The organism is Gelidibacter sediminis, assembly GCF_004364975.1.
GTDB lineage: Bacteria > Bacteroidota > Bacteroidia > Flavobacteriales > Flavobacteriaceae > Gelidibacter > Gelidibacter sediminis.
In genome coordinates this window covers 634,385-749,727 of sequence record NZ_SOBW01000007.1, presented here as the reverse complement: position 1 = coordinate 749,727, position 115,343 = coordinate 634,385, and the positions used below count along the sequence as shown (strand labels likewise).

Sequence of the window (115,343 nt, the reverse complement as noted above, 5' to 3'; positions counted from 1 at the left end):
TTCTCATGATAAGGTAGGCATTCGCCAAAACCAGTCATACCAATGCGCCAAGGCCCAGGTTTTAAAAGCTCGTCTTTCAGCGCTTCTCCGTAGCTCAACTCTTTAATGGCACGGCGCCAATCGGTTCGGCTGGCACTGCCCTGAAAGGAATACCCTCTTAAAAAATTAGGCTGAGGTTCCGTGTCCTTTAAATTTCTAAAACGTGGAATGTGGAAACTTGCAGGACGATTATTAGTGTAAGGCACCTCTTTGAATTTGGTAGTGGTACCTGTAGCGCCAACTCTAAAGTGGTGGTCCATTAAGTTGTGGCCCAATTCGCCACTGTCGTTTCCTAATCCGTTTGGAAAGCGTTTAGACTTGGATTGTAATAAGATGCTGGTTGTGCCTACAGTAGAGGCGCAGCAGAAGATTATTTTAGCGGAAAACTCAAGAGTTTCATGAGTTTGGGCATCTATAATTTTGACCCCTGTTGCTCTCTTGCTCGTGTCGTCATAAACAATTTCAGAAACGATGGAATGCGGTCTTAAGGTCATATTGCCTGTGCGTTCTGCGGCAGGTAAAGTGGACGAATTACTACTAAAGTAACCACCTAACGGGCAGCCACGCATGCATCTATTTCTGTACGCGCAATTTGCTCTTCCTGTATGATGGGTATCGCCCGTAAGATTGGCAAAGCGCCCCATAGTCAAATAACGGTTTTTATAATGCTTGGAAATTTGATCTCTAAAATCTTTCTCCACTTCATTTAAAGGCATTGCAGGCGATAAATGGCTGTCGGGCAAGTGTGGTAATCCTAAATTTTCACCACACACGCCAATAAACTGTTCCACCTTTGTATACCAAGGTTCAATGTCTTTATAACGAATTGGCCAATCTACGCCAATACCTTCAAGTTTATTTGCTTCAAAATCGAGGTCGCTCATTCTTAAAGCTTGTCTCCCCCAAGTAAGTGATCGTCCGCCAACATGGTACCCTCTGATCCAATCAAAGCGTTTGGTTTCGTTATAAGGGTGTTCTAAATCGTTAACAAACCAATGGGCAGTGGTTTCTTGGGTTACAAAACCGGTGCGACTTTGTTTGTGTTGTTTCGCATTAGCATCGGCGCTTGGCTTCCCGCGGAATTCGAAGTCCCAGCTATCTTTAGTAGCTGTTGGATACTCGCCGTGGTTAACCATTCGGCCTCGCTCGAGGACTAAGGTTTTGAGTCCATGTTCACATAATTCTTTTGCCGCCCAGCCCCCGGAAACTCCGGTGCCAATTACGATGGCATCATACGCCTTATTCAATGTTTTATCCTTTTTATTTGAATCCGTGCAAATTTAATCTTTACATCAGCTACTCACAAAGAAAACAATTTTATAGAAGTTAAAATGGGTATTATTTAAGCTAAAAGGGGGGAGTGATTTGTGATATGGCGATGATGAGTGGAGGGATTGCTTTTATTTTCTCCAATGTCAGTGTAAAAAATAACCGAGACGGAGTTAGTGATTGTTAGAATTGTTTTAATCGTTGTAAATTAATTCAATAGTCATAGTGTCGATTCTTTTGCCTGGTGAATTATCAATATTAATAGTTGTTGCTCTAACCGTTTCAATTTTATGTGGAACTCCAGGATAGTAATAATAGTCGTACGTATTGTTGTCTTGTATTTCAAACACAGCATTTTTTAACACCTCTTCAGTTTCTGTGTTGCCTTCATTCATTTTAAGAACAACCTGTCTTAATAACGCTTTGGTGTCTTCTGGATTTAAATTCAATTCTTGTTTTATGGTGCAAAAGCGTTCATCAAAATCGACATTTTCAAAAGTCAGCGCCGCTTTTGCTTTTATCGGATCTCCACCAAACATATTTGGCAACTCGTCATCGTAATAAAAAGGATGCGTAATATCAAACTCAACGCCCATTGGAAAATGAAAATACTGTAATTCCTTTAACACCAACTCTTCAATGCCTTGCCTTGTGCCATATATAGCTGATAAAGGTTCTAATGAGTTTTTTAATTTTTTAGCCAGGTTCTCATCATTTTTACTTAAAACATTAACAATGTCGCTTATCATGCTAGTCATGGTTTCACTGACTTCCTCCCAATTAATTATTTCTATCAAATCGCCAAGTTCAGACGTTGTATATATGATTTCTATCAAATCATACTTTGAAAATTTATCCGATAATTCTTGAGGAATATTATAGGTGTTTCCTAAATTGTTTTTGTAACTCCATTTTATGGTATACGAAGTTTCTGTGGAATCAATTACGGTGAAATTTGCAATATATTCCTGCTTTTGATCTTTAACGAGTTTGTCTTCTTTCCATTGCTGATTTGTTTTTGAGACTTTAAAATCATAACTATCACCAATTGACCAATAGGCCACGAAAGCGACTTTGGTACTATCAGTCTGTGAATAAAATTGAAATGAGTTTAATGTAATAATTGCAATTAGAAGGATTTTTTTCATTTTATATCAGTTCAGTAATGTAGCATTCACGTAAATACATATACCGTAACATGTCTATAATTATGAGACAGGAATTTTATATGTGGCGAATTGTAACAGCAAGTAACTTAATATTTATGGTTATTCCAATAGGCATTTCTGCTTATATTTGACATGATTGGCAAATTAATTTATCATTTGCAGTTATCGATACGCACTAAACAAAAGGATAGTCGGAAGATTGTTGAAAATATAAACATTCCTCAAATTATACGAGCATTTCTGTAAACTATGATTATGATAAGCTTTAAGTCTACTATGCGAAACCTGACTGTGACATTTACAGTGATAATTAAAACCACACTAGTATTATAAATATAACAGAGCGATTGAATAGAGTCCAAGTTACTATTTCTAGAATATAAATTCTGATAATAGTTTTGTATTTTATGCAATCGCTTCTGACATATTCAAACTAAAAGGGTTTCTTTTAGATAATAAGAAGTTTGTACTAACCCTTTAAATTAAGTTAGATTATATAAAATTTCGAATTAAAAATCCTCTCCATTATCATCATTATTTTGATTGTTTTGTTGACGCGCTTTCTTTTGTTGGTTAAAACGATAGGTAAATGATAAATTTATCGAGCGCGGACGTCGTTGAAATTCACTCTCACTAATAAATGTGTTGGTGGTAGTAAGTGTCTTTCTTTTTCGTGAATTGAACACATCACTTACATTAAGCCCTAAGGTGGCGTTATCATTAAAAATGTCTTTACTTAAAGCAAGGTCCACGGATAAAATGCCTTCATTTTCAGATTGTGCATCGTTGGATGGTCCGCGATAAAAAGCATTGGTTTGCCAATCAATTTGATAAGGCAAGCTAACCTTGGCGCTACCTCTGGCAAAATAACTGGTGTTTTTGGCACTATAATCTACGCCATTAAATTCGCCTTCGGTATTAAATTGGAAGAAGTTGAAGCTTCCATTAAGGCGCAACCATGGTGCAGGATTGTATAAAATACCGGCTTCAAAACCAATACGTTTATTGGTGCTCAAATTTATTGGGAGCATTCTTATGATGGGGATGCCATTTGGTGTTTCATTACCCGTATCTTCCTGTATGCGTTCAAAGGCATCAGTTTCGTGTTGATAATAAATGGAAGTAGTCAAAGTCAGTTTGCTCCAACGCTTTAAATACCCAAGATCAAAAGCACTTGAAAAAGCTGGGTCTAAATTGGTATTTCCTTGAAAAATATTCGCCTCACTGGAGCGGGATGGAAAAGGATTTATCCAACGACCTCTTGGTCTATTGATTCTTCGGTTATAACCCAAGGTAATGTTTTCACGATCGTTGAGTTCGTAAGTAAAGTTCAAGGTCGGAAACAGACCTGTGTAAGACTTGTCAAAATCAATGTGGAGTGCATCGTCTTCAATGGTTTCGACATTTTCTGCATTTACTTTACCTTTTAATTGGGTGTGTTCTAAACGCAAACCTGCCAAGAATGAAAATTTTCCAAACTTATTCCCATATTGCGTATAGACTGCGTTGACATTTTCCTTATAATTGAAAATATTGGACAAACTATCGTTACGAATAAAATTCCCGCCAGACGTGAGCTGTTCTGTCAGTTCGTAGTCGGTTGAAGTTTCTGAGAAATTTCCGCGATAACCGGCTTCAAATTGCGCATTCTCGCCAATAGGGCGTACATAATCTATTTGGGCAAGATATTCCTTTTGAGTATTATCCGAAGTAATAAACTCAGAAGGTAAAATATCTAGATTTGGAAATGTATTTAGTTCATCAATCTGCGATGTATTATCAGAGTTCCTATTTTCATATTGAAAGTCGGCTTTTAGTTCGTGACCGTTATCATCAAACTTCGTAATATAGTTTAAGGCAAATTGATAGTTTTTATCATCTTCAAATTCATATTCGGTTCGATTTCTGCTGATGGCCAATTCATTTGAGCTATTGAATTCATTGGCTAAATTAACGGTTTCATCATCATCATTACCACTTGAGAAAAATGCAGAAGCGGTAAGGGAAGTTTTGTCAGAAAGGAAATATTCAATCCCTAAATTGGTGTTGAAATTTCTACCAATACGGTCTCCATCCCGCGTTTCGATTACTAGAGGATTTATTATATTTTCGGAAAGGTATTGATTCTTAAATATAGCTTTTCCAGGAGATTCGCGATACCCCCAACCTGTGGTATTAAAAATATTGAATTTTTCTGTTCGAAGATTAATATTTCCATTAATACCACTACTGTTTGGGTAGCCAATATTGGTTTGTATGGACCCATTTAAGCCCAAAGTTTTTTCTTTTCGTAATATTATATTTAAGATACCGGCAGTACCTTCGGCGTCATATCGAGCGGATGGCGATGTGATTACTTCAACCCGGTCTATAGCATCAGCAGGAAGCGCGCGTAAGGCGTCAGTAGAACCGAAGCCAGCAATTGCGGAAGGTTTACCGTTAATTAATATACGTACATTTTCATTACCTCGTAAGGCTATGGCGCCGTCAATATCTACGGTAACAGATGGGACGTTTGCCAATGCATCGCCTACATTGGCGCCACTTGTGGTAAGGTCTTTCCCGATGTTATAAATTTTCTTGTCGAGCCTTACCTGTACTTCGGTTGTTTCTGCTCTAATTACGATTTCATCAAGAGCCTGAGAGTCTTCTGCCAACTTAACAGTGGGCAAAGTGGTGTCCTTATTTAAATTTTGATTCTCCAATGTTTTGGTTTCAAAGCCAATAAATTCAAATGTAACTTTATACATTCCAGCCGGTACTTTAATGGCATATTTACCTTCCAAATCTGTAATACCGCCCGTTACAATCTTGCCTTGCATATCTGTAAACGCCACTGTTGCATATTCTAATACGGCGCCTGTAGAGGCCTCTATAATGGTTCCGGTTATTGTAACTTTTTTTGTATCACCTGGGCTTTGCCCAAATGACACAAAAGACATACATAACAGGATAATGCTAATATATTTTTTCATAACCCTTTTTTATTGATTGACCTCTGTTTTTCTATTTCTCAAGAAATAATCGATAGAATATTTACCAGGGCCCGTAAGGAATAAGGTCACGTAACCAGCGCCATAAAGCAAGGCTCTTTCCATTATTCCAAAATCATCATTAATATGGACTATAAATGCCGCTACAAACATTGTTATAATTAGTGGTATTAAAGCCCAGCGTGTCAGTAGGCCCAGAGCCAATAATATGCTACAAATTACCTCGGCAAAAACTGCCAAAGCCAAAGAAGTGGTATCGCCTACACCAAAAGGATCTGAAAACCGGATGTCTCCACTGCCAAAAAGTCGTCCCCATTTTCCGATTCCGTGAGCAAATAACATTGTTAAACCTAAAAACAACCTCAAAAGCAAGAGGCCTGTATCATTTAAAGTGAAGTTTGTGAATTTTTCTAGTGCTTTCATCTAATTTTAATTATTTATAATTTTTAGTTTGTTGTTTAATTTGATGTTGCAAAGAAACCAATGGAACCGCGTAGGTGAAAATATTTTCCCGTGAACGACAGAACTTCTACCTTAAAAATCATATGTGCATTTAGAGGTGTAAAATTGCTGTTTATAGTATTCAGACAGTCGATGACGTCTTTTATTAAGTTAGTACCTTATAAATTATTTACTTTTATAGGATGAATTTTAAAATGTCCTCATCACATATTAATTTAAAAGAGCTAATTTTTCAGGTCCTGCTGAATATTACGGTGTTTGTGTTTTTTGGATTTGATAGACGTTTGCCAGGGATAGAATCATACCAACTCTTTTTCTTTCTCAATTATGCTCTTGCCGCACTCGTTATCAATTATGCCTTATTACCGCGCTATCTCTATAAAAACCGTTATTTAGAATTTGTTATTTACGCACTTGTGATTATCGGAATTGTAATTTTTGTGGAAGAGGCATTTTTAGAGCAAATCTTTTATCCGGACACGCGAGGAACAAAATTCTTGGGTGTGTTCTATAATTTATTGAGCACGATGCCGACCATTACCATTTTGGTGGGTTTTAAATTTGCTTGGGATGCCTTAAAAAAACAGCAAGAAGTTATCGAATTGAGAAATACGGTAAAGGAAAGTGAGTTACAATTTTTGAAGTCACAGATCAATCCACATTTTTTGTTTAATAATATGAACAATTTGTATGCTTATGCGGTAGAACAATCTCCAAAAACACCAGAGATTATTTTAGAGCTTTCTTCTGTTTTGCGCTATATGTTGTATGAATGCCAAGCTCCTTTTGTTTCAATTACAAAGGAATTGGAGCATATACAAAACTATATTAATTTAAGCGAACTTCATGTTGAAGGTCGTGGCGAGGTTACTTTTAAAAAAGGGAATATTCCTTCCAATTATCAGATTGCACCCTTAATTCTCTCCGTGTTTATAGAGAACGCTTTTAAACACAGTGTGTCTAGCCAGACCAAAAATATTATCATAGTTATTGACGTTAAGGTCTGTGATGACGGTGTCCTACATTTTATTTGTAAGAATTCGTTTTGTGAACAGAGCAATACAAAAAGTATGGATAGCGGCATAGGATTGGAGAACGTCAAAAAACGTTTGGAACTGATTTATCCAAAGTGTCACACTCTACAAATCGAGACTGAACATGACCAATACATAGTTGATCTAACCATCAATTTAAGCAAAACCCAAGGCTAATGAACTGCATCATAATAGAAGACCAAATGCCAGCCCAACGCATTCTGAAAAAATATATCGAAGATATAGGGTCACTAAATTTAGTGGGCACTTATACCGATGCACTGGAAGCGATGCAGATCTTGAATTCAGTCACGATAGATGTAATGTTCTTGGATATCCATCTTCCAAAATTATCAGGTATTGATTTTTTGAAAACCTTGACCAATCCGCCACAAGTGATTTTAACGACCGCTTTTCAAGAGTATGCTCTGGAAAGTTATGAACATAATGTGGTGGATTATCTCTTGAAACCCTTTTCTTTTCAGCGATTTGTGAAAGCAGTCTCCAAAATTAGCAAGTCAAGCGATGCGAATTTAGCTAAGGAGGCCATTGACCAGAGTAACACATCTCAGGAGGTTTATATAAAAAGCGGATATGACCTTATACGGGTTATGACTGACGACATTATCTTTTTAAAATCGGATTCCGATTATACTGAAATACACTTAAAAGATAAAAAACTATTGTCTTCTGAATCTTTGCGGCATTGGGAAGACACACTATCAGCAAAGAAATTTATGCGCATTCATAAATCTTATATATTCAATACGTGTAAGATTTTGAAAATTTCCGGAAACCAAGTGTTTATAGAGGGAGATATTAGAATTCCTGTTGGTAGGGCGTATAAAAATGACTTTATGAAACGATTTACTTAAATACAGGGTACAAGTTGTTACTTGTTATTATAAGATGGTGCATCGGATTGCGTTCGTTTTTCAATCAAGTTGTGTGTAAAACTACGGTATGTCTGTTGAAGACTTAAGGTAAGGTTCGAATCGGCGTTCTGAAGAATATATTATGGAAACAACTTATTTTTCTTCTTTTGAAAGGAATACATTTAAGTGTTAAAAGGATTTATTAAATTTACATGTATTGGATGATTTTGGTTTTGAACCTGACATTTTATAAGTTAATTTGAATCTATCAGTTTAGTTTAATGCTGAAGTAAAACCTAGATCACGTTTATCACATAAATTATTTGTACTAAAATTTTAAACAATGAAAACAGAATATATTGACATTCCATTAGTTAAAAACGAAGAGAAAAAACGCTTTGAAATTGAAATTGATGGGCACTTCGCTTTCATCGATTATAAGGAATCTGGTGATAAAATAGCCTTGATACATACTGAAACAGATCCGGAATTAGCGGGGAAAGGTGCCGCAGCTGCCGTGGTTGAGAAAACATTACATTATTTGGATGATAATAATATCTCTTTGCTTCCCTTTTGCCCATACGTGTTTGCTTATATCAAGAAACATCCAGAGTGGAAACGTATTGTTAGTCCAACATTTAATGGGTATGACAAACTTTAAATCAAATGTACAGTAATTGACTGTGCTTTTGAGAATTGATCTGCGACCTAAATAAATTCTTTTAAGCGTTACAGGTGTAACAAAAAAAGGCTCCAACATTTCAGTTGAAGCCTTCTGTACTCAAGGTGGGAATCGAACCCACACTCCAAAGGAACTGGATTTTGAATCCAGCGCGTCTACCAATTCCGCCACTTGAGCAATTATTCGGTGCTATACTTTATTTGTTATCCCTTAGCAATCGAAGCTGTTCTTTACCAACTCCAGATTTCCAATACTTCTCTCTCATTCTAGCCAACACTCGCGTTTCAGCTATTTCTGTGAAAATCAACTCAAAAGGTTGGTAGGCCTTTGTCGTTTTTTCTAGTCCTTTAAAATGTCTTTCTAATCTATCATCAAGGTTAGCGGTCATTCCTACATAAATGTAATTCTTAATCGTACTTGATATTGCATAAACGTGATACATATGTCAATGAGATTAAGAAAGCGCGCCTGCCTGTCGGCAGACAGGTCTACCAATTCCGCCACTTGAGCAATTAGGATTGCAAAATTATAAAATAATTTATAATAAACAATCATTGTTGAGGGATAAAATTTTGTGAGTATTAGAAAATTTTATAAAAAATTACTCTAAAATAGGGCTCTTAATCTTGTACTAAATGATTTTTAATTTCATGGTTTTGTCGATTTATAATCCAACTAGCTGAATTCTAAATCTTAACATGAATTATCCCGATCAGAATTTAAAGTCTTGATTCTTGGCTCCTACAGCAAAGCGATCTTGATTCTATTTTCAACCATTAATCAAAAACAACTAAAAATATCTATTATTTATCCATTTCTGTCCAAATAAATTCCTAAATTTGCAGCCTGTTAAACAGATCGAGTATTAATTCGCTATAAAACACCTCATTACAGATGCCTAACGTTGCTATTAAAGCCAAGATTTTTACGTGTTCTCAGAGTAGGGAACTAGCCGAAAAAATTGCAGCCACCTTTGGTGAGCCTCTTGGTAAGGTTATTACATCAACATACAGTGACGGCGAATTTCAGCCATCTTATGAAGAATCTATTAGGGGTACGCGATTGTTTATTATCGGATCCACACATCCTGGACCTGAAAATTTAATGGAAATGTTATTGATGATTGATGCTGCAAAGCGTGCTTCAGCAAGACACATTACCGCAGTGTTGCCTTACTTTGGTTGGGCAAGACAGGACAGAAAGGATAAACCTCGTGTTCCAATTGCAGCTAAACTAGTTGCGAAAATGTTGGAGGCTGCAGGAGCTACCCGAATTATCACCATGGATTTGCATGCTGATCAAATTCAAGGCTTTTTTGAAAAACCCGTAGATCATTTGTTCGCGTCTACAGTGTTTTTGCCGTATTTAAGAGGGTTAAACTTGAGCAACCTAACTATTGCTTCGCCAGATATGGGTGGTTCCAAAAGAGCTTATGCCTATTCTAAAGCTTTAGAAAGTGATGTGGTTATTTGTTACAAACAACGTGAAAAGGCTAATGTCATTTCACATATGGAATTGATTGGTGATGTAACAGGTAAAAACGTCGTATTGGTAGATGATATGGTGGATACCGCCGGAACATTGACCAAAGCTGCTGATTTAATGATGGAGCGCGGTGCATTGAGTGTAAGAGCTATTTGTACACATCCAATTTTATCTGGAAATGCTTATGAGCGTTTGGAAAATTCAAAATTAGAGGAGTTAATCGTAACAGATTCAATTCCTTTAAAACAAAAAAGCGACAAGATTAGAGTAATCAGTTGCGCTAACTTATTTGCTGAGGTTATGCATAATGTGCATTACAACAAGTCAATCAGCTCTAAGTTCTTAATGTAGTCTTTATTAAAAAGCTGCATACCAAAAATGTATTTTTAATTATTAACTATAAATTTTCAAAATGAAATCAATTACAATCAATGGATCTCAAAGAGAAAGCGTGGGCAAAAAGTCAACAAAAGCCTTACGTAATGCTGGTCAGGTTCCTTGCGTATTATACGGAGGAGACAAACCAGTGCATTTCTCAGCACCTGAATTGGCTTTCTCTAAACTGGTTTATACGCCTAATGCGCATACAGTTGTGATTGCCATAGAAAACGGATCATCTTTTAATGCTATTATGCAAGATATCCAGTTTCACCCTGTAACAGACAGAATCTTACATATAGATTTCTATCAGTTATTTGATGATAAAGAAATAGCAATGGATATTCCTGTGCATATTATCGGAACTTCTAAAGGAGTATTAAACGGTGGTGTTCTACGTAGAAACCAACGTAAACTAAGAGTAAAAGCTCTACCAGCTAACTTGCCAGATTTTATTGAAGCTGATATTACGCCTTTAAAAATTGGTGGTAAATTGTATATCACTTCTTTAGAGAACCCTGATTACAAATTTTTACACCCAGATAACACTGTAGTTTGTCAAGTAAGACGTTCTAGAGCAAGTGTTGCTGAGTTTGAAGATGATGAAGAAGAATTAGAAGAAGGAGCAGCAGCAGAGGGAGCGGAAGCTACTGAAGGTGCGGCAGAAGGTCAAGAATAAATCTTGCTTCACGACATATTTTAAAGCATTCTGTGTATTCAGGATGCTTTTTTTATTTTTGTCAACAATTAGAATGGTAAATTATTTTGAACCCTTCTGATTTATAAGAATATTTAAAATGCAGCGCATAGCTCGAGAATGCTGAAGTTTTTAAGACATATTTTTAAACCCTCAAAGCGATCAAATCAGGTTGAAGAAAGCACTATGAAAAAATATCTCATTGTAGGTCTTGGTAATATTGGAAGTGACTATGTAAATACAAGACATAATATTGGTTTTAAGGTCTTAGATCATTTGGCCAAACAGGAAGATTTAAATTTTGAAACCCGAAAATTGGGAGATGTTGCTGAGTATAAGTTTAAAGGGCGACAATTTATCTTGTTGAAACCTAATACTTATATGAATTTAAGCGGTAAGGCTATTGTGTATTGGATGGCTAAGGAAAACATCCCTTTAGAAAACGTATTGGTTATTACTGACGATTTGAACTTACCTTTTGGTACCATTCGCTTAAAGACAAAAGGGAGTGCAGGTGGTCATAACGGATTGAAAGATACGCAGGATAAATTACAGACTACTAATTACAACCGATTTAGATTTGGGATAAGTAATGCCTTTAGCAAAGGCAGGCAGGTGGATTATGTGTTGGGTGAATGGACGCCGGAGGAGAACGCAAAATTGGGAGAGCGCTTGGATAAATCGGTTGAACTGATCAAATCTTTCGCAATGGCAGGGGTCAATATTACGATGAATACCTTTAACGGGCAGTAAACATCTTTGTCGGTTAAATTACTCAATAAAAAAAAGCATCCAAAGGGATGCTTTTTTTGTTTTTATGTGTTTATTGCTTTATAAGACTCTGTGCTTTTTTAGGAGCGCTCACACTTACTATAGCATTCTGATTATAGTGTACTTCTTTTACAGTTTCTGCGTTAAAATAAAGCCATTTCCCAACTTTTTTGCCATTATCAAAGGTAGCGGCAACGGTTTTATTCCCCGCTCGGTCATATTCTGACCATTCACCTTGAAGCTTTCCGTCTAGCGTATAAGTACCTTTCTGGTTTACAGCACCATTGTCATGATAATAAATAACTTCAATAGTTTTCTCCTTATCATTGAGCTTTAGGTCTCGTTTTTCCTGGGAGATTGTAGTTGCAGAACATAATATAGCAGCGATGAATAAGATGGATGTTTTCATATGTTTAGGTTTTGACGATACACAAACATAAAGAATAGTTAACATAAACGCAACATTAAGGTAACGTTAAGTTAACATTGGAGATGTAATTGAATGCCAATGAGGGGATTGAAAATATTATTTGTAGGCATTAAGGTTAATATTGTCTTGACATAACACAGCGAATAATATTTGATATTTGCAATAGTCTTAAGACATTCATCAGTAGTATTTCATTATATTTTATTAGTTTTTGTCGACTATAATATCATGAATTCTAAAAACTGCCTTTGGCCAAGGCAGTTTTGTTTATTTGAAAATTTAATGTTAAGGAAACATTAAATACAGTTTAGTGTTGGTTCTTTGCAGTGACAAAAACTAATACTGATTTTATGAAATTATCTTCTGGACTCTTTGTGCTGCTTTTTGGTATAAGTACATTTCTTAATGCACAAACTACTGAAGGGCCTAGTTTAGGTAACGGTATCTTTAATATAGTTGGGAAAGACAGTACTTTTTCAATGAGAATGGGCTTACAGCTGCAATTTCAAGGTGCATCTGAATGGACAGAACGTAATAATTCTTTTACAGATACTCAATCACAATTCATAATAAGAAGGGCACGTCTTAAATTTTACGGATTCGTCTATTCTCCAAAATTAACTTATAAAATAGCATTGGGACTTTCTAATAGAGATATGTCTGGGGCTTCTGTTTACACAAATAATGCGCCACGGTATATTGTTGATGCGGTTATGAAATGGAATTTTTATGAGAATTTTGAATTGTGGTTTGGACAGACAAAACTTCCAGGCGATATGGAAACCCTGACATCATCAGGCAATCTTCAACTGGTTGACCGTTCTCTAATGAATAAATCCTTCGGAATTGATCGCGATTTAGGACTGCAAATTCATCATAAGATTAAACTTTCTGATAAGATGCTCTTAAAAGAAGCATTTGCCATTTCTCAAGGTGAAGGCCGCAATGTGACTTCTGGCAACTTCGGTGGGAATCAATATACATCGCGATTGGAATTTTACCCGCTTGGAGATTTCATTAAAGGCGGTGCGTTTTTAGGAGGTGATATTTATAGAGAACCAACGCCGAAATTAGCGTTTGGTGTTGCATATGATTTTAATGATAACGCTGTTAAATCAGGGAGTAATCAGGGACGGTATATGGTCACCGATACTGGATTTCACGAAACCGATATTTCCACATTATTTATTGATGCCTTAGTGAAATATCAAGGTTTTTCTTTAATGGCTGAATATGCTGATAGATCTGCGGATGATGCGGTTGCGAAAAATTCTGATGGTACAACCACTGGAGATGTTGTGGAAGTAGGTTCAGGGTTTAATCTGCAAATGGGCTATGTGTTTGAAAATAATTGGGAAGTGACCGGTAGATATTCCAATCTTAATCCTGAAAAACAAATCACTGGCGACGACGTAGAAAACCAATACACCTTTGGGGTTTCAAAATATATTTTGGGACATAAATTGAAGGTTCAGACGGACCTAAGTTATTTAAATGCAAAGGCTTCTGAAGATCAATTAATGTTCCGTTTACAATTTGCTGTCCATTTTTAAAAACATAACATTTACGTAACACTACCTTTAAAAACACTTAGGATATTTGCAAACTATTTTAAATTAAATTATGGAGAATATTTATTTGTACATGATCATTGCTTTGGCCATTTTAGCGGTTGCTGATTTGGTGGTCGGGGTTAGTAATGACGCGGTTAACTTTTTAAACTCAGCAATTGGTTCTAAAGCGGTTTCTTTTAGAACACTCATGATAGTTGCGAGTTTAGGTATTGCCATTGGTGCCATATTTTCTAGTGGGATGATGGAAATTGCACGGAAAGGGATCTTCAATCCGGAGCAATTTATGTTCAGCGAGATTATGATCATTTTTATGGCGGTGATGATTACTGATATTTTGTTGTTAGATTTCTTCAATTCCATGGGATTGCCAACCTCTACGACGGTGTCCATTGTATTCGAATTACTTGGAGCTTCTGTGGCAATGACACTGATAAAAATCAGTCATGACAGTGGCAATTTTGCTGATGTCATAGATTATATCAATACTGCCAAAGTAACAGAAATTATTTCCGGGATCCTGCTCTCCGTGGTTATCGCATTTTCTGTAGGAGCCATTGTGCAGTGGGTCGCCAGATTGTTGCTTTCGTATGACTTTGAGAGAAAAGCAAATTGGGTAGGTGCATTATTTGGTGGGATTGCGTTAACATCAATTACGTACTTTATTTTTCTTAAAGGTATTGGTGGAACAAACTTGGCTAAACAAAGTTATGATTTTACCAGTGGGGAAACCATCAAGGAATTCTTAGAACATCAAGCTTTTTATATTGTATCGTTAAGTTTCTTAGTATGGACGGCCTTGTCTTATGCTGTTATTGTCTTTTTGAAAACAAATATTTATAAGTTGATCATTTTGGTTGGTACTTTTGCTTTGGCGTTAGCTTTTGCAGGGAACGATTTAGTAAACTTTATCGGGCCATCTATGGGGGCTTTTCAAGCCTATTCTGATTTTACAAATCCTGCCGTGAATACGCTTGGTTTATCTGCTTCTGAATTTCCGATGGCGAGTTTGGGAGAGAAAGCATCAACCCCTACACTATTATTGCTAGGTGCTGGTATCGTTATGGTGTTAACCTTATGGTTCTCTTCTAAAGCTAAAGGGGTTGTAAAAACCTCTCTCGATTTGGCGAGTCAAGGCGAAACTAAAGAACGTTTTCAACCTAATTTCTTGTCAAGAAACTTTGTGAGAATGGCCATGGGCATCTCTCAGGTTACCTCTTATATTTTGCCAAAATCTTGGGAAGAAAAAATTGACAAACAATTTGAGGCTCCGGTTATAAAATTGGCAAAAGATAAAGTGCACGAATTACCTTCTTTTGACTTGGTAAGGGCCGCAGTTAATTTAATGGTAGCAGCAGTGCTGATTGCCATCGCCACTTCCTATAAATTGCCTTTATCAACCACATACGTTACATTTATGGTGGCCATGGGTACTTCATTGGCTGATAGAGCTTGGGGTGCAGAAAGTGCGGTCTATAGAGTTGCTGGAGTAATTAATGTTATTGGCGGCTGGTTTTTTACCGCCATTAGTGCCTTCTTTGCAGCGGCTTTGGTAGCGTATTTGTTAAATTTAAATGTTAAGGTGATGTTCCCAATCTTGCTATTGGTGGCCTTTGCTTTACTGATTAAAAGTTCTATAGCGCATAATAATAAGATTAAAGAGAGCAAAGCTGAAGACCGATTGAATAAAACCGAGAGCAGTTCTGTACAAGGCGTCATTCATGAGAGTGCCAATAATATTGCCAATGTAATCAAGCGAGGTAATAAAATTTACACCAATGCCATCAATGGTCTGGCGTTACAAGATTTGTCCATGTTGAAAAAGAACAAGAAACAGGTAAGAAAACTGTCTGAAGAAGTGGATGAATTGCGTGACAATGTGTTCTATTTCATAAAGAACTTAGATGAATCTAGTGTAGGAGCCAGTAATTTTTACATCAATATTCTAGGGTATTTGCAAGATATGACCCAGTCTTTAGAATACATTTCTAAGGTGAGTCATAAGCACATCCATAATAACCATAAGAAATTGAAATTTAGTCAGATTAAGGAACTGAAGGAAGTGGATGAACGTTTTGAACGCTTTTTCAATAATACTAGGAATGCTTTTGAATCGCACTCATTTGAAGAAATTGGTATTATATTAGGAAGAAAAAAAGAGATCATCACGCTTGTAACCGATAAAATTCAAAAGCAAGTAGAGCGTACACGTACGGAAGAATCTAGCCCTAAAAATACGACACTATATTTCAGTATTTTGTTGGAGACAAAAGATTTGTTAAATGCTACTATGAATCTGTTGGAAGAATATCATAACGCTCATGACAGTTCAGTAAAACCGATTACATTTCCTGATAAACACAAAAAATAGGAAATACTACAGTGTCTTACAGTAAACACCCTAAACGGATATTCAATCGGCTTAGGGTGTTTTTGTATTGTGGTCTTTAAATATATTGTCAGCTGCGTACTTTTTTCTCTATTAAAGGCTTCTTTAGGGGTAATTATAATATAAATGTGATGTGTTTGGAGTTGATTCAGCAGTTAGTCTTTATTAACACGCAACAAAGTAAAAAGGCTACACGATCACTGTCATGTAGCCTTTTTAATATAAGTTGTAGCAAATTAATTACTCTGCTAACTCTTGATCCAAGTCTTCGTTAACCGATTTCATCTTTGTACGTAACCACATTTTAAATTTGGTGATTAAGAAAAATAAAATTGGTACTACTATTAAGGTAAGGAATGTGGCTATCAGTAATCCGTATATAACGGTCCAAGCCAGAGGACCCCAAAACACCACGTTATCACCACCAATATAAATATTAGCATCAAACTCTTTAAATAAGGTAAAGAAGTTAATGTTAAGTCCGATGGCTAAAGGGATCAATCCTAAAATCGTCGTAATGGCCGTCAACAATACAGGTCGCAAACGCGCTTTTCCTGCTTTGACAATCGTTTCAAAGAGATCTTCGGTTTCTAAATAATCACTTTTTTCGAGATTGAGTGCATTCTTTTTACGTTCTATAAGCAATTCGGCATAATCCAATAGTACCACACCGTTATTAACAACTATTCCAGCTAAGGCAATAATGCCCACCATAGTCATCATAATTACGAATGCGCTTCCTGTAACTACAAGACCACCAAACACACCAATCAAACTTAAAAAGATTGCCAGCATGATTATAGCGGGCTTTGAAATGGAATTAAATTGAAAAATCAGGATAAAAAAGATCAAGCCGAGCCCCGTAAAGAAGGCGCCCATTAAGAACGTCATTTGCTTGTTTTGTTCTTCAATTTGTCCTGTGTAATCAATCTTGATGTTTTCAGGTAAACCTTCGTAACTTTTCATCTCATTCTGAATCTGTGTTACAATGGCACCGGCGTCAGTATAACCAGGAGACAGCGCAGAATAAACGGTTACCACACGGTTGGTGCCTTTGTGTTTAATGGCGCTAAATCCGGAGTTGTTTTCATATTTAATCAGCGTAGATAACGGGATGTTCTTAATCTGACCCTTATTGTCCCTAAAGGTGATGTTTTGATTGAATATTGCACTGGTATTATAACGGTTTTCTTCATTAAAACGCACGTTAATATCAAAATCGTCACCGCCATCTTTATAGATTCCAGCTTTGGCCCCAAATATCGAATTACGGAGCTGTTGCCCTACTTGCGATGCACTCACGCCAAGTTCGCCTGCTTTCTCACGATCTACAGTAACACGCATGGTTGGCTTGTCTTTATTTACATCAATTTTGAGCTCATCAATGCCGGCAATGTTTTTGGTATTGATAAATTCGCGCATGTTTTCAGCGGTTGCAATTAACTCATTATAATCATCGCCTTCAATTTCAATATTAATTGGTGATCCCGCAGGAGGACCGTTGGCATCCTTTTCAACAGAAATTAAAACCCCTGGATAAATACCCACTAATTTTTCTTGTACTTTTTGTCGAAGGAGCTCACTATCCGCACCTTGTCTAAATTTATACTCGCGCATAGAGGCGGTAATTTTGGCTTTATGGGGCATTTCAGCTGCAGAGCCCATGTCAGTCTGTGGGTTTCCGGCACCTTCTCCAACTTGAGAAACAGCACTTTCTACTAAAAAGTTATAATCTCCTTCTTTGTACTGTTTGTCATTGATAACATCATAGACCCGCTTTTCAATTTGTTGGGTAATGGCATTGGTTTTTTCAATAGCCGTCCCTTGTGGGTATTCTATATAAACAATAATCTGATTCGGCTTATTATCTGGGAAAAACTCAACCTTAGTACGTTGGGAAGACAGTGACGCGCCAAAAGCCACAAATGCCAAAATCAACAACGCGAAGGTACCAATGCTTAATATATACGGCATTTTTCCAGAAAGAGCGCTGCGCAGTTGACGTTCATACCAATTTTCTAATTTAACAAGGGTGTGATTCTGAAAGTTGTTAGCCCAGCCCCTTAAAAAAAGTCGGTATACCCACAGCATAATGGCCGTGAAGATCATTATGGTGCCTAACGCACGGTAGTCGCCCGCAGTAAAAAACACAATCAAACCTATCACCACCATAACACTTGTGGTGATGATGATGCGTTTTAAAGGCATATTCTTGTCTTCAATACTCATAAATTGCGAAACCAACACGGAGTTAAAGAATATGGCCACAAATAAGGACGAGCCTAAAACTACAGATAATGTGATTGGTAAAATCATCATGAATTCGCCCATAATTCCGGGCCACAAGCCTAAAGGAATAAATGCAGCAACAGTGGTGGCGGTAGAAATGATAATTGGGAAAGCAATTTCGCCAATTCCCTCCTTTGCCGCTTCTATACGACTCATGCCTTCTTCATCCATCAAACGATAGACATTTTCAACCACTACAATACCATTGTCTACCAACATCCCAAGGCCCATAATGAGTCCGAAAAGCACCATGGTATTCAAGCTTTGACCTAACATGTTCAATATCATTAAAGACATAAACATGGACATAGGAATGGCAAACCCCACGAAAATGGCGTTTTTAAATCCTAGAAAGAACATTAACACAGTGACTACAAGAATCACCCCGAAAATGATGTTATTCACCAAATCGTCCACCTGTCCGATGGTTACGGAAGATTGATCATTGGTAATACTTACTTTAAGATTTGGAGGAAAGATGTCCGCTTTGGCTTTCTCAACAACCACCTTGATTTGTTCTACTGCCGCTACCATATTTTTGCCAGCACGTTTTTTAACGTCTAGCATCACAACAGGCTCACCAAATTCGCGCGCAAATGTAGTTTTGTCTTCTTCATGAAAAGTTACCGTAGCCACATCCTTAAGATAGATGGCGTTTCCGTCTTCGGCTTTTACCACAAAATTTTCCAATTCTTTAGGCGATTCAATTTCACCTAAGATGCGAATGGTTCGGCGTTGTCCGCTTGCAATTAAGTTGCCGGCAGACATGGTAACGTTGCCGTTTTTAATGGCGCCAATAATATCATTAAAGGTCACTTCAGAGGCCATCATTTTATAGATGTCTACCGCTATTTCTACTTCTTTTTCCTGAGCTCCACGGATATCAGCTTTCTTGATTTCTTGAATGTCTTCAATTTCATCCTGAAGGTATTCTGCAAACTCTTTTAGTTTTTCAACAGTATAATCTCCAGAAATATTGATATTTAAAATGGGCATTTCTTCTGAAAGACTCAACTCAAAAACATCGGGCTTTACTTTAGCATCATTAAATGTAGGCCAGTCCTCACTAGCCGTTTCACTATCTATTTCGTCTTTAACCTTTTGTTTGGCCTGTTCTACAGTAATGTGTTCATCAAACTCTACCACCACCATAGAAAAATCTTCTTGGGACGTTGAGGTGATGTCCACCACATTGCTTACCGTTTTTAACTTGTCTTCAAGCGGATCAGTAATTAATTTTTCAATGTCTTCAGCAGTATTTCCTGGAAAAACAGAACTGACATAAATCTTAGTTTCATTAACCTCAGGGAAACTTTCCCTTGGCATACTAAAAAACGCAGTAATACCGAGGTAGAAAATCACCGCAATGAGCACATACATTGTGGTTTTATTGTTAATGGCCCATGATGATAAGCCAAATCTTTTTTCTACTTTTTTGTTCTTCTTAGCCATTCTGTGTAGCGTCTATTGTTAATACCTCTACAGTTTGCCCATCCTTGACGCTTCTAGCACCCTCTTGAATGAGTTCTGCATTGTTTTCAATACCTTCCAAAACTTCAATTTGATCTCCTTGGGTTCTTCCAGTTTTGATGACCACTCGTGTGGCTATACCCTGATTTTTATCGTTTTTATCTTTAACTACGTAGACATACTGCTCGCCTTCAGCGTTCTCAGAGATGATACTTTGTGGTATCAACAAGGCATTTTCATTAGTGTAATCATTAATTTTTAAACGCGCGGTGAGGTTAGGTTTAATTATGTTATCCTTATTAGGAATGGCAACTTCTGCTTTAAAGGTTCTATTTGCAGGGTTGATTACACTACTGGTTTGACGTACCTTAGTACTGATAGTTTTTCCTAGTACAGGGAAGTTGACTTCAACATCTTTGCCTTTTGTAATGGCATTGACATAACGCTCTGGAACTTCAGTTTCAATATACATATCGTCTAAATTAACAATCTGCATCAATTGTGTTTGGCCTGCCGCCACTACGCTTCCTTGTTCTGTAATAATGTTATCAATAGTCCCAGAAAATGGCGCTCTAATTACTGTTTTGGCTATTTGCTGTCTTATTTGACTCACTGCCTCAGCTTGTCCTTCATAGTTTGATTTAGCCTGAAGAAACTGAATCTCACTTCCAATTTTTTGATCCCATAAACGTTTTTGACGCTCATAGGTAGTTTTTGCCAAATCAGCCTGAATTTGTTGTTGGGCTAATTGCTGACTTAATCCACCATCATCAATTTTAGCCAAAGTTTGACCTTTGCTTACGCGTTGTCCTTCTTTTACATATACATTGGTAAGAATGCCATTGTATTCTGGTTTAAGAACCAAAAGGTTTTTGGTAGTTACGTTGCCTTGTAGCTCCAGCACGTGATTGAACTGTTCTGGGATTGCTTTAATAGTGGTTATTAACGGCACATTTTTAGTGGTATCCAACTCAGAAATCTTTTCATCAAGCATCTTAATTTTATCGTGTAGCACTTGCTGCTCATCAACCAACTCAGCTTTCTTTTTTCTGATGGTTTCAAGATTGTTGCTATCTAGGGCTTTTTCTACCGTGTTGTTGTTATCATCGCCACAAGAGGTGAGTAGTAGGGCTGGTATTAGTAATACAAATATATTTTTCATAGGGTAAGGTTTCTATTGGTTGTTTAGTTGTACTGTATTCAATGCCGTTTCCAATTCCGCTTTCGCGTTGATGACGTCTAACATGGCTTGTAGAAATTCTTGCTGCGCCGCGTACAATTGTGTTTGTGCCTGACGCAACTCAAAGCTGGAAGAAATACCTTCAAAAAATTTGGTTTGGTTTTTTTCTTCAATACGCTCTGCCAACCTAAGATTCTGTTTTTTATTGTCGTAATCTTCAATGGCAAATTGGTAATCGCTTTTGGCTGATGCAATTTCAAACTGAATGCTTTGTTCTTTATCAATCAAATCAATCTCTGCCTTTTCTAAATTAATTTTTGCCCGTTGTGTTGCTGCACTTCGCATTCCTGAACTAAAAATAGGCACGTTTAGACTAACCCCAAATAGGGAAGAACCAAACCATGTCTGATCTTTGTCGAAAAACGTAAAATCGTCACTAAAGGCTGAATATCCGCCATTTATAAACGCATTAAGTGTTGGCAACGCCTTACTTTTTTCTAATTTTAATAATAGTTCTTTCGAAATTTTGTCGTTTTCTGCAATTTGATAGTCGATGGTATTTTCAACATCTGCTTGAGTTTCCAACAATCCTAAAGAAATATGCTCTTGCGTAAGACGCTCCAAATTATCAGTAAGAACGGTGGGTCTGTTAATTTCAAGTCCCAATGTCATGTTCAACATTTGATGCGCCAAAGTTTTCATTCGTGAAACATTTTTTAAATTGCTTTCAACCCCAGCAAGCGTAATCTGTAACTGCTCTACACTTTCTTCCTCTTCCAATCCGTTTTCAAAGATTTTTGTGGTTTCATCAAGATTTTTCTGAAGTACTTCGAGATTACGCTGTAGTATTTGGACACTTTCTGCCGCCAAAAGCACATTTCCATAAGCATTGATAACACCCTTACGAACCTCTAAATCTGTTTTTGTTTTAGCGTTTTTTGAAATGTCCAAAAACACCTTGGCCGACTGTAATGCGACCAAATAGGACCCGTCAAATATCTTTTGGCTTAAAGTAGCCGTGGCATTCATACTTTGTTTGGTGCCAAAAACAACTTCGGTAAATTCTCCTGGGGTGCCCCCAAAAAATTCTGCAGGGATAACCTGTACTTGCTGCTTTAAGAAGTTTTGGTAATCTACTGCAGCGCTAACTTGAGGTAACCCTGTTGCTGTGGTTTCCCATTTTTGTGCTTTGGCTGCCTCAATATCCCATTGGGCATTTACCGCTTTGCGATTATTCTCTAAGGCAAAATCTATAGCTTCCTGCAAACTGAAGCTATTGGGTGCTTGTTGCGCAAATCCTACTAATGGGCTGAATAGCAGTAAAAAGATAAAAAATCTAAATGTCATTTGGTTGTAATTGGTGGTTGATGAATTTTTTTAAAACGGATAGGCCGGTGTCAGTAGTGATGGCTCTTAAATGGTATTCAAGGTAACTTTCCATGAGGTATTCAATAGTAAATTGGTCTTGTGGAAAAATATGCCCATCTCTAATACCGGACATCCCATTAAAATACATGCGTGATATAAAATCGACGTCTATTGTACTTCTAAATAACCCTGTATCAATGCCTTTTTGGATGCTTTCTTGAACCGTGGCTTGCATTTTCTCAAACTGCTTCACCTGTAGACGTTGATAAATTTGTGGATAGTATTTTTTTAATTGATGTTGTGGGGACGATTGTTCATTCTTTAAATAAATCATCGCATATTTTTTAATCTCGTACAATTCTTCAATAGGGTTAATTGAAGAATCGGAGATGCAATCGATACCCTTGCAAACATCGTCCAATACTGAAAATGTTGCCGCTTCTATGAGTTTGGTCTTGTTTTCAAAATGAACATAGATTGTTTTTTTAGAGATTCCTAACGCATTTGCAATGTCATCCATAGTCACACTTTTAAAACCTAGTGTGAGAAACAATTCCGTAGCTCTTTTAATTATATTTTCTCTCATAATGGGCTGCAAATGTACAACAGGAAACTTTAAAAACAAAAACAGTTTCCTAAGTTTAATATAAAATTAATATTGAGTTCTAGGTTTGTTTTGCTAGTGGTATTTGCCTTATTTTTGTGGGATGCAAAATATTTCTTATTACCACACGGCCTTTGTCGCCTATTTGGATGATAAAATTCAAGTAAAAGAACCGGCATCTTTATATGACCCCATACATTATATTTTAGAGTTGGGAGGCAAGCGACTTCGTCCCTTATTGACGCTAATGACGGCTGACGCTTTTAATGGTGATTACAAACATGCGTTAAATGCAGCCTTGAGTATTGAAATTTTCCATAATTTCTCACTAATCCATGATGATATAATGGATGATGCACCATTGCGAAGAGGTCAACCTACAGTACATGAAAAATGGGACATCAATACCGGTATTCTTTCAGGAGATGCCATGTTAATTATGGCCTACCAATTATTTGAATATTATGATCCTAACACCTTTCAGGAATTGGCAAAATTGTTTAGCAAAACTGCTTTAGAGGTGTGCGAAGGGCAGCAATACGATATGGACTTTGAAACTCGCGATGATGTCTCCGTGGACGAGTATCTAAGAATGATTGAGTTTAAAACTGCAGTATTAGTGGGAGCTGCCATGAAAATGGGAGCAATAGTTGCAGGTGCATCAAAAGAAGACCAAGACCATGTGTATGAGTTTGGCAGGTTATTGGGCGTGGCTTTTCAACTTCAAGATGATTATTTAGATGCCTTTGGTGATCCGGAAACGTTTGGCAAGCAAGTAGGAGGTGATATTATTGAGAACAAGAAAACCTATTTGTTTTTAAAAGCTTTAGAGTTTTCAAATGAGGATGACCAGTTACAGTTGCAACATTTATTTGGGATCAATCCCTCAGATGCTACTGATAAAATAGAGACTGCAAAGCATATATTTCAGACTAGTGGTTCAGCAGATGCCACACGTCAAGAAATTGAAAATTATACTAAAATGGCCTTCGCTGTGTTAGATGAGTTGTCCATATCTGAAGATAAAAAAGACATGTTGAAGCATTTTGGTCATGATTTAATGAATAGGAGAGTTTAATTGTTATGAAAGACTTACAGACCTTTGATGATTTGATTGCCCAGGCCAATCAGCTTAATTTGTATTCCAAATTGGTGGCACAACTCAACAAGGATTTGGGCTTGGCAAATATCAACTTAGAATTTCATGCGGATGTGCTCCCAACAAGTTTAAAATTAATGTTGCATGAGAAGGTTTTTGAATTGATTCAGAATAAATTTATGGATTACTTAAATTTACTTTATATTGTTGATGTTTCCGAAGCAAAGATTAGAGAATTGGACGGTAATGACGTTCTACTAATGTCAGAGAATGTCACTTTTTTGATTCTCAAGCGGGAATGGCAAAAAGTATATTTTAGAAATCAATATTCTTAACCATACATTTCAATTAAAATTCAAATAGGTTTAGAAATATACCCTCACAAAAGGGGCCCACGCATCAGCATAGATACTCTTGTTTTTGTCATATAAAACATCATACCTAATCCCTATAGCCACATTTTGAGCTCGGAATCCTGCTCCAAGAAATAAGGCTGGATACCAATAGTTGTCATTGGTTAACCCTAATCTGTCATCCCAGTTTCTGCTCACATTAAGTTCTTCAAATTCCGCTGACAGTTGGATGGCTCGTAATGGATTAAATAAACCAATCAGACTGCCTCCTAAAACAGTGGATTTATACAAATCTTTTTGCTTGTTGTAAGTGCCATTAAGTCCCACTCCTAATGCAAATTGGTCATTAAATTCATAAATAGCACTAGGCGCAAGTGTGCCGCTAAAAAATCCATCGCCAAAACTTAGTCCAATGCCTCCTCCAAATCGGACACTGCTCCAGAAGTCAGTAGGTTTGGAACTGGTTTGTAATTGACCCACTGCATTCATAGAAATGGTCATTATCAAAAGATGAAAAATTTGGTTTTTATGCCGCAGAAATCTCATAAATCATGTATTATGATTATCGATACACTTATATCATATAAATATACTAAAAGCAATTCTTATTTTGGTAAAAGTTGTATTTTTGACTAAAATTTGAAAACATCTGAACGTTTTACAAAAAATGATGGATAAATATTCCTTTTTAAACGCCGCTCACTCAGCCTACTTTGCTGAATTATACGATCAATATTTACAAAATCCGGATACAGTAGAACCAAGTTGGAGAGCCTTTTTTCAAGGTTTCGATTTTGGTTCAGAAAACAGCGAAGCCACCTATGCTGATGGTGACGTTTGTATCTCGCCTGAAATTCCTGAGCACATGCAAAAGGAATTTAATGTGGTACGCTTAATTGATGGATACAGAAATAGAGGTCATTTATTTACCAAAACAAACCCTGTTAGAGAACGCCGTAAGTATGAGCCTACCCTGGCCATTGAAAATTTCGGATTGCATAAAAACGACTTAAAAACGGTATTTTCTGCTGGAGAAATATTAGGGACCGGGCCTCAAACCTTGGAAAGTATTATAGAACATTTGGAGAAAATTTACTGTTCTTCAATTGGTGTAGAGTATATGTATATCCGTAATCCTAAAGAAATTGCGTGGATTCAGGAAAAACTTAATGTTAATGATAATCAACCTAAGTTTTCCACAGATCAAAAGAAGCACATTCTTACTAAACTGAATGAAGCTGTTTCATTTGAAAACTTTTTACATACCAAATATGTAGGGCAAAAGCGCTTTTCATTGGAAGGTGGTGAGTCTTTGATTCCGGCTTTGGACACACTTATTGAAAGTGCGGCAGAAGTTGGTGTTAAAGAATTTGTAATGGGAATGGCACACCGCGGCCGTTTAAGTACTTTAATTAATATTTTTGGGAAGTCAGCAAAAGATATCTTTAGCGAATTTGATGGAAAGGATTATGAACAGGAAATTTTTGATGGAGATGTAAAATACCATTTGGGTTGGACTAGCGATAGAGAATCTAAAGGGGGTAAAAAGATAAACTTAAATATAGCGCCAAACCCTTCTCATTTAGAAACTGTTGGCGCAGTGGTTGAAGGAATTGCGAGAGCAAAACAAGACGATAAATACACAGACAACCCCTCTCAGGTACTGCCGATTATTGTGCATGGAGATGCTGCAATTGCAGGGCAAGGCATAGTCTATGAAGTAATTCAAATGGTGAATTTGGATGGTTATAAAACCAATGGCACTATTCATATTGTCATCAACAACCAAATTGGTTTTACTACAAATTATTTAGATGCACGTTCTAGTACCTACTGTACTGATGTTGCCAAAGTAACCTTGTCTCCCGTATTGCATGTTAATGCGGATGATGTTGAAGCCGTTGTGCATGCCATGTTGTTCGCTTTAGATTTTAGAATGACCTTTAAGCGCGATGTGTTTATTGATTTGTTAGGCTATAGAAAATATGGGCATAATGAGGGCGATGAGCCTCGCTTTACACAGCCAAAATTATATAAAGCCATTGCGAAGCATGAAAATCCGAGAGAAATTTATGCCGCTAAATTATTAAAAGATGGTATTGTTGATAAGGATTTTGTTCAACAACTTGAAGAGTCCTATAAAGCAAGTCTAGAAGAAGAATTGGAAGATTCCCGGAAACAGGAAAAAACGGTTATTACACCCTTTATGCAAGATGAATGGACGGGTTATGAGAGTGCCGATGAGCACAAGATGATGGAAGCTGTGGATACGACTTTTCCTAAAGAAAAGCTGACCAAAATTGCTGATGTTATTTCAAATTTACCAGAAGATAAAAAATTTATCCGCAAAATTGAACGTCTGGTTAAATCTCGAAAAATGATGTTTGACGAGGACAAATTAGATTGGGCAATGGCTGAACATTTAGCTTATGGAACATTATTGGAAGAAGGTCATGATGTACGTATATCTGGACAAGATGTGGAACGCGGCACCTTTTCCCATCGTCATGCCGTTGTTAAAGTTGAAGACAGTGAAGAAGAAATTGTTTTATTGAATCATATTAGTGACCATCAAGGTAAATTCTTTATTTATAACTCCTTGCTTTCTGAATATGGCGTGGTTGGTTTTGACTACGGTTATGCTATGGCAAGTCCTAAAACGTTAACCATTTGGGAAGCGCAATTTGGAGACTTTAGTAATGGAGCACAAATTATGTTGGATCAATACATTTCAGCTGCCGAAGACAAATGGAAACTACAAAATGGATTGGTAATGTTATTGCCACATGGTTATGAAGGTCAAGGCGCTGAACATTCATCAGCGCGTATGGAACGCTACTTGCAACTTTGCGCTAGTGACAATATGTATGTTGCAGACTGTACGACACCTGCCAATATGTATCATTTGTTAAGAAGACAAGTAAAAGCAAACTTTAGAAAACCATTAATTATATTTACACCTAAGAGCTTGTTACGTCACCCTTTAGTGGTGTCAACGGTTGATGAATTTGCAAATGGAAGTTTCCAAATGGTTATTGATGATGATAAGGCTGATGTGAAGAAAGTAAAATCACTCGTATTCGTGACCGGAAAATTTTATTATGACCTACTGGAGGTCAAGGAAGAACAGAAAAGAGATGATGTGGCATTGGTGCGAATAGAGCAATTGTTCCCGTTGCCAGCAAAACAAATGCGTGATATTTTAAAGAAATATGAGCATGCTAATGACATTGTATGGGCACAGGAAGAACCGCGTAACATGGGCGCTTATAGTTTTATGATGATGCATTTTGAAGAGTCAAAATCGTTTAGAATAGCCTCCAGACGAGCTTATGGTGCGCCAGCGGCGGGTAGCTCAACACGTTCTAAGCGTCGTCATAAAGAAGTGATTGACTATGTCTTTGACAAAACAAAAAATAACCAACGATAAAATTAAAAATACTCCTGCTGATGCGGGAATTCAACAACGCAAACCAATAGGTTACAAAAAACAATAAGAACTATGATTTTAGAAATGAAAGTTCCTTCACCAGGAGAGTCCATTACAGAAGTAGAAATTGCAGCTTGGTTAGTTGCAGATGGCGATTATGTAGAAAAAGATCAGGCTATTGCTGAAGTAGATAGTGATAAAGCTACCTTAGAGCTTCCTGCTGAAGCCAGCGGAATTATTACATTAAAGGCAGAAGAAGGTGATGCTGTTGCCGTTGGAGAAGTGGTTTGTTTAATTGATACAGCCGCTGAAAAACCAGGTGGTGGTTCAGATTCTGAAAAATCTGAGTCTACAGGTGATGAAGGTTCCGGTGATAAAGACGTTGAAAAAGAATTGGCTAAAGAACAAAAGGAAACCCCAAATACGGGAGAATCTAAGAAACAGGAAAATCCATCCCAAAAAACTTATGCTTCTGGTGTTGCAAGTCCAGCCGCTAAGAAAGTTTTGGCTGAAAAAAACATATCTGCTTCAGATGTAAGTGGTTCAGGTAAAGATGGACGTATTACTAAAGATGATGCGGTGAAAGCAGTACCATCTATGGGAACGCCAACTGGAGGAAGACGTGGTGAGTCGCGCTCAAGATTATCTATGTTGCGTCGTAAGGTTGCTGAACGTTTGGTATCCGCTAAAAATGAAACCGCTATGTTAACCACATTCAATGAGGTTGATATGACAGCCATTTTTAAATTGCGCGAAGAATACAAAGAAACATTTAAAACAAAACATGGTGTTGGTTTGGGCTTTATGAGTTTCTTCACCCTTGCAGCGGTGAGAGCTCTACAGCAATATCCTGCAGTGAACTCCATGATTGATGGTCAGGAAATGATCAGTTTTGATTTTTGTGATATCAGTATTGCGGTATCCGGTCCAAAGGGCTTGATGGTTCCGGTAATTAGAAACGCTGAAAATCTAACCTTCAGAGGGGTTGAAGCAGAGGTCAAACGACTGGCTATTAGAGCTCGTGATGGTCAAATTACCGTAGATGAAATGACCGGGGGGACATTTACGATTTCTAACGGTGGTGTTTTTGGCAGTATGCTGTCTACACCAATTATTAACCCACCACAAAGTGCAATTTTAGGAATGCACAATATTGTAGAGCGACCTGTTGCAATAGATGGACATGTAGAAATTAGACCAATAATGTACTTAGCAGTTTCTTATGACCATAGAATTATTGATGGTAAGGAAAGTGTTGGTTTCTTAGTGGCCATAAAAGAAGCTCTCGAAAATCCGACAGAGTTGTTAATGGATAACGATGTTAAGAGAGCGTTAGAATTATAATCTTAATTAATAGATAATATCACAAAGGGACACTTCATAGAAGTGTCCCTTTTGATTTGGTGGTTAGGTTAGTTTTAAAAGAAGGTAACCAAAATATTAGCGGTGATGATCAATACGGCGCTTAAGATGATAGTGATGATAAATAACTTGCTCCAATGCGTGCTGTTTTTTTTCATAGGCTTAAACATATAGATAATTTGGGTATGCAATTTCTGTAATTTAGAAGTTCAATTTTTGCTATAGTAAGCCTTTACTGACAACTAGATACTGTGCAAATTTCGGATTTGCGGCAACATGAAACAATACGTAGAGTTACGTATTTTTGGCTTAGAAATGCTCTTAAATAATAAAGCCCTGAATCAATGACAATCCAGAGCTCTATAAAATAATTCCCCTAAGAATTAATAGCACTGTAAATTTCGTCATTATTTGCGTACCATACAATACGTAGAACTACGTATATTTTTGATTCTTTTGATTTTTTATAATACAAAAAGCGCACTCTTGTTTAGAGTGCGCTCTTATAATTATAAAACTAACGAATTAAAAAAAAGCGACTAAAATATTCATTGAGATTACCAGAATTGAGGTTGTGATTAATCCCAAAGCGAAAAATATATTGCTCAGGCTGAAATGATGTTTCATGATTGTTATCTTTATGAAAAAGCTCTGAATCTCTTTGAAATTCAGAGCTTCTCTGTTCCTCCAAACAGTGTGATTAATAGCACTATAAAGATCGCTATAAAGATGTTATCAAACAATACGTAAAACTACGTATTTTTTATAAGGTAAGATTCATTCTCTTTGGCATAAAGGGCCAAACTACCCGCTTTAGACTCTAAATTGAGTTTTTTAATAATATGGCTTTTGTGTTTTTCCACTGTTCTACTGGACGTAAATAGGATATTGCCTATTTCTTTAGCCGTTTTATTTTTGGCAATAAGTCTCAGCACCTCTTTTTCAGTGGGCGTCAAAGTCGTCAGTTCTTTAGGTGCTTCGTCAATTTCGAGATATTCAATCAATTCAGGGCTAAAATAGGCGCGACCTTTTAGTACGGCAGCAATACAGTTTTCAATCTCTTCAAGTGCAAATTCCTTAAGAACGTATCCGTATATTTCTAAAGTTTTAGCTTGTGCGTAAATACTTTCATCCTTTTCAAAAGTAATCAGGACTATTTTGGTGGTGAGGTTTAAATCTTGGCACTTTTGTGCTATTTCAAGCCCGGTTAAATAAGGCATTTGTATATCTAATATGGCAATATCTGGGCGTTGTGATTGAATCATCTCGAATGCTTCTTTGCCATTCGCGGCGCTTCCAGTAAGGTTATACTGTTTTTCAACTAGAAAATCTGTGAGACCTTTAAGAATGAGAGGGTGATCGTCTGCTATAATTATAGAGGCTTGCATGGGCTATTACGTATTGTTAGGGAATTTAAAGGTACTACTTTGTTATAAAAACGGGGCTATTACTACATTTTTAAATAAACATAATTCTTTTCATAATCGATAATTGCTTTTGCCTTCTTCAAGACATCAGCGCCAATAATGCCATCTACAGGTTGGGCATTATGATGTAAAAGGGCGGTATTAACATGCGTTAAATTAAATAGTACCAACGCTACTTTGTCTTTTTTCCAGGTGCCAATTTTTAGTTTGTTTTTTTTTGAAAGTTGAGTTAACATGTCCGTGGCGCCAGCTCCAGCGGCTTTTACATCAGAATCTTTTGCGGTGAGTTTAAATGTTTCAAGTCCTTCAAACCCCACACACGAGTTTGATGCGCCTGTATCTAAAATAAAAAGTCCCTTTACGCCATTTATAGTGGCTTTAATTTCGAAATGATTGGTTTTGGTCAATTTGAGCTTCACCTTGATATAACCTTTTTCTAGAAGAAAATCTTTTAAGGAGTTAGGTTTTTGATGGGATTTTGCTTTCATAATCGATTTTTCATTTATAGCACTAAAAATAGAACTTTTAATTTGGTCAACATCCCAATGAAATTATAAATATATAGGGTTGTAAAATGTTTTGCTAAATTAAATATGTTGTCAAGCGTGTAATTGTTAAGATGCACTGAGTTGAGGCGGTATAAGTTTTTTAAGATGGCTTATAACTTAAACTCCAATTGAGTTGAGTGCAATTATTTGTTAAAGAACCTATACTTTTGCATAATGATTATTACAGATACCCATACCCATTTATATAGCCCTGCGTTTGATGACGATCGAAAAGCTATGATTGAACGTGCTCTTGCAGCGAATGTGTCTCGCTTTTTTATACCCGCTATCGATTCCACTTATACAGAGGCCATGATGCAGTTGGAGGCCGATTTTCCTGAACATGTATATTTGATGACGGGTTTGCATCCCACGTCAGTTAAGGAGAATTATAAAGAGGAATTAAGCCATGTTGAAGACCTGCTGTCCAAACGGGAATTTGTAGCGATTGGAGAAATTGGTATCGACTTATATTGGGATCAATCTACCTTAGAAATCCAGAAAGAAGCATTCAAACATCAAATTAAACTCGCTAAAAAGTATCAGTTGCCTATCGTTATTCATTGTCGTGATGCTTTTGATGAGATATTTGAAGTCTTAGAATCGGAGAAGTCAGATGATTTATTTGGCATCTTCCATTGTTTTACCGGAACTTTAGAGCAGGCGAAACGGGCAATTTCCTATAATATGAAACTAGGTATTGGTGGCGTTGTGACTTTTAAAAATGGAGGCGTCGATAAATTCTTGAATGAAATTGATTTAAAACATATCGTCTTAGAAACTGATGCTCCATATTTGTCGCCAACGCCTTTTAGAGGGAAACGTAATGAAAGTGCCTACATAATAAAAGTTTTAGATAAATTATCTGAACTCTACAGTGCGTCACCTGAAAAAATTGCCGAAATTACCACTGAAAATTCTAAAGCCATTTTTAAAATTTAAAAGATGTCTAACCAACAACCCAAAATTTTATTAATTTATACAGGAGGTACTATTGGTATGATCAAACATGCAGAATCAGGTGCTCTGAAAGCATTTGATTTTAGTAATTTGATCAAAAAAATTCCTGAGTTGAAACTGTTGGATTGTCAAATAACAACCTATTCATTTGAAGAGCCCATAGATTCTTCAAACATGAATCCGCAATATTGGATCCAAATTGCTGAGGTTATCGAGAATAATTATTCTTCGTTTGATGGTTTTGTGGTATTGCATGGAAGTGACACAATGAGCTATACGGCTTCAGCATTGAGTTTTATGCTTGAAAATTTGGCCAAACCTGTAATCTTAACCGGATCTCAATTGCCAATTGGCGATTTGCGAACGGATGCTAAAGAAAATCTCATCACATCCATACAAATGGCCTCTTTACAGTACCAAGGTAAACCTGTTATAAAAGAAGTAGGCCTGTATTTTGAATATAAGCTTTACCGTGGTAATAGGACCACAAAGATAAATGCGGAACATTTTGAAGCCTTTGAGTCTTTAAATTATCCTGATTTGGCCGAGTCCGGGGTGCATTTAAAAGTATCAAAAGACCATTTGTTTAAACCAAATACTCGCAAAACGTTTAAGGTGCATAAAAAACTAGAAAACCATATAGCCTTAATTAAAATGTTTCCTGGTATTTCACAACCTGTGTTAGAGTGCATGTTTTCTTCACCCTATATCAAAGGCATTATATTAGAAACCTACGGTGCAGGAAATACTACTACTGAAGATTGGTTTATCAATCTCGTAAAAAGTAAGATTAAAAGCGGGATTCCCGTAATCAACGTTACACAATGTTCTGGAGGAAGTGTAAACATGGGTCAATATGAAACCAGTTCACAATTGAAAAAAATGGGTGTCATTTCAGGAAAAGACATCACAACTGAGGCCGCAGTTACCAAATTAATGTATCTGTTGGGAGAAAAAATTTCTTCTAAAACCTTCAAAACCATATTTGAAACCTCTTTGCGTGGAGAAATGTCTTAAAATTAACGCTTAAAATTTTCTGACCTAAAAGATTTTTTCGTTATTTGGCACAGCAATTAAGTTCTAAATTTTAGAGAGGTGGCCGAGCGGTCGAAGGCGCACGCCTGGAAAGCGTGTATACCTCAAAAGGGTATCGAGGGTTCGAATCCCTTCCTCTCTGCAATTAATTTTGAGGCAGTGGTTGTCATTTCTGATTAAAGTCAACCACTTGAACAAGAATTATATTGCACAACCACGGTAGTAGTTGGGTTTGAGATATCATTAATCTCCTAGACTCTCCCGCATTTTTATTTTTTAATTGCAATTTTTTTATATCTTTAACACTTTAACTAATAAAATTAAGATCAGAACAATGAAAAGACTATTTTCTATCCTAGCCATTGCAGGAATCATGGCTTTCGGAACTGTAAGTGCAAATAACTTCGCAACTACAGCATCAATGGCGACTACAACCGTTGCAACAGTAACTCAAGACGAGACTCCGGCTCAGGCTGAAGACGATCTAGGGTTTCATCAAGAATTAAAGAAACGTTTTATTGAAGGTGGCCCAGGTTTTATGGGTATTGTATTGCTTTGTTTAATTTTAGGACTTGCAATTGCCATTGAGAGAATTATCTTTTTAAACTTATCTACTACAAACACTAAGAAATTAGTCCAAAATGTAGAAGATGCTTTACAATCAGGTGGAATTGAAGCTGCTAAGGAAGTTTGTAGAAATACAAAAGGACCTGTTGCTTCTATTTATTACCAAGGTTTAGATAGGGCAGACGGCGATTTAGATGCTGCTGAGAAAGCTGTCATTGCTTACGGTGGTGTTCAAATGGGTCAATTAGAGAAAAACGTGTCATGGATTTCATTGTTTATCGCATTAGCGCCAATGTTAGGGTTCATGGGTACTGTAATCGGTATGATTCAAGCCTTTGATAAAATTGAAGCTGCTGGAGATATGCAACCTTCACTTGTTGCGGGTGGTATTAAAGTAGCACTTTTAACAACGGTTTTTGGTCTTATTGTAGCCATTATTCTTCAAGTATTTTACAACTATATCATTGCTAAAATTGATAGTATTGTAAATGATATGGAAGATGCATCTATCACATTGATGGATATGCTTGTGAGATACAAAAGATAAACCGACCAATTATAAAAAATTATGAATTTACACAAAATATTAAAAATAGTAGCTGCGCTTTTGGGCCTTGCAGGTATCATCTTTTTAGTGATGATTATCTCAAAAGGTGATGAAGCAATTAAAGCTGCAGCTCTTGATGGCGACAGTGCCATTATAGATCCAATGGCTTTTGTAACTTACATTATTTTTGCACTGACTATAGCTTTCGTTCTGTTTTTTGTAATTAAAAACTTGTTTACAAATACAAGTTCATTAAAAAACACATTAATAGGAGTAGGCGCTTTTGCAGCAGTCTTAATAATATCTTATCTCGTATCTAGTGGTGATGACGCAGGAAACTATCTCTATAATGGAGCCCCTGCAACTGAAGGAGAGGCACATATGGTAGGTGCAGGTTTAATAGCGTTTTACATCCTAATCATTGGAGCTGCCGCAGCAATGGCTGTTGCAGGAGTCAAAAAAATAACTAAGTAATTATGGCAAAGAGATCAGCACCCGAAGTTAATGCAGGATCCATGGCTGATATTGCATTTTTGCTTCTTATCTTTTTCTTGGTCACAACGACCATTGAAACCGATACAGGTTTAAACAGAAAATTACCTCCAATTGATGATGAAAAGGTAGAACCACCTATCATTAAACAGAAGAACATTTTTACAGTTTTAATCAACGGTAAGAACCAACTTTTAGTTGAAGATGAGTTGATGGAACTTAAAGATTTAAGAAAAGCTGCTGTTGAATTTTTAGACAACGGTGGTGGTGTAGGAGAGGACGCTTGCTCTTATTGTAAAGGTAAAAAAGATCCAAAATCTTCTGACAACCCTGACAAGGCCATTATTTCATTGAAGAATGAAAGAGAGACCAAGTATGGTGTCTACATTTCTGTTCAAAATGAATTGGTAGCAGCCTACAATCAGTTAAGAGATAGAAGAGCTATGGAGCTGTATGGGAAAACCTTAAAGGAAATGGAAGCTAATTACAGCGATGTTAATTGGATAGGGAACAAGGAAAATCTTAAAGAGAAAATCGAAAAGATTAAGATTGAATACCCTCAGAAGCTATCAGAAGTTCAATAATAATTTAGAAAAAAAGCAATATGGCCAAATTTAATAAAAAGAAATCAGGCGATTTACCGGCAATATCAACAGCGTCTTTACCAGACATTGTATTTATGCTATTGTTCTTTTTTATGGTGGCAACGACAATGCGTGATACAACGTTAAAGATTGAAAACAAATTACCTTTTGCAGATCAGGTTGAAAAACTTGATAAGAAAGACTTGATAATGTATATCTATATAGGTAAACCTCAAGAAGCTTTCCAAGGTCAGTATGGTAAAGAATCGCGTATCCAACTTAATGATAAGTTTGCTGAACTTTCTGATATCAAAGCTTTTATTGCTTCTGAAAGAGCCTCTAAAAGAGAAGAGCTAATTCCGTTCTTGACCGTTGCTCTTAAAGTTGACGAAGGCGCTAACATGGGATTGGTTGGGGATGTTAAGAAAGAACTTAGAAAAGAGAACGCCTTAAAAATCAATTATACCACTAAAAAAGGTGATGTAAAAGATAATTAAAAATACTAAAATGTATTAGTTAAATAGTCTGAAAAGCATTCTACTTTATGTAGGATGCTTTTTTTTGTGATGGTATTTAGATTAAAACTTTTTAGGTTATATGTCGCTTCACTATGGCGTTTATAAGTGTGTTTATAATGTAATGTTACATGTGTACGTTTTCATTACTATATCCGTATTATCAACTATATTTGTGGTATGAGAAGTGCTATACTATTTGTTTTAGGTTGTGGTTTTACATCCCTAATATGGGCGCAACAAGTTGCCGATACCACCTTTGTAGATCAAAAATATAGAGAAGATCAATTTTATTTTTCCTTAACCTACAATCTTTTGGGTAAGGTGCCTAATGATTTAAAACAAAGTGGTTTCTCTAGTGGCGTGCATTTTGGGGTTATTAGAGATATGCCTATAAATGCTCGGCGTAATAAAGCGGTAGGAATAGGACTGGGCCTATCTACCAATTCTTACAATCAAAATGTGCTTATTTCTAAAGGATCTGATGGCGGTATCGATTACGACATTATTGATGAGCGGATCATTACCATCAAAAGAAACAAATTTACCACATATACCTTAGAGATGCCGTTGCAATACAGATGGCGTACCTCTACTGCGGTTGACTATAAGTTTTGGCGTATTTACACCGGCATAAAATTAGGCTATGTCTTTTATAATTCTTCTAAATTTACAGGGAGTGTAAAGGATATAAAATTAAATGGTATTGAAGATTTTAATGGCCTGCAATACGGACTCACATTAAGCGCAGGGTATTCTACTTGGAATTTTCATGTTTATTACGGCCTAAATACTATTTTTAAGGACACTGCGCAGCTCAATGGCCAAGCTATGGATATGAATAGCATAAAAATTGGTTTGATGTTTTACATCCTTTAATTTTATTTACATCAACTCCTTGTCTACATGCTCCTATAACCAATAATTCAATAAAACTAACTGCGGTAGCAAACCAACAAAAAATCCGATAAGCAATTCGATGTTCGTATGTGCTTTTAAATGCAATCTGGAGGTTGCAATGGCACCAATAATTACACACATTAGTGCGATGGTACCGTTGATGTTAATTTTAAAATGAATGCTCAAGGCCACGACAAACATGAAAAAGCCGGCACTTGCAATCATGTGTATACTAGCCTTCACCTTAAAAAAAGCTAAAAACAAGCATGCCAAAGTGGAGAAAAGTATGCCTAAATAAAAATAATAAAGTTCTGTGATCTCGTGATATGGCAGTACTCTGTTTAAAATCAATACGATAATGATTGCATTCAAAAACAAAGGGATGATGCGTTCTTTGGTAGACTTTAGATGTAAAGAATCTACTCTTTTAATTGTTTTCAATAAAAAATATAAGAGGATGGGTAGTATGAGCGTTAGGATGGTAATTGAGAATACTTTTGCTTTTATGACAGGATCCGGAATAAAACGCGGTGTTTTTGAAAAATAGAATAACACCCCAAGTAGGGGCATGAGCAATGGATGAAAGATGTATGAGATACTCTTTAAAAGGTAGTGTATCATATTTTTTTACGTAATCGCGCTACAGGGATATCAAGTTGTTCTCTGTATTTTGCAACGGTACGACGTGCAATTGGATAGCCTTTTTCCAACAAGATAGCAGCCAATTTTTCATCTGTTAATGGTTTGCGTTTGTTTTCGTCTTCAATGACCGTTTCTAAAATCTTCTTAATTTCACGCGTAGATACTTCCTCACCCTGGTCGTTTGTCATAGATTCTGAGAAAAACTCCTTAATCAATTTTGTACCATATGGCGTATCTACATATTTACTGTTGGCAACACGGGACACTGTGGAGACATCCATTTCAATTTCATCTGCAATATCCTTCAAAATCATAGGTTTTAACTTGCGCTCATCGCCTGTAAGGAAGTATTCCTTTTGATAGTGCATAATGGCACTCATTGTAACAAATAATGTTTGTTGACGTTGTTTAATGGCTTCAATAAACCACTTGGCGGCATCCAACTTTTGTTTGATGAACATGACGGCGTCCTTTTGGGATTTCGATTTGTCTTTGGACTCCTTATAGCCCTTCATCATATTACTGTATTCTCTTGAAACGTGTAACTCTGGTGCATTTCTACCATTTAAGGTCAATTCCAATTCGCCATCTACTATTCTAATGGCAAAATCGGGCACAATATGTTCAACGATGCGATTATTGCCTGAATAGGATCCTCCAGGTTTTGGATTCAGATGTTCTATCTCATCAATCGCATCTTTAAGTTGCATCTCAGTAATGTCAAACTTCTGAATTAGTTTTTTGTAATGCTTCTTGGTAAATTGATCAAAGGCATTGTCAATGATCTCAATGGCCAACTCTACGTCCGGATTTTTTTCCTTGCGATGCAATTGAATACTCAAACATTCTTGAAGGTTACGAGCTCCCACTCCTGCAGGATCCAATTGATGCACTACGTGAAGCACTTTTTCTATAGACTCCTCATCTGTAAAGACATTTTGGGTAAAGGCCAAATCATCTGTTATGTCAGTTAATGAACGTCTGATATAACCGCTTTCATCTACACTGCCTACTAAAAATTCGGCAATGTCTCGTTCATCATCCGTCAATCTAAATGTATTGAGTTGATTGGTGAGGTATTGGGTAAAGGATGTACCTGCAGCAAATGGCATGTCTTTGTCCTCATCATCAGCACTATAATTATTGGCCTGGGTTCTATAGTCAGGGACATCATCATCACTTAAATACTCATCAACATTAATGTCTTCACCAATTTGATCGGAATCATCAAACTCTTCTTGGGTATTGTCAAATTCATCAAAATTGTCGTCGAGATCATCCGATTCTTTACCAGATTCCAAAGCGGGATTTTCTTCCATTTCCTGCTTTAAACGTTGTTCAAATGCTTGTGTAGGCAATTGGATCAGTTTCATCAACTGAATTTGTTGCGGCGACAACTTTTGAGATAATTTGAACTGTAAATACTGCTTTAGCATACGTTTAAAAAGGTTTTAGTCTAAAATAGAAAAAACAATCTATAAATGTAATAAATATAGATTGTTTTGTGAAATATTTACATTTTGAGACTGCTCTATTATAATTATAAAACATGTCTCATTTTGTCCTAAAATTCGGCGTTGTGCGGTGTACGAGGAAACGGAATAACGTCGCGGATATTACCCATTCCGGTTACAAACATTACCAATCGCTCAAAACCAAGTCCAAACCCTGAATGCACTGCTGTACCGTATTTGCGTAAATCTAAATACCACCATAGTTCCGCCTCATCAATATCTAAAGCCTTCATTTTCTCTTTTAATACTTCTAAGCGCTCCTCACGTTGAGAACCTCCAACCATTTCACCAATACCAGGGAAGAGAATGTCCATAGCGCGAACGGTTTTACCATCCTCATTCAAACGCATATAGAAGGCTTTAATATTTGCAGGATAATCAAATAAAATGACAGGACATTTAAAGTGTTTTTCTACTAAAAAGCGTTCGTGTTCACTTTGAAGATCAGCACCCCACTCTTCAATTATATAGTTAAATTGCTTCTTCTTATTAGGTTTAGAATTCTTTAAAATGTCTATGGCTTCTGTATAGCTTACTCTTTTGAAATTGTTATCAATAACAAACTTTAGTTTTTCAATAAGGCTCATTGCTGAGCGTTCAGCTTGTGGTTTTGTTTTTTCTTCGTCTAACAAACGTTGCTCCAAGAACTCTAAATCTTCACGATTATGTTCTAAAATATAAGTTAAGACTGATTTTAGAAAATCTTCTGCCAAGTCCATATTACCAGCCAAATCCATAAAAGCGACCTCTGGCTCAATCATCCAAAATTCCGCTAAATGGCGCGAGGTATTAGAATTTTCTGCTCTAAAGGTTGGCCCAAAGGTATATACCTTACCTAAAGACATGGCATATGATTCTGCCTCCAATTGTCCTGAAACTGTAAGATTGGTTTCTTTACCAAAAAAATCTTCTTTATAATTGACCTCACCATTTTCAGTTAACGGTGGATTCTTTGGGTCCAAACCTGTCACACGGAACATTTCACCGGCACCTTCCGCATCACTTCCAGTGATAATTGGGGTGTGCATATAGTAAAACCCATTGTCATTAAAGTATTTATGAATAGCGAAGGATAATGTAGAACGCAATCGCATTACGGCACTGAAAGTGTTAGTTCTGGTGCGTAGGTGGGCATTTTCACGTAAAAACTCAAACGAGTGTTTTTTAGGTTGGATAGGATAGGTCTCCGGATCAGAATCGCCTAAAATCGTGATTTTATCCACTTTAATTTCAACAGACTGGCCTTTGCCTTGACTTTCAATAAGTTCACCTTTAATATGGACGGCGGCACCCGTAGTGATGCGCTTTAAAAGTTTTTCGTCAGTGTTTTCAAAATCAACAACACACTGTATATTTTGAAGTGAAGAACCATCATTTAAAGCAATAAAACGATTCGCTCTAAAGGTTCTTACCCACCCTTTGATATCTATGTCTTGCGATTTAAAATCGGCCTTCAATAATTCTGCAACAGTTTTTGATGTCATCGTCATAAATTTAAGTGTGCAAAGATAAAAAAAGCCGAGCGGCTTTCAAGCCTGAAAGATTTAAAAATCTATAAACGAAAATCTAGAGGGTAGAACTTTTAAAATTTGAAAGCTTATTGCTCAACTTCCGTTTTAATTGTCATCCTCTTCAGGTATAATGTTAATGGTGGGTTCTTTTAATGTTTGTTTATTTGCTATACTTTTCTCCAATGATAAGAGTAAAGATGGCAATAAAAGCAAATTAGAAAGCATCGCGAACAAGAGAGTTGCAGATACTAAAGCCCCTAAGGCTACTGTGCCTCCAAAACTTGACAATGTAAATACTGAGAATCCAAAAAACAGTACAATAGATGTATAGAACATACTTACTCCAGTTTCACGCAAGGCAGCATATACTGATTTTTTGATTTTCCAATTATTGGCCTGCAATTCCTGACGGTACTTTGCCAAAAAGTGAATGGTATCATCTACTGAAATTCCAAAAGCAATACTAAATACTAAGATTGTAGATGGTTTTATGGGTACTCCCAAATACCCCATAAGACCAGCTGTAATTAGCAATGGCAAAAGGTTAGGAATTAGGGATACCACAATCATTCTGAATGATCTAAATAAATACGCCATAAATAAGGCAATCAATAAAATGGCAAGTGAAAGGGAAATAAATAAATTTTTTACCAAGTATTTGGTACCTTTTTGAAACACTAAGGCTTTCCCAGTCATGATGACACTGTAACGCTCTTCAGGAAAAAGCTTATTTATCTCAGTTTGTAAGCCCTCTTCAATGCGTTCCATTTTATCCGTACCAATATCCTTCATAAACGTGGTAATACGCGCATATTGGCCAGTACTATCTACAAAGCTCTTTAGAAGATTGGCCTCAGTACTTGAGTTTTTGGCGTATGATAAAATAAAGCTGTTTTCTTGACTCGTAGGGAGCTGATAATATTTAGGATTTCCGTTATAATAAGCTTGTTTGGAATACTTTACCAAGCTGACCACAGAAACAGGCCGAGAGAGTTGCGGAATGTCATTAATATGCTCTTCCAACTCATTCATGCGTTTAAGCGTGCTCAATTTCATAACTCCTTTTTTCCGCTTGGTATCAATCATGATTTCTAATGGCATTATCCCATTAAATTCGCTTTCAAAAAAGCGAATATCCTTAAAGAATTGTGTATTCTGAGGCATATCCTCTATTAGGCTTCCAGAAATTTTTATCTGAAAGATGCCTATCAAACTTAAGGTCAATAAACTGACTGCAGTAATGTATATGGTTATACGGCGTTCTTTAACCATACGTGCCATCCAATTAACAAATCCACTCGTCCACCGTCTGTTAAAATGGTCTAAATGCCGCTCTTTGGGATAAGGCAAGAACGTGTATATAATAGGTATTATGAGTATGGAGAGAATAAAAATGGAAATAATACTCAATGATGCCACAATACCAAATTCTTTTAATAAGGTACTTTCTGTGAGAATAAACGTCGCAAACCCAGAAGCGGTAGTCATATTGGTCATTAAGGTAGCATTACCTATTTTGGTAATAACGCGCTGTAGGGATTTTACTTTATTGCCATGCAGTTTTACCTCATGTTGGTATTTATTGATAAGAAATATACAGTTGGGTATTCCAATAACAATAATGAGCGGCGGAATTAAGGCTGTTAATACTGTAATTTCGTAACCTAACAGTCCAATGATGCCGAAAGTCCACATAACGCCAACAGACACTACAAGAAGCGATATGAGCGTTGCTCTAACTGATCTAAAAAATAAAAAGAAGATAAATGAGGTGACTAATAATGCGGCCCCAATAAATAAGCCAATTTCGTCAACAATGCTTTGAGAATTAAGGGTTCTGATATAAGGCATGCCTGAAACCCGGACGTCTAAATTATACTTTTCTTCAAAAGTATTGACCCTTGTTTCCAGGACATCTATAATGAAATCTTTCCTAGCTGATGTATTTATAATGTCCTTTTTAAGGTAAATAGCGGTTCTTATAGTGCGGGTTTCCTTATTGAATAGGAAGTTATCATAAAAAGGATACTGCTGAAAAAGCTCTTGTTGTAGTGAGTCTATTTCAGCTAGGGAGGTTAATGAATCAGTTATAAAGGGCTTGAGGTCAAACTTTTCCTTGTCCGTATTTTTAACAAGTTTTTGTAAATCTTTAATGGACAGCACGGTCTCAACTTCCTCATACTGCTTAAAACTTTCAGATAACCGGTTCCACGCATTTAATTTTTCAACCGTAAAGAGTGTTGGATCTTTAACACCAAGGACAACCAAATTGCCTTCTTCGCCAAAAATGTTTAAAAACTCATTATAGGTTTGGTTTACTTCATGGTCGTTGGGGAGTAGATTTGCTTCCGTAAAGGTGAAACGCATATTCTTCCATTGGGTACTGAAAAGTAGCGTAATAATTACGACAGCCGCAAGTATAATAATTTTGTTACGCAAGATGAGTCGCGCCACAATTTCCCAAAATCTTTTAGTAAACCGTTTAGTCATAGCAATTTTTACTACAACAAAGGTAGAAAAAACAAAAGATTTGGAAGGCGATTACAAACTAATATTAAAAGTGAATTTTGCCGCAACATTATCTGCAAATTCTGGTAAATGGTATCCGCCATAACGGTAGGCAAAACTTAATCCGAAACCAAAGAGAATCTTGTTTAGCTCCAAACCGGCTTCAGAGTAACCTTTGTTTAAGGTTCCAAAGCTAACACCTTGATGGCGTTCAATATCATGCATGTTTCCCAATGCAAAACGGGAAATCAGGACCATTTGTGGCTGCAAACGTTTGGCAATATTAAAAGGCTTTAAGTAATGTTTCAATTGTAAGGTTGCAAACCGATCTGAGAAAAATTCATTAAAGTACATCGTTTCAAAACTATTGATACCAGCTACGGAAAAACGTTGTAAAATGGTCTGTTTGTCAATATTATTGGGATAGGCGTGGTATAAATGTGTAAGTGGTGTTTTACCGGTTGCGATACCGCTAGTAAGTGTGGCTTCAGTAAAGTTGTTACCTAGCGCATTATGATTTAGCTTATAGATGGTTCTAAAATCAGCCTTAAAGAAATTAAAATCGCCTCCTAAAACATCTTTAAAGCTTTGTGACAGTTGTAAAGTGAAGTTTGGAAAACCTTCTTTTTCTACCTCTACATCTCCAATTGTTTCGAATGTGTTAAAGGGATTCCATTGCAAGGAAATTTGAGCACGGCTCATCCTAAATTCATTAAAAGCCGTATCATCAACAAAAAATGTATAATTGTAAGTAGGCGTGACATTACTCCTAGAAAGTTGCGTTTCTGATAGTAGATAAGGGGTTATTCTATGTTCTAAGGATACCGATTTTGTAATGTGATGATGAAAACGATTAATGTTCAGTAATCGAGGCTCAAAAAATGAAAAGAATCGTTTGTCAGTTAAAAAATTAGAACTTCCAGTTTCTTGTAGGTCATCTGTGTAGGAGAGGTTAACCCAGGTTTCTGAAGCTTTAGAAACTCGAAAGCCACCACCAATACTATATTTGAAAGTATGGTCTTTAAAACCATACACCACATAGCCATTCATCCTATATCTGTCAGAGAGATTGTTATTGGTTCTTCCGCCCAGGCCAGTCCTTACACCTTCATATTGATTGAATTTAAACAGGTATCTTAGGTCAATATCAATGTATTTAGTAGGAAAAAAACCATTCCCTATTTGCTTAAAAAATTTGCTTTTTTTAAGTGAATCCTGTTCAACAACGGAAAGTGTGTCTCCTGGTTTAGTAGGTGCCTGTGATTGTGCTGACCATATACAAATAATAAAAAACAGATAAGCACAGTATTTTTGCATAGCGAGTGTGTTATGATAATTTTGATAAGCTAAAAAAAGCGACTTGGAAGTCGCTTTCTGTTTTATACGGTCATGATCTCCTTTTCTTTTACTTCTAAGAAATCATCAATCTTTTTAACGTATTTATCAGTGAGCTGTTGTACGCTTTGTTCCGCATCTTTTTGAAGATCTTCAGACACGTCTTCCAGTTTTTTAATCTCAGTATTGGCATCTTTTCTTGCGCTACGCACTCCAATTTTCGCGTCTTCAGCTTCTGCTTTAGCTTGTTTTGCTAAATCACGTCTGCGTTCCTCTGTTAATGGCGGCACATTGATGATGATAAGGTCTCCATTGTTCATCGGATTAAACCCTAAATTGGCAACTTGAATTCCTTTCTCAATTTCTTGAAGCATTTTTTTCTCCCAAGGTTGCACTGAAATTGTCCTTCCATCAGGCGTATTCACGTTAGCCACTTGGTTTAACGGTGTTTGTGTACCATAATAATTAACCATTACACTGCCCAACATTGCGGGAGTAGCTTTACCCGCCCTAATATTCATAAATTGTTTTTCCAGATGCTTAATGGCATTGTCCATGGCCTCCTGAGCGCTATCTAATATAAATTTAATGTCTTCGTTCATCACTAAAAAATTTTAAATTTTAAACAGTTTAAAAAATGAGCCAAACGGCAACTTTAAAAGGTTACAAATTGACTTCAGTTCCAATTTTTTCGCCGAGAACCACTTTAAGAAGGTTCCCTTTTTTATTCATATCAAAAACAATAATTGGCAATTCGTTTTCTTGGCTTAACGTAAACGCAGTGGTATCCATTACTTTTAATCCTTTTCTTAAAACATCATCAAAAGTGATTTGGTCAAATTTTACAGCACTGATATCTTTTTCAGGGTCAGTATTGTAAATACCATCTACACGAGTACCTTTTAGAATGACATCAGCCTCTATTTCAATAGCTCTTAATACAGCGGCTGAATCTGTCGTAAAATAAGGATTGCCAGTGCCACCTCCAAATATGACGACACGTCCTTTTTCCAAATGGCGCATGGCTTTTCTTCTTATAAAAGGCTCTGCAACCTGATTGATATGGACAGCAGACTGTAAACGGGTTGGGATGCCGGCATCTTCTAAAGCACTTTGCAAAGCCAATCCGTTGATTACCGTTGCAAGCATACCCATATGGTCACCTTGCACGCGATCCATACCGTTGCTTGCGCCTGCAACACCTCTAAAAATGTTTCCTCCACCAATAACAATAGCTACCTCTACGCCTAATTTTGTAATGGCACTAATGTCGGCGGCATATTCTTCCAGTCGTAGTGGATCAATACCGTACTGACGATCTCCCATTAATGCTTCGCCTGATAATTTGAGGAGGATTCTTTTGTATTTCATGTGTTCATTCTTAATGTTTCTCAAAGGTCACATGCTGCTCGCTAATGACCACTGCTTTATGTTTTACAAGCTTCGGCAGGCTCGATTCATGTGTTCATTCTTAATGTTTCTCAAAGGTCACATGCTGCTCGCTAATGACCACTGCTTTATGTTTTACAAGCTTCGGCAGGCTCGTTTCATGTGTTGTTTTGAAAAGTTTAGCAAATATAAGGATTATTGTAATTTACAAAAGTAGAAGTTGCTTAATTCCACCTTAGGGTTTCCATGATATGTTTAATGTCTTTTTTTAAATAATCGGCTGCAGGTAAAATGGAATCGAAATTTGGTTTCGCATAGAAATAAAGTGATCCATTTAAAAAATGATTCACACTGTCAGTCACATAGAATTGTGATTGTGAAGCGGCATTTCCTCCCACTTCATAAAACATGCCATATACCTTATGGTCATTATTGCTATATAAATTGCTTTCAATGGCATCGGCTTTTTGTGTATGCTCTTGAGTTAAATTTTGAGAATCTCTTATCAGTGGAATAAGATTGTCTTCATTCACTTTTATATAAGTCAAATAAATAGTGCCTTTTAGGGTAGGGTAATGGATGTCTATACCATAAGTTTGATTTTTTGAATCTACTTTGATATTTTTAATACGTTCCGCAAGAGTGTTTTTCTCAAACGTAAATGGCAAATTAAGAGCAATCTCTTCATATTCTGCCGGTGGGTAATCTAACCGTAAAAAACCCTTTGGTTTTGGTACGGGGTCATCACCACAAGAATAGCAAATTGCAAGTAATAATGTGAAAATTAAAAGTTTTGTCTTTATCATTATAAGATGGTAAATTTTACCTGTTTGATGCGTTTTTTGTCTAGTGTTTCAATAGTAAACACATAATTTTTAAAATTTATCTTACTACCGCGCCGTGGGAATAGTCCAGAAATTTCTAATACAAAGCCTGCAATGGTTTCAGCTTCCCCCTTGTGGTTTTCAAAATCGGCCTCATTGTCTAAATTTACAATTTTGTAAAAATCCTTGAGGGGTGTTTTGCCGTCAAACGCGTAATTATTATCGTCTATTTTAGTGTAAATTAAATCGTCGTCATCAAATTCGTCACTAATATCACCTACAATTTCTTCGATAACATCTTCTAAAGAGACTAATCCGGAAGTGCCACCGTATTCATCAACCACAACCGCTAGATGGACCTTTTTCTCTTGAAATTCGGCCATTAAATCGTCTAATTTTTTGTTTTCAGGCACAAAAAATGGTTCACGCAACAGGGCGGTCCAATCAAATTGTTTACGATCAATATATGGCAACAAGTCTTTTACGTATAATATTCCTACCACCGTATCAATAGTCTCTTTGTACACAGGAATTCTTGAGTAACCATTCTTGACGATCTCAGGGATGATCTCAGAATACTTCTGATCAGTATGCAGTGCGAAAATATCAATACGCGGACGCATAACCTGTTTGGTATCTGTATTACCGAAAGATACTATTCCCTGAAGGATGCGATGTTCTTCCATAGTGGTTTCATGCTCTCCAGTAAGTTCTAGTGCCTGCGACAATTGGTCTACACTGAGGTTAGATTTCTGTTTCCCTAATCTATCATGAATTCCAATGGTGATAGAGCGCATGGGTAAACTGATTGGCGAAAATATAATATCTAAAAACCGGACCGGTTGTGCCATAAACATGGCAAATTTATTCCGATTTCTGTTGGCGTAAATCTTAGGGATAATTTCTCCGAAGAGCAAAATTAAAAAGGTTACCAAAACCACTTCGAGCAGAAATTTTAACCACGTGATGCTAATTTGGTGAAAAATGAATTCTCCAATATAAGCAAACAAAATAACGATAGCGATATTGATAAAATTATTGGCAACCAATATGGTGGCCAATAGTTTTTTAGGACGTTCCAATAATTTAGAAATGGTTTGAAATGCCGTTGCGTTTTGCGCCATTCCGTTGTCTAGGTCAGAACGTGTTAAAGAGAAAAATGCGACTTCAGCACCAGAAATAAGAGCAGAACACGCCAATAAAATAAATAATAAGATAACGCCAATGATCAGGGAGATGTTATCAGAAGTTTGAAGAATAAGGAATTGTATGGGTTCAGGGTCCAAAGGAAAAGAAATTAGTTAAATTTAAAATGGCAAATCATCATTCTGTTCGGGCTCCGCAGTGTTTTTATTTGGATTAGACGTTGGAGGCGTCTGGCTTGAGCTATGCTCTTGACCATCATTTTTAGTGCTTAAAAACGTAAAGTCTGTACATTGAATTTCAGTAGAATAGCGCTCAATACCTTTATCGTCATTCCATTTTCTGGTCTTGATGCGTCCTTCTATGTAGACTTTGTCGCCTTTGCTTAAATATTTTTCACAAATTTCTGCCGCCTTATTTCGTACCACTATATTATGCCATTCCGTATTGGTAATACGTTCGTTGGTTTGTTTACTCGTATAAGTCTCATTTGTAGCCAACGGGAAGCGTCCAACGCAGTTTTTATCATCAAAATAGTGCATTTTAACATCATCACCCAAATGACCAATTAACATGACTTTATTTAAAGTTCCAGACATAATAGTTTTATAATTAATGTGCAAAATTAACCAATTGCACGGATATTATTAAAAGTAATAAAAAAATGTGAGTTATTATTTATAGTCGCTATAATTTATTGAGGGTGGCTGATGATTCATTACAGTAGTTCTATGGTCCTAATACTCAAAAAAAATCATCAATAAAATTACTAATTAATATGGGTGTAGGGTGGTTCTTGATTTCAGTGATTGGCATTCCTTTTTGGGGTAGCTGATCAATTTCAATAATCCAAAATTTGGTATGCAAATGTTGATGCGAAAGTTTGTGAATAATGTCTTTATTGTTATAAAGGCTAAATTCAAACGGCGCATTGGCAAAATACCTGCTGATGAAAGGGTGATTTTTAAAGTCGGCTATTTTTAATTTTTTTTCAGTTTCCAATAAAGGGAACTGATATAGGTTTTGCCAAATGCCCTTTTTGACTCTTTTTTGAAATATCGTTTGCTTATCAGTAGACAGTAGGACTAAAAAATTAAAATACTTAGTGCTGACTTTTGTTTTTTTAAGCTTAACGGGGAGTTGATCAATTAAATTTTTCTGAAGTGCCACACAACTGTCATTTAAAGGACAGATTTGACAATTCGGATTTTTAGGTTTGCATTGCACAGCTCCAAACTCCATAATGGCCTGATTATAATCTGACGGATGATCATGATCCATTAAAGACTCAGCCAAGGCTTTAAATTCTTTAATACCGTCTGTAGCGTTTATGGGAGTGTCAATGCCAAAATAACGCGACAATACTCTGTAAACGTTCCCATCAACCACAGCTGTAGGTTCTCCGTAGCAAATAGATGCTATGGCACTGGCCGTATAATCGCCCACACCTTTTAATTTTAAGAGGTCTTTATAGGTGTTTGGAAAGATGCCATTATGATGGGTGGCAATATGTTTGGCTGTGGTGTGTAGGTTGCGTGCCCTAGAGTAGTATCCTAGACCTTGCCAAAGTTTTAATACCTCAGTTTCTTGGGCGTTAGCAAGATCAAAAACTGTAGGATATTTAGAAACAAAAGCGTTGTAATAAGGTTGCCCTTGGGCTATTTGGGTCTGTTGTAAAATTATTTCTGACAACCAGATGTTATAGGGGTTTTTAGTTCTTCGCCATGGGAGTTCGCGCTTATGTTCTGAATACCAAAGGGTTAAAGTCTTGTTAAAATCCATTTAAATTTTTTAATCGCCACAAAAATAATCCTTTACAAGCTTAAATTTTAATTAATTAGGCTTGAAATATTGAAATTAAAATCCCTATATTTGCATCCCTTATAATTAATAGATAAACCCTAAAATTAATAACAATGACAAAAGCTGATATAGTAGCGAAAATTTCTGAGAAATTAGGAATTGAAAAAGGAGATGTTCAAGCGACCGTTGAAACCTTTATGGAGGAAGTTAAAACATCTTTAGAGAGTGGAGATAATGTGTATTTAAGAGGTTTCGGTAGCTTTATCGTTAAAACAAGAGCTGAGAAAACAGGTAGAAATATTTCTAAAAACACCACAATTAAAATACCAGCACACAACATTCCAGCATTTAAGCCTGCAAAAGTATTTGTAGAAGGCGTTAAATCTAATGTTGAAGTATAGTAAAAATATAAAACGAAACATTAATTTAAAAAAGACTTGATTTATGCCAAGTGGTAAAAAAAGAAAAAGACATAAGGTAGCGACGCATAAGCGTAAAAAACGTAGACGCGCTAACCGTCATAAGAAAAAATAAATTGAAAAAGTAGTTTTTAACTACTTTTTCGGTTTTACAGTAACGTTCTTTGATATAAAATTTAAATGTTGCCGCTGGTTGTGGTGCATTTGGATTTACCGGAATTATCCCGATGGTTCATCGGGAATCCTGTGTCAAAAAATTTAGTATAATCCATCTGTTCTGATGAATTTTAGGACGGATTTAAATTAACAACATGGATAAGGAATTAATTATTCGTTCAAGTTCAGACTTTGTTGATTTTGCCTTATTAAAAGATGGAAAACTTATTGAATTACATAAAGATGAAGAGGATAATAACTTTGCGGTTGGTGATGTGTTTATCGCCAAAATCCGTAAAGCTGTTCCTGGACTAAATGCTGCATTTGTTAATGTAGGCTATGAGAAAGATGCATTTTTGCACTATCATGATTTAGGTCCAAAATTACCTTCGCTTTTAAAATTCGTAAAACGTGTAAGCACAGGGAAACACACAGATTTTCTGCTCAAAAACTTTCAGTTTGAGAAAGATATTGATAAAGACGGCAGTATTGCTGACGCCTTAAAATCCAATCAATCTCTTTTAGTACAAATTGTAAAAGAACCTATTTCAACCAAAGGGCCTCGTATTAGTAGCGAGTTGTCAATTGCCGGAAGGTACATTGTTTTAGTACCCTTTTCTGATCGGATTTCTATTTCTCAAAAAATAGAATCAAAAGAAGAGAAAGATCGTTTAAAACGATTGGTCAAAAGCATTACCCCTAAAGGGTTTGGCGTTATTGTCCGTACGGTTGCTGAGGGTAAAAAAGTTGCTGAGTTGGATACTGATTTGCAGAACCTATTGAGCCGTTGGACAGCAATGTGCAAGAAGCTCAACAAGGCCCCTCACCCAAGTAAAGTACTTGGAGAGATGAACAAAGCATCTTCAATTTTGAGGGACATCTTCAACGATTCGTTCTCAAGTATTGTTGTAGATGATGAAGAGTTATATATGCAAATCAAAGATTACGTGCATCAAATTGCACCAAAAAAGGAATCTATTGTGAAACATTATCAAAATGGCGTGCCCATTTTTGAAAAACATGGTATTGAGAGGCAAATAAAAACCTCTTTCGGACGTACAGTCTCTATGGCTAAAGGTGCGTATATTGTAATAGAACACACCGAAGCACTCCATGTTATTGATGTGAACAGTGGCAATAGATCCAACAAAGAAAAAAATCAAGAGGACACTGCTTTAGAAGTTAATATGATTTCAGCTACTGAAATTGCCAGACAATTGCGTTTACGTGATATGGGCGGTATTATAGTAGTCGATTTTATTGATATGGGTAATGCAGAGAATCGAAAAAAACTGTACAATCATCTTCGTGACGAAATGAAAGATGATAAAGCAAAACATAAGATATTACCTCCTAGCAAATTCGGTCTGATACAAATTACCAGACAACGCGTGCGCCCAGAAAGGAATATTGAAACAAAAGAAGAAAATCCGAATGTTAGTGGGGAGGAGATTGAAGCGCCAATTAAGGTGGTACAACGCATCACCCAAGACATGGAACGGATTTTCAAAAAAGACTACAAAAAGGTGACTTTAAACACACATCCTTTTATAGCAGCCTTTTTGACCAAGGGATTCCCTTCCATCAGGTCAAAATGGTTTTTAGAACATAAAAAATGGGTAAAAGTACTGCCCAGAGATGCTTACACATATCTTGAATACCATTTTTATGATAAAAATGGTGACAAAATCGATTAAATCACAAACCCCTTATTTCTTTGGAAGTAAGGGGTTTTATTTTTGGAATGTGTTTTAATGTATTTATTGGTAATAATAGCCGATAATACTTATTGCGCTTTTACAAATGTATACTCGGTAAAATAATCATCAGGGTATTTATTTTTATATTCCTTAAAATACAAAGGATAATAATTTTCAAGAACTGTTTCGCAATTGATTATGGGATGATAATCCAACGAAATTTCTGTAGTAACATACATGTCAATTGATAAATCTGGCTGACGTTCATTTTTTAAAGTCACCTTAAAACAGTTGTAGCCAGCAATGACTTTTATGTCGTTTCTATCTTCCGTTATGACATCATAATCACAATAATTGCTTCGATATAATTCTTCTTTTCTCAGGGTAAAATTATAAAGGTTAAAATTGGTAACTGAATGATCAAGTCTGTCAATCTTTAGGATGTTTAAGACTGCGTTATAGAGCGTGTCACTCTCAAAATCATTATAATTGGTATTGTATATAACATATTGTGTTGGAGTGATATTAAAGTATTTAAATCCTTTGTAATTGGATGTTACTTCCTTGGGTAGAGGAGGTGGAGGTGGAGTGCCAATTGGCATATTTCCATCCCAAGTTCCACCATGCTCTTTATTATTTTCTGCATCGGTATACTTTGAACTCACAAGGTGTCTTTTTTTGATTACAAAATCAATCGAAGTGTTTTTGAAACTTTTGTCTTGGCTGTGCATGTAGTTGGTCAAAAACAATATAATTAAACTTAATAATATGTTTGTCTTCATTGTGTAAAAATGATAAAATGAATAGTGAAAAACTCCTCGTTTCTCAATTCTGTTGTTTTTTTTAATCAGTTGTTTCAAATTTGTCGTATAACTTAGTTTCAAAACCTGTCATACCTTCTTTAATCAAATCATTTCTTAAATTTTCACTAATGATTGTGTTATAATTGATGCATCGTGTTTGATATAAATCATATTTAGGAAAATGTTTGTTCATTTTTATACTTCCGATTCTTATGTTTCCATAATCATATTTTTCTTCTTCCTCAATTATTTGTTTTTGTGAAATAATAGGAATATTTTTAATTACTTTAATGTCGAAAGGCGTTTCAAATTTAAAAACTTCAACGTATGACTTATCAGTATCAATAAAATCCCAAAAGTCGTCAACAATGTAATGTAGCCAATAATAGTCGAGGATTTTATTATTTTGATATACTTTTACTTTATAGTAATGATGCTTTGGAAGATTATAATTATCTAAAATCATTTTAAATTTTGTATCAATAATCCACCCAAAACTTGCTGGATTTTTGGGTAAAAAATTCGTGGGTTTTGCTTTATGATGTAGCTCTAATTTAAAATTAGGCACAAAATCAGGGAAATCATTAGCTTTCATAGCTAAATAACCATCAACCCTCACATTTTCCCCTGTATCTACTCTAATTCTTGTTTGCGGATAATGTCCGATGATTTTTAAATCATCGGACGTATTTATTGTGTAGTAGTTCATCTCTTCTATTATAATCCTAAAGGAGGATTAATAACTTGTTTAAAATATTCATTTAAATTTAAATTTGAACTTTTAGCAAGTTCTATTAGCTCATCTAACTTTGGGATTAAGCTTTTTTCAAGAAAATCTTTAGCACCGTTAGAATCAAAATTATTATTTGCAAAATCATCTAATCTTTTTTGAACATATTTATCATAAGCAGGATGATTTCCATGAAGACCTTCCCCAGTAAGAGAAGTATATTTCTTTAATGCTTTTCCATTAACTTTTGAATTCATATGAAAACCTGCATAAGCGGCTTCTTGTATAACTTCATTATTTAATTTATTCCAAGGTAGAATGTGATGTGCTTCTTCAAGTGTTGTTGTATTTATTATGTCTGCAAGTTTGCTTCTGCTTCCAAATTCGACTAATCCATTTACAACTTTAAAGGATAAATTTATTGTTTTATTTCCTGACTTCGCTATAATTTTCCAACCATTTCTGGCAATCTCGCTACCTTTTAGAACTTTGGCAATAGGTTTAAATGCTTTGGTTATTTTCCCGCCTGGGATAATTCCCACAATCATAAATCCAGCAGTCTGTACTTTATCTTGCTCAACCCCATCAAAATCCTTTCCATCAATTAGAATAATGGCATCCTCTATAGGTGTGGCATAACGTCCAATTATCTTTACCTTATTCCAAAAGGCCGTAAGTAAAAAATCTATATCAGCACTTGCATAAGTTGCATTTGGAGCTTTCCTGTATTCATACCAATTACTATTGTCATAGTTGTGAATATAGTTATACCCATCAGTAGGAACTTCGGAGGATCCTATGGTGCCTTGTATATTATTTTGATTAATAGCTATAGGACCGGAAGGTTGGTAAAGTACTAAACCATTTTCTAAAAGGTACATTATTTCTCCTTTGTTAGGATTAAAGGCAGCCTTGTATTTTAATGACGGTAAGTTGTAGACAGTGCCCGTTCTTGAAAAATCCCAACCATTTTTTGCTCTGTTGGCGTCAATTGTCATTTTGGCTTGAGCCTTGACCTCATTTGATTTTTGTCCTTCTTCGATAAAATTTAAAAGTTCGACCACTTCGTCAATACTGGCATCATTCAACAGATACTGCATTTGTGGTGTTGTATACGGCCCTAATTGCAAGAGTTCTCCTAGCTCTCCAATAATGTCAAGTCTTAGAATAGGGGTTGTGTAAAGGCCAGTATCATTGAAATCAATTTCTTCGGGACTGTTTGGGCCTGAGCTACCTGCTTCATTGCCACCACCACCAAAATCACCACCATCACCACCGAAGGAGCTTTCAGGAAACTGATTGCCATAATCATCACCTGCAGTATTTTCCGGAATGATTTCTCCTTCTCCTCCTCCTGATTCGCAAGGGATTTCGATAATTCTATAAACTGGTATATCCCATCCAGTACCTCTACTTATTTCTGTTTCTGTGGTTTTTATTATTTCGTAGCATCTCTCTGAAGATTTTTGGCCTACCAAGATGGTTGCTTTATCTAATGAAATTGGAAGGATTTGTATTTTTGAAACTAAGTCTACCTTTCCTCCTTTTTCTAAATTTATCTTATCAAATAGTGTTAGGTCATAAGATGCGATGTAAGTGGCGTATTTCTTTTTTTTAGCACCATATTGGACCTTTAGGATTAGGTTTTCAATTCGAGTAGAATTGTTCCTTGTAATTTGAAAGGTATAGTAATCGTCGATACCATCAGAAATGAGTGACCCTTCTTTGCCAACAATTTCGATGTCATTTAAATTATTGTCCTTAAATTTGTTAGTTTTGTGTTCCACTCTATTTAAGGTTTGTAAAATAGGTTCTAGGTTAATAGCTTCACCAAAACTGATTTTTTTAACTTCCAAAAAGTCATTTTGTGATTGGGTATGACCAAGCGAGTTTTTATCAATGTCATATTTTTGGCAATTCGTGAACAGAATAAGAGAAAGCAGAAACAGGTAATAATTTTTCATAGAAAGTATTTTTTTTGATTGTTTTGTCTTATCAAATCTAAATTATTTTCCTCTTATCCATTTACGGGGAAACCGTAAACTTGTTACGGTAAAACCTTACTGTTCTTATCTTATAGATGACGGTGGCCATTAAATTGAACCATATAATTTGTTAACACGTTATTAACAAATTATTGAATGGAGGCTTAATTGTACAGAGCTTATTCCTGATTATGTATATTACATATTCTACTAAAAATGGGTAAAAGTATTACCCAGAGATGCTTACACATATCTTGAATACCATTTTTATGATAAAAATGGTGACAAAATCGATTGAATCACAAACCCCTTAGTTCTTCGGAAGTAAGGGGTTTTTTATTGCTATCAAGTTTCGTTTTACGGGTCTGTCATGTTTTTGAGTGTCATGTGATGGTGGTTTTAAAAAAAACAGAACTATTTATTTCTGCTTATTGGTCTTAAAGTCAATTGATCAACTGTCAAAGTCGTGCTAAGCACATTTTTAATCAATTTTTTTCACTTCTTCAAAGCAACCTTTTGCAGTTTCAGACATCTTATAAAAGAACTTAAAATCTACAAAAACATGAAAAAAATGAATGTATTGATGAAATCTTTAATGGTAACGGCGACCCTTTTTATAGTGAGCTGTAACAACGATGATAGCATTGAATGTCCTGAAGCCATAACGGGTGAATTGACTACCACCGAGACGGCTTTTGCTGGCTCATGGGTGTTAACCGGATTAGATGCCGAAGATGCTATCGATATAACAGATGACAACACTGAAAATCCGAGTACGGATATCTTTGCGCAGTATACTGAGTGTCAGCGTGACTTAGTATATGACTTTGTTGATAACAGAAACTATGTGTTTAAACAAGCACAATCGGCTACGGATTGTGAGGGTAAGCAGAGTCTAACTGGTACCTGGAGCTTAACTGATAAGGTTTTGGCATTTGTATCAGGGTGTTCTACCCAAACAATTGAGATTGAAGTTGCTGAAACTGACGATGTGTTTACTTATGAAGCATTGGTAAATATCCGTGAAGTAAGTGGCCTTATAAAAAATACTAAGGTGACGTTTACATTTGAGAAAGTACAGGCATAATTCCATTTAAATACAGCATAAAAAAAGCGGATTTTTAAATCCGCTTTTTCTATTTGTAGGTTACTATGCAGAAGGATTCGGAATGACCTTATGCACGTCTTCAATAGCATTTAAAACCTCTTGATTAAGCGTCAAATGGATACTTTCTATATTTTCTTTAAGTTGCGCCAAGTTAGTGGCGCCAATGATATTACTTGTCACAAAGGGTTGCTGGGTAACAAAAGCCAGTGCCATTTGAGATAGTTTTAATTGATGTGCTTCGGCAATAGCAAGATACTGCTTGGTCGCTTCTGTACATGATGCACTGCTGTAGCGTGCAAAACGTGTAAAAAGATTCAACCTAGAATCTTTGGTGTCTTCCCCTTTAATGTATTTTCCTGATAAAACACCACATCCTAATGGAGAATAGGCCAGAAGTCCGATATTTTCTCGCATGGCTATTTCTGCCATATCACCTTCAAATAGTCGATTGAGTAAAGAGTATGCATTTTGTACGGTAAGCATTCTTGGCAAATCGTGTTTTTTCGATTCCTCTAGATATCGCATAGTGCCCCAAGCCTTTTCATTTGAGATCCCGATATGTCTTACTTTTCCTGATTTTATAATGCCGTCAAAAGTGTGCAGGATCTCGTTAAAATTATCCTGCCATTGGTCGTCCTCATGTTTGTAATCGCGAATGCCCAAAGTATTGGTATTCCGCTCCGGCCAATGCAGTTGGTAAAGGTCGATATAATCAGTTTTTAAACGCTTCAAACTGTTATTGATGGCATCTTTTAAGGCGTCTGGACTAAAGCCTGTCGTTCTAATATGCGCAGTATATTCGCCAGGACCTGCAATTTTGGAGGCCAATATGACTTGATTTCTATGGCCAGTTTTTTCAAACCAATTGCCAATAATACGTTCTGTGTCGGCATAGGTTTTTGCTTCTGAAGGAACGGGATATAGTTCTGCCGTATCAAAAAAATTAATGCCCTGGTCTATGGCATAATCCATTTGTTCAAAGCCTTCAGCTTGGGTGTTTTGACGTCCCCAAGTCATGGTGCCTAAACATAATTTACTGACTTTAATATCGGTATGTGGTAGTGTGGTATATTTCATAGCTATGCTTACTGTTTGCTGTGTTTGATGATCAAAGATAAAAAAAACCTTTCAGCTCTTGTGGAACGGAAAGGTTTGTTGTTGTTAGGGTATGATTTTAATAGAATGATTCTTTTTCGAGAGGGTTTCGACTGCGCTCAACCTGACAACCAATTTTCACAAAACTCAAATTGGGTTTTGACTGCGCTCAACCAGACATCGCATGCGCTCAACCTGACATCGCACTTCGACTGCGCTCAACCTGACTTCGCATGCGCTCAACCTGACATTTCATTATTAATCGTTTAACAATTTTGAAATCTCATCCAATTTTGGAGTCAGGATCACCTCAATACGTCTATTTTTAGCCTTACCTTCACTCGTGTCATTACTAGCAATAGGTGCATATTCTCCACGGCCTGCAGCCGTAAGGTTTTCTGGATTAATGGCTGGATTTTCCTTGAGAATCTGAACAATTGCCGTGGCGCGTTTTGTAGATAGATCCCAGTTGCTATTCATAACACCGGTACCCGTATAAGGGTCATTATCTGTATGACCTTCAATCAAAATTGCAATTTCTGGATTTTCAGCCAATACACTTCCCAATTGATTAACAGCTTGTTTACCATTGGCGCCCACAGCCCAGCTTCCTGATTGGAACAGCAATTTATTTTCCATAGATACGTATACTTTTCCATCGCGTTGCTCAACAGTTAAGCCTTTACCTTCAAAGTTGGTCAACGCTTTTGAAATAGCGTTTTTAAGCTTGTTCATGGCTGCATCTTTAGAAGCTATCACACTTTCAAGCTCTGCAATACGTTGTGAACGCGCTTCCATATCCTGTTTCAACTTTTGTAAACGGGCATTTTCGGCAGCAAGCGCTTGTTCCTTAGCTTCCAACTGTGCCAATAATTCCCTGTTCTTCTTAGAATTTTCAGCAATTGCAGAAGAGCTGTTCTGCTCTAAAGCGGTATACGATTTTTGTAAATTATCGAGATTGGTCTTTGCAGCATCATAATCTCTTTGCAATTGGTTGCGTTTGGCGGTGGTATCGTCATAATCTCTTTGAAGTTGTAATAATCTATTTTGCGAGAGCAGCAAATCTTTTTTAAGATCTCCATTTTCCTCTGAAAGTTTACGGTTTTCTTTATTAAGCGTGGCATATTTGCTTTCTAGATCGGTATAGATTTTTTTAGAGACACAAGAAGTTGTCAACATCAGTGTCAAAACAATAAGTGACAGTTTTTTAATCATGGTTATAAAAGTTTAGTGATAGGTATATGTGGTTTTATTATATCGTAAATAAAAAATCGTAAATCAAAGATCAAATCAACAATTAGCAAACAGCATTAGCAATCTTCAATTCTCAATCTCCAGCAATATCGGACAATGGTCACTGTGCACCGCATCAGATAAGATAACGCTTCGTTTAAGTCTTTCTTGCAATGGCGTGTTAACTAAGGCATAATCCAAACGCCAACCCTTATTTCGGGCTCTAGAATTCGCTCTATAGCTCCACCAGGTATAATGGTCCGGTTCTTTATTAAAGTGTCTAAAAGAGTCAATAAATCCGGTGTTTAAAAAGTTCCCAATCCACTCACGTTCTTGAGGAAGAAACCCTGAAACATTGGACAGCCCTTTTGGATTGTGGATATCAATTTCCTCATGACATATATTATAATCGCCCAAAATTATAAGGTTTGGAATGCTCAGCTTGAGTTTATCTATATACGCTTGAAACATGTCCATATAATCAAATTTATGCTGTAAGCGCGCATCATTGGTGCCTGAAGGTAAGTACAAACTCATTACGGACACACCTTTTTCGCCTGGAGTACTTGCTGGAAAATCAGCGCGAATATTGCGTCCTTCAAAATCCATTGAGGGAATGCCTGTACCATATTCAACATGATTTGGCTTAATTTTGCTCAAAATAGCAACACCACTATAGCCTTTCTTTTGGGCGCTAAACCAATAATGATATGTATAGCCAGCATCTTCAAATAATTGCACATCCACCTGCTCTTTCATGGCTTTAATTTCTTGCAAACATATAACATCGGGATTGGCGCTCTTTAACCAGTCTATAAAGCCCTTGTTTAACGCTGCACGTATACCATTAACATTGTAAGAGATAATTTTCATAAATATATCCCAGAATATGGGGATCTTTTAGTTCAACCTTATTATATGGGCTAAAGTAAATAATACTGTACTTTTATACGGTAATTTTATAGGCATTTTAACGATTGTACTGTTGTTGTCTTTAGAAGTTAATTTATTCAATGAAAATTGCTGTTGTCCTAGTCTTCTTTTTAATTAGTTGTTGTGTGTTTTCACAAGAGCCACCGGGTAATTACCGATCAAAGACCATGGCCTTTGCAAATACCATCCAAATAGATTCCATTAGTATTAATTCAAGTTTTTTCAGTTTAAAAACGAAAGAGGGACGTGTTATTGACACTAGCTATTACACCGTCGATTTTTCAAAAGCATTTGTAACGTTTAAAAAACCAATGACTTCTGACTCCGTAGTTATTAATTATCTGCGCTATCCAAATTTCATTACCCGAAAATATGTTCAGCTTGATAAAAGTATTATTGTAAATAACACTGATAATATGCAGCGTCTATACAAACTACAGCAATCCTCAATAGCCAAAAATTATGCACCATTTGATGGATTGACCACTTCTGGAAGTATTTCAAGGGGTGTAACCCTAGGCAACAATCAAAACTCTGTGTTAAATAGCGAATTGGACCTTCAAATTTCTGGAAAGTTGAGTGATAAGGTATCGTTACGGGCATCCATTCAGGACGCTAACATTCCTTTGCAAGAAAGTGGATATTCCCAACGATTGGACGAGTTTGACCAAGTATTTATTGAACTGTTTAGTGATGATTGGCGTATTAGGGCAGGTGATATTGACTTGGTGAATACCAACTCCTATTTTGCGAGTTTCAGTAAGCGTGTTCAAGGCTTGTTGGTGGATGTGAATTTAGATAATGACGCTTCCAAAACCAATCTTTTTGCTGCTGGGGCTTTGGTGCGCGGGCAGTTTACGACCAGTAAATTTACAGCACAAGAAGGCAATCAGGGGCCTTATAAGTTGAGGGGGCCAAACAATGAGTTGTACGTGTTGGTGGTTTCTGGAAGCGAAACTGTTTATGTTAACGGCACCCCAATAAGGCGCGGTGAAACCCAAGATTATATTATTGATTATAATGCGGGAGAAATTATCTTCAATTCCACCTTTCCCATAACTTCGGAAATGCGAATCACCGTAGATTACCAATTTAGTGAACGCAATTTTTCACGATTTACAGTATTTGGAGGGGGCGATTATGAAACTGAGAAATTTAAAATTGGTGCTTCAGTCTATTCTGAAATTGATTCAAAAAATCAACCTCTACAACAAAACTTGTCGCCCGAGCAAGTTCAAATATTGGCCAATGCAGGCGATGATTCTGCTTTAATGGTGGCCCCTTCAGGGATGTCTGAAGCGTATAACGAAAATCGGATATTATATCGTAAGGCCTTTGTAAACGGGACCGAAGTTTACCTATTTTCAAACAATCCGGATGACGAATTGTATAGCGTGAAATTCCGATTGGTAGGTCAAAATCAAGGTAATTATGTATTGATTAACAGCAATGCTATTTCAAGTATTTATGAGTACGTTGCGCCAATATCAGGTGTGCCCCAAGGTAATTATGCGCCTATTGTAAAATTAATAGCCCCAACTAAATTGCAAGTAGCGGTTTTAAATGGAACCTATCAACCTACAGATCATACTGAGATTTATTTTGAAGCCGCAGGAAGCAAAAATGACATGAACCTCTTTTCTGGATTAGATGATGCCAATAATGATGGCTTTGCTGGAAAATTACGTATTAAACAGTCCTTAATTAAATCGGACAGCTTATGGGATCTTTCGGCAAGTATTGATACTGACCTTATTCAGGAAAATTTCCAAACAATTCAACGGCTCTATGATACTGAGTTTACTAGAAACTGGAATTTGGATAGGCCTATTGGTAATCAAAATTTAATTACTGCAGGTCTCGAGCTTTTCAATCCTAACAATGGATTTGCATCCTATAAATTTGAACATCTTAACTATTCTGAGAACTTTAATGGCAATAGACATAGCGTATTTGCAAGTTTTAAATTAGGAAAGTGGCAGTTATTCACAAATACAAGTTTTTTAAATAGCGACAGTAACCATGTCCAATCAACTTTCTTAAGAACATTCAATAGATCGGTTTACAATTTTCATCAGCAGTGGCTGGGTACAAAGATAGCCGCCGAAGATAATGAGCAGCGTGACAGTGGTACAGACCAATTAATGGCAATGAGTCAGCGTTTTAAATCGGCAGAAGTATTTTATGGTATTGGTGATAGTTCCAATGTTTTTGTGGAATTGGGCTATAAACATCGTGTTAATGACAGTGTTAGAAAAAATGTTCTTGAAAAAGTAAGTAGCTCCAATACCTATTATCTCAAATCTAAAATTATCCAGAATACCACAACTGATTTAGGCGTTTATGTCAATTATCGCACTTTAAAGTCCGTTGATGAGACTGTAAAAGACGAACAATCCTTAAATTCTCGAATTACTTTTAACAAGCAATTATTTGATCAAATCGTACTTTGGAATACTGTGTTTGAAACCAATGCGGGCAGTCTCCCGCAACAAGATTTTACCTATGTTAAAGTGGAGCCCGGCCAAGGGGCTTATACTTGGATTGATTACAATAGTAACGCGGTGCAGGAGCTTAATGAATTCGAAATTGCTAAGTTTTTAGACCAAGGGGAATATATTCGTGTGTTATTACCAAATCGAATCTATATAAAAACACATCAAAACAGATTGAGCCAAACTCTAACAGTTAACCCGCAACAATGGGCAGGAAGTGCAAAAAAGGCTAAGAAATTCTGGTCTCACTTTTATAATCAAACTTCGTATTTGGTAGATCGAAAAATAAACAGAGAGGAGAACACTTTCGATCTCAACCCGTTTGCTGATGCTGATGACAGGCAATTGGCCTTGAACAAAAGTGTCAGAAATGTTTTGTTTTTCAATCGAGGAAAACAACATTTTACAACATCGTACACATATTTGGCGAATACAGCACGAACGCTCTTATCTATAGGGTTTCAAGAAAGTAAGCTTAAAAGTCATCAACTCAATGTTAATCATAAATTTGCTGAAAGTTGGCTGTTAATTTTAAACGGCAGCTTGGAAGAAAACCAAAGTTTTAGTGAGAATTTTGTGTCTAGGAATTATACTATTGAGGAAACTAGAGTTAAACCAAAGTTGTCCTACTTGCATAATGATAATGCGCGGTTTGACGTGTTTTATCAATTCACCTCCAAAGATAACACCATAGGAAACAAGGAGATGTTGCGTCAAAACAATTTTGGTGTTTCATTTACCTATAACAACGCGCAAAAAATAGCGCTTAATGGCGAAGTAAATTTTTACGATAATGCTTTTTCTGGAAATGAAAATACGCCTGTATCTTATCAAATGTTGGAAGGTTTGCAAGCCGGTAAAAACTTTACCTGGTCATTGTTGGCACAGAAAAAATTGACCGCATTTTTAGACTTGAATTTAAATTATTTCGGACGCAAAACAGAAACATCAAAAACGATCCATACGGGCACTGTTCAGTTAAAAGCTTATTTTTAGAACGTGACAGTTATCATGGATATCCATATATAATTTTTGTAGCTTTGTCGAAATCATGTCAAAGTTACTCGCCATATTTTACGCCACCTTGATCGGTTTTCAAAGTTTGAATATCAGCTTTGAAGATGCGTCAAAGCTGAGTGCACTTATAGAACATGCAACTTACCATCAAGAGACGTATGGCGATTCATTCGCGCAATTTATCGCTGAACATTATGGTGCATCGTTAGTACAACATGAGAATGAGCATACAGAACACGAAGATCTTCCTTTTAAGCATGACGGTCATAATAGCTGTCAAGTCCATACAAATTTCACGTTATTACACTTTGATATTTTAAAGCCTTACGAGATGTTTATTGAAATTCCTTTTAACTTCTTTTACAAGGAAAGCACGTCTTTATTTGAGAAACCGTCTGTGTTTCAACCGCCACAACTGGCATAATTGCTATGATTTTAAGTTATTATAAATAAGCCATTTCTCTATGGCTTAAAACACTTTACGCATACATTATGTTAGAAAACATTATTAAATTTAGTTTAAGGAATAAGCTGATTATTCTACTATTTATGGGGTTTGTAGTGGGTTTTGGAATTTACTCCTTGACAAAAATCTCCATTGGTGCCGTTCCGGATATTACCAATAATCAAGTGCAGGTCATCACCACCTCGCGCAATTTATCCACTCAAGACGTTGAACAATTTATCAGTTATCCGATAGAATTGGAAATGGCGAACTTACCTGGTGTTGTAGAGATTCGATCCATCTCAAAATTCGGACTTTCCGTGGTGACCATCGTTTTTGAAGATGACATGGGTACTTACTTGCCACGACAATTGATTGCCGAAAAGATAAAAACCGCATCTGAGAAAATTCCTGAAGGCTTTGGAACACCAGAAATGGGGCCGATTACTACAGGACTGGGCGAAATTTACCAATATATCTTAGATGTAAAACCGGGCTATGAAGACCGGTATAACATTACAGAATTACGCACCATTCAAGATTGGATTGTCAAACGGCAACTGTCTGGAATTCCGGGGGTCGTAGAGGTCAATACGTGGGGAGGCTTTTTAAAGCAATATGAAGTGGCCATCAACCCGCAGCAATTGACTGCCATGAACATTTCAATCTCCGAATTATACGAGGCGCTCGAAAAAAACAACAGTGTTGCGGGTGGTGGGTATATAGAAAAGACCAATCAGGCTTTTTTTATTCGAGGTGAAGGCTTGATCAGTTCCTTAGAGGATATTGAAAATATTGTGGTTAAAAATGATGGTGTCCCCACCTTGATAAAGGATGTCGCTAGCGTTGATTTTGGAAGTGCCACACGTTTTGGAGCTATTACTGGAAATGGTGAAGGGGAGAAAGTTTTGGGGCAGATCATGATGATTAAGGATGGCGACTCTAAAAAAATTATTGAAGCGGTAAAGGATCGGGTGGCGTCTATTGAAGAAACTTTGCCTGAAGGTGTCTATATCAATGCGTTTTTAGAACGTACAGAACTTATTGACAAAACCACATTTACCGTAGCGGAAAACTTAATTTTAGGCTCTCTCATCGTCATTTTTGTAGTGGTCTTATTATTGGGAAATTGGCGATCTGGCTTAGTAGTCGCGTCAGTGATTCCGTTAAGTTTGCTATTCGCCATTTCTCTTATGAATGTCTTTGGAGTCGATGCCAATTTAATGAGTCTTGGCGCTATCGATTTTGGGATTATTATTGATGGATCGGTAATTATTGTAGAATTCATTGCCTTTCAAATCACCACCCAAAGTGCCAAAATAAAGAGGCTCACCAAAATTGATCAACAGACGGAAATTGATGAGATTACGTTAAAAAGTGCCTCTAAAATGATGAATTCTGCCATTTTTGGGCAACTCATCATTCTCATCGTGTTTATCCCTATCCTGTCTTTAAGTGGGGTGGAAGGCAAAATGTTTAAGCCCATGGCTATGACCTTTAGTTTTGCATTAATAGGGGCCATGATTTTTTGTCTTACTTATGTTCCTGTAGTATCATCTATATTTCTGAAGGCCACTAAACAAAGCGAAACCAATATTTCGGCTCGCTTAATGCACTATTTAAACAAAAAATACCGACCAGTAATCCATTGGGCATTGTTAAACACACGCATTGTCATTGGAGTGTCAGTGGTGTTGTTGGTATTAAGTGGATGGATTTTTAGTAGGATGGGAGGCGAGTTTGTACCTACGCTCGATGAAGGTGATTTTGTAATCCAACCGGTTTTAAAAACGGGAACCTCGTTGAGTAAAACCATTGAAATCACTACTAAGATAGAGCAGATTTTACTCGATAATTTTCCTGAAGTAGAACAGGTGGTTACGCGTATTGGCGCTGCTGAAGTCCCTACTGACCCAATGTCTATGGAAGAAAGTGATGTGATCATCAAATTAAAACCAAAAAGTGAATGGGTTTCTGCGAGTTCTAAAAATGAATTGGCGGATAAATTTAAGGAAGCCCTTCTCGTCATTCCAGGAATGGACGTAGAGTTTACCCAACCTATAGAAATGCGTTTTAATGAGTTGATTACGGGAGTGAGGGCCGACGTAGCGATTAAGATTTTTGGTGAAGATTTAACTGTATTGGCCAATAAGGCTGAAGAAATAAAGATATTAATTCAGGACGTTGAAGGTGCTTCAGATATTATAGTAGAGAAAGTAGAAGGTTTGCCACAAATGAGCGTCAACTTTAATCGGGCTAAAATTGCACGTTACGGACTGAATATTGCCGATTTGAACCAACTGATTTCTTCTGGATTTGCTGGTGGCATTGTGGGGAGTGTGTTTGAAGGCGAAAAACGATTTGATTTGGTGGTCCGGCTAGAGGAGTCCAAACGGAAAAATTTGGAAAGTCTTCAGAACCTGTATGTAGATACGCCAAATGGCGGTAAAATTCCGTTGAGTGAATTGGCCGATATTAGTTATACGACTGGTCCTGCCAAAATATCGAGAGATGATACCAAGCGTCGCATTGTGGTTGGTGTCAATGTGAGAAACAGAGATTTACAGTCCGTTGTTGATGAGGTTCAGACGCTTATTGAAACAAATGTCAAACTCCCTGCGGGGTATAGCGTCACCTATGGAGGGCAGTTTGAGAATTTACAAAGTGCCAAGGCCAGGTTATTGGTAGCGGTTCCGGTTGCCTTGTTATTAATTTTTATTCTATTGTATTTTGCCTTCCATTCCGTTAAAGATGCCTTATTGATTTATACGGCAATTCCACTTTCGGCAGTAGGGGGAATATTATTTTTATGGCTTCGCGATTTACCGTTTAGTATTTCAGCAGGTGTCGGGTTTATTGCGCTTTTCGGAATTGCAGTGCTTAACGGGATTGTATTGATAGAACATTTTAAAGAACTCAAAAGTGAAGGCATGACCAACATTGAAGAACGTATCAAAAGAGGGACGCAAGAACGGTTAAGGCCGGTATTATTGACCGCTTCAGCGGCGGCGCTAGGGTTTTTGCCTATGGCTATTTCTACCAATGCTGGGGCAGAAGTGCAACGTCCGTTAGCTACGGTGGTGATTGGCGGCTTGATTAGTGCAACAATTCTAACTCTAGTTGTATTGCCGGTACTGTACGCTTGGGTGGAAAAGAAAAAAGATCTGAAAATGAAAAAGTCAGGATTGATAACCGTTATGGCGCTGATGTTGACTTTCAATATGAATGCTCAAGAACAACCGATGACAATTGAAGAAACCATTAACATCGCCATTGAAAATAACGCCGGCCTAAAAGCCTCTTCCTTGCAAATTGAGGAAACTGATGTTTTGGTTGGAAGTGCTTTCAGTTTCGATAAAACCGAAATATTCTATAAACATGAGAATGGTGCCGGTGCCAATGAAGCTTTAAAAGTGTTTGGGGTTTCTCAAGATTTTAAGTTTCCTACCGTCTATTTTGCAGATAGAAAGGTCAACAGGTCTAAGGTTGGCTTGCAAGAATCGGCACACGCTATTAAGCTTCAAAGTTTGAAAAAGGAAGTGTATGCGGCCTATTATAATTTGAGTTACGCTAAAAACAAATCAGAATCTTATCGGTTTTTAGACAGTTTATACCAAAATTTTGCCAAGGCTGCCAAGCGCCGATTTGAATTGGGAGAAACTAATTATTTGGAAATGATCACCGCCCAATCCAAACAAAAACAATTGGAAACCTTATATAGGCAAGCGCAGCAACAAGAAGTCATTTATAAGGCACAGTTACGTAAAATTGTTCAAGTGGAAGACATAACTGTCAATAAACATGCTTTACAGAAATTGGAACTCAACCCACAAGCGCTCAATGACAATGTTGGTTTGCTGTATTATGACGCATCCAAAACATTTTATGAGGCCAAACTGCAACAGGAAAAACAAAGTTTACTCCCTGATATAACGCTCGAATATCAACAAGGTGCCAATGACGGCTTTAATAATGACTTTGAGAGTTATCAAGTAGGATTGAAGATTCCTTTCTTGTTTTCGGGTAATTCGTCAAAAATAAAAGCGTCAAAACTTGCTCAAGAAATTGTTGAAGAGCAGCAACAGGACTATCAAACCAAATGGGAAGCTGAAAAAGAGGCATTATACGCCCAATTGCAGCAGTATCATGAAGCAGTAGTGTACTATGAAACCCAAGGCAAGCAATTGTCAGAAGAAATTATAAAAACAGCAGAACGCACCTTTAAAGAGGGCGAGATTGATTTTTTCCAATACATTCAAAGTGTGGAAACTTCAAAAGATATTGAAATGACCTATTTGGATAATCTTAATGCCTATAATCAAACCATAATTGCAATCAATCATCTAATTTTAAACTAATGAAACAGCTATATATCTTATTTGTTTTCACGCTTGTAATGGCTTGTGGAAATGATAAAAACGAAGAAAAAACAGAAGAGTCGAAAGTGGCACCCCATGCGCTGGTCATCACTAAAGCCCAATTTGAAGGTGAAAAGATGACTTTTGGCAACATTGCCGAACATGAATTTAATACGACTATTAAGGTCAACGGCATGATTGATGTGCCCACCCAAAATAAATCGAGTGTGAGCACATTTATGGGCGGTTATGTGACCAAAAATCCGCTATTGGTGGGCGATGAGGTTAAGAAAGGGCAATATCTGCTCACTTTAGAAAACACAGAAATTGTGGAAATTCAGCAGGAATATGCCGAGGTAGCTGAACAGCTCAATTTCTTGAAGTCGGAATTTACCCGCCAAAAGACGCTTTATGATGAAAATATCACCTCACAAAAGAACTTTTTAAAGGCGGAAAGCACTTATAAAAGCAGTTTGGCACATTACAACGGCTTAAAAAAGAAGTTGCAAATGATGAACATTAATCCGGCATCAGTAGAAAAAGGTACCATTAGCTCCAGTATTAATCTATACGCTCCCATTGATGGATTTGTAACTAAAGTTAACATCAGCAACGGGACTTACGTGTCTCCGTCAGACATTATTATGGAAATTATTGATACAGAGCATATTCATTTAGAATTATCAGTTTTTGAGAAGGATATTCTTAAAATTAAGAAAGGTCAGACTATCGACTTTAGAATTCCAGAAGCATCTGATAGCATTTACAAAGCAGAAGTGCATTTGGTTGGGACCACTATTGATCCTGAAAATAGACGCGTCGTGGTTCACGGTCATATTGAAAATGACCACACTGCATTTATTGTAGGCATGTTTGTGGAAGCCCAAATTATTGTTGGCTCATCTCTAGGAATGGCATTGCCTAAAACTGCGGTTATTCAGCAAGAAGATGACTATTACGTATTAATGTTAGACCGTGAAACGGATGCGGGTTACGAGTTAAAACAACTAAAAATAGACTTAGGAATGGAAACTGAAGATATGGTTGAAGTGTTAAATTCAGTATCTTTAAAAAATAAAAAAATTGTTATGGATGGCACCTACATGTTGCTCAACAACGCTGATGACGGTGGACATTCGCATTAAAATATAATTATGGCAGAACAATCCAATGGCACTCACGATCATGCTCATAATCACGATGGTATTTTCGGTAAACGAACAGAATTATATTTCTCATTACTTTGTGGCGTTTTTCTATTAATAGGGTTTTTAATAAAAACATTCGGATCTGAAACCCAATCCATATGGATGTATCTGACACCTTTTATCATCTCTTATGCATTTGGTGGTTACTACATTACCATTGAAGCCTACGAAAAAATTAAAAGAGGCGGTTTCGAAATTGATTTTTTAATGATAGCGGCTGCCATTGGAGCAGCTTATATTGGGAGTTGGGCCGAAGGTGCGTTACTTTTATTTTTGTTCAGTTTAGGGCATGCATTGGAGAGTTATGCCATGAACAAGGCAAAAAAATCGATTGAAGCTCTAGGCGATTTAAGTCCGAAGACCGCCTTAGTAAAACGCGATGATAAAATAGAAGAGGTTCCCGTAGAAGAATTAGAAATCAATGATATAATTGTAGTCAAGCCAAATTCTAAAATTTCGGCAGATGGCGTCATCATTAGTGGGAGCAGTGCTATTAATCAGGCCTCTATTACTGGAGAAAGTATGCCAATTGACAAAACCGCTATTGACTCTACGGAAAATCTTCCTCAATTCAAAGATATTGATGCTTCAAATGTTGTGTTTACTGGAACTATTAATGGCGACGGAAGTATAGAGGTGCTCGTGCTTAAACTGAGTAAAGACTCTACTGTTGCCCGTTTGATTAAAATGGTAAGCGAGGTAGAGACCCAAAAATCGCCTACGCAGCGAATGACCAAAAAATTTGAAAAATGGTATGTGCCTATCGTTATTTTGGTGGTGATTATACTATGTTTTGCTTACGTAGTGGTCGATGAGCCTTTTGGCGATAGTTTGTATCGTGCCATCACGGTATTAGTGGCAGCAAGTCCGTGCGCCTTGGCAATTTCAACACCGAGTGCTGTTTTAAGCGGAATTGCGAGAGCAGCTCAAAAAGGGGTGTTGATCAAAGGTGGGAAAGCGTTGGAAGATTTAGGATCCATCACCACCATCGCTTTTGATAAAACCGGAACACTTACAGAAGGTAAACCGAAACTCACCAATTTAGTGCCTTATAAATACACAGAAACTGGTTTGGCGCGTCTTGTTTATGAAGTGGAAAGCTTGAGTAATCATCCGTTGGCAAGAGCCATTGCTAAAGATTTACAGTTGCTTTATGTGATGGAACATGAGAATATGGCATCAAATGTTACTGCCATTCAAGGAAAAGGAATCAGTGCTACATTTAAAGAAAAACCTGTATTTATAGGGAACGAAAAATTAATGACCGATGAAGGCATGACCATCGCTCCTGATTTGCTTTTAGAGATGCAGGAGATGCTGTTAGGAGGTCATACGGCCATGTTAGTGGCGTATGATAAGGAAGTTGTGGGATTGATTAGCGTAATGGATGTTCCACGAGCAACGGCTGTCAGTACCTTGAAAAAATTGAAATCCATCGGTATAAAACGCATGGTAATGCTTACTGGAGATCATCAAAATGTGGGAAATGCAATTGCCAAACGTATTGGATTGACTGAAGCTCGGGGTAATTTATTACCAGAAGACAAGGTGGAAGCTGTTAAAAAATTAATGCAACGCGATGGCAAGATTGCAATGGTTGGTGATGGCGTTAACGATGCACCTGCAATGGCATATAGCACTGTGAGTGTTGCTATGGGCGCTGCAGGAAGTGATGTGGCGCTAGAAACTGCCGACGTAGCCCTCATGTCTGACAAAATTGAAATGTTGCCATTTGTTATTGGGTTGAGCAGGGCTTCAAAACGCATCATAACCCAAAATATTTGGATCAGCATGGGTGTTGTAGCGTTGTTGGTGCCTGCTACCATATTAGATTTGACCAATATTGGTCTTGCAGTAGCTTTCCATGAAGGGTCTACTTTGGTGGTAGTTATTAATGCATTACGTTTATTGGCGTATTCAGAAAAATAAAGGCAGAAAACTATTTTGATCTACCGTATGTTTATTTATTATTAATGCCTTTTTTAACGCAACTTTTTCAATTACTTTGCATCTTAAAATTGACAGACCCTTCTAACCAAAATTAATAATTTATGAAAAGTTGTATCCTTGCTGTGCTGATGCTATTTGCAGTTGTGGCCACACAGGCTCAAAATGATAGTATCAAGAAAACACATTCAGGCAAAAATGAGCTAAAATTAAATGCGGTATTTCTCTTATTTGGTTCTTTTGAACCGAGTTACGAACGCAATTTAACAGAGCAGTCCTCTGTAGGGATTTCAGCTTTTATCCCTTTTGATTCCAAAAATTTTGATATGGATCTTAACTATTATATCTCGCCTTATTATCGTATTTTCTTTGGTAATAAATATGCCGCTGGTTTTTTTCTGGAAGGATTTGGAATGTTAAACTCTATAGACCGCGAGTACGCTATTCATACTCCAGACGGTGGTCGTAAGTATTGGGATGAAAACGTTACTGATTTTGCTCTAGGATTTGGACTTGGTGGAAAATGGTTGACCTCTGGTGGATTTGTATTTGAAGTCAATGGCGGTATTGGGAGGAACTTCTTCAATACCAATAATTCAGAATATTATGATTACTCGCCTATCGTCGGGAAATTTGGTTTCAATTTGGGATACCGATTTTAATCTATTATAGAAATATAAAATCCAAATCCCGATAGTAAGCTATTGAGATTTGGATTTTTATATTTTATTAATTCAACATTGAGTAGAATTATATTTTCTTTAACCACGATTTCATATCTACTTCCTTTTTGATAAGATCCCGTAAGTCTTCAATTTTAACGCGTGTTTGCTCCATAGTATCTCTATGGCGGATGGTGACGGTTTGATCTTCTAAGGTATCATGATCTACAGTAATACAAAATGGCGTGCCATTGGCATCTTGACGTCTGTATCGTCTTCCAACCGCATCCTTTTCATCATAGGCCACATTGAAATCCCACTTTAAATCATCCATAATCTGACGTGCAATTTCCGGTAACCCATCTTTCTTAACCAAAGGTAAAATTGCAGCTTTAACCGGTGCTAAAACAGCAGGTAATTTTAATACGGTGCGCGTTGTATTATTGTCCAGCTCTTCTTCAACCAAAGCATTCGAAAATACTGCTAAAAACATTCGGTCTAATCCGATAGAAGTTTCCAGCACATATGGTGTATAGCTTTCATTAGTTTCATGATCAAAATACTGAAGTTTTTTGCCTGAAAACTCCTCGTGTTGTTTAAGATCGAAATCGGTTCTAGAATGGATGCCTTCCAACTCCTTAAACCCGAATGGGAATTTAAATTCGATATCTGTAGCAGCATCAGCATAATGGGCCAATTTTTCATGATCGTGGAAACGGTAATTTTCATCGCCCATTCCCAATGATAAATGCCATTTCATTCGAGTTTCTTTCCAGTGTTCAAACCATTCTTTTTGAGTGCCTGGTTTGATGAAAAATTGCATTTCCATTTGTTCAAACTCACGCATCCTAAAAATAAACTGTCTTGCAACAATCTCATTTCTAAAAGCTTTTCCTGTTTGAGCAATTCCAAACGGAATCTTCATACGGCCTGTTTTTTGAACATTTAGGAAGTTTACAAAAATTCCTTGTGCAGTTTCAGGGCGAAGGTATAAATCCATCGCACTTTCAGCTGAAGCGCCCAATTTGGTACCAAACATTAAGTTGAACTGCTTTACCTCAGTCCAATTTCTACTCCCCGTTAACGGATCAGCAATCTCTAATTCTTCAATAAGCGCTTTAACGTCAGCTAGATCTTCAGATTCTAAAGATTTTGCCATACGGGATAGGATGGTTTTTATTTTATCGTAATATCCCACAACTCTAGGGTTGGTAGATATGAATTCTTCTTTATTGAAAGCATCCCCAAAACGTTTCGCGGCTTTATCAACTTCCTTGTCAATTTTGCCTTCAATTTTAGCGCAGTAATCTTCTATAAGTACATCTGCCCGATAACGTTTTTTAGAATCCTTGTTATCTATTAAAGGATCATTAAAGGCATCAACGTGCCCAGACGCTTTCCAGGTAGTGGGATGCATAAAAATAGAAGAGTCAATGCCCACAATATTATCGTGCATTTGTACCACGGCTTTCCACCAGTAGTCACGTATGTTTTTCTTTAATTCAGCCCCATTTTGTGCGTAGTCATACACTGCACTTAGGCCATCGTATATTTCACTACTTTGAAACACATATCCGTATTCTTTAGCGTGAGATACAACTTTCTTAAATTGATCGTCCTGATTTGTCATAACTGCAAAAATAGAAAACCGTGCCAATTAAAGGAACGGAATCTGTAAATAAATTTTATTTAGAAGTTAGTTCAAAACCAATTGGGTTTCGCCTAGTTTTCGATCTTTAAGAAAAACCGATACATAATAAGTGCCTTTAGCAAAAGGTTTATCATTTTTTTCAGCCACTATGCTAGTGCAGACATCAAGAACTTTGTTGTTGTAATGAATGAGTTGCTTATTACTGTAAAGCAATAAGGATTCTCCAAATTGAATCGCGCCTTTATCAGCAATGACATTGTTTAACGGGTTCAATACTTGAATGTAAATTTCCTTGTTTCCTTGTTTTGCCAAAGCATTTTCAGCTAGTGTAAAACAGACATCAATACGATTGCTCTGAGCAGCTTTGGTAGTCTCACTAGAATGAGAGTCAGATTTATATGCTTTAGCATAAAATGAATTTGCGGTGATAATAGCACCGGATTCAATCTGCTTATTTAATGAGGCGTTAATTTTTGTTAGAGCGTTATTGGTCTTTTGTTGTTCTTCTAGTGCATGTAGAGCAATCAATTTATCCTTTTTGAGACTTTTGTTTTCAGAGGCTAATGAGTCAATGGTTTTAAAAAGAAAGTCATTTCTCATTTTGATATCAGAAAGTTCAGATTTGAACCGTGTCAATACTGAAAAATCACTTTTTAGAAGTCTTAATTTTGCTAATGCTGAAGTCGTATTTTTCTTCGCAACAAGCAATTGTTGAGAGAGAACGTCGCTGTCTTCTGAGATTTCATCATATTTGACGAGCATTTGAGACAATTCACTTTCAATCAGTTTCTTCTCTTGTTTTAGAAATTGTTGTTGTGCTTTTTCAGATTCATAAGTGGTAAAACCGACTATTGTTAACGCAACAACAGTCACAACCAATGAGCCAATAATGAGTTTGTAGTTAAAAAAACGAGGGATAACTATCATTATTAATTATTAAGGGAAAAGGAGATTGAAATATTATTTACCGAAATTATAGATTAAGTTTGTTCTAGCGACTTTTATTCGATTAAATGGTAAAAAATTTGTTAAAATTGTTTTTTCCGGAGATTTGTCTCACATGTGACAACCCATTGGAAGATAATGAACTACATATTTGTACGTTGTGTAGGCATGAGATGCCCTTGACTGATTTTGTGGATTTTCAGAAAAATGAAGTTTCTAAAATTCTTTATGGTAGGGTTCAGTTATGCTATGCCACCTCACTTCTTTGGTTTTCGAAAAAAGGAATTGTACAGCACTTGCTTCATAACTTAAAATACAAAGGTCATGAGGAGGTGGGTGCGTTTTTAGGACGTTGGTTAGGAGAAGAGCTCCGCAGGCATGAAGAGTTTAGGTCGGTAGATGTAGTGGTGCCTGTACCTCTTCATGCCAAACGGATGCGCCAACGAGGATATAATCAAGTACACAAATTTGGAAAGGAAATCGCTAGCGCTTTAAATTGCGATTTTAATAAACGTGTTTTACAAAAGACTAAAGCTACTAAAACCCAAGTTTTTAAGGACCGATTAAGACGGTGGAACAATGATGACACGGTGTTTTCTGTAACGGATTTTAAAATCTTAAAAGGCAAGCATATTTTGCTTGTAGACGATATTATTACTACGGGTGCTACTCTTGAGACCTGTGCTAATGCCTTGATGAAAATTGAAGGCATCACCATAAGTATCGCAACAATGGCAATTGCTGAGTAATTTTTTCGTTTCAATTAAATATGTCGTTAATTTGCTAAAATTTGTGTGTACAGATGTTTAAAAGCTATTATAAATTATTTCTTTTTATTGGTATTCTTGTTACGCTAGTTAATTGTGCCAATAGAGGGACACCATCTGGAGGTGAAAAAGATACGCAACCGCCGCAAATTGTAAAGTCAGTACCAGCAAATTATACCACTAATTTTAAGGGCAATGAAATCAAAATTTATTTTGATGAATATATCAAGATAAAAAATGTTCAAAAACAACTTATTATTTCACCTCCCATGGATCCGCAGCCTGATGTGATGCCCCTTGGGAGCGCCAGTAAATACATCACCATAAAAATAAATGACACCTTACAAGCCAATACGACCTACGCATTTAATTTCGGGCAGAGTATTGTAGATAATAATGAAGAGAATCCGTATTCCTATTACAAATACGTGTTTTCTACAGGAGATTACATTGATTCACTCTCTGTGAAAGGAGCTGTCATTGATGCTGAAAAACGTGAGCCAGAAAAGTTTGTAACGGTTATGTTATATGAGGTTAACGCTACGTATACAGATTCTACTGTTTATAAAAAGCAACCTAAATATGTCACCAATACTTTAGATAGTGTGAGTACTTTTAGTATTGATAATATCAAGGCAGGTAAATACCGTTTGGTGGCATTAAAAGATGGAAATGCCAATTATACCTATCAACAAAAAACGGATAAAATTGGGTTTTATGAGCAGGAAATTACGGTGCCTACAGATTCATTTTATGAACTAAAGCTGTTTAAGGAAATTCCTGAATTTAGTGTAGAGCGGCCAACTCAAGTTGCCAAACAAAAGATAGAATTTGGATTTCGGGGCGATTATAATTCGGTGCGCATTGAGATGCTCGGTACTAAACCTGAGGGTTTTGAGCATCGTCTCGTAAAACATGCGCAGAGAGATACTTTATATTATTGGTATAAGCCAAATGTTGAAATGGATACAACATATTTTGTTGTAAAGAATAACACATTTAGTGACACCTTAAAACATCGGTTCAGGGCCCTAAAAGTCGATTCGCTAAGCATTAAGCCTACCATGGCAAGTGCTGTAAATTTTGATGATGATTTTTCTATCGAAGCTAATGTACCTCTTGAACGGTTGGATGAAAGTCTAGTAACAATCATAGATAAAGACTCGCTTAGTATTCCTTTCAAAACTGAATTTGATACTTTGAAAAACAGGTTTCATTTCAAGTTTAATAAAATTGAAGCGAATACTTATAAAATTAAGCTATTACCACAAGCTATCACAGATTTTTTCGGTAATGTTAATGACACATTAAGGTATGAGTTTAAAACCAAGAAATTCTCAGAATTGTCGGATGTCCGGGTGACATTGGTTGATGCCAGATATCCTGTGATTGTACAATTAACAGATGAAAAAGGTGTCGTGAAATACGAACAATATGCAGATAAACCCCGATTGTTTGATTTTAGACATATCAATCCGGCAAATTATTACTTAAGAGTTGTTTATGATGCCAACGGAAATCAGAAATGGGATACGGGAAGTTACCTAAAGAAGATTCAACCTGAGCGTATCAGTTATTATGCTGACAAGGTAGAGGCTAGAACAGGTTGGGATACCGTGTATACGTTTACCCTATTGAAAACTGATCCCGATCTGATAGAAAACTAAGTTTGTTTCTATACATTTTAATGTCTTTTTTCTTAAGCCTTACAATTTCAATAGCTTCATTATCAAAAGGTATAGTGTCTAACCTGTTGCCTAAAACATCATAAGCAGCGGAATGACCAGTGTAATCATGGTTATTATTATCAGTGCCCACTCTATTAACACCTACACAATAACTCATATTCTCTATGGCACGTGCTTTTAACAAGGTGTCCCAAGCTGTGATGCGGGATGCTGGCCAATTGGCAACATAAATAAGTAAATCGTAATTTTCAATATTCCTTGACCATACAGGAAATCTGAGATCATAACAAATTAAAGGACAGATTTTCCATCCTTTATAATCTACAATGAGTTTTATAGTGCCAGCGGTGTAAACCTTGTCTTCACCTGCTAACGTAAATGTGTGGCGTTTGTCATAATGTTCTATTGAGCCATCGGGATGCACAAAAATCAAACGGTTGTAAAAGTTGCCGTTTTCCTTTATGACCAAACTACCCGTTAAGGCAATTTGATTTTTAATTGCCAAAGTTTTTAACCAAGAAATGGTCTCACCCTCCATGGTTTCTGCTACATGAGATGGATTCATGGTAAAACCAGAAGTGAACATTTCGGGAAGTATAACAAGATCTACAACATCATCAAGAGCGTTGATTTTATTTTCAAAATCAATTCTATTTTTCCGTGGATTTTCCCACACCAATTTTGACTGAATCAGGGCGATATTTAAATTATCAGCCACTATGAGCGTCTTAATGCTTTTGTAGCTTTGTCCAAATCTTTGGTGTAACGCTCTAATTTTTTGAGCCATTTCGCATCGTCATTTGGAGAAAGTTTGCCTCTCATTTTAAGCCGTTCGTATTTCTCTTGATTCTGCTCGAGTCTTTTAGCTGCTTTTTCGAATTTATCCTGAGCTTTTTGTTTCTTTTTAAGCTCATTTGCAGCGCGCTTTTGTGCCTTTTCAGATTTTTTGGCTGCTTTTTCTAATTTTTTTCTGGCAGCTTCGGCCCTACTAGCCTCTTTCTGTTGATTTTTCAAGGTTTTAAAAATGGCGTCTTTTTCGCTGGATTCTAAACTAGCGGTAATATCAATGCCGTCTTTAAAAATAGATTTACCTTTTACCTCATATACTTTTCCATTGCTGATAACTTCTTGCGCACTAACGAGCGTCCCTAGGCATAAGAACAGTACTATTATCCAATTTTTCATATCTCAATACTTTAAGTTTCTTTTGTGTTGTTATTACACCATTTGTCACCACGTAATCAATGTGGTATAGTGTATATGCAAAGTTAAAGTATTAAAGGCAATCTTCTGTTTATATAGTTAAAGTTTTCAATAGATTGTAAATTACAGTTAGATGTAGATTGTTTGATGTTTAGTCCTTAAATCTGATTTATAATTTCAGCGGCATGATTTAAAGTTTCGTCAGTTTTGGCTAAACAAAATCGCAACACTTTATTATCTAAATTATGAGTGTTGAACACTGATAGTGGAATGGAAGCAATTTTATGGTCTGTTGTCAGGCGTTTCGCAAAATCTACATCGTCCTCGTGTGTTATTTCTGAATAGTCCAAAACTTGAAAATAAGTGCCTTTTGCTGGGACGAATTTAAAACGGGAATCCGTTATAAGGCTCAGAAACAAATCGCGCTTGTGTTGATAAAAATTAGAAAGGCCAAGATAATGGTTAGGTTCTTGTAAGTATTCTGCCAATGCTTTCTGAACGGGATGGTTGACGCAAAACACATTAAATTGATGTGCTTTCTGAAACTCGGCCATTAACTCTTTCGGAGCACAGCAATAACCGGTTTTCCACCCCGTATTATGAAATGTTTTTCCAAAAGAAGCTACAATAAAGCTTCTCGATTTCAAATCAGGAAATAGGCATGCGCTTTGATGTTTCTCACCATCAAAAATGATATGCTCATACACTTCATCACTCAATAGGATAATGTCCGTGCCTCTTAATAAATCTTCTAATATCACCATGTCTTCTTTAGTAAAAATGGTGCCGCTCGGATTCTGTGGGGTATTGATTATGATCATTTTTGTTTTGTAGGTGATAATTTTTTTAACTTCATCCCAATTCACTTTATAATGGGGTGCTTCCAATTGTACCGAAACAACCTTGCCACCATTAAGCTCTACAGCAGGGTCGTAACAGTCATACGCCGGCCTGAACAAGATCACTTCGTCATCTTGTTTTATAAACGCCGAAATAATCGTAAAGATAGCTTGAGTTGCACCTGCAGTTACTGTAATTTCTGAATCTGGATGATACGATGTGTCATAGAGTTTCTCAAATTTATTCGCAATGGCCACGCGTAATTCCATAATTCCAGCCATTGGCGCGTATTGATTATGGCCTGAATTCATAGCACTGCTAACTAAGTCAATAAGTTTCTGATCACTCTTAAAATTTGGAAACCCTTGTGATAAATTTAATGCTTGGTGGTCTTGAGCCAGGCTGCTCATTACAGTAAATATCGTGGTGCCCACATTGGGAAGCTTGGATCGGTGTTGCATTTTAGGATGGTTTTGAAATAAGAAGATAATATAAACAAAAAAACTTACAATCATAGTCAAGGGTTCTTGGCTGCGCCGTTATCAATTTAACCTGCAATTCATATGTAAATAGTTTACTTTTCGTAGCGGCTTGCTTATATTTGAAATCTTTTTAAAACCATTGTGAAATATGAAACTTATAAAATTCTTAGTTTTTTTTATTACCCTTCAAGTTTCTGCCCAACAGGGAGGTATGTGGATACCGTCCTTACTTCAGGGCATGAATGAAACTGAAATGCAAAGTCTAGGCAGTAAATTGACTGCAAAAGATATTTATGATGTCAATAATTCAAGTTTAAAAGATGCCATTGGGCATTTTAATGGCGGTTGTACCAGTGAGGTTATTTCGCCAAAAGGCTTGATTTTAACGAACCACCACTGTGGTTTCAGTCAAATTCAATCGCATTCATCTCTAGAAAACGATTATCTGAAAAACGGCTTTTGGGCCAAAACGCTTAGTGAAGAATTGCCTAATGAAGGATTGTTTGTTGAATTTATCGTCAGAATAGAAGACGTTACAAAACAAGTTTTAGAAGGTGTTACTGCTGATATGTCAGACAGAGAACAACAAGCTAAACGAGGAAGTAACAGTACTGCCATTGAAAAAGCAGCAAAGAAAGAAGAGTGGCAAGACACAAAAATAAAAGCGTTTTACAAAGGCAATCAATATTTCCTTTTCATTACGGAGCGTTATGAAGATGTGAGGTTGGTAGGTACGCCACCATCAAGTATTGGAAAGTTTGGATCTGATACTGACAACTGGGTGTGGCCACGTCATACAGGCGATTTCTCAATGTTTAGAATCTATGCTGACAAAAATAACCGCCCCGCAAAGTATTCTAAAGATAATGTGCCGTTTAAACCTAGGCATTTCTTACCAGTATCTTTGGACGGAATTAGTGAAGATGATTTTACGATGGTTTTTGGTTTTCCAGGAACTACGGACGAATATCTACCAGCTGTAGCCGTGGCACAAATTGTAGAGAAAATCAACCCTAAAACTATTGCGATTAGAGAGGCTGCTTTAAAGGTTATTGATGCCAATATGAAAGCGGATGATCAAATCAGAATCCAATATGCCTCAAAACAAGCGCGTATTGCAAATGCGTGGAAAAAATGGATTGGTGAGAATTTAGGAATTGAAAAAAGTGGTGCTATCGGCATTAAAAAAGCACAGGAAGCTGAATTTACAAAACAGTTAAAGGCTAAAGGATTGGATGGTAAATACGGACAAGTTTTACCAGAACTTGAACGTTTATACAACGAAATTGAGGAGGTGAATGTGAAGCGTCGTAGTTTTATTGAGGTATTTTTAAGAACTAATGAGTTGACTCCTGTAATCTTTAATCTTGCGCAACTTGAAGGTGCAGCGGCTAACGGAGAAGAAGCTTTTGAGAAACAAAGAGATGCTAATATAAGTCGGTTGAAAGGTATTTATAAAGATTATAACGTTACTGTAGATAGAGGCGTTTTCGAATCTGTAATGCCTTTGTATACTGATCATGTAGACGCCACTATTTACGATAAAACAGCCTTTACTAACTTGGAGAGTGCGTTGAAAGTGTTGGAAGGTACTTCGTCAGAAGTGTTAGAGAAGTTGAATAATGATGCGGCATATCAATATTTGAAACCTTTTATCATTGAGTTTTATACGGTTATAGAACCAAAATTCCAAGAGCTTAACCCGCAGATTAATGCTCTTGAGCAACAATACATGACCGCATTAATGGAAGTGTTGCCAGAGCAACGTTATTTCCCAGATGCTAACGGAACCTTGCGCGTTACCTACGGAAAGGTTAAAGGCTATGAGCCAAGAGATGCAGTATATTATGAGCCTGTAACCTATTTGGATGGTGTTATGGAGAAATATGTGCCTGGCGATTATGAATTTGATGTGCCTGAAAAATTACAGCAATTATATGCAGATAAAGATTTCGGTCAGTATGCAGATGCTTCAGGGAAAGTGCCAGTGAATTTTATCGGAACAAACCACACCACTGGAGGAAACTCTGGTAGTCCAGCCATTGATGCCCACGGAAACTTAGTCGGTTTAAATTTTGACCGTGTTTGGGAAGGTACCATGAGCGATATTTATTACGATCCAGAAATTTGTAGAAATATTATGGTCGATTTACGCTATGTGTTGTTTATAGTTGATAAATATGCTGGTGCAAAACATTTAATTGATGAAATGACTTTGGTGCACCCAAAGACTAATAAAAAGACTGGCAAAACTAAAAAAGCTAAGAAGAGCAAATAATTCGTGTTCTTAAAGAGGAAAGACCCTTTCAATTGTTTGAAAGGGCCTTTTTGTCTAATTACGTTATTAAGTATTTTCGCCTGTGGCGATAAATACGAGAATGTCATTAACGCATCTGTCCAAGTCGTTAAAAATCTCCTTTGTCCAAAACCGAAACACGGTATAACCCATTTCAACTAGTTCTTGATTGACCTGCCTGTCGCGTTGCATGTTACGTTCAATTTTGGGGATCCAAAATTTTCTATTGCTTTTGATGCTGTCTTTTCGCTCATCCCAATTGTAGCCGTGCCAAAATTCGCCATCAATAAAAATGGCGAGTTTGTATTTCTTTATGGAGATATCAGGTTTGCCCGGTAGTGTTTTGCTGTCTATACGATAGCGAATGTTTTTAGACCATAAAGCTTTCCTCAATAAAAGTTCAGGTTTGGTGTTTTTACCACGAATTCGACTCATTATTTTTGAGCGCTTTTTGGTGGTATAAAAACCAGATTCCTCATTGAATCTTGGAACGATTATTTTAGGTTCATCATAGGCCATAATACTATACAAGTTAAGAATTATAAAGGTGAATTGAAATGGGGCTGTAGATTTTAATATGCTTCAAGAAAGTGCAGTAAGTAACGATTGTCAGTTCGAGTGTCCTGAAAGCTTTGGGGAGGTTTTTAGTTTGGGAATGGTTATGTTGGAGCTTTTAGGATGTATCGAGAACATTTAGATAGTGTATTTTAACACGCTTCTCGATACTATTTTCAATCCCTAACGGGCTTGAAAATCACTCGAAGTGACAGTAAGTAACGATTGTCAGTTCGAGTGTCCTGAACGCTTAGGGAATTGTTCTGTTTGAGAATTATTAAGTTGAAGCTTTTGGGATGTATCGAGAACATTTAGATAGTGTATTTTAACACGCTTCTCGATACTATTTTCAATCCCTGTCGGGCTTGAAAATCACTCGAAGTGACAGTAAGTAACGATTGTCAGTTCGAGTGTCCTGAAAGCTTTGGGGAGGTTTTTAGTTTGGGAATGGTTATGTTGGAGCTTTTAGGATGTATCGAGAACATTTAGATAGTGTATTTTAACACGCTTCTCGATACTATTTTCAATCCCTAACGGGCTTGAAAATCACTCGAAGTGACAGTAAGTAACGATTGTCAGTTTGAGTGTCCTGAAAGCTATGGGAAATGTTTTTGGTTGAAAATTATTAAGTTGAAGCTTTTGGGATGTATCGAGAACCTTCCTGATTTATAAATCGTCTCAAAGCATCGTGAGTTTTACTTGAATTTCTTCTTTGCGAGATTTGGTAACTTCTCAAATTCATTATCGATCAAGGCTTCTTTTTTGGCTTTTGACCATTTTTTGATCTGTTTTTCAATCATGATTGCTTGATTTGGATCTACAAACTCTTGATAAAATGCAAGAATTAATGGTCTTCGATTGTATGTATAGCTTTCTTTATATTTGCCCGATTGATGCTCCATAAACCGTTGCTCAAGATTTGATGTGAAACCTGTGTAATAGGTTTCATCAGAGCATTTGAGAATATAGAGATAGTAAAATTTCATACATAAATATACGCTTCTCGATACTATTTTCAATCCCTAACGGGCTTGAAAATCACTCGAAGTGACAGTAAGTAACGATTGTCAGTTCGAGTGTCCTGAACGCTTAGGGAATTGTTCTGTTTGAGAATTATTAAGTTGAAGCTTTTGGGATGTATCGAGAACATTTAGATAGTGTATTTTAACACGCTTCTCGATACTATTTTCAATCCCTATCGGGCTTGAATATCACTCGAAGTGACAGTAAGTAACGATTGTCAGTTCGAGTGTCCTGAAAGCTATGGGAAATGTTTTTGGTTGAAAATTATTAAGTTGAAGCTTTCAGGATGTATCGAGAACTTTTCGCTATTATATTTTAAGTTTTTATACGCTTCTCGATACTATTTTCAATCTCTAACGGGCTTGCAAATCACTCGAAGTGACAGTAAATAACGATTGTCAGTTCGAGTGTCGTGAAAGCTTTGGGAATTGTTTTGGTAGAGAATTATTAAGTTGAAGCTTTCAGGATGTATCGAGAACTTTTCGCTATTATATTTTAAGTTTTTATACGCTTCTCGATACTATTTTCAATCCCTAACGGGCTTGCAAATCACTCGAAGTGACAGTAAGTAACGATTGTCAGTTCGAGTGTCCTGAAAGTTTTTGGGAATTTTTTTAAATTGAGAATAATTATGTTGGAGCTTTCAGGATGTATCGAGAACCTTCCTGATTTATAAATCGTCTCAAAGCATCGTGAGTTTTACTTGAATTTCTTCTTTGCGAGATTTGGTAACTTCTCAAATTCATTATCGATCAAGGCTTCTTTTTTGGCTTTTGACCATTTTTTGATCTGTTTTTCAATCATGATTGCTTGATTTGGATCTACAAACTCTTGATAAAATGCAAGTAGTAAGGGTCTTCGATTGTATGTATAGCTTTCTTTATATTTGCCCGATTGATGCTCCATAAACCGTTGCTCAAGATTTGATGTGAAACCTGTGTAATAGGTTTCATCAGAGCATTTGAGAATATAGACATAGTAAAATTTCATACATAAATATACGCTTCTCGATACTATTTTCAATCCCTAACGGGCTTGAAAATCACTCGAAGTGACAAGGGGATAACGATTGTCAGTTCGAGTGTCCTGAACGCTTAGGGAATTGTTTTGGTTGAGAATTATTAAGTTGAAGCTTTCAGGATGTATCGAGAACATTTAGATATTGTATTTTTATACGCTTCTCGATACTATTTTCAATCCCTAACGGGCTTGAAAATCACTCGAAGTGACAGTAAGTAACGATTGTCAGTTCGAGTGTCCTGAAAGCTTTGGGGAGGTTTTTTGTTTGGGTATGGTTATGTTGGAGCTTTCAGGATGTATCGAGAACATTTAGATAGTGTATTTTAACACGCTTCTCGATACTATTTTCAATCCCTAACGGGTTTGAAAATCACTCGAAGTGACAGTAAATAACGATTGTCAGTTCGAGTGTCGTGAAAGCTTTGGGAATTGTTTTGGTAGAGAATTATTAAGTTGAAGCTTTCAGGATGTATCGAGAACATTTAGATAGTGTATTTTTACACGCCTCTCGATACAATTTTCAATCCCTGTCGGGCTTGAAAATCACTCGAAGTGACACTGTTTGTTTATATCATAAAAACAAAAAATCCCAAAACATTACTGTTTGGGATTTTGAACTTATATTTTAAAGAATATTAGTATCTGTAGTATTCTGGTTTGTAAGGACCTTCAACCGCAACACCAATATATTCGGCTTGGTCTTCACGTAATTCGGTCAATTCTACACCAATTTTTTCTAAATGTAATTTCGCAACTTTTTCATCTAAATGCTTAGGTAACATATATACTTTATTTTCGTAAGCATCTCTGTTGGTCCACAATTCTAATTGTGCCAAAGTTTGGTTTGTAAATGAGTTACTCATTACAAAACTTGGATGACCTGTCGCGCAGCCCAAATTTACCAATCGACCTTCAGCTAAGATGATGATATCTTTACCGTTTACAGTATATTTATCAACCTGAGGTTTGATTTCTACCTTCGTATCGCCATAATTTTTATTTAACCATGACATTTCGATTTCATTATCAAAGTGACCAATATTACAAACAACCGTTTTGTCTTTCATCATTTCAAAATGCTTCCCTTGAACGATGTCTTTGTTTCCAGTAGTTGTAATAACGATATCAGCGTTGGCGACAACAGTTTCAAGTTTTTTAACTTCAAAACCATCCATCGCAGCTTGCAATGCACAAATTGGGTCAATTTCAGTAACGGTTACAATACTTCCAGCACCTTTAAAAGACGCCGCTGTACCTTTACCAACATCACCATAACCACAAACTACAACACGTTTACCCGCCAACATTAAGTCGGTTGCACGACGGACAGCATCTACAGCACTTTCACGACAGCCATATTTATTGTCAAATTTAGATTTCGTTACAGAGTCATTTACGTTGATTGCAGGCATGGATAATGTGCCATTTTTCATACGCTCGTAAAGTCGGTGAACCCCAGTAGTTGTTTCTTCAGAAAGACCGTTAATGCCCTCCATCAACTCCGGATATTTATCAAATACCATGTTTGTTAAATCGCCACCATCATCTAAAATCATGTTTAATGGCTTTCTGTCTTCACCAAAAAATAGGGTCTGTTCAATACACCAGTTAAATTCTTCCTCAGTCATGCCTTTCCAAGCATACACAGGGATTCCTGCATCAGCAATGGCTGCCGCAGCTTGATCTTGAGTAGAAAAAATATTACATGAGCTCCATGTAACTTCTGCTCCAAGAGCAGTTAAGGTTTCAATCAATACTGCTGTTTGAATGGTCATATGCAAACATCCTGCAATACGTGCACCTTTCAAAGGTTGCGAATCGCCATATTCTTCACGAAGGCTCATCAATCCTGGCATTTCGGCTTCAGCTAGTTCAATTTCTTTTCTTCCCCAAGCCGCAAGTGACAAATCTTTGACTTTATAAGGTACGTAAGGCACTGTTTTTATGTTCATCTGTACTATTTTTTGGATTCAATAATTATAAACTTGTAATTCTCACATTTCTAAACCAGCGTGGTTGTTTAGAGAATTTCATAATTGTATATTTGTTTCTATTATTCGTTTTGCGACTGCAAAGATAATTAATAACTTCGAGAAACTTAAATGCCTTTATATAAAACCCTTACTCCAAATTCACAAACTACTGTTAAAATCTGGAAAATTACGGAGAGCTATGAGGCACTCTTTCAGCCACTCACGTTAAGAGACGAAAGTTTGAAACGTGTTTTGGGCATGAAAAGTGAGCTTCACCAACGCGGATTTTTAAGTGTGCGACATCTTTTAGCCGAATTTGGATATACAGATGCCGATTTATATTACGACGAAAACGGAAAACCCCATTTAAAAGACGGTAAATTCATCTCTATCACGCATTCATTCACATTTTCTGGAGTTATTGTAAGCGACACTGTGGTGGGTATTGATATTGAAAAGCAGCGCCAAAAAATAGGCATCATCGCTCATAAGTTTATTGGTTATGAATTTGATTATTTAGTGAGTTCTGCTGAAGATTACATCAATAAACTGACTGTTATCTGGTGTATAAAAGAATCACTTTATAAATTATTTGCAACGCCGGGAATGTTATTTAGAGAACATTTTTTGGTCATTCCTTTTATGATAAATGATGAAGAGACCATTGCGTGGATTGATTATGACGATAAAAAATACAGATATAAAACCCGTTTCTTTGAATTTGAAGGTTTTACCTGTGCTTATGTGTGTTGATTAATGTAGTAGTCGCCCGAAGATAAAAATCTAGAAATGCTCACACTCAGATGTTTTAGAGCGAAAAAATATGCCTGTAGTTGTGAACAATCAAAAAGAAGTTTTTCAAAATATAGTTGCCTCCATTAACAAAGGTGAGCGACTTTTGGCAATCCTGATAGATCCAGATAAAATGGAACTTGAAAGGGTTTCAGATTTCATGTCCAAAGTGAAAGCATCCATTGCTACCCATATTTTTGTAGGTGGTAGTACAGTTGATCCTTTTAAAACGGATGAATTAATACAAAAACTTAAAGGCTTAACAGAATTGCCAATCGTTATTTTTCCTGGAGATGTTTCGCAATTGTCGTCACACGCACATGCGTTGTTGTTTCTTTCTTTAGTGTCCGGGAGAAATCCTGAGTATTTAATTGGAAAGCAAATTGAAGCGGTGTCAGTATTAAGAACCATGAATATTGAGACAATTCCAACGGGTTATTTGCTCATAGAAAATGGTAAAGAAACTGCTGTAGAACGCGTAACCCAAACCAAACCGTTATCCCGACATGACATTCAGCATATTGTTGATACTGCTGTAGCATCGCAATTGTTGGGTATGAAATGCATTTATTTGGAAGCAGGAAGCGGCGCGATACAGCCTATTACTGCAGATATTATTCAAGCGGTAAAAGAAGAATTGACCATTCCGTTAATTATTGGCGGTGGCATTACTTCTAAACAACAACTCGACAATGCGTATGAGGCGGGAGCAGATTTGGTAGTGATCGGAACAGCATTTGAAGAAAATGCATCATTCTTTGAAGAATTAAACACATAATTTTGAACTAAATTAGAGTCTAATGAAAATATCAGTGGAATTAACCTTAACGCCTTTACATGATGACTATGAACCAAGCATCATTCATTTTATTAAAAAACTAAGAGCGTCAGGACTTACGGTTTTGGAGAATCCTTTAAGCACACAAGTATATGGTGATTATGATGAGGTAATGCAATTGTTGACTACTGAGATTAAAGAAGCGTTTACACTCATTGAGCGCGGATTGCTTTATATGAAGATCGTTAAATCTGACCGACACGACTATGAGCCTCATTTTTGATTTTCTCTTTGGGCAATATTCAGGGTACGATACCATGGATATTGTTCTAGAAATAGTAGCAGTTATATTTGGGTTCCTTTCCGTATGGTGTTCCAAGCAAAATAATATTTGGGTGTTTCCAACAGGAATGATCAGTACGAGTATTTTCGTCTATTTACTGTTAAAATGGGAGCTGTTGGGAGATATGATGATCAACGCATATTATTTTATTATGAGCGTTTATGGTTGGTATATTTGGACAAGAAAAGTAGATGCCAATCATGTGACCCCAATTTCAAAAACAACTGCTTGGGAACATAAAATGAGCAGTATTATCTTTTTGGCAACCCTTGCATTTGTGTTTGTTGTTTACAAATCCTTTGACAAATGGACCAGTTGGATGGCGTATGTAGATACATTGACTACGGCAATATTTTTTGTGGGAATGTGGCTCATGGCACGACGTAAAGTTGAGAATTGGATCTATTGGATTGTAGGTGACCTCATTTCAATCCCTCTTTATTTTTACAAAGGATTTACATTTACGAGTATACAGTATTTCGGATTTACGATTATTGCAATTTATGGATATTTAGCATGGAAGAAAAGCTTAGACAAAACCCCTCAGATTGCATAAAAGTGGTCTTGTTTGGTCCGGAATCAACCGGAAAAAGCACTTTGGCGAAGCAATTGGCAGAACAGTATAATACTGTTTTTGTGCCTGAATATTCGCGAATATATGCCGAAGCGAAATTATTGCAAAATAGAACGCTCACCAAAAATGATGTGTTGCCTATTGCTAAAGGACAAATGCAACTTGAAAATGAAGCGGCTCCTAAAGCTAATGAACTGCTTATTTGTGATACAGATTTGTTGGAAACCAAAGTCTATTCTGAATCTTATTATCATGGGTTTTGTCACCCTTTATTAGAAAAATTTGCGATTGAAAACACATACGATCTCTATTTTTTGACTTATATTGATATTCCTTGGGAAGCGGATGATTTGCGAGATAGACCCAATGACAGGGAGGTCATGTTTGAAGCATTTGAAAGTGCTTTGAAAAAATATAATAGGCCTTACGTAGTGTTGAAAGGATCTATGGAGGAACGTTTTAAAACCTCCAAAGGCCACATTGATGAACTTTTAAAATTGAAAGTGTGAAATTTACAGATAAAGATATTTTACAGATTGAAAATAAGGGCCTGACCTTGGCCAAAGTGCAGACACAAGTCGAGTTGTTTGAATCTGGATTGCCGTTTGCTGATCTCACTGCTGCTGCAACAGTGGGTCACGGTATTGTTGAATGTACTGAGGACGAAAAGAATAAGTACATCCATCGCTTCGAAGAACAAAGGAATACTGTTTCCATAGCGAAATTTGTACCTGCATCAGGGGCGGCAACGCGCATGTTCAAATCACTTTTTAGGTTTATTGAAGAATTTGTTCCTGAAAACGAAACGATAAATTCCTTTATCAATAGAACTAAAGATGCAGATTTATCGTTGTTTTTCGTAGGACTTGAAAAACTTCCTTTTTATGATAAAGTACTCGAAAATTTAAAAGAGTTTTATCCTAATTATGAATCATGGTCAAATGACAAGCAGAAATTATTATTTGCCAAAACGATGTTGGATGAAGATAAATTGAATTATGGTTTTTATCCGAAGGGATTATTGCCATTTCATAAATATAAAGATCATCTAGCGACTGCCTTTGAAGAGCACTTATTTGATGGTGCACTTTATGCTTCTACAAATAAGTCCACATTCTTGCATTTTACAATCTCAGAGCGCCACAAAGAAATGTTTGAAGAGGAGTTTGAAAAGCTTCAAAATATTGTAGAATCTAAAACCAATACCACATTTAAGCTTGCTTTTTCGTATCAGAAAGAATCTACAGATACGATAGCGGTGACTCCAAAAAATGAACCTTTTAGAGAAGATAATGGAGAATTGACATTCAGACCTTCAGGACATGGAGCGCTGTTAGAGAATCTAAATCAATTGTATACAGATGTCATTTTTATTACAAACATTGACAATGTTGTGGTTTATAAATATGAAGATAAGGTTGCTGAATATAAAAAAATGTTGGCTGGAATGTTGCTTGAGAAGCAGCATCAGGTATTTAAGTATTTGGAGGTTTTAGAGCGTGGCGAACTTTCAGAACAAGATCTTATTGAGATTGCTGAATTTTTAGCGAATCAGTTAAACGTGGTCATTAGTACTGAGTTTGAAAAATACTCCAAAAGATACCAAATCGAATATCTTTTTGATAAATTAAATCGACCATTGCGCATTTGTGGGATGGTGAAAAATGAAGGTGAGCCTGGCGGCGGGCCATATTGGGTAAAGAATGAAAGCGGGCAAATATCACTTCAAATTATAGAATCGGCTCAAATCGATAAGGATAATAAAAACCAAACAAAAATTCTTGAAAGTGCCACACATTTCAATCCTGTCGATTTAGTTTGCGGTATTAAGAATTACAAAGGTGAGGTTTTTGATTTGCAAAAATTCACTGATCCAAAATCAGCTTTTATCACTATGAAAACTAAGGCAGGCAAGGACTTAAAAGCTTTAGAGCTTCCAGGGCTTTGGAATGGGAGTATGGCCTTCTGGAATACTGTTTTTGTTGAGGTGCCGCTGATTACCTTTAATCCAGTGAAAACCGTTACCGATTTATTGAAACCAACACATCAGATAAAATAGAATCGTGAATAAAGACATTTTACAGTCAGAATTGCAATTTAAAGCTGTTAGAAGCTCTGGCGCTGGAGGTCAAAATGTAAATAAGGTAGCGTCTAAAGTGGAGCTCATTTTCAATTTGGAAAATTCTATGGGCTTGACTGATGAGGAGAAACTTCTGCTGAATAAAACCATAGCCAACCGTCTCACTAAAGAGAATACACTTGTGTTGCAATGCGACGAAAGGAGGAGCCAGCACAAGAACAAGGAGTTGGTCATACAACGTTTTTTTGAACTAATAAGACAAGGCTTAGTCATTCCTAAAAAACGTATTCCCACTAAAACACCAAAATCTGTAATTAAAAAACGTCTGAAATTAAAGCGTAAAATTTCTGATAAAAAATCCAATAGAAGGCCTCCTGAAATTGAATAGATTAATTTTGTAATGGAGAATATTTCATTCTCAATGGTATAAGTTGAATTGCCAAAACAGATTGAAAAATTCTTCATTTTTAATTTTTAATTCTCAATTCATTTCTATCTTTGCAGCGTTCTCAAAAAAGGGGTGCCTATAATCGGCTGAGATCATACCCAATGAACCTAGAACAGGTAATGCTGTTTAGGGAATGGCGATAATCGCCAATTAGTTTTACTAAGTAGCTTATAAAATTCACAAATACTTAATAGAACTAAAAGCAAATTAATATTAACAAGAATAATTACCTCTTTTTATTCGATTATAATCTAATCGTGTGAAAAATTTATTCAATTTCCGAAAAGTCCTATTCAGGCAAAAAATTCAAATCGTATGTTTGTTAGCGCTAAGTTTATCAGCGCATGCACAAGAAAAAGTTCAAGATTCGACAATTGTTGAAAATCTTGATGAAGTTCTTGTTAAAGCTGTCCGCGTAGAAGCGACCTCTCCAATTACCCATTCCAATATTTCCAAAGTAGCGTTGGCAAAACGTAATTTAGGACAAGATCTTCCTGTGTTGTTGGGCTATTTGCCTTCTGTCGTATCAACAACTGATGCCGGTGCGGGAGTAGGTTATACATATCTCAGAGTTCGCGGTATCAATGCACAATCCACTAATGTGACGATCAACGGGATTCCGTATAATGATGCCGAATCACTCGGGACGTTTTGGGTGAATCTTAATGATTTTGCCTCCTCTGTAGAAAGTTTGCAATTGCAACGTGGGGTAGGTACCTCATCAAACGGGTCAGGCGCTTTTGGTGCTAGCATCAACGTGCTCACTGATGCGGTTTCTAATGAAGCAAATGGAGAAATTTCTAATAGTTTTGGAAGTTTTAATACAAGGAAGCATACGGTCAAATTTAGTACGGGAAAATTGAATAATCACTTCGAAATTGCCGGACGTCTGTCAAATATTAAATCTGATGGGTATATTGACCGTGCATCTTCTGATTTAAAATCATATTTCTTACAAGGGGCTTATGTAGATAGCAATACGTTACTAAAAGCTATAACTTTTGGTGGAAAAGAAGTGACCTATCAATCATGGAATGGCTTGGAAGATCTAGATCTTTTAGAAAACGATCGCACCTTCAATACCGCAGGGATGTATACCGATCAAAATGGGGATACCCAGTTTTATGACAACGAAGTAGACAACTACCGTCAAGATCATTACCAATTGCATTGGAATGAACGCTATTCTAACCAATGGTCTACTAATATTGCTTTAAATTATACTAAGGGTATTGGTTATTTTGAACAGTATAAAGACGACCAAGATTTTGAAGACTATGACCTTGATCCCATAATGGTTGATGGCGAAGAGATTTCGTCTACAGATTTAATCAGGCGCCGCTGGTTGGATAATGATTTTTATGTTCTGAATGCAAATGCGAACTATAAGAATAACAAGATTAATATGACTTTTGGAGGCTCCTACAGCACTTATGATGGTGATCATTTTGGTGAAATAATTTGGGCTCAATACCCAAGTAATAGTAATATAAGAGATCGTTATTATGATGGCAATGGACAGAAAAATGACTTCAGTATATTTTCCAAAGCAACTTATAGAGTAAATGACAAAGTAAGTGTTTATGGCGATTTGCAATTGCGTTTGGTGGATTATAAAACTAAGGGATTAAATTCAGATAGAATACCATTTAATATTGATGAACACTATTCATTCTTCAACCCTAAAGCAGGAATTACTTATAAACTGAACGATGCCAATAACCTGTATTTTTCTTATGCCAGAGCAAACAGAGAACCAAACCGAGATGATTTTGAAAATAATGACGTTGTAAAACCAGAACAACTTAATGATTTTGAATTGGGCTGGAGACATACCGATAAAGCGTTCAGATTTAATGTAAATGCCTATTATATGTTGTACAATGAGCAATTGGTGTTAACTGGTAATATTGATAAGTCTGGAAACCCAATCCGTACCAATAGTGGCGATAGTTATCGTTTAGGAATAGAAATTGAGGCGGCAATACGGTTGAGTAAACAATTTTCATTACAACCTAATCTGACGTTGAGCTCTAATAAAAATACGGAAACCATTACCTCTCTTGATGGTCAGTTGGTCAACTTAGGCAAAACTAATATCTCATTTTCTCCAGAAGTAGTTGCTGCAAATGCATTTGTTTTTCAGCCTAATGACAATTTCCAGATGTCTTTGTTGAGCAAGTATGTGGGAGATCAATATATGGGGAATACAGATTCTGAAGGCTCAAAATTAAAAAGTTATTTTGTAAATGATTTCAATATCACTTATGAAATTCCAATGCGAAGTGTTTTTAAAAGCATCGTATTTTCGGGATTAGTAAACAATATCTTTAACGAGAAGTATGTTTCCAATGGGTACTATTATACCTATGATGATGATTTTTCAGTTCCTGGTGAGATTACAACAATTGAAGGTGCAGGCTATTATCCACAGGCCACTACAAATTTCATAGTTGGAGCTACGTTAAAATTTTAATTTGAAATAATCAACGTATTTCCTGATTCACTTACACGGTACTCTTTCAGTCCACAAGGTAATTGTGTACCAATGGAGCCTCCTGTAAATAAGCTATAAGTATTGGCGTCATCGCAACCACAAACTGCGTTGGCGCCATTAATTTTTAACAAGGAGCAAGAACTTTGTTCATGGTTAGGATCAGCGGCATCCCAAGCTCGAAACCCTCCGCCTACATTAATTACGATGACCCCTTTATTACCCTGGTTTGCCAAATATACTGAGTTACTGGTGTATTGCAAATTGCTGTATTCTGGCAAATTCATATTTACGGAAGCATTCACCTGAGCATTGACCAAAAACCTGCAATTGTCATTGCTATCGTTTCTGCTGCAGGTGGTTAAGAAAATCAAACTGAGAACTAAAAAAAGATATTTCATCTGATAAATTTTGTGATGCAATTTACAATTATCTCAAAATTGAAGTAAATATTTTGTATATTTGTTTGACATCTCGTGCAAACGGGATTTTTTTATGCTGTTTCCCACAACGGGGTTTCAGCATATTTTATATATAGTAAAACGAAACAATTATGAGTAAAGTATCTTATTACACTGCAGAAGGATTAAAGAAATTGAGGGATGAACTCAGTCATTTAAAAGATGTGGAACGACCAAGGGCATCACAAGCTATTGGTGAGGCAAGAGATAAGGGCGATTTAAGTGAAAATGCTGAATATGATGCCGCCAAAGAGGCCCAAGGTATGCTAGAAATGAAAATTTCCAAATTGGAGGAAACATTATCCAATGCGCGTCTAATTGACGAATCGCAATTGGATAGTTCGAAGGTTTTAGTGCTTTCAAAAGTTAAAATAAGAAACCAGACCAACGGCATGGAAATGAACTATACTTTGGTAGCTGATGGCGAAGCAGACTTAGCCTCAGGTAAAATATCAGTAAATTCGCCTATTGGCAAAGGTCTTTTGGGTAAATCAGTAGGTGAAGTTGCAGATATTCAGGTGCCTAACGGCGTCATGAAATTTGACATCTTAGAAATTACAAGATAGATTAGGATGGGTAAAGTGGTGTTCTGAAGCTGAAAACACTGAGAATCCCTAATTCATCCCTTATAAAATAAAGTACACCAACATTCCTGTTAAGAGATAATTTAACAGGAATTTTCTTTTTATATTTATAGGGTACATGAAAAAATAGAAATACGATGGCATCCATATTTACGAAAATAGTCAATGGTGAAATTCCTTGTTATAAAGTAGCTGAAACAAAGGATTTCCTCGCCTTTTTAGACGTTAACCCAAATACAAAAGGTCATACACTTTGTATTCCCAAGATTGAAGTTGATCAATTATTTGATTTGGATGAACCTACCTATACTGGATTGATGGAGTTTTCTAGGAGTGTTGCTATTGCACTAAAAAAAGCAGTACCCTGTAAGCGTGTGGGGATGGCGGTTGTTGGTTTGGAGGTGCCTCATGTACACGTGCATTTAATTCCTCTGCACAGTATGGAAGACATTCGGTTTACCACAAAAGTCAATTTAGAAAAGGAAGAATTTGAAACTATAGCACAAGCAATTGCTGACCGACTATAACTGCACCTGATTAAAGATTCCTAAGAAAAAAAGTAGTCCCAATAGTAATAGCATCACCAATATTATTAGTAATACCCATGCCAATGGCTTAAGTTTTAGGGATGTTGGTTTTGGAGCAGAAGCCCGTTGTTGGTATTCAAAAACACTGTCAATATCATCTGTCCAGCGCACAGGGAAGATAGGGGTTTCACAAACCTTACAAAACAATGAATGTGCAGTTTCTTTTGTAATGGCTTTGTAAAGAGAGTTTTCAATAAACCGCTGTTTAAAGGTTAGCTGCAGTCCCTCTCTTGAATAACATTCAGGGCAATTGTTGTTTAGTTCGACCTCTCTAAGTGTAAAAAACTGATCTTCCATAGGTCAAATTTAAGGAATTAATTTTAATGATATTTCCATAGTTGTACCTTTGTTGACTTCTGAGTGCAACACCTTTATTCTTCCATTATGGTAATCTTCAACAATCCGCTTTGCTAAAGACAGTCCTAAACCCCAACCTCTTTTTTTACTTGTAAATCCGGGTTCAAATATTTTTGAATATAAGTGTTTTGACAATCCTTTTCCTGAATCTGTAACGGTAATTTTAACATGTTTGTCGTGTTCCATAACAGCAACTTTTAAACTCCCTTTACCTTTCATAGCGTCAATGGCATTTTTTACTAAATTTTCAATAGTCCAGCTGTATAATTGTTCATTGAGGGCCACGTAAATGGGATGTTCTGGAGCGTGAATCTCAAAATTTATTAAATTGCTAGAACGCGCCTTTAAATATTCGTAAGAATTCACAGTTTCCTGAACAATATCCGCCTTTTTAAGGGTTGGGACCGAACCAATTTTACTGAAACGTTCCGTGATGGTTTGTAGTCGTGAGATATCCTTTTCTATTTCTATCAAATATGATGGATTGACATCTTCTGAGCGTAAAATCTCTGTCCATCCCACTAATGACGATAGTGGAGTGCCAATTTGATGAGCTGTTTCTTTAGCCATTCCCGTCCAAAGTTTATTTTGCTCGGCAATTTTTGAACTGCGATAGAAAAAATAAACAACCGCAGCAAATAATACAATAATGAGTAACAATGCTAATGGATAGTATTTTAGCTTATTAATTAAGGGCGAGTTACCATAATAGATGGTGTAATATATTTCATTATCAAAATAAACTTCAATAGGCTTGTTTTCGCCCTCAAACTCTTTAATTAACTTTTGAACGGAACGGGCATCACTCACCTTCTTTTTATCAATGTTTTTGAATGTTCCTAAACTACCATCCTTATTAATTGCCAACATGGGCGTGGTGTGGTTGCTTTCTATAATCTTCAGGGTAAGTTCTACATTTTCGTCAGTGTCCGACTTTAAAAGTTCAGATTGAGCAAAAGACCAATTTTGCATTTTGATGCGTTCTTCCGCTTTAAAATTTTGAAAAAAGATATAGGTGTTCCACAATATTAAAGAGATAATTATAAAGGACGAAGCTATAATAATCCACCGTAAAATATTTCGGTTCATAGTGTGAGACATCAATACATTAGTTATTTTAAATATAGGTAAAGAAATCAGCAAATAGAAAATCTTTTAAGCTATAATTTTAATGCACTAATTATGTAATGCTAATATGTTGATATTATTGTTTGATTCTTGTTCTAAATCATTTTTATAGGTTTAACAATATGGTTACATTTGCATTTGATAATCATTCTTAGATGTTAACATTTGATCCTAAAGACCTCTCTACAGGCAAACTACACGGCTATTTGTTGAGTGCGGTGGCACCAAGGCCAATTGCATTTGCGAGTACAATAGATGAGGATGGGAATCCAAATTTATCGCCATTTAGTTTCTTTAATGTATTTAGTGCCAACCCGCCTATTCTGATTTTTTCCCCTGCAAGACGGGTTAGGGACAATAGTGTAAAGCACACCTTAGAGAATGTGGAAGTCACAAGAGAAGTGGTGATCAATGTAGTAAATTACGAATTGGTACATCAAGCGTCTTTAAGTAGTACCGAATACGATAAAGGTATTAATGAATTTGATAAGGCTGGTTTAACCATGTTAAAATCAGATGTTGTCAAACCATTTAGAGTGGCAGAATCTCCAGTACAAATGGAGTGCAAAGTCAATGACATTATTAAATTAGGTACTGAAGGCGGTGCTGGTAATTTAGTGATTTGTGAAGTTGTAAAACTTCATATTTCAAAAGACGTTTTGGATGAGAATGATCTCATCATACAAGAAAAATTAGATTTGGTAGCCAGAGCTGGTGGTAGTTATTATAACCGTGCAAAACATGGTTTTTTTGAAATACCCAAACCGCTTCAAACCTTAGGTATAGGTATTGATGCAATGCCCAAGGAAATCAAAAATAGTATGATTTTTACGGGTAATGATTTGGGTATGTTGGGAAATGTTGAAGCATTGCCGACCGCTGAAGCAATTGCAGATTTTGTTAAAAGTATTGGGGAGCATCATATTAACATCACTGAGATGAGTCGTAGACAAAAACATAAGATGGCACAAAATTATTTGAGTTATGGCGATGTTGAAAGTGCATGGAAACTGTTATTGTCATAGCTTAAGTCAAAATGTTAAACTTACCAACAAAATTAATAGAGAATAGTAATTAGAATAGAAATAAAAAATAGTCAAATGGAAGTACAAGGAAAAATCAAAATGGTAGGAGAAACCCAAACTTTTGGAAGTAACGGGTTCAGAAAAAGAGAAGTGGTAGTGACTACAGAAGAACAATATCCTCAGCATATCATGGTTGAGTTCGTACAAGATAAGACAGATTTGTTAAACAACTACCAAGTAGGTCAGAATGTAAAAGTAAGCATCAACTTAAGAGGTAGAGAATGGGTGAATCCTCAAGGTGAAACTAAATATTTCAACTCTATCCAAGGATGGCGTATTGAAAGCGTACAGGACGGCGCACAAGGTGGGATGCCTCCGGTAGCACCAGCTGAAGCTTTTCAACCGGCTAACAATCTTAACGAAGAAGATCATGATGATCTACCGTTCTAGATCAAAAGAACAGCACATACTCAAATTTTAGCCTGACTAAATAGTAGTAAGTAAGCATTCAAAAAAAACCTCAATGTTTCTAGCATTGAGGTTTTTTTGTGATATTTAATCTTAATATTAATAAAATGATAATACTATCAGATAAAATAGAGTTCCCAAAGGTTGAGAAGGCCACGCCAGAAGGCTTGTTGGCTATTGGTGGAGACTTGTCTGTAAAACGGCTCTTGTTGGCTTATAGCAGTGGTATATTTCCTTGGTTTGATGATGATGAGGTTATTTTATGGTGGTCTCCTAATCCACGTTTTGTATTATATCCTAACCGGTTAAAAGTTTCTAAAAGTATGCGCCAATTTTTAAGGAACACCGATTTTAAAATTACAATTAATACAAATTTTAAAGCGGTCATCACAGCATGTGCAGAGGCTATACGCCCAGGACAGGAAGGCACCTGGATTACTGAAGACATGATTTCAGCTTACATTAAATTACATCAATTAGGATATGCATTATCTGTTGAGGTCTGGCAACACGAGCAACTAGTTGGTGGTTTGTATGGTGTTGATTTAAACAATGGTGTTTTTTGCGGTGAGAGCATGTTTGCTAAAGTTAGCAATGCAAGCAAAGCAGCCTTTATCACTTTTATTCAGAATACGCAGTATAAGTTGATAGATTGCCAAGTGTACACCAAGCATTTGGATAGCTTGGGTGCAGAGGAAATTGAACGTGAAGCATTTTTAAAATTTTTAGAATAACCTATAACGAAAATGGTCAAAAGTCTTTAGCCCAATGGTTGTTTAATCAGTTTCAGATTTCAATTTTAAAGGGTGTTTATACTTCTTCATATCTAAAGCAGTCTACTTCATGATCATTCACTATTCCGGTAGCTTGCATATGCGCGTAAATTACCGTGCTTCCTACAAACTTAAATCCGCGTTTTTTTAAATCTTTACTAATGGTATCGCTCAATGCTGTAGTTGGTGGCACTTTTTTATAGTTTTTGACTTCGTTTTTAATTGGTTTTCCGTCTACAAATTCCCAAAAATAATTAGCAAAAGAGCCAAATTCATCTTGAATTTTCATGAAGGCCTGGGCGTTGGTTATGGCTGCTTGTACTTTAAGTCTATTACGAATAATACCGGTGTTTTGCAGGAGGCTATCTATTTTGTCTTGTTTATAAGTGGCAATTTTTTTATAATCAAAATTATCAAAAGCAGCTCTGAAATTTTCTCGTTTCCTTAAAATGGTTATCCAGCTCAATCCCGCCTGAAAAGTTTCTAAAATTAAAAACTCAAAAAGTGTAGCGTCATCTTTAACAGGAACGCCCCATTCTCTATCATGATAGTTCTCATATAGAGCGTCGCCTTGGCACCATCCGCATCTCTGTTTTTCCATTTTGTAAGGTATTTTTTTTGATACTACTAATGTAACAACAGTTACTCACAAATAGGTAAATTTAACCTAAATTTGATCAAAAATATATCAATGGATACACTAACACACAACCTCGAAACTCAATTAGAATCTAGTATTACAAACAGCATAAAGAACAGTATGACATATGCGGCGTATCGCGCATTGATGGGCCAGCTGACGGAGAGTCATTCCACTACAGGTTTAGATAAAAGTGAAGCTATGGTGGCATACACGGCTTTAAATGAACAACGCATGAAACGTTGGGATAAAACATTAAAGGTGCCTGTAGATGCGCAAGAAAAAATCGCTGCATTTAAAGAACGTGTAACATGGTTAGTGCTCACTGAAAGTTGGTGTGGAGATGCTGCTCATGTTATTCCGGCAATTAATAAAGTGGCCGAATTAAATCCCAATATCGATTTGAAATTGGTATTACGCGATGATCATGATGACTTGATGCAGCAATTTTTGACCAATGGTGGTAAATCCATTCCTAAGTTGATTATGATTGATAATGCATCAGGAACTGTAAGAGGTACTTTTGGTCCAAGACCAGCAGAAGCGACACAATTAGTGGAATCTTATAAAAGAGATCATGGCGCTATCACTGAAGAATTTAAAGAAATTTTACAAGGATGGTATAACAAGGATAAAGGACAGCACACCATAATAGATTTATTACAATTGTTGGGCGTGTCTTAAGATTTTCAAGAAATGTTTTGCATTATAATAATAAGGGTTTTTATTTTCTGGCTGAAGATGGAAACCCTTCTTTAATTTTTACCTTTAAAATAATAGGTGATGGAGCCAATTTGCTTATTTTTAGAAGCATCAGGGCTAAAGCGTGCTTCATTAGCATACTGTAGCGCGCTATCTACTAAGCAAGCATTTTTGGAGGTAGAGGAATTGTTTACATAGGCATCTATAACTTCTCCAGATGCATTTACGGTAATATTGATAACAACTTTACCGCTATCTTCGCACAAATACACCGGAGGTGGCAAGTGCTTATCTTTGCGGTTTACTAAGCTATAAGACACGCTACTATTGGTGTTAACAGAAGAATTATTGGCTAAATTGTTAGTGGAATTATTCCCGTTAGACTTGGCCGACGCTCGTTTTTGAGCTGACCGCATGGCAATTACGTTATTAATTTTACTGTACGAAGAAAGTTCATTCTCACTGACTGAATGATCTTCAGTGGTGATGGTGTTTTCTACATCATTTACTTCGTCAGGAACTTCGGTAGCTTCAGTCTCTGTTTGTTTTGAATGTTCATTTAATTCATTAGAATTAACCGACTTGAAGTTCTTCATGACCTCCTTAAAATCATTAGCGGAATTATAAGCTTTGTTTGTTTCTGAAATATTGGGATCATTCATCGCCATTTCCTCTAAAAGCTTTTGTTCTTCTGGAGTAGGAGGCGGTGGCAATTCATAATAACTTTCCGCTATAACTTCTGTATTTTTTTTAATGCCAATAGCAAACATTGCCATTACAAGTGTACTGCTAATAAGTATGGTAATTATTAAGGCCTTATGTCTTTCTATTAATTCCAAAAAAATAATATGTTTAAAAATCGTTTAGATGTTGCACATTTATATACGTCAAAATAGGTAAAAAAGATCAAAAAACCATAAAGACCAATAAAACTGAAAGTTTTATTTATAGTATAATTATAAATTATTGATACTGTTGCTTCCGATTAAAAGGTCATTTAAATGCTTTTCAATTCTGCTGTAACTCCTATAATGAGATGATACATGTACAAATGAAACAGCAATTATTATTCCGAAGGTAGAGATTTGATGAAGTCTTCAACGCTTATACCATTTTCAACATCAAAATCTCCTATTTTAGTACGTCTCAAAACCGAAAGATGAGCCCCTGAATGTAGTGCTTTTCCAAAATCATTAGCCAAAGACCTGATATAGGTACCTTTGCTACAAACTACCCTAAAGTCAACTTCTACGCCGTCTATACGCGTAATTTCAAACTCTGAAATATGTACTTGGCGTGATGGTATATCTACTTCCTCACCAGCTCTTGCAAATTCATAGAGGCGTTTACCATCTTTTTTTAATGCTGAAAATACAGGAGGACACTGAGATATCTCTCCAATAAACTGTGACGTAGCATTTTGAATTAGGTTTTCAGTTATATGATCCGTAGGAAAGGTTTGGTCAACATCAGTTTCCAAATCGTAAGACGGGGTGGTGCTGCCTAGTACAAAAGTGCCTGTGTATTCTTTTATTTGAGCTTGAAAACTGTCAATCTTCTTGGTCATTTTACCCGTGCATATCACCAATAATCCTGTTGCCAAAGGATCTAATGTTCCCGCATGTCCTACTTTAATTTTTTTTATATTAAATGCGCGTCGAATTTCCCATCGCAATTTATTAACCACTTGAAAAGAGGTCCAATGTAAAGGTTTGTCAATGAGTAAAACTTGACCTGTAAGATAGTCTTCAGCTGTCACAATTAGTGGTTATAAAGTGAAAAAATAATTGCAATTACCCCAACAATAACACAGTAAATTGCAAAATAGGTGAGCTTGCTCTTCTTGACCAATTTGATCATCCAAGTGCAGGCGAAAAGTCCTGAAATAAATGCAGCAATAAATCCAACAAGCAATGGTAATGAATTGGAGCTGTCAAAAGAAATTTCACCACTTAAAGCGTCCTTGGCCATTTTGCCTAAAATTAAGGGTACGACCATTAAAAATGAAAAGCGAGCCGCCTTGCTTTTATCATTTCCTAAAATAACTGAGGTGGATATTGTGGCACCAGATCGTGAAATTCCTGGAAGCATGGCAATGGCTTGAGAAATGCCTATAACAAAAGCATCACTGAAACTCACTTTCTTGTCAGTATCTTTAGCTTTGTCAGCCAAAAATAACAGGAGCGCGGTAACTATTAACATGCATCCTACAAATAATATATTGTTGCCAAACAGAGATTCCAATTCTTCTTCAAAAAAAAGACCTACAATAACTGCCGGAATCATAGAAAGCGCAATTTTAGCGGCAAATTGCATGTCGTCATTCCATTCAAATTTAAACACACCTCTTAGGATGCTCCAAATATCCTTCCTAAAAATAACAATGGTACTTAATGCTGTTGCAAAATGTAGTACCACTGTAAAAAGTAAGCTTTCTTTTGGCTCAAAATTATCTCCCAAAATGGCTTTGCCAATTTCTAAATGTCCACTGGATGATACGGGCAAAAATTCTGTAAGTCCTTGTATAATACCTAATAGTATAGCTTCTAATAAATCCATGCAGTGATTTGGTGTGTAAGATTAAGTATCCAAATTAAGAAATGAGAATTTGGCTTTATGAAAAGGATTATAACTTTGGAGGTTCGTTCTTGTTAGGGTTCAACAAGATGGCATAAATTTGAACTCCAAAACCAATAAGAACTAGTGTTGGCGCTAATCTGATGCGTCTCCAATTAAAAATTTCAGGATTAAATACATTGGGATCATCACTGCCTCCACCGGACATCAAAATGAATCCGAGTGCAATAATGCCTAAGCCAATCAGCATAAATTTATAATTCTTCTTTCCGAAAATAAAGTTGTTATTGGCGCTTTCTTTGCGTTTTTTTTCTCCCATGATTGTTGCAATAATAATAGGATGCAAATTAACGGTTTTATTTAAAACTTTACGTTAATAGTATCTAAATACTTGAGTGCTACTAAGAACTTATAAAGTTTTATCTAGTGTCAGTAGGCGTAATTTAACATTGAACACTGAGTGCTTTAACATGCTGTTAAATTACATAGATCATATTGTGCACTTTAGCCAAAACTTCATGGCATAACAATAGTTGGTAGAAGTGTACCTAATAATATAAAGCGTCTGTCTTCAAATTCAAGAAGCGCTGCGTAGCTATAAACGTGCTAATCCATGTAATAAGAATTCCTAAAAGGAAGATGGCAGCAAACAATCCGCCTAAAAGTATAGGATTGGATAATAATTGTAATTCTACAAAGGTTTGGTCTAAATAATATAAAACAACACCCATGCCAATTAATGCGATAATGGCACCTATAATGCCTAACTGAACACTTTTGTAAATAAAAGGTCTGCGGATAAATGATTTTGTAGCCCCCACCATCTGCATGGTTTTGATAATAAATCGTTTTGAATAGACCGCGAGCCGTATAGAACTGTTGATGAGAAGCACGGCAATTAGTGTGAAGATGGCACTAATAACCAATACCCAAAAGGTTATTTTCTTAACATTGTCATTCATTAATTCTACCAAATCATTATCGTACCTTATCTCTTCAATAAATTTTTTACTCGATAGTTCGTCAATAATGGATGTTAGTGTTTCTGTTGTGACATAGTCGGCTTTTAAATGCACGTCTATAGAGTTTTGCAACGGGTTGTAACCCACAAAATCCATAAAATCTTCACCAGTTTCTGCTTTCATTGATTCCGCAGCGGCTTCCTTGGAAACGTACTCTGTACTCTTGGTATACTCTGCCATAGCTAGACTTTTCTCTAGCTGATTAACTTCAACCTCTTTTGCAGAATCGTTTAAATATATAGTCACCACTACCTGTTCTTTAAAATGATCAGCAACTTTTTTGGCGTTTAAAACCAAGAGTCCCAAACATCCCAATAAAAACAGGACCAATGCGATACTTATTACTACAGAAAAATAAGACGAGATTAACTTGCGTTTCTGATACCTATCAAAAGATGTACTCATACAATTTTAGTTGAAGTTGTAAAAATATAAAAGAAATCTGTTCTCTTAGAGTTTACAACGTTTAAAATTTTAATACTGATATAATAGTGTGTCACATAGTTAAATTGTAATGATAATAATGGTGTAATTGTCCAAAGTCAGAAGGTTGATTTTTATATAGACATTTAAAAATTGCTATTTTTGATTTTTTTGATTTCTGAAAAGACAATAATTTCTTACTCTTTCAGTTACTACATACATACTTTTAAAAACTCATGTATATGAAGAAAATAATGATTGTAACCCTATTGTCAGTATTTGGTTTCTCACATAGTGGTAGTGCACAAGACATCAATTATGGAGCAAAAGTAGGTTTGAACATTGCAAATGTAAGTGGAGACGGCTCGGGAAGGACAGATATGGTAAATTTTCATGCGGGCTTTATCACTGAATTTATCTTTAGAAGAGGACTTTTTGGATTGCAACCTGAACTTCTGTTTTCCAGACAGGGTCTTAAACGTGGAAGTTCTTATAGGAATAACTTAGATTATATTTCAGTGCCACTCATGTTCAAGTTCTTTCCTGCAAAGGTGTTTAGCTTAGATATTGGTCCGCAGGCATCATTTTTAATCAATGATACCGCTCAATTTGTTGGTGATCCTGATTCTAAAATTGATACAGGTGCAGAAAATTTCGATTTAGGACTTAATATTGGGGTGGGAATGGACTTTAAAAACAACCTTTTTGGTCATGCACGATATAATTTAGGGGTTAGTAAAGTGTATGGCGATTTAAATAACAGCGTATTGCAATTTTCTATGGGATACAAATTCTAAATTCAGCCCAATTAAATAATTATAGCGCTCTGACATTTCAGGGTGCTTTTTTGTTTTAAATAGTTTGGGCCGTTTAATAGGCTGTTTGAGCTCTAATTCTTAAATTTGCGCCTCTAAATCAGTACATTTTAAGAAGCTATAGCATATCGATATTTTAAATTGTCATGTTGGCATAAATAAATGCTTTTTTAGACGCTTTTTGCAAAACGCTTGATTGTTACCATCATGTTTTGTTGATAAGCATTTAACCACATAGCTATAAATTAATATACCTGTGTATTCAGGCATTCCTATGAATTATAATTTTAACGAGATCGAAAAAAAGTGGCAAGATCATTGGGCTAAAAATCAAACATTTAGAGCCAAAAACAATTGTGATCAGCCAAAATATTACGTATTGGATATGTTCCCTTACCCAAGTGGGGCAGGCTTGCATGTTGGACATCCGTTAGGATACATTGCGAGCGATATTTATGCGCGTTATAAACGTCATAAGGGATTTAATGTATTGCATCCACAAGGGTATGATAGTTTTGGATTGCCGGCGGAACAATATGCCATCCAAACGGGCCAGCATCCCGCGGTTACGACCGAAGAGAATATTAAAACCTATCGACGTCAATTAGATCAGATTGGGTTTTCTTTTGATTGGAGTAGAGAGGTGAGAACTTCTGACCCTGCATATTACAAATGGACACAGTGGATTTTCATACAATTATTTGAATCTTGGTACAATAACAGTTCTGATAAGGCTGAGTCCATTGATACTTTAATCACAGTTTTTGAAACGGATGGCAATGCGAAGGTCGATGCGGTGTGTGATGATGAAATTGAAGTGTTTACTGCATCTGAATGGAATGCGTTTTCAATTGAACAACAGCAAGAAATTCTCTTAAAATATCGCTTAACCTATTTGGCAGAAACTGAAGTCAACTGGTGTCCGGCTTTAGGAACGGTTTTAGCAAATGATGAGATAGTCAATGGGGTTTCAGAACGTGGCGGTCATGCCGTAATACGAAAGAAAATGACCCAATGGAGCATGCGTATTTCTGCCTATGCCGAACGTCTGCTACAAGGTTTGGACCAGATTGATTGGACCGATTCGTTAAAGGAAAGTCAGCGCAATTGGATTGGTAAATCAGTTGGTGCTAGCGTAACTTTCAATGTCATTCCTAATGATACAGGTAGCGCTAAATATAAGATTCCAGTATTTACAACTCGACCTGACACCATTTTCGGGGTTAGTTTTATGACCTTGGCACCTGAACACGATTTAGTTTCTAAAATTACAACTGACAACCAGAGAGCGGAAGTAGAGGCTTACATCAAAGCTACTGCTAAACGCAGTGAGCGCGATCGTATGGCAGATGTTAAAACCATTACAGGAGCATTTACAGGCTCCTATGCTGAGCATCCGTTTACAAAAGAGCCAATCCCAGTTTGGATTGGAGACTACGTGCTAGCAGGCTACGGCACAGGCGCAGTAATGTCAGTGCCTTGTGGAGACCAACGTGACTACGACTTTGCAAATCATTTTAATATTCCAATTCCTAATATTTTTGAAGGTATTGATATTTCTGAAGAGGCCTATGGCGCGAAAGACAATGTCATTATTGCGAACTCTGACTTTTTGAATGGCCTATCTTATAAAGAAGCGACGAAAAAAGCCATTGTAGCACTTGAAAAGTTAAATCAAGGTGAAGGAAAAACCAATTACCGTTTACGAGATGCAGTATTTTCCCGTCAACGCTATTGGGGGGAGCCATTCCCGGTGTATTACGTTAACGGAATGCCGCAAATGATAGATACAAAACATTTGCCTATACGTTTACCTGAAGTAGAAAAATACTTGCCGACTGAAACTGGCGAGCCACCTTTGGGGCGTGCTGATGTTTGGGCGTGGTGTACAGAAAGCAATACTGTTGTTGACAATGAGAAAGTAAACAATACGACGGTTTTTCCATTAGAGTTGAACACCATGCCAGGATGGGCAGGAAGTTCGTGGTACTTTTTTAGATATATGGACCCAACCAATGATGACGTTTTTGCAAGGGAAAAGGCCTTAACCTATTGGGAAAATGTCGATTTATATATTGGGGGGAGTGAACACGCAACGGGTCATCTATTGTATTCTCGTTTTTGGGTTAAATTTTTAAAAGATCGAGGTTTTGTTAGTATTGAAGAACCTTTTAAAAAGCTGATCAACCAAGGGATGATTTTGGGAACTAGTGCTTTTGTAGGTAGAATTGTAGCAACAGGTGATTTTGACGGTTCTGAGGACGTTCAAACAATTCATACTGACTTTTTCGTTTCGAAACCTTATGCTGATTTAATAATATCTGATGCTGAGAAGGCCAAACAACTAATGGAAATTATTGCTAACCATTATAGTGTCGAAAATAAAGACCAAAAATTTGCTAGACCATTTACAATTGGAGTTTCTCCCACACACGTGAAAGTACAATATGTTAATGCATCTGACGAATTGGACATACAAGGTTTAAAAAGTGATAGTGAATTTGGTGACGATTATAAGGATGCAATATTTGTTAGTGACACTGGAGCAATCATAACTTTAGATACTGATTCAGATGATACTTTTAAAGTATCCCGCGAGGTCGAAAAAATGTCCAAATCCAAATACAACGTGGTTAACCCGGATGCCATTTGTGAGCAATATGGTGCTGATAGTCTGCGATTATACGAAATGTTTCTCGGACCATTAGAACAAGCTAAACCATGGAATACCGCTGGCATTACGGGTGTACATGGATTTCTTAAAAAATTATGGAAATTGTATATGGGCGACTCCGGTTTAAATATTACCGATGCTGAACCTAGCAAAGACAATCTGAAAACCCTTCATAAAACCATTAAAAAGGTAGAAGAAGATATCGAAAACTTCTCCTTTAACACATCTGTCTCAACCTTTATGATTGCGGTAAACGAATTGACAGCACAAAAATGTACAAGTAAGGCTGTTTTAGAGCCCTTTTTGGTGCTACTGTCACCTTATGCACCACATATTACCGAAGAATTGTGGAGTTTATTAGGACATGAAGCATCCATTTCAACTGCGGCATTTCCACAATTTGACGCTAATCATTTGGTAGAGAGTAGTAAAAATTACCCTATTTCATTCAACGGGAAAATGAAATTTACCTTAGAATTACCATTGGACATGAGTAAAGACGACATCGAGAAAACGGTCATGGCACATGAAAAGACCATCGCTCAATTAGAAGGTAGAACTCCTAAAAAGGTCATTATCGTTCCAGGAAAAATAGTGAATATAGTAGGTTGATATCATACTTATATCAATTGGTTTAGGGGGAGTAACTACTATTATAATGTAGAAAGTAGACGTGGTGGTTTAAGAAAACGATATAATATCGTAAGATTCCTTTTTTTAGAAACACCCGATTTAAAAAGTAGCTGACAAAATTTCCGTATGCTAAATTGGCGTACTTTTTGTTATCTTTAATTTAAATTTTAAAACAAAATAATATGGGAGGAATAGGCATGGGCTATTGGATTTTAATTGGTGGAATTGCACTGATTAGCTGGTTGGTTAGCAATCAATTAAAAAGAAAGTTCAAAAAATATTCGCAAATCCAATTGAGAAATGGTATGAGCGGTAAAGAAATTGCAGAAAAGATGCTTGCTGATAATGGCATTAGTGATGTGGAGGTAATTTCTGTGAAAGGACAATTAACAGACCATTACAACCCTGCAAATAAAACGGTAAATTTAAGTGAATCTGTGTATATGCAACGCAATGCTGCAGCTGCGGCCGTAGCGGCTCACGAGTGTGGACATGCAGTACAACATGCGCAGGCTTACAGTGCTTTAAAACTGCGTTCAGCATTGGTGCCTGTGGTAAGTGTTACTTCAGGAATGTCGCAATGGTTGGTTATTGGAGGTTTGGTCTTAGGGGCGGCGGCTGGCGCTGGTTTTGGCTATTATATTGCCGTAGCAGGTTTGGTTTTTATGGGCTTTGCTACCCTGTTTAGTTTTATAACCTTACCAGTTGAATATGATGCAAGTAATAGGGCCTTAGCTTGGTTAAAAGGTAAAAATATGTTGACCCCAGAAGAGTATGCTGGTAGTGAAGATGCGCTTAAATGGGCTGCAAGAACTTATTTGGTTGCTGCCATTGGTGCTTTAGCATCGTTGTTATATTGGGCAATGCAGGTTTTTGGAAATAGAAATTAAATCTAAGTAGTAGTTTAATAAAAAGTGGACCTTACGCAAACAATTGTTGTTCGGCTCATTTTTTTTCCTATTTTTATTTGCTAACAACAACACTCCTATAGTTATGGAACAACAACCTACTGAAAGTCCTTTTAATAGTTTTGATACGAAGCTATTAATACACACATCTGACGCTGAACGCGTCGATTTTTATAAAAAAACCTATGGACATGTGGCCGGCGGCGTTTTAGTTTTTATCATTTTTGAATATTTATTACTGCAAAGTGAGACAATTGTCAATTTTGCTTTATCCATGACTGAAGGTTATAAATGGCTCCTTATGTTGGGAGGTTTTATGTTTATAACCAGTTATGCAGAACGGATGACAATGAAATCTACTGATAAGAATATACAGTATTTAGCTTTCGGACTCTACATTCTTGCACAGGCCTTTATTTTTGTACCGCTAATTTACATTGCCGCCTATTACATGGATTCGGGTCCGGAGATTTTAAATCAGGCTGCTATTGTAACCTTAGCCTTATTTACAGGGTTGTCTGCCGTGGTTTTCGTGTCAAAAAAGGATTTCTCATTTCTTAAAACAGGTTTAACCGTAGGCTTTTTTATAGCCATTGGGTTAATTGTGGCTGGCATGTTATTTGGGTTCAATCTCGGATTATGGTTTTCTGTAGGGATGTGCCTGTTGGCAGGTGGTTCTATTTTATACCAAACTTCTAATTTGGTAAATAAATATTCTTCTGAAGATTACATTCCTGCAGCTTTAGGATTATTTGCATCATTAATGTTGCTGTTTTGGTATGTGCTTCAAATTTTCATGTCGAGAGATTAAATCTTAATAGAGATTAAAAAACTCCTGATTTCTCAGGAGTTTTTTTGTTATGGATGTTGCTATATCTGAATTTGTCGGTCAATCTGCTGATTTAAGGAAATAAAGGTTTCGGTTCTGGATACTCCAGCAATTGACTGAATTTCTTTATTAAGCAAGTGCATCAAATGTTCGTTGTCCTTACAAAGTATTTTAATCAAAATACTCCAGTTTCCCGTGGTGTAATGACATTCTAACACTTCTGGAATTTTTTGTAATTGTTTTACGGCTTCAGGATTGCTCATTGCTTTGTCTAAATAAATGCCAACAAATGCCATTGTAGTATAGCCCAATACCTTCGGGTTGATAACAAATTTTGACCCTGATATCAAACCTGATTTTTCCAATTTTCTTAAGCGTTGGTGTATTGCAGCGCCTGAGATGCCTACATTTCTCGCAATTTCCAAAATTGGGGTCCTAGCGTCTTGCATTAAATCTCGCAGGATCTTTTTATCGATACCATCAATTTGGATGTTTTGATTAACTATTTTCATATACACTCCCCGAAATATTCGGAATTTTTTAAATATAGATATATTACTTAAACCGCTTATACATTAAGTGGATTGTATCCTAAATAAGGCACGTCTTTTTCTGTAAATTTAATGTCAAAAGCTTCTAATTCTGACAGGATCGGTCCATATACCTCCTTAGTAATCGGAATTTGAACCCCCGGTGTTTTAATGGTGCCGTTAAGGATGGCTAAAGTAGCAATTGCTACGGGTAGTCCCACCGTTTTAGCCATTGCTGTATATGTCATATCTTCGCCAAGCGCAACCATTGTGGAATCAATTTGATGTTTTTTTCCATCAAGTTCATAGCCAAATTTATGGTACATTACCAACATGTCTTTGTCATGGTCTTGTAGGGTCCAACTGTCCATTAATATTTTTTGGAGTATTTGGGCTGGGGTAGCTTTTTTAAGGCCTACCATTTTATTACGGTTAAAAATATCTAATTCCTCAAACTTCTCCCATACAATATCATCCTGATCAATTTTAAGTGAGAGTCTAAACTTAAGTTCAACTGAATCTGTAGTGCTATAAGGCAAAAAAGCATTGACAAAATCGCGATAGCTCATGTTTTCACTGTCATCTATGGTATAGCTATCATCCGTCATTCCTAATTGCACAAATACGTTCCATGCCCTGCTAAAACCTACACGACGCATGGTACCTCTATAAAGTGTCTTGATGCTATCTAAACCGTATGCGCTTTGGTATTTGAGAGAATCTCTATTGGCATAAGCTTCAAAGCGGCCATAGCCATCCACATCTAAAAACTCTGTTCTCCTAAATAATCGGTGGTAAGGAATATATTTATAATTGCCTTCTTGTATAAACTTTGCAGCACTACCTTGTCCAGCAACCACAACATTTCTTGGGTTCCAGGTAAATTTGTAATTCCATAGGTTATTGTCACTTTCAGGCGCTACTAATCCGCCGGCAAATGATTCAAATAAAATCATTTTTCCGCCTCTGTCTCTGATGCTATCAATAACCTTCATGGCACTCATATGATCAATTCCGGGATCCACCCCAATTTCATTCATAAATACCAAACCTTTATTTTTTGCGGCCATATCAAGGTCTTCCATCTCCTTGCTTACGTAAGAAGCGGTTACCATATTTTTGCCATAAGTAATGCAGTCTTTGGCAACTTCAATATGATACCTTGCCGGAAGCATAGAAACGACTATATCAGCATTTTCAATAGCATTTTGACGTGATTGTCTGTCAAATACATCCAGTGTAATAGCCTGAGCATGTTCATGATTATTAATGAGTTTGCTGGCATTATGGATGTCTATATCGCCAACAATGATATGTAAATTTTCAGGGATGGATTTCTCTAATAAATATTTTATGAGGTATGAAGACGATTTTCCTGAACCTATAACTAATATCTTTCGCATAATGGGATTTCTTGAGTAGTTTTGTAATTAATTACCACGAATTTACTAAATAACATTTGGTTATTGAAGGCATACAATAATAATATGAATAGAACAATTTTAATCACAGCTGCGGTTTTAGGAATCATCACAATTGGATTAGGGGCATTTGGGGCACATGGTCTAAAACAATTGATATCTTTAGAGGCGCAACAAACATTTGAAACTGGCGTTCGCTACCAGATGTACCATGCATTATTTTTATTGTTTTTAGGAACAACCGGAATAATTCAGGAAAAAATAAAAAAGGTTATCTATTATCTAGTAGTGATTGGGATACTCTTTTTCTCTGGGTCTATCTATGGATTGGCTACTATGGAAATTACCGCTATCAATTTTAAAAGTATAGGCTTTATCACACCAATAGGAGGGCTTTTATTGATTTGTGCTTGGATATTAGTGCTGATTGGCATTTTAAAAGAGAATCGTTATAAATCCTAAAAAGAAGTGCATACTTTAAAATAATTGCTAATTTTGTAGCCACAAACAACACAATATTATTATGGCCAATAACACCCAAACTACGAAATCGATTTCGTTAGATGATTACGGTATTAAAAATGCCGAAGTACATTACCAATTACACCCTGATAGACTTCATGACATTGCAATTGCCAAAGGGCAAGGCGTTGAAGCATCTTCTGGAGCTCTGGCAATCAACACAGGAGAATTTACAGGACGGTCTCCACAAGATAGGTTTATTGTTAAGGATGAGATCACTAAGGATCGTGTATGGTGGGGAAATGTCAATATTGCATTTGATCCAGATGATTTTCAAAAATTATATGATAAAGTAACCGATTACCTGTCAGGAAAAGAAATCTTTGTAAGGGATAGCTATGCTTGCGCTGATGAAAATTACAAATTAAATATCAGAGTTATTAATGAGTATGCTTGGAGTAATCAATTTGCTTACAACATGTTTTTGCGTCCATCAGAAAAGGAATTGGAAAATTTTATTCCTGAGTGGACTATTGTAAATGCTCCTGGATTTATGGCAGATCCGAAGGTGGATAAAACGCGCCAGCATAACTTTGCTATCTTAGATTTTACAAGAAAAATTGCGTTAATTGGAGGCACTGGTTACACAGGAGAAATTAAAAAAGGCATTTTCTCAGCTCTTAACTTTATTTTGCCAGTATTTAAAAATACGTTGCCAATGCATTGCAGTGCAAATGTTGGTAAAAATGATGATACTGCAATTTTCTTCGGTTTATCAGGTACAGGAAAAACGACCTTGTCCGCCGATCCTAGCAGACGTTTAATTGGTGATGATGAGCACGGTTGGACCAAAGAAAATACCGTATTCAATTTTGAAGGTGGTTGCTATGCAAAAGTGATTAACCTTTGTGAAGAAAATGAGCCAGATATCTTTAATGCCATCAAGAGAGGTGCTATTTTAGAAAATGTCATTTTAGATGCTAACGGTAGGGTTGATTTTGAAGACGTATCTATTACTCAAAATACCCGTGTAAGTTATCCGTTAGACCATATAGATAACACGGTGGTGCCATCAATTGGAAAAAATCCTAAGAACATTTTCTTTTTAACGGCAGATGCTTTTGGCGTCTTGCCTCCAATTTCTAAATTGACTCCAAGTCAGGCAGCATATCATTTTATTTCCGGCTATACGGCAAAGGTTGCTGGTACTGAAGCTGGTGTGGTTGAACCTGTTCCAAACTTTTCAGCGTGTTTTGGCGCTCCATTTATGCCGCTTCATCCTGCAAAATATGCAGAAATGCTAAGTGATAAAATTCAAGAAACTGGTGTTAACGTATGGTTGGTAAATACGGGGTGGACCGGTGGACCTTACGGTGTTGGAACACGAATGAAACTGAAGTATACAAGAGCCATGATAAATGCAGTATTGAATGGCGATTTAAAGGACTATACGTACGAAGATTACCATATCCATTCTGTATTTGGGGTGGCTCAACCAAGATCATGCCCAGGTGTGCCTAGTGAGGTGTTGAGTCCGAGAACCACATGGAATGATGATGAGGCATATTATAAGACGGCATTTAAGTTGACAAATGCCTTCAGGGAAAACTTTAAGAAATTTGAAAGTTTTGCAAGTGAGGAAATCAGAAGAGGTGGTCCGCAACGCTATGCGTTTTAAGCAACCTTGTCTCTAAATATAAAAAGGCGATTCATTTATTTGAATCGCCTTTTTTATGATTATAAAGGAAGCTTATTTTCCTTTATTTGCTTTTTCAATATATTTTTCCAACGCCATTGTCATTGATGGTGTTTCTGGTGTAGGCGCTAAAATATCCACGCGCAACCCATGCTCTTCAACAGCTTTGGCTGTAGTATTCCCAAAAACTGCAATACGAGTATCGTTTTGCTTAAAATCTGGGAAATTATGGAATAAAGATTCAATTCCTGAAGGACTAAAGAAAACCAAAATATCATAATACACGTCTGCCAAATCAGACAAATCGCTGATTACGGTCCTGTAAAATATGCCTTCTTTCCACTTAATGTTCAAAGCATTAAGGATTGCAGGAACTTCATCCTTTAATTTATCAGTGGTTGGTAATAAAAAGCTTTCGTCCTTATATTTCTTAATCAAAGGAGACAAGTCTTCAAAATTACGTTTGCCAACATAAATTTTTCGTTTTCTATAGACCACATATTTTTGAAGATAGAACGCTACGGCTTCACTCTGACAAAAATACTTTAGGGTGTCTGGAACCTTAAAACGCATTTCATCAGCCACTCTAAAAAAATGGTCCACAGAATTTCTGCTGGTTAAGATAATAGCAGTATATTGTGTCAGATCAACTTTTTGGTGTCTGACGTCTTTTGCAGCAACACCTTCTACATGAATAAATGGGCGGAAGTCAATCTTTACTTTTTGCTTTTCTTGGAGA

At 36.5% G+C, this 115,343-nt stretch carries 102 protein-coding genes and 2 tRNA genes (2 of these 104 running past the window's edge); 52 read left to right on the top strand and 52 right to left on the bottom strand.

Going from position 1 to position 115,343, the window contains the following annotated elements; genetic code table 11:
* The 4 genes from BXY82_RS03180 to BXY82_RS03165 all read right to left on the bottom strand — a co-directional run.
* On the bottom strand, positions 1 to 1,286 hold the 5' portion of the coding sequence (locus tag BXY82_RS03180) for a GMC oxidoreductase (RefSeq protein ID WP_133756725.1). It extends 400 nt beyond the left edge of the window; the window shows 1,286 of its 1,686 coding nt (coding positions 1-1,286); the start codon lies at positions 1,284 to 1,286; its stop codon lies off the left edge, out of view.
* A gap of 216 nt (positions 1,287 to 1,502) precedes the next feature.
* Positions 1,503 to 2,456, bottom strand: coding sequence for a hypothetical protein (locus BXY82_RS03175; RefSeq protein WP_133756724.1), 954 nt, complete (start codon positions 2,454 to 2,456; stop codon positions 1,503 to 1,505).
* Between the two features lie 530 nt (positions 2,457 to 2,986).
* On the bottom strand, positions 2,987 to 5,452 hold the full coding sequence (locus tag BXY82_RS03170; RefSeq protein WP_133756723.1) for an outer membrane beta-barrel family protein: 2,466 nt from the start codon (positions 5,450 to 5,452) through the stop codon (positions 2,987 to 2,989).
* Between the two features lie 9 nt (positions 5,453 to 5,461).
* Positions 5,462 to 5,893, bottom strand: a complete 432-nt coding sequence (locus BXY82_RS03165; RefSeq protein WP_133756722.1) for a DoxX family protein — start codon at positions 5,891 to 5,893, stop codon at positions 5,462 to 5,464.
* Positions 5,894 to 6,126: 233 nt separating this feature from the next.
* On the opposite strand from BXY82_RS03165, the gene BXY82_RS03160 reads away from it, so the two are divergent.
* From BXY82_RS03160 to BXY82_RS03150, 3 genes are all read left to right on the top strand, one after another.
* A complete protein-coding gene (locus BXY82_RS03160) occupies positions 6,127 to 7,143 on the top strand; it encodes a sensor histidine kinase (RefSeq protein ID WP_243835665.1) in 1,017 nt (338 codons plus the stop codon).
* Positions 7,143 to 7,841, top strand: a complete 699-nt coding sequence (locus BXY82_RS03155) for a LytR/AlgR family response regulator transcription factor (protein ID WP_133756720.1) — start codon at positions 7,143 to 7,145, stop codon at positions 7,839 to 7,841. Before BXY82_RS03160 ends, BXY82_RS03155 begins: the two co-directional genes overlap by 1 nt.
* Before the next feature lie 343 nt (positions 7,842 to 8,184).
* Positions 8,185 to 8,502, top strand: coding sequence for a GNAT family N-acetyltransferase (locus BXY82_RS03150; RefSeq protein ID WP_133756719.1), 318 nt, complete (start codon positions 8,185 to 8,187; stop codon positions 8,500 to 8,502).
* Between the two features lie 117 nt (positions 8,503 to 8,619).
* Here the strand turns inward: BXY82_RS03150 and BXY82_RS03145 are convergent.
* Positions 8,620 to 8,700: transfer RNA gene (locus BXY82_RS03145), tRNA-Leu, on the bottom strand.
* A gap of 19 nt (positions 8,701 to 8,719) precedes the next feature.
* Positions 8,720 to 8,965, bottom strand: a complete 246-nt coding sequence (locus BXY82_RS03140) for a GIY-YIG nuclease family protein (RefSeq protein ID WP_133756718.1) — start codon at positions 8,963 to 8,965, stop codon at positions 8,720 to 8,722.
* A 452-nt stretch (positions 8,966 to 9,417) separates the two neighbouring features.
* Between BXY82_RS03140 and BXY82_RS03135 the strand changes: the two genes are divergently transcribed.
* The 3 genes from BXY82_RS03135 (at position 9,418) to pth (ending at position 11,836) form a co-directional block, all read left to right on the top strand.
* Entirely contained in the window at positions 9,418 to 10,359 is a 942-nt protein-coding gene (locus BXY82_RS03135; protein WP_133756717.1) for a ribose-phosphate pyrophosphokinase, read from the top strand.
* 61 nt (positions 10,360 to 10,420) lie between these two features.
* A complete protein-coding gene (locus BXY82_RS03130; protein WP_133756716.1) occupies positions 10,421 to 11,065 on the top strand; it encodes a 50S ribosomal protein L25/general stress protein Ctc in 645 nt (214 codons plus the stop codon).
* Between the two features lie 204 nt (positions 11,066 to 11,269).
* Positions 11,270 to 11,836: an aminoacyl-tRNA hydrolase gene (pth, locus tag BXY82_RS03125; protein ID WP_394345921.1), complete on the top strand. Its 567-nt coding sequence runs from the start codon at positions 11,270 to 11,272 to the stop codon at positions 11,834 to 11,836.
* 70 nt (positions 11,837 to 11,906) lie between these two features.
* Here pth and BXY82_RS03120 read toward each other — a convergent pair whose 3' ends face one another.
* On the bottom strand, positions 11,907 to 12,263 hold the full coding sequence (locus tag BXY82_RS03120) for a toxin-antitoxin system YwqK family antitoxin (protein ID WP_133756714.1): 357 nt from the start codon (positions 12,261 to 12,263) through the stop codon (positions 11,907 to 11,909).
* Positions 12,264 to 12,634: 371 nt separating this feature from the next.
* Here BXY82_RS03120 and BXY82_RS03115 point away from each other — a divergent pair, with 371 nt between their 5' ends.
* Positions 12,635 to 13,837 carry a porin gene (locus tag BXY82_RS03115; protein WP_133756713.1) on the top strand — a complete coding sequence of 401 codons (1,203 nt, stop codon included), beginning with the start codon at positions 12,635 to 12,637 and terminating at the stop codon, positions 13,835 to 13,837.
* 70 nt (positions 13,838 to 13,907) lie between these two features.
* Positions 13,908 to 16,226: an inorganic phosphate transporter gene (locus BXY82_RS03110; protein ID WP_133756712.1), complete on the top strand. Its 2,319-nt coding sequence runs from the start codon at positions 13,908 to 13,910 to the stop codon at positions 16,224 to 16,226.
* 258 nt (positions 16,227 to 16,484) lie between these two features.
* Here BXY82_RS03110 and BXY82_RS03105 read toward each other — a convergent pair whose 3' ends face one another.
* From BXY82_RS03105 to BXY82_RS03090, 4 genes are read right to left on the bottom strand one after another with little or no spacing between them, the layout of a single operon-like run.
* Entirely contained in the window at positions 16,485 to 19,985 is a 3,501-nt protein-coding gene (locus BXY82_RS03105; RefSeq protein WP_133756711.1) for an efflux RND transporter permease subunit, read from the bottom strand.
* Entirely contained in the window at positions 19,978 to 21,165 is a 1,188-nt protein-coding gene (locus BXY82_RS03100) for an efflux RND transporter periplasmic adaptor subunit (RefSeq protein WP_133756710.1), read from the bottom strand. Before BXY82_RS03100 ends, BXY82_RS03105 begins: the two co-directional genes overlap by 8 nt.
* A 12-nt stretch (positions 21,166 to 21,177) precedes the next feature.
* A complete protein-coding gene (locus BXY82_RS03095) occupies positions 21,178 to 22,530 on the bottom strand; it encodes a TolC family protein (RefSeq protein WP_133756709.1) in 1,353 nt (450 codons plus the stop codon).
* Positions 22,520 to 23,071, bottom strand: coding sequence for a TetR/AcrR family transcriptional regulator (locus tag BXY82_RS03090; protein WP_394345920.1), 552 nt, complete (start codon positions 23,069 to 23,071; stop codon positions 22,520 to 22,522). Before BXY82_RS03090 ends, BXY82_RS03095 begins: the two co-directional genes overlap by 11 nt.
* Positions 23,072 to 23,258: 187 nt before the next feature.
* Here BXY82_RS03090 and BXY82_RS03085 point away from each other — a divergent pair, with 187 nt between their 5' ends.
* Positions 23,259 to 24,233 carry a polyprenyl synthetase family protein gene (locus BXY82_RS03085; protein ID WP_133756707.1) on the top strand — a complete coding sequence of 325 codons (975 nt, stop codon included), beginning with the start codon at positions 23,259 to 23,261 and terminating at the stop codon, positions 24,231 to 24,233.
* A gap of 5 nt (positions 24,234 to 24,238) precedes the next feature.
* On the top strand, positions 24,239 to 24,589 hold the full coding sequence (locus tag BXY82_RS03080; RefSeq protein ID WP_133756706.1) for a hypothetical protein: 351 nt from the start codon (positions 24,239 to 24,241) through the stop codon (positions 24,587 to 24,589).
* Positions 24,590 to 24,619: 30 nt separating this feature from the next.
* Here the strand turns inward: BXY82_RS03080 and BXY82_RS03075 are convergent, their stop codons facing one another.
* The gene (locus BXY82_RS03075) at positions 24,620 to 25,108 is read right to left on the bottom strand and encodes an alpha-ketoglutarate decarboxylase (RefSeq protein ID WP_133756705.1); all 489 of its coding nucleotides are present in this window, start codon (positions 25,106 to 25,108) and stop codon (positions 24,620 to 24,622) included.
* A 169-nt stretch (positions 25,109 to 25,277) separates the two neighbouring features.
* On the opposite strand from BXY82_RS03075, the gene BXY82_RS03070 reads away from it, so the two are divergent.
* Complete coding sequence (locus BXY82_RS03070; protein WP_133757404.1) at positions 25,278 to 28,037, top strand: 2-oxoglutarate dehydrogenase E1 component; 2,760 nt, start codon at positions 25,278 to 25,280, stop codon at positions 28,035 to 28,037.
* Positions 28,038 to 28,109: 72 nt separating this feature from the next.
* Complete coding sequence (gene odhB / locus BXY82_RS03065; protein ID WP_133756704.1) at positions 28,110 to 29,381, top strand: 2-oxoglutarate dehydrogenase complex dihydrolipoyllysine-residue succinyltransferase; 1,272 nt, start codon at positions 28,110 to 28,112, stop codon at positions 29,379 to 29,381.
* A 770-nt stretch (positions 29,382 to 30,151) separates the two neighbouring features.
* Here odhB and BXY82_RS03060 read toward each other — a convergent pair.
* Together BXY82_RS03060 and BXY82_RS03055 are read right to left on the bottom strand one after the other, a co-directional pair.
* Positions 30,152 to 30,787, bottom strand: coding sequence for a response regulator (locus BXY82_RS03060; protein WP_133756703.1), 636 nt, complete (start codon positions 30,785 to 30,787; stop codon positions 30,152 to 30,154).
* Between the two features lie 62 nt (positions 30,788 to 30,849).
* Positions 30,850 to 31,314 (bottom strand): retropepsin-like aspartic protease, encoded by a 465-nt coding sequence (locus BXY82_RS03055; RefSeq protein ID WP_133756702.1) that lies wholly within the window; start codon positions 31,312 to 31,314, stop codon positions 30,850 to 30,852.
* A gap of 234 nt (positions 31,315 to 31,548) precedes the next feature.
* On the opposite strand from BXY82_RS03055, the gene BXY82_RS03050 reads away from it, so the two are divergent.
* From BXY82_RS03050 to BXY82_RS03015, 8 genes are all read left to right on the top strand, one after another.
* Positions 31,549 to 32,316, top strand: a complete 768-nt coding sequence (locus BXY82_RS03050) for a TatD family hydrolase (RefSeq protein ID WP_133756701.1) — start codon at positions 31,549 to 31,551, stop codon at positions 32,314 to 32,316.
* A gap of 3 nt (positions 32,317 to 32,319) precedes the next feature.
* Positions 32,320 to 33,351: an asparaginase gene (locus BXY82_RS03045; RefSeq protein WP_133756700.1), complete on the top strand. Its 1,032-nt coding sequence runs from the start codon at positions 32,320 to 32,322 to the stop codon at positions 33,349 to 33,351.
* Positions 33,352 to 33,423: 72 nt separating this feature from the next.
* A tRNA-Ser gene (locus BXY82_RS03040) sits at positions 33,424 to 33,511 on the top strand.
* A gap of 192 nt (positions 33,512 to 33,703) precedes the next feature.
* Complete coding sequence (locus BXY82_RS03035) at positions 33,704 to 34,483, top strand: MotA/TolQ/ExbB proton channel family protein (protein ID WP_133756699.1); 780 nt, start codon at positions 33,704 to 33,706, stop codon at positions 34,481 to 34,483.
* A gap of 21 nt (positions 34,484 to 34,504) precedes the next feature.
* On the top strand, positions 34,505 to 34,957 hold the full coding sequence (locus BXY82_RS03030; protein ID WP_133756698.1) for a hypothetical protein: 453 nt from the start codon (positions 34,505 to 34,507) through the stop codon (positions 34,955 to 34,957).
* A 2-nt stretch (positions 34,958 to 34,959) separates the two neighbouring features.
* Positions 34,960 to 35,559, top strand: a complete 600-nt coding sequence (locus tag BXY82_RS03025; RefSeq protein ID WP_133756697.1) for an ExbD/TolR family protein — start codon at positions 34,960 to 34,962, stop codon at positions 35,557 to 35,559.
* A 20-nt stretch (positions 35,560 to 35,579) separates the two neighbouring features.
* Complete coding sequence (locus tag BXY82_RS03020) at positions 35,580 to 36,056, top strand: ExbD/TolR family protein (RefSeq protein ID WP_133756696.1); 477 nt, start codon at positions 35,580 to 35,582, stop codon at positions 36,054 to 36,056.
* Positions 36,057 to 36,254: 198 nt separating this feature from the next.
* The gene (locus tag BXY82_RS03015; protein WP_133756695.1) at positions 36,255 to 36,953 is read left to right on the top strand and encodes a porin family protein; all 699 of its coding nucleotides are present in this window, start codon (positions 36,255 to 36,257) and stop codon (positions 36,951 to 36,953) included.
* 33 nt (positions 36,954 to 36,986) lie between these two features.
* Here the strand turns inward: BXY82_RS03015 and BXY82_RS03010 are convergent, their stop codons facing one another.
* From BXY82_RS03010 to mutY, 11 genes are all read right to left on the bottom strand, one after another.
* Positions 36,987 to 37,595: a hypothetical protein gene (locus BXY82_RS03010; RefSeq protein ID WP_133756694.1), complete on the bottom strand. Its 609-nt coding sequence runs from the start codon at positions 37,593 to 37,595 to the stop codon at positions 36,987 to 36,989.
* Positions 37,592 to 39,052 carry an RNA polymerase factor sigma-54 gene (gene rpoN, locus BXY82_RS03005; RefSeq protein WP_133756693.1) on the bottom strand — a complete coding sequence of 487 codons (1,461 nt, stop codon included), beginning with the start codon at positions 39,050 to 39,052 and terminating at the stop codon, positions 37,592 to 37,594. The genes BXY82_RS03010 and rpoN overlap by 4 nt, the downstream gene beginning before the upstream one ends.
* A gap of 128 nt (positions 39,053 to 39,180) precedes the next feature.
* Positions 39,181 to 40,614 carry an asparagine--tRNA ligase gene (gene asnS, locus BXY82_RS03000; RefSeq protein ID WP_133756692.1) on the bottom strand — a complete coding sequence of 478 codons (1,434 nt, stop codon included), beginning with the start codon at positions 40,612 to 40,614 and terminating at the stop codon, positions 39,181 to 39,183.
* A 132-nt stretch (positions 40,615 to 40,746) separates the two neighbouring features.
* Complete coding sequence (locus tag BXY82_RS02995; RefSeq protein WP_133756691.1) at positions 40,747 to 43,131, bottom strand: efflux RND transporter permease subunit; 2,385 nt, start codon at positions 43,129 to 43,131, stop codon at positions 40,747 to 40,749.
* A gap of 51 nt (positions 43,132 to 43,182) precedes the next feature.
* On the bottom strand, positions 43,183 to 44,466 hold the full coding sequence (locus BXY82_RS02990) for a hypothetical protein (RefSeq protein WP_133756690.1): 1,284 nt from the start codon (positions 44,464 to 44,466) through the stop codon (positions 43,183 to 43,185).
* 62 nt (positions 44,467 to 44,528) lie between these two features.
* Positions 44,529 to 45,086 carry a ribosome recycling factor gene (gene frr, locus BXY82_RS02985; RefSeq protein WP_133756689.1) on the bottom strand — a complete coding sequence of 186 codons (558 nt, stop codon included), beginning with the start codon at positions 45,084 to 45,086 and terminating at the stop codon, positions 44,529 to 44,531.
* 61 nt (positions 45,087 to 45,147) lie between these two features.
* Positions 45,148 to 45,855, bottom strand: a complete 708-nt coding sequence (gene pyrH, locus BXY82_RS02980; protein ID WP_133756688.1) for a UMP kinase — start codon at positions 45,853 to 45,855, stop codon at positions 45,148 to 45,150.
* A gap of 242 nt (positions 45,856 to 46,097) precedes the next feature.
* Positions 46,098 to 46,676: a gliding motility lipoprotein GldD gene (gldD, locus tag BXY82_RS02975; RefSeq protein ID WP_449404156.1), complete on the bottom strand. Its 579-nt coding sequence runs from the start codon at positions 46,674 to 46,676 to the stop codon at positions 46,098 to 46,100.
* Between the two features lie 2 nt (positions 46,677 to 46,678).
* On the bottom strand, positions 46,679 to 47,983 hold the full coding sequence (locus tag BXY82_RS02970) for a gliding motility-associated protein GldE (RefSeq protein WP_133756686.1): 1,305 nt from the start codon (positions 47,981 to 47,983) through the stop codon (positions 46,679 to 46,681).
* Positions 47,984 to 48,004: 21 nt separating this feature from the next.
* Complete coding sequence (locus tag BXY82_RS02965; RefSeq protein ID WP_133756685.1) at positions 48,005 to 48,439, bottom strand: single-stranded DNA-binding protein; 435 nt, start codon at positions 48,437 to 48,439, stop codon at positions 48,005 to 48,007.
* 145 nt (positions 48,440 to 48,584) lie between these two features.
* Positions 48,585 to 49,622: an A/G-specific adenine glycosylase gene (gene mutY, locus BXY82_RS02960; protein ID WP_133756684.1), complete on the bottom strand. Its 1,038-nt coding sequence runs from the start codon at positions 49,620 to 49,622 to the stop codon at positions 48,585 to 48,587.
* 134 nt (positions 49,623 to 49,756) lie between these two features.
* On the opposite strand from mutY, the gene BXY82_RS02955 reads away from it, so the two are divergent.
* Positions 49,757 to 50,044, top strand: a complete 288-nt coding sequence (locus BXY82_RS02955; protein WP_066431871.1) for an HU family DNA-binding protein — start codon at positions 49,757 to 49,759, stop codon at positions 50,042 to 50,044.
* Positions 50,045 to 50,373: 329 nt separating this feature from the next.
* On the top strand, positions 50,374 to 51,915 hold the full coding sequence (locus BXY82_RS02950) for an Rne/Rng family ribonuclease (RefSeq protein WP_133756683.1): 1,542 nt from the start codon (positions 50,374 to 50,376) through the stop codon (positions 51,913 to 51,915).
* An 89-nt stretch (positions 51,916 to 52,004) separates the two neighbouring features.
* Here BXY82_RS02950 and BXY82_RS02945 read toward each other — a convergent pair whose 3' ends face one another.
* From BXY82_RS02945 to BXY82_RS02935, 3 genes are all read right to left on the bottom strand, one after another.
* On the bottom strand, positions 52,005 to 52,583 hold the full coding sequence (locus BXY82_RS02945; RefSeq protein WP_133756682.1) for a hypothetical protein: 579 nt from the start codon (positions 52,581 to 52,583) through the stop codon (positions 52,005 to 52,007).
* 178 nt (positions 52,584 to 52,761) lie between these two features.
* A complete protein-coding gene (locus BXY82_RS02940; protein WP_133756681.1) occupies positions 52,762 to 53,430 on the bottom strand; it encodes a hypothetical protein in 669 nt (222 codons plus the stop codon).
* 8 nt (positions 53,431 to 53,438) lie between these two features.
* Positions 53,439 to 55,415 (bottom strand): AHH domain-containing protein, encoded by a 1,977-nt coding sequence (locus tag BXY82_RS02935; RefSeq protein WP_133756680.1) that lies wholly within the window; start codon positions 55,413 to 55,415, stop codon positions 53,439 to 53,441.
* A gap of 583 nt (positions 55,416 to 55,998) precedes the next feature.
* On the opposite strand from BXY82_RS02935, the gene BXY82_RS02930 reads away from it, so the two are divergent.
* The gene (locus BXY82_RS02930; RefSeq protein ID WP_133756679.1) at positions 55,999 to 56,523 is read left to right on the top strand and encodes a DUF5004 domain-containing protein; all 525 of its coding nucleotides are present in this window, start codon (positions 55,999 to 56,001) and stop codon (positions 56,521 to 56,523) included.
* Positions 56,524 to 56,586: 63 nt separating this feature from the next.
* Here BXY82_RS02930 and BXY82_RS02925 read toward each other — a convergent pair whose 3' ends face one another.
* The 3 genes from BXY82_RS02925 to BXY82_RS02915 form a co-directional block, all read right to left on the bottom strand.
* Positions 56,587 to 57,621: an aldo/keto reductase gene (locus BXY82_RS02925; protein WP_133756678.1), complete on the bottom strand. Its 1,035-nt coding sequence runs from the start codon at positions 57,619 to 57,621 to the stop codon at positions 56,587 to 56,589.
* A gap of 276 nt (positions 57,622 to 57,897) precedes the next feature.
* Positions 57,898 to 58,854: an OmpA family protein gene (locus BXY82_RS02920; RefSeq protein WP_133756677.1), complete on the bottom strand. Its 957-nt coding sequence runs from the start codon at positions 58,852 to 58,854 to the stop codon at positions 57,898 to 57,900.
* A gap of 105 nt (positions 58,855 to 58,959) precedes the next feature.
* Positions 58,960 to 59,745: an exodeoxyribonuclease III gene (locus tag BXY82_RS02915; protein WP_133756676.1), complete on the bottom strand. Its 786-nt coding sequence runs from the start codon at positions 59,743 to 59,745 to the stop codon at positions 58,960 to 58,962.
* Between the two features lie 140 nt (positions 59,746 to 59,885).
* On the opposite strand from BXY82_RS02915, the gene BXY82_RS02910 reads away from it, so the two are divergent.
* The 6 genes from BXY82_RS02910 to BXY82_RS02885 all read left to right on the top strand — a co-directional run bounded on the left by BXY82_RS02910 (position 59,886) and on the right by BXY82_RS02885 (position 71,937).
* Positions 59,886 to 63,296, top strand: coding sequence for a hypothetical protein (locus tag BXY82_RS02910; RefSeq protein WP_133756675.1), 3,411 nt, complete (start codon positions 59,886 to 59,888; stop codon positions 63,294 to 63,296).
* Positions 63,297 to 63,351: 55 nt separating this feature from the next.
* Positions 63,352 to 63,741, top strand: coding sequence for a hypothetical protein (locus BXY82_RS02905; protein ID WP_133756674.1), 390 nt, complete (start codon positions 63,352 to 63,354; stop codon positions 63,739 to 63,741).
* A 68-nt stretch (positions 63,742 to 63,809) separates the two neighbouring features.
* Complete coding sequence (locus BXY82_RS02900; protein WP_133756673.1) at positions 63,810 to 68,120, top strand: CusA/CzcA family heavy metal efflux RND transporter; 4,311 nt, start codon at positions 63,810 to 63,812, stop codon at positions 68,118 to 68,120.
* A complete protein-coding gene (locus BXY82_RS02895) occupies positions 68,120 to 69,265 on the top strand; it encodes an efflux RND transporter periplasmic adaptor subunit (RefSeq protein ID WP_133756672.1) in 1,146 nt (381 codons plus the stop codon). Before BXY82_RS02900 ends, BXY82_RS02895 begins: the two co-directional genes overlap by 1 nt.
* Before the next feature lie 9 nt (positions 69,266 to 69,274).
* Positions 69,275 to 71,257 carry a heavy metal translocating P-type ATPase gene (locus BXY82_RS02890; protein WP_133756671.1) on the top strand — a complete coding sequence of 661 codons (1,983 nt, stop codon included), beginning with the start codon at positions 69,275 to 69,277 and terminating at the stop codon, positions 71,255 to 71,257.
* 122 nt (positions 71,258 to 71,379) lie between these two features.
* The gene (locus BXY82_RS02885) at positions 71,380 to 71,937 is read left to right on the top strand and encodes a DUF3575 domain-containing protein (RefSeq protein WP_133756670.1); all 558 of its coding nucleotides are present in this window, start codon (positions 71,380 to 71,382) and stop codon (positions 71,935 to 71,937) included.
* Positions 71,938 to 72,025: 88 nt separating this feature from the next.
* Here BXY82_RS02885 and BXY82_RS02880 read toward each other — a convergent pair whose 3' ends face one another.
* Both BXY82_RS02880 and BXY82_RS02875 read right to left on the bottom strand, forming a co-directional pair.
* On the bottom strand, positions 72,026 to 73,567 hold the full coding sequence (locus BXY82_RS02880; RefSeq protein ID WP_133756669.1) for a glycine--tRNA ligase: 1,542 nt from the start codon (positions 73,565 to 73,567) through the stop codon (positions 72,026 to 72,028).
* Between the two features lie 66 nt (positions 73,568 to 73,633).
* Positions 73,634 to 74,515 (bottom strand): hypothetical protein, encoded by an 882-nt coding sequence (locus BXY82_RS02875; RefSeq protein WP_133756668.1) that lies wholly within the window; start codon positions 74,513 to 74,515, stop codon positions 73,634 to 73,636.
* A 98-nt stretch (positions 74,516 to 74,613) separates the two neighbouring features.
* Between BXY82_RS02875 and BXY82_RS02870 the strand changes: the two genes are divergently transcribed.
* Positions 74,614 to 75,282 (top strand): ComF family protein, encoded by a 669-nt coding sequence (locus BXY82_RS02870; protein ID WP_317128554.1) that lies wholly within the window; start codon positions 74,614 to 74,616, stop codon positions 75,280 to 75,282.
* A 53-nt stretch (positions 75,283 to 75,335) separates the two neighbouring features.
* A complete protein-coding gene (locus tag BXY82_RS02865; RefSeq protein WP_133756666.1) occupies positions 75,336 to 76,967 on the top strand; it encodes an Ig-like domain-containing domain in 1,632 nt (543 codons plus the stop codon).
* On the opposite strand, the gene BXY82_RS02860 is transcribed toward BXY82_RS02865, so the two are convergent.
* From BXY82_RS02860 to BXY82_RS02850, 3 genes are all read right to left on the bottom strand, one after another.
* Positions 76,927 to 77,706: an amidohydrolase gene (locus BXY82_RS02860; RefSeq protein WP_133757403.1), complete on the bottom strand. Its 780-nt coding sequence runs from the start codon at positions 77,704 to 77,706 to the stop codon at positions 76,927 to 76,929. The genes BXY82_RS02865 and BXY82_RS02860 overlap by 41 nt on opposite strands.
* Positions 77,706 to 78,173: a hypothetical protein gene (locus BXY82_RS02855; protein WP_133756665.1), complete on the bottom strand. Its 468-nt coding sequence runs from the start codon at positions 78,171 to 78,173 to the stop codon at positions 77,706 to 77,708. Before BXY82_RS02855 ends, BXY82_RS02860 begins: the two co-directional genes overlap by 1 nt.
* A 176-nt stretch (positions 78,174 to 78,349) precedes the next feature.
* Positions 78,350 to 79,492 carry a methionine aminotransferase gene (locus BXY82_RS02850; protein WP_133756664.1) on the bottom strand — a complete coding sequence of 381 codons (1,143 nt, stop codon included), beginning with the start codon at positions 79,490 to 79,492 and terminating at the stop codon, positions 78,350 to 78,352.
* 169 nt (positions 79,493 to 79,661) lie between these two features.
* On the opposite strand from BXY82_RS02850, the gene BXY82_RS02845 reads away from it, so the two are divergent.
* On the top strand, positions 79,662 to 81,791 hold the full coding sequence (locus BXY82_RS02845) for a S46 family peptidase (RefSeq protein ID WP_133756663.1): 2,130 nt from the start codon (positions 79,662 to 79,664) through the stop codon (positions 81,789 to 81,791).
* A 66-nt stretch (positions 81,792 to 81,857) separates the two neighbouring features.
* Here BXY82_RS02845 and BXY82_RS02840 read toward each other — a convergent pair whose 3' ends face one another.
* The 4 genes from BXY82_RS02840 to ahcY all read right to left on the bottom strand — a co-directional run bounded on the left by BXY82_RS02840 (position 81,858) and on the right by ahcY (position 86,359).
* Complete coding sequence (locus BXY82_RS02840; protein WP_133756662.1) at positions 81,858 to 82,328, bottom strand: very short patch repair endonuclease; 471 nt, start codon at positions 82,326 to 82,328, stop codon at positions 81,858 to 81,860.
* A gap of 731 nt (positions 82,329 to 83,059) precedes the next feature.
* On the bottom strand, positions 83,060 to 83,350 hold the full coding sequence (locus BXY82_RS02835) for a GIY-YIG nuclease family protein (protein WP_133756661.1): 291 nt from the start codon (positions 83,348 to 83,350) through the stop codon (positions 83,060 to 83,062).
* A gap of 736 nt (positions 83,351 to 84,086) precedes the next feature.
* Positions 84,087 to 84,377, bottom strand: coding sequence for a GIY-YIG nuclease family protein (locus BXY82_RS02830; protein ID WP_133756660.1), 291 nt, complete (start codon positions 84,375 to 84,377; stop codon positions 84,087 to 84,089).
* A gap of 665 nt (positions 84,378 to 85,042) precedes the next feature.
* Positions 85,043 to 86,359 (bottom strand): adenosylhomocysteinase, encoded by a 1,317-nt coding sequence (gene ahcY / locus BXY82_RS02825; protein ID WP_133756659.1) that lies wholly within the window; start codon positions 86,357 to 86,359, stop codon positions 85,043 to 85,045.
* A 150-nt stretch (positions 86,360 to 86,509) separates the two neighbouring features.
* Between ahcY and BXY82_RS02820 the strand changes: the two genes are divergently transcribed.
* The 8 genes from BXY82_RS02820 to BXY82_RS02785 all read left to right on the top strand — a co-directional run bounded on the left by BXY82_RS02820 (position 86,510) and on the right by BXY82_RS02785 (position 93,871).
* On the top strand, positions 86,510 to 87,133 hold the full coding sequence (locus tag BXY82_RS02820) for a 4'-phosphopantetheinyl transferase family protein (RefSeq protein WP_133756658.1): 624 nt from the start codon (positions 86,510 to 86,512) through the stop codon (positions 87,131 to 87,133).
* 70 nt (positions 87,134 to 87,203) lie between these two features.
* Positions 87,204 to 87,950, top strand: a complete 747-nt coding sequence (locus BXY82_RS02815; protein ID WP_133756657.1) for a geranylgeranylglyceryl/heptaprenylglyceryl phosphate synthase — start codon at positions 87,204 to 87,206, stop codon at positions 87,948 to 87,950.
* 22 nt (positions 87,951 to 87,972) lie between these two features.
* Positions 87,973 to 88,233 carry a thiamine-binding protein gene (locus tag BXY82_RS02810; RefSeq protein ID WP_133756656.1) on the top strand — a complete coding sequence of 87 codons (261 nt, stop codon included), beginning with the start codon at positions 87,973 to 87,975 and terminating at the stop codon, positions 88,231 to 88,233.
* Positions 88,217 to 88,849, top strand: a complete 633-nt coding sequence (pnuC, locus tag BXY82_RS02805; RefSeq protein WP_133756655.1) for a nicotinamide riboside transporter PnuC — start codon at positions 88,217 to 88,219, stop codon at positions 88,847 to 88,849. Before BXY82_RS02810 ends, pnuC begins: the two co-directional genes overlap by 17 nt.
* Positions 88,810 to 89,376, top strand: coding sequence for an AAA family ATPase (locus BXY82_RS02800; RefSeq protein WP_133756654.1), 567 nt, complete (start codon positions 88,810 to 88,812; stop codon positions 89,374 to 89,376). Before pnuC ends, BXY82_RS02800 begins: the two co-directional genes overlap by 40 nt.
* Positions 89,373 to 90,926, top strand: a complete 1,554-nt coding sequence (locus BXY82_RS02795; protein ID WP_133756653.1) for a DUF4301 family protein — start codon at positions 89,373 to 89,375, stop codon at positions 90,924 to 90,926. The genes BXY82_RS02800 and BXY82_RS02795 overlap by 4 nt, the downstream gene beginning before the upstream one ends.
* Positions 90,927 to 90,930: 4 nt before the next feature.
* Positions 90,931 to 91,335, top strand: coding sequence for an alternative ribosome rescue aminoacyl-tRNA hydrolase ArfB (gene arfB, locus BXY82_RS02790; RefSeq protein WP_133756652.1), 405 nt, complete (start codon positions 90,931 to 90,933; stop codon positions 91,333 to 91,335).
* 319 nt (positions 91,336 to 91,654) lie between these two features.
* The gene (locus BXY82_RS02785; RefSeq protein ID WP_394345919.1) at positions 91,655 to 93,871 is read left to right on the top strand and encodes a TonB-dependent receptor; all 2,217 of its coding nucleotides are present in this window, start codon (positions 91,655 to 91,657) and stop codon (positions 93,869 to 93,871) included.
* Here BXY82_RS02785 and BXY82_RS02780 read toward each other — a convergent pair.
* Positions 93,868 to 94,290 (bottom strand): Rieske (2Fe-2S) protein, encoded by a 423-nt coding sequence (locus BXY82_RS02780; RefSeq protein WP_133756651.1) that lies wholly within the window; start codon positions 94,288 to 94,290, stop codon positions 93,868 to 93,870. The two genes, BXY82_RS02785 and BXY82_RS02780, sit on opposite strands and share 4 nt — an antisense overlap.
* A gap of 152 nt (positions 94,291 to 94,442) precedes the next feature.
* Between BXY82_RS02780 and greA the strand changes: the two genes are divergently transcribed.
* Together greA and BXY82_RS02770 are read left to right on the top strand one after the other, a co-directional pair.
* On the top strand, positions 94,443 to 94,916 hold the full coding sequence (gene greA, locus BXY82_RS02775; protein ID WP_133756650.1) for a transcription elongation factor GreA: 474 nt from the start codon (positions 94,443 to 94,445) through the stop codon (positions 94,914 to 94,916).
* Between the two features lie 155 nt (positions 94,917 to 95,071).
* Complete coding sequence (locus BXY82_RS02770; protein WP_133756649.1) at positions 95,072 to 95,461, top strand: HIT family protein; 390 nt, start codon at positions 95,072 to 95,074, stop codon at positions 95,459 to 95,461.
* On the opposite strand, the gene BXY82_RS02765 is transcribed toward BXY82_RS02770, so the two are convergent.
* Together BXY82_RS02765 and BXY82_RS02760 are read right to left on the bottom strand one after the other, a co-directional pair.
* On the bottom strand, positions 95,456 to 95,818 hold the full coding sequence (locus tag BXY82_RS02765; protein WP_133756648.1) for a hypothetical protein: 363 nt from the start codon (positions 95,816 to 95,818) through the stop codon (positions 95,456 to 95,458). The two genes, BXY82_RS02770 and BXY82_RS02765, sit on opposite strands and share 6 nt — an antisense overlap.
* Before the next feature lie 9 nt (positions 95,819 to 95,827).
* Positions 95,828 to 96,979, bottom strand: a complete 1,152-nt coding sequence (locus BXY82_RS02760) for a sensor histidine kinase (protein WP_133756647.1) — start codon at positions 96,977 to 96,979, stop codon at positions 95,828 to 95,830.
* 182 nt (positions 96,980 to 97,161) lie between these two features.
* Here BXY82_RS02760 and BXY82_RS02755 point away from each other — a divergent pair, with 182 nt between their 5' ends.
* The 3 genes from BXY82_RS02755 to aat all read left to right on the top strand — a co-directional run bounded on the left by BXY82_RS02755 (position 97,162) and on the right by aat (position 99,233).
* On the top strand, positions 97,162 to 98,031 hold the full coding sequence (locus tag BXY82_RS02755) for a flavin reductase family protein (RefSeq protein WP_133756646.1): 870 nt from the start codon (positions 97,162 to 97,164) through the stop codon (positions 98,029 to 98,031).
* Between the two features lie 75 nt (positions 98,032 to 98,106).
* Positions 98,107 to 98,481, top strand: coding sequence for a DUF3127 domain-containing protein (locus BXY82_RS02750; RefSeq protein ID WP_133756645.1), 375 nt, complete (start codon positions 98,107 to 98,109; stop codon positions 98,479 to 98,481).
* Between the two features lie 125 nt (positions 98,482 to 98,606).
* Positions 98,607 to 99,233, top strand: coding sequence for a leucyl/phenylalanyl-tRNA--protein transferase (gene aat, locus BXY82_RS02745; protein ID WP_133756644.1), 627 nt, complete (start codon positions 98,607 to 98,609; stop codon positions 99,231 to 99,233).
* A gap of 76 nt (positions 99,234 to 99,309) precedes the next feature.
* On the opposite strand, the gene BXY82_RS02740 is transcribed toward aat, so the two are convergent.
* Positions 99,310 to 99,873 carry a DNA-3-methyladenine glycosylase I gene (locus BXY82_RS02740; RefSeq protein WP_133756643.1) on the bottom strand — a complete coding sequence of 188 codons (564 nt, stop codon included), beginning with the start codon at positions 99,871 to 99,873 and terminating at the stop codon, positions 99,310 to 99,312.
* Between the two features lie 90 nt (positions 99,874 to 99,963).
* Between BXY82_RS02740 and BXY82_RS02735 the strand changes: the two genes are divergently transcribed.
* On the top strand, positions 99,964 to 100,596 hold the full coding sequence (locus BXY82_RS02735; protein WP_133756642.1) for a thioredoxin family protein: 633 nt from the start codon (positions 99,964 to 99,966) through the stop codon (positions 100,594 to 100,596).
* A gap of 71 nt (positions 100,597 to 100,667) precedes the next feature.
* On the opposite strand, the gene BXY82_RS02730 is transcribed toward BXY82_RS02735, so the two are convergent.
* The 5 genes from BXY82_RS02730 to BXY82_RS02710 form a co-directional block, all read right to left on the bottom strand.
* On the bottom strand, positions 100,668 to 101,453 hold the full coding sequence (locus tag BXY82_RS02730) for an energy transducer TonB family protein (protein WP_243835662.1): 786 nt from the start codon (positions 101,451 to 101,453) through the stop codon (positions 100,668 to 100,670).
* Between the two features lie 227 nt (positions 101,454 to 101,680).
* On the bottom strand, positions 101,681 to 102,373 hold the full coding sequence (gene truB, locus BXY82_RS02725; protein WP_133756641.1) for a tRNA pseudouridine(55) synthase TruB: 693 nt from the start codon (positions 102,371 to 102,373) through the stop codon (positions 101,681 to 101,683).
* A 2-nt stretch (positions 102,374 to 102,375) separates the two neighbouring features.
* Entirely contained in the window at positions 102,376 to 103,173 is a 798-nt protein-coding gene (gene uppP / locus BXY82_RS02720) for an undecaprenyl-diphosphatase UppP (protein WP_133756640.1), read from the bottom strand.
* A gap of 67 nt (positions 103,174 to 103,240) precedes the next feature.
* Complete coding sequence (locus BXY82_RS02715; protein WP_133757400.1) at positions 103,241 to 103,510, bottom strand: DUF3098 domain-containing protein; 270 nt, start codon at positions 103,508 to 103,510, stop codon at positions 103,241 to 103,243.
* Between the two features lie 229 nt (positions 103,511 to 103,739).
* The gene (locus tag BXY82_RS02710) at positions 103,740 to 104,618 is read right to left on the bottom strand and encodes a cell division protein FtsX (RefSeq protein WP_133756639.1); all 879 of its coding nucleotides are present in this window, start codon (positions 104,616 to 104,618) and stop codon (positions 103,740 to 103,742) included.
* A 260-nt stretch (positions 104,619 to 104,878) separates the two neighbouring features.
* Here BXY82_RS02710 and BXY82_RS02705 point away from each other — a divergent pair, with 260 nt between their 5' ends.
* The 4 genes from BXY82_RS02705 (at position 104,879) to BXY82_RS02690 (ending at position 110,477) form a co-directional block, all read left to right on the top strand.
* Positions 104,879 to 105,433 (top strand): porin family protein, encoded by a 555-nt coding sequence (locus BXY82_RS02705; RefSeq protein ID WP_166643244.1) that lies wholly within the window; start codon positions 104,879 to 104,881, stop codon positions 105,431 to 105,433.
* 292 nt (positions 105,434 to 105,725) lie between these two features.
* The gene (locus tag BXY82_RS02700) at positions 105,726 to 108,737 is read left to right on the top strand and encodes a leucine--tRNA ligase (RefSeq protein ID WP_133757399.1); all 3,012 of its coding nucleotides are present in this window, start codon (positions 105,726 to 105,728) and stop codon (positions 108,735 to 108,737) included.
* A 218-nt stretch (positions 108,738 to 108,955) separates the two neighbouring features.
* Positions 108,956 to 109,648, top strand: a complete 693-nt coding sequence (locus BXY82_RS02695; RefSeq protein ID WP_133757398.1) for a zinc metallopeptidase — start codon at positions 108,956 to 108,958, stop codon at positions 109,646 to 109,648.
* Between the two features lie 103 nt (positions 109,649 to 109,751).
* Entirely contained in the window at positions 109,752 to 110,477 is a 726-nt protein-coding gene (locus BXY82_RS02690) for a Bax inhibitor-1/YccA family protein (RefSeq protein ID WP_133756637.1), read from the top strand.
* A gap of 59 nt (positions 110,478 to 110,536) precedes the next feature.
* Here BXY82_RS02690 and BXY82_RS02685 read toward each other — a convergent pair whose 3' ends face one another.
* Both BXY82_RS02685 and BXY82_RS02680 read right to left on the bottom strand, forming a co-directional pair.
* Positions 110,537 to 111,007, bottom strand: coding sequence for an Lrp/AsnC family transcriptional regulator (locus BXY82_RS02685; protein ID WP_133756636.1), 471 nt, complete (start codon positions 111,005 to 111,007; stop codon positions 110,537 to 110,539).
* A gap of 56 nt (positions 111,008 to 111,063) precedes the next feature.
* A complete protein-coding gene (locus BXY82_RS02680) occupies positions 111,064 to 112,428 on the bottom strand; it encodes a saccharopine dehydrogenase family protein (protein WP_133756635.1) in 1,365 nt (454 codons plus the stop codon).
* 84 nt (positions 112,429 to 112,512) lie between these two features.
* Here BXY82_RS02680 and BXY82_RS02675 point away from each other — a divergent pair, with 84 nt between their 5' ends.
* Both BXY82_RS02675 and pckA read left to right on the top strand, forming a co-directional pair.
* Positions 112,513 to 112,908 carry a DUF423 domain-containing protein gene (locus tag BXY82_RS02675; protein ID WP_133756634.1) on the top strand — a complete coding sequence of 132 codons (396 nt, stop codon included), beginning with the start codon at positions 112,513 to 112,515 and terminating at the stop codon, positions 112,906 to 112,908.
* A 61-nt stretch (positions 112,909 to 112,969) separates the two neighbouring features.
* Positions 112,970 to 114,586, top strand: coding sequence for a phosphoenolpyruvate carboxykinase (ATP) (gene pckA, locus BXY82_RS02670; RefSeq protein ID WP_133756633.1), 1,617 nt, complete (start codon positions 112,970 to 112,972; stop codon positions 114,584 to 114,586).
* 72 nt (positions 114,587 to 114,658) lie between these two features.
* Here the strand turns inward: pckA and BXY82_RS02665 are convergent, their stop codons facing one another.
* A protein-coding gene (locus BXY82_RS02665; protein WP_133756632.1) for a uroporphyrinogen-III synthase crosses the window boundary here: on the bottom strand, positions 114,659 to 115,343 show its 3' portion. Its footprint extends 65 nt past the window's final position; only the last 685 of its 750 coding nucleotides appear in the window; the start codon falls outside the window, past its right edge — the gene reads right to left on this strand; its stop codon occupies positions 114,659 to 114,661.

Excerpts from the sequence above, each read along its gene's own strand:
- BXY82_RS03090 (WP_394345920.1), bottom strand. The coding sequence starts at position 23,071 with ATGGATGACATTGCAAATGCGTTAGGAATCTCTAAAAAAACAATCTAT.
- BXY82_RS02935 (WP_133756680.1), bottom strand. The coding sequence starts at position 55,415 with ATGAAAAATTATTACCTGTTTCTGCTTTCTCTTATTCTGTTCACGAAT.
- aat (WP_133756644.1), top strand. The coding sequence starts at position 98,607 with ATGATAATACTATCAGATAAAATAGAGTTCCCAAAGGTTGAGAAGGCC.
- BXY82_RS02950 (WP_133756683.1), top strand. The coding sequence starts at position 50,374 with ATGGATAAGGAATTAATTATTCGTTCAAGTTCAGACTTTGTTGATTTT.
- BXY82_RS02865 (WP_133756666.1), top strand. The coding sequence starts at position 75,336 with ATGTTTAAAAGCTATTATAAATTATTTCTTTTTATTGGTATTCTTGTT.
- BXY82_RS02815 (WP_133756657.1), top strand. The coding sequence starts at position 87,204 with ATGCCTGTAGTTGTGAACAATCAAAAAGAAGTTTTTCAAAATATAGTT.
- BXY82_RS03135 (WP_133756717.1), top strand. The coding sequence starts at position 9,418 with ATGCCTAACGTTGCTATTAAAGCCAAGATTTTTACGTGTTCTCAGAGT.
- BXY82_RS03045 (WP_133756700.1), top strand. The coding sequence starts at position 32,320 with ATGTCTAACCAACAACCCAAAATTTTATTAATTTATACAGGAGGTACT.
- BXY82_RS02830 (WP_133756660.1), bottom strand. The coding sequence starts at position 84,377 with ATGAAATTTTACTATGTCTATATTCTCAAATGCTCTGATGAAACCTAT.
- pckA (WP_133756633.1), top strand. The coding sequence starts at position 112,970 with ATGGCCAATAACACCCAAACTACGAAATCGATTTCGTTAGATGATTAC.
- BXY82_RS02855 (WP_133756665.1), bottom strand. The coding sequence starts at position 78,173 with ATGAAAAATTGGATAATAGTACTGTTCTTATGCCTAGGGACGCTCGTT.
- BXY82_RS03055 (WP_133756702.1), bottom strand. The coding sequence starts at position 31,314 with ATGAAAGCAAAATCCCATCAAAAACCTAACTCCTTAAAAGATTTTCTT.
- BXY82_RS02700 (WP_133757399.1), top strand. The coding sequence starts at position 105,726 with ATGAATTATAATTTTAACGAGATCGAAAAAAAGTGGCAAGATCATTGG.
- BXY82_RS02715 (WP_133757400.1), bottom strand. The coding sequence starts at position 103,510 with ATGGGAGAAAAAAAACGCAAAGAAAGCGCCAATAACAACTTTATTTTC.
- uppP (WP_133756640.1), bottom strand. The coding sequence starts at position 103,173 with ATGGATTTATTAGAAGCTATACTATTAGGTATTATACAAGGACTTACA.
- BXY82_RS02905 (WP_133756674.1), top strand. The coding sequence starts at position 63,352 with ATGTCAAAGTTACTCGCCATATTTTACGCCACCTTGATCGGTTTTCAA.
- BXY82_RS02995 (WP_133756691.1), bottom strand. The coding sequence starts at position 43,131 with ATGACTAAACGGTTTACTAAAAGATTTTGGGAAATTGTGGCGCGACTC.
- BXY82_RS02885 (WP_133756670.1), top strand. The coding sequence starts at position 71,380 with ATGAAAAGTTGTATCCTTGCTGTGCTGATGCTATTTGCAGTTGTGGCC.
- BXY82_RS03020 (WP_133756696.1), top strand. The coding sequence starts at position 35,580 with ATGGCCAAATTTAATAAAAAGAAATCAGGCGATTTACCGGCAATATCA.
- BXY82_RS03050 (WP_133756701.1), top strand. The coding sequence starts at position 31,549 with ATGATTATTACAGATACCCATACCCATTTATATAGCCCTGCGTTTGAT.
- BXY82_RS02760 (WP_133756647.1), bottom strand. The coding sequence starts at position 96,979 with ATGTCTCACACTATGAACCGAAATATTTTACGGTGGATTATTATAGCT.
- BXY82_RS03015 (WP_133756695.1), top strand. The coding sequence starts at position 36,255 with ATGAGAAGTGCTATACTATTTGTTTTAGGTTGTGGTTTTACATCCCTA.
- mutY (WP_133756684.1), bottom strand. The coding sequence starts at position 49,622 with ATGGATTTTAACAAGACTTTAACCCTTTGGTATTCAGAACATAAGCGC.
- BXY82_RS02925 (WP_133756678.1), bottom strand. The coding sequence starts at position 57,621 with ATGAAATATACCACACTACCACATACCGATATTAAAGTCAGTAAATTA.
- BXY82_RS03155 (WP_133756720.1), top strand. The coding sequence starts at position 7,143 with ATGAACTGCATCATAATAGAAGACCAAATGCCAGCCCAACGCATTCTG.
- odhB (WP_133756704.1), top strand. The coding sequence starts at position 28,110 with ATGATTTTAGAAATGAAAGTTCCTTCACCAGGAGAGTCCATTACAGAA.
- pyrH (WP_133756688.1), bottom strand. The coding sequence starts at position 45,855 with ATGAAATACAAAAGAATCCTCCTCAAATTATCAGGCGAAGCATTAATG.
- BXY82_RS03030 (WP_133756698.1), top strand. The coding sequence starts at position 34,505 with ATGAATTTACACAAAATATTAAAAATAGTAGCTGCGCTTTTGGGCCTT.
- pnuC (WP_133756655.1), top strand. The coding sequence starts at position 88,217 with ATGAGCCTCATTTTTGATTTTCTCTTTGGGCAATATTCAGGGTACGAT.
- BXY82_RS03025 (WP_133756697.1), top strand. The coding sequence starts at position 34,960 with ATGGCAAAGAGATCAGCACCCGAAGTTAATGCAGGATCCATGGCTGAT.
- BXY82_RS02690 (WP_133756637.1), top strand. The coding sequence starts at position 109,752 with ATGGAACAACAACCTACTGAAAGTCCTTTTAATAGTTTTGATACGAAG.
- rpoN (WP_133756693.1), bottom strand. The coding sequence starts at position 39,052 with ATGCTAAAGCAGTATTTACAGTTCAAATTATCTCAAAAGTTGTCGCCG.
- BXY82_RS03120 (WP_133756714.1), bottom strand. The coding sequence starts at position 12,263 with ATGAAAACATCCATCTTATTCATCGCTGCTATATTATGTTCTGCAACT.
- BXY82_RS03095 (WP_133756709.1), bottom strand. The coding sequence starts at position 22,530 with ATGACATTTAGATTTTTTATCTTTTTACTGCTATTCAGCCCATTAGTA.
- BXY82_RS02895 (WP_133756672.1), top strand. The coding sequence starts at position 68,120 with ATGAAACAGCTATATATCTTATTTGTTTTCACGCTTGTAATGGCTTGT.
- BXY82_RS03075 (WP_133756705.1), bottom strand. The coding sequence starts at position 25,108 with ATGACCATTTCTATGAATGCAGTGGGTCAATTACAAACCAGTTCCAAA.
- BXY82_RS02780 (WP_133756651.1), bottom strand. The coding sequence starts at position 94,290 with ATGAAATATCTTTTTTTAGTTCTCAGTTTGATTTTCTTAACCACCTGC.
- frr (WP_133756689.1), bottom strand. The coding sequence starts at position 45,086 with ATGAACGAAGACATTAAATTTATATTAGATAGCGCTCAGGAGGCCATG.
- BXY82_RS02955 (WP_066431871.1), top strand. The coding sequence starts at position 49,757 with ATGACAAAAGCTGATATAGTAGCGAAAATTTCTGAGAAATTAGGAATT.
- BXY82_RS03160 (WP_243835665.1), top strand. The coding sequence starts at position 6,127 with ATGTCCTCATCACATATTAATTTAAAAGAGCTAATTTTTCAGGTCCTG.
- BXY82_RS02900 (WP_133756673.1), top strand. The coding sequence starts at position 63,810 with ATGTTAGAAAACATTATTAAATTTAGTTTAAGGAATAAGCTGATTATT.
- BXY82_RS02840 (WP_133756662.1), bottom strand. The coding sequence starts at position 82,328 with ATGGCCTATGATGAACCTAAAATAATCGTTCCAAGATTCAATGAGGAA.
- BXY82_RS02755 (WP_133756646.1), top strand. The coding sequence starts at position 97,162 with ATGTTAACATTTGATCCTAAAGACCTCTCTACAGGCAAACTACACGGC.
- BXY82_RS02810 (WP_133756656.1), top strand. The coding sequence starts at position 87,973 with ATGAAAATATCAGTGGAATTAACCTTAACGCCTTTACATGATGACTAT.
- BXY82_RS02680 (WP_133756635.1), bottom strand. The coding sequence starts at position 112,428 with ATGCGAAAGATATTAGTTATAGGTTCAGGAAAATCGTCTTCATACCTC.
- BXY82_RS02875 (WP_133756668.1), bottom strand. The coding sequence starts at position 74,515 with ATGATAGTTATCCCTCGTTTTTTTAACTACAAACTCATTATTGGCTCA.
- asnS (WP_133756692.1), bottom strand. The coding sequence starts at position 40,614 with ATGACATCAAAAACTGTTGCAGAATTATTGAAGGCCGATTTTAAATCG.
- BXY82_RS02820 (WP_133756658.1), top strand. The coding sequence starts at position 86,510 with ATGCCTTTATATAAAACCCTTACTCCAAATTCACAAACTACTGTTAAA.
- BXY82_RS02685 (WP_133756636.1), bottom strand. The coding sequence starts at position 111,007 with ATGAAAATAGTTAATCAAAACATCCAAATTGATGGTATCGATAAAAAG.
- BXY82_RS02765 (WP_133756648.1), bottom strand. The coding sequence starts at position 95,818 with ATGGAAGATCAGTTTTTTACACTTAGAGAGGTCGAACTAAACAACAAT.
- BXY82_RS02850 (WP_133756664.1), bottom strand. The coding sequence starts at position 79,492 with ATGCAACACCGATCCAAGCTTCCCAATGTGGGCACCACGATATTTACT.
- BXY82_RS02740 (WP_133756643.1), bottom strand. The coding sequence starts at position 99,873 with ATGGAAAAACAGAGATGCGGATGGTGCCAAGGCGACGCTCTATATGAG.
- BXY82_RS03105 (WP_133756711.1), bottom strand. The coding sequence starts at position 19,985 with ATGGCTAAGAAGAACAAAAAAGTAGAAAAAAGATTTGGCTTATCATCA.
- BXY82_RS03060 (WP_133756703.1), bottom strand. The coding sequence starts at position 30,787 with ATGCAAGCCTCTATAATTATAGCAGACGATCACCCTCTCATTCTTAAA.
- BXY82_RS02845 (WP_133756663.1), top strand. The coding sequence starts at position 79,662 with ATGAAACTTATAAAATTCTTAGTTTTTTTTATTACCCTTCAAGTTTCT.
- BXY82_RS03175 (WP_133756724.1), bottom strand. The coding sequence starts at position 2,456 with ATGAAAAAAATCCTTCTAATTGCAATTATTACATTAAACTCATTTCAA.
- BXY82_RS03140 (WP_133756718.1), bottom strand. The coding sequence starts at position 8,965 with ATGTATCACGTTTATGCAATATCAAGTACGATTAAGAATTACATTTAT.
- greA (WP_133756650.1), top strand. The coding sequence starts at position 94,443 with ATGAGTAAAGTATCTTATTACACTGCAGAAGGATTAAAGAAATTGAGG.
- BXY82_RS02920 (WP_133756677.1), bottom strand. The coding sequence starts at position 58,854 with ATGATTAAAAAACTGTCACTTATTGTTTTGACACTGATGTTGACAACT.
- BXY82_RS03150 (WP_133756719.1), top strand. The coding sequence starts at position 8,185 with ATGAAAACAGAATATATTGACATTCCATTAGTTAAAAACGAAGAGAAA.
- BXY82_RS03130 (WP_133756716.1), top strand. The coding sequence starts at position 10,421 with ATGAAATCAATTACAATCAATGGATCTCAAAGAGAAAGCGTGGGCAAA.
- BXY82_RS03110 (WP_133756712.1), top strand. The coding sequence starts at position 13,908 with ATGGAGAATATTTATTTGTACATGATCATTGCTTTGGCCATTTTAGCG.
- BXY82_RS03070 (WP_133757404.1), top strand. The coding sequence starts at position 25,278 with ATGGATAAATATTCCTTTTTAAACGCCGCTCACTCAGCCTACTTTGCT.
- BXY82_RS03170 (WP_133756723.1), bottom strand. The coding sequence starts at position 5,452 with ATGAAAAAATATATTAGCATTATCCTGTTATGTATGTCTTTTGTGTCA.
- BXY82_RS03115 (WP_133756713.1), top strand. The coding sequence starts at position 12,635 with ATGAAATTATCTTCTGGACTCTTTGTGCTGCTTTTTGGTATAAGTACA.
- BXY82_RS03100 (WP_133756710.1), bottom strand. The coding sequence starts at position 21,165 with ATGAAAAATATATTTGTATTACTAATACCAGCCCTACTACTCACCTCT.
- BXY82_RS03165 (WP_133756722.1), bottom strand. The coding sequence starts at position 5,893 with ATGAAAGCACTAGAAAAATTCACAAACTTCACTTTAAATGATACAGGC.
- BXY82_RS02695 (WP_133757398.1), top strand. The coding sequence starts at position 108,956 with ATGGGCTATTGGATTTTAATTGGTGGAATTGCACTGATTAGCTGGTTG.
- BXY82_RS02965 (WP_133756685.1), bottom strand. The coding sequence starts at position 48,439 with ATGTCTGGAACTTTAAATAAAGTCATGTTAATTGGTCATTTGGGTGAT.
- BXY82_RS02735 (WP_133756642.1), top strand. The coding sequence starts at position 99,964 with ATGGATACACTAACACACAACCTCGAAACTCAATTAGAATCTAGTATT.
- BXY82_RS02800 (WP_133756654.1), top strand. The coding sequence starts at position 88,810 with ATGGAAGAAAAGCTTAGACAAAACCCCTCAGATTGCATAAAAGTGGTC.
- BXY82_RS02880 (WP_133756669.1), bottom strand. The coding sequence starts at position 73,567 with ATGACAAATCAGGACGATCAATTTAAGAAAGTTGTATCTCACGCTAAA.
- BXY82_RS03080 (WP_133756706.1), top strand. The coding sequence starts at position 24,239 with ATGAAAGACTTACAGACCTTTGATGATTTGATTGCCCAGGCCAATCAG.
- BXY82_RS03035 (WP_133756699.1), top strand. The coding sequence starts at position 33,704 with ATGAAAAGACTATTTTCTATCCTAGCCATTGCAGGAATCATGGCTTTC.
- BXY82_RS02770 (WP_133756649.1), top strand. The coding sequence starts at position 95,072 with ATGGCATCCATATTTACGAAAATAGTCAATGGTGAAATTCCTTGTTAT.
- BXY82_RS02990 (WP_133756690.1), bottom strand. The coding sequence starts at position 44,466 with ATGCAAAAATACTGTGCTTATCTGTTTTTTATTATTTGTATATGGTCA.
- BXY82_RS02675 (WP_133756634.1), top strand. The coding sequence starts at position 112,513 with ATGAATAGAACAATTTTAATCACAGCTGCGGTTTTAGGAATCATCACA.
- ahcY (WP_133756659.1), bottom strand. The coding sequence starts at position 86,359 with ATGAACATAAAAACAGTGCCTTACGTACCTTATAAAGTCAAAGATTTG.
- pth (WP_394345921.1), top strand. The coding sequence starts at position 11,270 with ATGAAAAAATATCTCATTGTAGGTCTTGGTAATATTGGAAGTGACTAT.
- BXY82_RS03010 (WP_133756694.1), bottom strand. The coding sequence starts at position 37,595 with ATGATACACTACCTTTTAAAGAGTATCTCATACATCTTTCATCCATTG.
- BXY82_RS02835 (WP_133756661.1), bottom strand. The coding sequence starts at position 83,350 with ATGAAATTTTACTATCTCTATATTCTCAAATGCTCTGATGAAACCTAT.
- BXY82_RS02910 (WP_133756675.1), top strand. The coding sequence starts at position 59,886 with ATGAAAATTGCTGTTGTCCTAGTCTTCTTTTTAATTAGTTGTTGTGTG.
- BXY82_RS02915 (WP_133756676.1), bottom strand. The coding sequence starts at position 59,745 with ATGAAAATTATCTCTTACAATGTTAATGGTATACGTGCAGCGTTAAAC.
- BXY82_RS02890 (WP_133756671.1), top strand. The coding sequence starts at position 69,275 with ATGGCAGAACAATCCAATGGCACTCACGATCATGCTCATAATCACGAT.
- BXY82_RS02705 (WP_166643244.1), top strand. The coding sequence starts at position 104,879 with ATGAAGAAAATAATGATTGTAACCCTATTGTCAGTATTTGGTTTCTCA.
- BXY82_RS02940 (WP_133756681.1), bottom strand. The coding sequence starts at position 53,430 with ATGAACTACTACACAATAAATACGTCCGATGATTTAAAAATCATCGGA.
- BXY82_RS03085 (WP_133756707.1), top strand. The coding sequence starts at position 23,259 with ATGCAAAATATTTCTTATTACCACACGGCCTTTGTCGCCTATTTGGAT.
- BXY82_RS02710 (WP_133756639.1), bottom strand. The coding sequence starts at position 104,618 with ATGAGTACATCTTTTGATAGGTATCAGAAACGCAAGTTAATCTCGTCT.
- BXY82_RS02750 (WP_133756645.1), top strand. The coding sequence starts at position 98,107 with ATGGAAGTACAAGGAAAAATCAAAATGGTAGGAGAAACCCAAACTTTT.
- BXY82_RS02930 (WP_133756679.1), top strand. The coding sequence starts at position 55,999 with ATGAAAAAAATGAATGTATTGATGAAATCTTTAATGGTAACGGCGACC.